Origin of the sequence: Cellulophaga geojensis KL-A (assembly GCF_000568425.1) — a bacterium.
Taxonomy (GTDB): Bacteria; Bacteroidota; Bacteroidia; order Flavobacteriales; family Flavobacteriaceae; genus Cellulophaga; species Cellulophaga lytica.
Genome location: NZ_ARZX01000003.1, coordinates 115,178 through 213,575, shown reverse-complemented (window position 1 = coordinate 213,575; position 98,398 = coordinate 115,178). Strand labels below are relative to the sequence as shown.

Below are 98,398 nucleotides of genomic sequence, written 5' to 3'. Positions count from 1 at the left end.
CGAACCATGGACCCCCTGATTATGAGTCAGGTGCTCTAACCAGCTGAGCTATAGGACCCGCATTTTGCGGATGCAATATTACTATTTATTTTGTTACAATCCAAAAGAACATTGCAGTTATATTTACTTTTTTTATTCTGCCACAGTTGGTGCTTCTTGGCAAAGCTCTATTAATGTGCCATTTGTACCCTTTGGATGTAAAAAAGCAACTAATTTATTATCTGCTCCTTTTTTTGGTATTTCGTTTAAAACCACAAAACCTTCAGCTTTTAAACGTGTAATTTCTGCTACAATATCATCTACCGCAAAGGCTATATGGTGTACACCCTCTCCTTTTTTTGCTATAAATTTTGCTATAGGGCTATCTTCTTTTGTAGCCTCTAACAACTCTATTTTATTTGGTCCTTGCATAAAAAAAGAGGTTTTAACACCCTCAGACGCCACTTCTTCTTCTTTGTAGCTTGGTATACCCAGCAATTTTTCAAACAAAATATTAGATGCTTTTAAATCTTTAACCGCTATTCCTATATGTTCTATTTTTTGCATAATTTATCTTTAAAAATATAAATGCTAAAATTACAACAATTAATCTTTTAGCTAATACCTAGGATACTAGGTTAAGGTATAGGAGTCTAATAATATAAATTGTACTTTTGCCCCATGGAAACTCAAAGACAGAAAAAAATAGGAGGCGTAATACAAAAAGATATCGCAGATATCTTACAACGCGCAGTGATTGATGGTGGTTTGCGTGGTACACTTATATCTGTTTCTAAGGTGGTTGTTACTACAGATTTATCTATAGCTAAAGTATATATTAGTATTTTTCCGCATAAAAATGCAGATGAGCTTTTAGAAGGTATAAAATCTAACCAACCATTAATAAAGCATGAGCTTGCTCAACGTACCAAAAACCAATTGCGTCGTGTACCAGAATTGTTATTTTTTATAGACGATTCTTTAGAGTACATAGACGGTATTGAAAAATCTTTAAAGGGAGAGGATAACCCTATAGAAAATCCAGATTTACTAGAACGCAGAAAAAAATCTTAAGATTGAATTTTCCGCTATACATCGCTAAGCGTTATGTACGTTCTAAAAGCAGTCAAAACGCTGTAAACATTATCAATTTTATTACATTTTTAGTAATTGTTATTGGTTCTGCAGCGCTTTTTATTGTATTATCTGGCTTTGCCGGATTAAAAACATATAGCCTTAGTTTTAGTGAAAGTTTTGACCCAGATTTAAAAGCTTCTCCGTTAACCGGAAAATTTATATCGGTTTTACCAGAACAAGAAACCAAATTACAAAATATAGATGGTGTACTTTCTTTTTCTAAAGAACTAGAAGAAAAGGTATACTTTTTACATAATGAAAAAAGTCATATTGGCTATATTAAAGGTGTAGATAGTAACTACAATAAAGTTACAAGCGTAGATAGTACCTTGTACTTTGGCGAGTGGTTACTAGATAGCCAAAGAGGTGTAGTAGGTATTGGTATTGCAAATTTACTAGGGCTAACGGTTAACAATTACAGGAGCCCTTTGCAAATATTAGTACCCAAACCAAAAAAAGGTGCGGTTAACCAAGGCGGATTTAATAAAACACCCTACAACCAGCACAATGTTGTAGTTAGTGGTATGTATAACGTAGCAGAGGACTTAGATAAAAAATACCTTTTTACGAGTTTACCTGTAGTTCAAAAATTACTAGAGAAAGACAGTTTACAGATTTCTGCTATAAATTTTAAGGTTGATGGAACTAAAAATATTAACAGTATTAAAAAAGAAATTGCTGCTGTTTTTAACCAAAATATAGTTTTAAAAGATAGGCAAGAGCAAAATAGCACGTTACACCGTATGCTAAACACAGAAAACTTGGCTACATACCTAATTTTTACATTAGTACTTATAATTGCCTTATTTAATGTTGTAGGCGCTATTATTATGATGATTTTAGATAAAAAAGAAAACTCTAAAACATTATACTACCTAGGAGCTACTATTAAGGAGTTGCGCAAAATTTATTTTGTACAAGGCACACTTGTTACCAGTATTGGTGGTTTGGTTGGTGTTTTTATTGGATCATTACTAATATGGTCTCAACTAGCTTTTGGTTGGCTAAAAATAAACGCTTTTTTAGCTTACCCTGTAGAGTACAAAATACTAAATGTTGTAATTGTACTAGCTACTATTATTGTACTAGGATTAATATCTGCTAAAATTGCAAGTAGCAGAATTAGCAAAAAATTAATTACACAATAAAAAATAAAAACACTTCTTTTTAGGTCTCTACCCAACAAAACGTTGCACCTAATTCTAACTGTTAAGAGATTAAATTAAGCAATTAAAAGTGCCAATTATTTAATGCTTTGGATTAAGAAAACTGGTGATCACCAAACTTATCTAAAACCTCATCAAAAGCAGCAAAAACATCTACAGAATCGTCACTAGTTACCATTTTCATACGGTACTGTTTAAAATCTGGTATTCCTTTAAAGTAGTTGGTATAATGCCTACGGGTTTCAAAAACACCTAGCTTTTCACCTTTCCAATCTATTGCCATTTGTAGATGTCTACGGGCAGCTTCTACGCGCTCTTGCATTGTTGGTGGTGCTTTGTGTTCTCCTGTTTTTATAAAGTGTTTAACCTCATTAAAAAACCAAGGGTAGCCAATACTTGCTCTACCAATCATTGCGCCATCTAAACCATATTCATCTCTCATTTTTACAGCAGCTTCTGGAGAGTCTACATCGCCATTACCAAAAACAGGAATATGCATACGTTGGTTATTTTTAACCTGAGCAATTGGTTTCCAATCTGCATTACCTTTATACATTTGCACACGTGTTCTGCCGTGTATAGCTATTGCTGCACAGCCAACATCTTGTAAACGTTCTGCAACCTCAACAATTTTAATAGAATCTGTATCCCAACCCAAACGAGTCTTTACTGTAACAGGTAATTTCGTGTGCTTTACCATTGCATCGGTAAGCTTAACCATTAAATCTATGTCTTTTAAAATACCAGCACCAGCACCTTTGCTTACTACCTTTTTTACAGGACAACCAAAGTTAATATCTATAATATCTGGGTTAGATTTTTCTACAATCTCTACAGAGCGTAACATAGAATCTAAGTTTGCGCCAAAAATTTGTATACCTACAGGTCGTTCTTTCTCATAAATATCTAATTTCATAACGCTTTTAGCTGCATCACGAATTAAACCTTCTGATGAAATAAACTCTGTATACACCACATCTGCGCCCTGTTCTTTGCACAAAGCTCTAAATGGTGGGTCGCTTACATCTTCCATTGGTGCTAACAGCAACGGAAATTCTGGTAACTGTATGTCTCCTATTTTTGGCATTTGGCAAATTTACAACATATCCGTTACCTAAAAAACAGAAAACATTCTATCTTAACCCTATATCTTTAGAAATTAATAACCTTACGTACTTAGGAGTATATACCATTGGTCGTTTTTAAACATAAAAAAAGCGGAAATCCAGTTAAGGAAATCCGCTTTAATAATTATAGTTGTTAGCTAGTGTTATTGCTTATTCGTTAGAAGCCATTAGTGCAAAAAACTTATCTATGTTAGGTAAGATTACAATACGTGTTCTTCTATTTTTAGCTCTATCTTCTTTAGTATCGTTAGACGCTAAAGGAACATAACTACTTCTACCAGATGCAATTAATTTTTCTGGAGCTACGTTATATTTAGTTTGTAACTTACGTACAATAGATGTTGCTCTTAATACACTTAAATCCCAGTTATCTGTTACTTTAGGAGTGCTTATAGATCTAGAATCTGTATGCCCTTCTACCATAACCTCTATACTAGGCTCAGAGTTAATAACGTCTGCTAATTTTTGTAAAATAGCGTCTGCTTTGTTGCTTACATTGTAGCTAGCAGTGTTAAATAATAACTTATCAGATATAGAAATCATAACAACTGTATCATCAATATCAATTGCAATATCTTCATCTTCATTTAAGCTATTTGTACCAATAGATTTTTTTAAGTTGTGAGACAATGCCAAGTTCATAGAATCTTTAAGTGTTTTAGCACCCATTAATTGTTCTGGACTAACATTTTTTAACGTCTCGCGCATTTTAGCTTTAACGTTATTACTAATAACTGCACCATCTGCAGAAATTAATTTTGCATCGTTATCTTCAGTTAATGCATTTATTTTAGAATTATAATCAGCAACTCTTGCTTCTATTTTAGCAAACTTAGCTTCTAACTCTTCTTTTTCTACTGCAGTCTTGGTTAATTGACTTTTAGTTTCACCGTGAGCTTGTTGTAATTCTACATATTTCTTTTTTGAAACACATGATCCTAATAAAACTACCGCAGTTAATGCTAATGATATTTTCTTCATAATTTATGTTTTGTTCTGCAATAGATACGTAGATAAGATTAAAATAGATTTTTTATTTTAAAAATTCTTATCTTAATGACTGATAATAAAGCACTTAAAATCTAAATTTTTTAACAAAAGTTGCTGTTAAATTTAAAACCATTGCGTTAAAACAGTATAAAATCAGCATAAAAAAAGAGGAACTAACAGATTTTATGTGGTTTACAATTAAAAATTGTAATTAATTTTAGATGTGCTTTAAAATTAGACCCTTATAACCTGTAAAATATAAACTATATTTGCAGCTACTTTAGTACTATATATGAAGAATATTCGAAATTTTTGCATTATTGCACACATAGATCACGGTAAAAGTACACTAGCAGATAGACTTTTAGACTATACTGGTTCTGTAACAGATCGTGAAAAACAAGATCAACTTTTAGATAGTATGGACTTGGAGCGAGAACGTGGTATTACCATAAAATCGCACGCCATACAAATGGACTTTGAATACAAAGGAGAAAAATTTATTTTAAATTTAATAGATACTCCTGGCCACGTAGATTTTAGTTACGAGGTGTCTAGATCTATTGCTGCTTGTGAAGGTGCTTTATTAATTGTAGATGCTGCACAAAGTATACAAGCACAAACCATATCTAACTTATATCTTGCTTTAGAAAACGACTTAGAAATAATTCCGGTTCTTAATAAAGTAGATTTACCTAGTGCAAACCCAGAAGAAGTTACAGATGATATTGTAGAACTTTTAGGTTGTGCTCCAGAAGATGTTATACACGCAAGTGGTAAAACTGGTTTTGGTGTAGATAATATTTTGGCTGCTGTAATAGAACGTATTCCTGCACCAGTTGGTAATGTAGACGAACCTTTACAAGCCTTAGTTTTTGACTCTGTTTACAACCCTTTTAGAGGTGTAGAAACATATTTTAGAGTTATTAACGGTGAAATAAAAAAAGGACAAAAAATAAAATTTGTAGCTACAGATAAAAGTTACTTTGCAGATGAAGTTGGTACCTTAAAACTAAACCAAGTTATTAAACAAAGTGTAAAAGCTGGTGATGTAGGTTACTTAATTACGGGTATTAAAGATGCGCGTGAGGTTAAAGTTGGTGATACTATTACAGATTCTGCCAACCCAACTATAAACCCTATTGATGGTTTTGAGGATGTAAAACCTATGGTATTTGCTGGTATTTACCCAGTAGATACAGATGAGTTTGAAGAATTGCGTTCTTCTATGGAAAAATTGCAATTAAATGATGCCTCTTTAGTATTTGCACCAGAAAGTAGTGCTGCTCTTGGTTTTGGTTTCCGTTGTGGATTTTTAGGAATGCTGCATATGGAGATTATACAAGAACGTTTGGAGCGCGAGTTTAACATGACGGTTATTACTACAGTACCTAACGTTAGTTACTACGCATTTACGCGCAAAGACCCAGATACTCCTGTTATTGTTAATAACCCTACAGATTTGCCAGACCCATCTAGCATAGACCGTGTAGAGGAACCTTACATAAAGGCAACCATAATTACAAAATCAGACTTTGTGGGTAATGTAATGTCTTTGTGTATAGAAAAACGTGGACAAATTACAAACCAAACGTATTTAACACCAGAGCGTGTAGAGCTGTCTTTTGATATGCCACTTGCTGAAATTGTTTTTGATTTTTATGACAGATTAAAGACGGTTTCTAAAGGATATGCTTCTTTTGATTATACGCCAATTGGTATGCGTACCTCTAAATTAGTACGTGTAGATATTTTATTAAATGCACAACCGGTTGATGCCTTATCTGCTCTTATACACGCAGACAATGCGGTACATATTGGTAAAAAAATGTGTGAAAAATTAAAAGAGTTAATCCCAAGACAACAGTTTGATATTCCTATACAAGCTGCCATTGGAGCAAAAATTATATCTAGAGAAACAACAAAAGCATTACGTAAAGATGTTACCGCTAAATGTTACGGTGGTGATATTTCTAGAAAACGTAAACTTTTAGAGAAACAGAAAAAAGGTAAAAAGCGTATGCGCCAAGTTGGTAACGTAGAAGTACCACAAGAGGCGTTTATGGCGGTATTAAAACTTAACGATTAATACACCTATTACTTTATATATAAAAACCTTCATTTTTTAATGAAGGTTTTTTGTTTTACTGCTCTAGCCACTTTCTAAACTCTGCTGTAGTAGATGAGCTTGTCATTACTTTGTCTTTTACACCAACCATTTTTAATAATAATCGGTTTTTAAAATATATGCTGTTAGCTACCGTTTTTTATCTCCAATAGACTGGATATTTTCGTTTTTTACTAATATTATTAAATATGAGAGCTATAATGGTAATTACAAGAGCCCCGGTTAATACTGGGTTTAGCAAAAACATTAAAGATTCAGCTCCAAGAATTACAACAATTGGATTGGCTCCTGCTGGCGGATGAGTTGTTCCTGTCAGTTGCATTATAGTTATAGCTAAGCCTACACCTAAAGCTAGAGAGTACCATTCATTTCCGAATATATAAAAGCAAACTAGACCTACTATGGCAGCTACAATATGCCCACCTATAATATTCCTAGGCTGAGCTAAAGGACTATTTGGTACGCCAAAAGCTAAAACACAAGTTGCACCAAAGGGTGCCATCAAAAAAGGATGGCCTGTATAAAATGTTAGTAATGAAACAGCTGTTATTGCTAAAAAGCCACCCAAACCCGAGTAACCTGAGAATTGAAACCCTAAAGATTTTGGACTTTTTTCTTTTGTCTTTAGTTTTGATATGTAATATTTCATAAAACTTTTATTTTTAAATATTTAATAGTTTTATTGATAATTTCTTGATTTCTATAAACTTGACTTTCTACAAGACAAGATTCAAATAACATATAAATCAAAAAAGATTTATGTTCATCTCTAACAATATCACTAAAAAAATGCTGTAGTTCAAGTTTGTGATTCTTAATAATTTCATAAGCATCAATATTTTTGTACTTCAACTCAGATAACATATTTAGGAATACACAACCCCCAAAATTTTCTTGGTGGTTCATAAATTTCAAATATTCAAATGATTTTATAATTTTCTCCTCAGATGTTTCAAATTCAATTATAAAATTTCGTAGTCCCTCAAACCATTGAATATGACGTTGAGTTAGATATTCAAATGCTAACGAATCTTTAGATTTAAAATGATCATAAAAACTAGCTTTTGCAACATTTGAATTTTTTATAATTTGGTTAACTCCTGTTGAATTAAACCCTTGTTCTCGAAAAAGATTCGAGGCTACATCTAAAACTCTTTCCTTAGGTTTCGGTTTTTTCATACTACAAACATACAATAAAAACAGAGCATTCTGTCTGTTTTTATTGTATGTTTGTTTTAATAAAGCAAAGAGAATGCTTTGTTAATTATTATCATCAATTCTGTTTTGCTCCTCTTTAGATGAATTTTCTCTGTTTTTTTGCTTGCCATATCTAGACCCAAAACTGTAAGATACTCTTAATTGTACATTTCTTCTAGACTCGTTACTTTCTACATCTGCATTAAGGTTGTTGTAATTAATTTTACCAACAAAACCTCTGTTTAGTATTTTATTTAATCCAAAATTTACCTTTAACCTATCATCTAAAAAAGTTTTACCTAAGGATAAATCTAAACCAGCAAACCAGTCTACATCCATACCACCATCTAATGCACCAGTACCGTAGTTACCGCTTATTTCTGCATTAATTTCCCAAGGAAGCTCATAACTAGCTTGTGTAAACCAAATAAGGCTCCATTTGTCTAAATTTAGGTTATCTGGTGCAGACTTTAATTTGTTGTAATTTACAATAAAACCCGTAAAACCATCTACACCCTTTATAAAGCTTAAAGACCCAAACAACCTAAAATTCCAGTTTTCTTTTTCTGTTAAATTAATTGTAGTTCTACTAATTTCTGCTGTCTCTGTGTTTTGAGATATGTATTGAAACATTGCATCTTTAGTACCGTTGTAAGCAATGGTAAAAAATGGCTGCCCATCAAAAGTTAAATTAAATTGATAATTATTTGTAAATGATGGTTTTAAGTTTTCATTACCAACGTCTGATGATAACGGATCATAATACGTTACAAATGAGTTTAATGTACTGTAACTTGGTCTACTAATACGGTAACTATAAGCCACGTTAGCACTTAAGTTTTCGTTTAGTTTTTTACTTACAGATGCACTAGGGAACAGTTTAGATATTTTACGTTCTCTACTTTCATTTGTGGTGCTAGAGGTTCCTTTTGTGTTACTATCTTCAAAACGTAAACCTCCAGAAAAAGACCAATCTCCGCTTGTAATATTTAGTTTAGAATACACTGCAAAAATATTTTCTTCTACTAAAAACCGATTACTAGCATCTTCATCAAAAACAAATTCACCATTAGTATCTTCACTAAAAGACATTAAATCACTATCTGTGTCAACATCTGCATATTTACTACCTAAACTTAGTTTAAAGTCTTCTGTAAATTGTTTAGAATAATCTATCTTATATGTTTTTATTTGATATTCTCCGTCTTGTAAATAGCGCTGATTTGTATAAGGTACTGTACTACCCTCTAAAGAAGATATGGTATTAATATTATCATTAGTATAGTCTACAAAATTAAAATCTGCTGTTAGTTTTTGTGTTTCTGTTTTATACTCGTAATATGGATTAACATTAAATACTGTTTGATCTCTGTTAAAACTATTTTGTGATAGTAAATAATCTGTAGTATTAGCAGTAGTAATTATGTTGCTACTTTTAGAGTTACGGTCAGAGTCTGTAGTAATGTTTCTAACACCAACACCAATGCTGTGTTTATCTGTAATGTAATAATCTAAACTAGCACTAGCCCTTAAACTTTGCGGGTTATAAGGTTCTATTGTAGCTTGGTTATATGTGGCGTCTTCTACGGTTCTTTTAATAAACAAATCTTCTCTCCAGGTAGGACTAGAATACCCTGCACTTGCCTGCCAATTTAGTTTGTTTATATAACTACCAATAGATGCGCTTGTACCATATTCTACACCTTCATCTTCACCTACCCAGCCAACAATAGTACCATGTGTACCAAGCTTTACATTTTTCTTTAAAATAATATTTAATATTGGTCCAGAACCAGCAGCATCAAACTCGGCACCAGGTTGCTCTATCATTTCTACTTTGGCTATGTTATCTGCAGGCATATCGCGCAGCAAAGTGTTCATATCCATATAATCTGTGGTTTTACCATTAATTAATATTCTAATATTGCTTTGGCCTGCGTAGCTTATACCATTATTGCTAACAATTATACCAGGTACACGTTTCATTACATCTTGTAAGTTAGAATTTAACATTTCTGAATTTTCTAAATCTACAATAAGCTTTTCTGCTGTTTGCCTAATAACTGGTCTTTTACTTTTAACAACAACCTCGTTTAAAGATTCTGCTTCTTCTTGTAGTTCAAAGTCAAAAAATTTGTCTGCTGTTAATGTAAATGCTTTAGATGTTTTAGTTTTAAAACCAAGCATAGAAACCTCTATATAATATGTTCCATTTTTTACTGAGTTAAAGGCGTACACACCTTGCTTGTCTGATATAGTACCAGTAACAACCTCTTTAGAAGATTGGTTGTATAAAATTACGTTTGCATATTCTAAAGGTACTGTGTTCTCTGTAATAGTACCAGAGATTGTGTTTTGTGCCTGGACACTTAGTATGCCCAGTAATAAAATAAAAATAGTTTTTGTTAATGTTTTCATGACTGTTGATTATGATTGATGCCATAAATGTATAATAACTAATATATTACAGAAACTATTTTCTGATAAGTTGGGATAAAATAAGGTTAAACCCTATTTTTTTAGTGACCAATTGTAACTTGCATAAACAACAAAGGCTTTCTGTAACAGAAAGCCTTTGTTTTAAAAAAATATGTACTTTTTATTCTTCTTCAGTAATATCTGCGTGTTTATCTACATCTAATATTTTACCTAAATAAACAAGCTCATACCCTTCTGTAATATCTGTAAAAGATTTACTAAACGATGGTATAATGTGCAACTCACCATCTGGAGATTTTAAAAATATAGGTATTATACTTTCATCTGCCTTGGTAATTTCAATTAAACCTTCATAATGGGTTTGGTCTTTTAGTTTTATTTCATGTATTGATGGATATTTACGTGCAGCCTCCATTAACTTAATAAAATCATCTGTATGAGAAAACAAACCTTCTTTAGGGTTGTTTTGTGGATCGTTCATTTCATCTGCATTTACCAGTCTAAATGAACCGTTTTCTCCAAATTGCTTTTCAAACTTTTTTACTGCAAAGTTGTTAATGTCTGAGTTTGCTGTTAATGCCATAACGTAACCCATATCACTCAACTCTATATTATCTGTTAAAGAGTCTGAATAAATATTGGCACTAATAGCATCTATACCTAATTTTTTTGCTTTGCTAATATTAGTTTGGTTATTGTCTATTAATACTACATGCCTGTTGTGTTCTTTTAAATATTGGGCTATTAACCTAGACAATTTAGAGGCTCCTATAATTAAAATACCTTCAGATCTTTTTAAGAAAACACCAACAAGTTTGGCAAACATTCTTGCTGTGGTTGCATTAAGTAAAACCGTACCTAATACAATAACAAAAACCAAAGGAGTAATGTAATCTGCCCCAGGGACACCCTTAGAAAATAATTTAGAACCAAATAACGATGCTATACCAGCTGCTACAATACCTCTTGGACCAACCCAACTTATAAATAATTTTTCTTTTAGTTGAAGATTAGATCCTCTTGTGCTTAAAAATACACCAAGCGGCCGTACAACAAATACAATAACTGCAAAAAGAATTAAAGTACCCCAGTTAAAAATAAGTTCTAAATCTGCTATGTTTATGTTAGCAGATAACAATATAAATAAAATAGATATTAGTAGTACGCTTAAAGATTCTTTAAAGTAAAGTAACTCCTTAATATTAGGTAAGTCTGTATTACCCATTACCATCCCCATTACCACTACGGCTAGTAAACCAGATTCATGTGCAAAAACATCAGACATTACAAATACAAGTAATACTACAGATAATGATACTACATTAAGCAAATAATGAGGTATAAAATTACGTTTTACTGCTGCTGTTAAACCGTGTGCAAACGTAAAACCAAAAGTAGTACCAAATAAAAGTATTTTACCAAACTCTATTAAAGCAGTAAAGGTAAAGTCTCCTCCACCACCAACACTAATAAACTCATATACCAAAACGGCAACTAAAGCACCAATAGGATCTATTAAAATACCTTCCCATTTAAGAACTGCAGAAATATCTTTTTTTAAAGGTATGTTTCTTAAAATTGGAGTTATTACCGTTGGACCAGTTACTATAATTAATCCTGAAAATAAAAATGAAATAGACCAACTTAACCCTAAAATATAATGAGCAGCAATACCTGCACCAAAAAACGTAACCACAGAACCTATAGTTATTAACTTAGAGATTACAGGACCTATATTTTTAATCTCTGATCGTTTTAAAGTTAAACCACCTTCAAACAAAATAATACTAATTGCAAGAGACACAAAGTAATACAAACTATCACCAGGAAAAAGTCCTGTTTTTCCGTTCCAAATTGGCTCTATAATTTTACTGCTGTCTTCTGTAAAAAGTGTGGATATTGGCCCCACTATTAACCCTATTAAAATTAAGGGCAAAATTGCAGGTAATTTTAATTTCCAAGCAAACCACTGCGCTAGTATTCCTAGTATTATAATTCCGGCTAATTCCAGCATAATTTATTTTTTTTGAAAAATAGCATTTTAATTTTAAAAAGCAATTTTAACCTGCAAATAAGTTTTGTTATATAATTGTGCTATCTTGGGCTAAATTTAGCTTATGATATATAAAAATCGTCCTTTTAAAACGATTCTTTTTGGATTTGCTTTTTCTCCAAAATTAGAGATAAATATTTTGGAGACTACCAGAATTGCTCATTTTTTTAAGGCTAAATTAATATTGCTTCATGTAGGTGCTAAAACACCAGAAAAAGAAGCAAAAATTACAACTATCTTAAACCAAACAGCATACAAAAATTTAGATATAGAAGTAAAATGGGAAAAAGGTGATCCTATTACTGTTATTACTACTGCCTGTAAAACTAGCAACATAGATTTGTTAATTATTGGAGCTTTACAAAAAGAAAAAATATATCAATTTTATGTAGGTTCTATTGCGCGTAAATTAACACGTAAAGTTTGCTGTTCTGTACTGCTACTTATTAAGCCTTCTAAAGAACGTATACCCTGTAAAAGCATTGTTGTAAACGGCTTAGATGCGCCAGATACGCCACTTACTATAAATGCTGCCTTTTATATTGCTAACGCACTTGGTGCACCACAGCTAACAATTGTAGAAGAAATTTTGCAAAAAAATATTCAGGTAAGTGTACAGGATGATAAAACACTGAAAAAAGCAAATATTGTTAAAGAGCGATTAAAACACCGAGAAGAACAAAGGGTTAGAGAAATTGTAAAAGATATTCCTGATGCTTGTAAAGAAGGAATAAAAGTAAAAAACCAAGGTATTTTTGGCAAAAGAGGCTACTCTATTGGCCATTATGCAGAAATTGTTAGGGCAGATTTATTGGTAATGAATGCTCCCTCTAAAACAGGAATTTTAGATCGTATTTTTCCGCATGATATAGAATATATTTTATCTGATTTACCAACAGATTTATTTATAATACGTAATCGATTTGACTCCGAAAACAAATAAAACAAAAACGTTTGTAAGCGCACTACCAAAGAATATTTTTTCTGGCTTTGTAGTTTCATTAATAGCATTACCCTTAGGGTTAGGTTTGGCACTTGCCAGTGAAGCACCTCCAATTTCTGGTGTTATTGCTGCCATTGTAGGTGGTTTTATAGTTTCTATTTTAGGTGGCTCTAATGTTACAATTACTGGACCAGGTAATGGTATGGTAATTGTTTTATTAAGTGCAATTTATACGTTAGGTGAAGGCAATTTATACCAAGGATATTTATTTACACTTGCTGCTATTATTGTTTCTGGATTTGTTATGATTTTGCTTGGCTTTTTAAAAATGGGCAGATTGGCAGATTTTTTTCCTGCATCTGCTATAGAAGGTATGCTAGCTGCCATTGGTATTGGTATTTTATCTAAACAGTTTCATATTATGTTAGGTAATAATAATGTTAGCGGTAATATTGTTCCATTAGTACTAAAGTTTCCGTTTGCAATACAAAACCTATGGTTAACAACAAATAGTAGTATTTTAGCCGCAGCTGCCATTGGCGTAATTAGTTTGTTAATAATGGTTTTTTATGCCAAAATAAGAAACAAATATTTTCAATTAATACCTGCTCCTATGTGGATAATTGTATTGGTTGTAAGTTTAAGCTATGTATTGGCTGGTATAGGTGTTAATTACCCCTTAACCGAAGATTTTTTAGTAAAAATACCTGCAGATGTTACCTCTAATTTGGCATTCCCAGATTTTTCAAAAGTATACCAACCTAACTTCATTATAGCTGTTTTTTCTATTACCTTAATAGCAAGTATAGAGTCTTTACTTAGTATAAAAGCTGTAGATAAGTTAGATACATTAAATAGGCGCTCTAATGTTAATAGAGATTTAAAGGCTTTAGGTGTAGCCTCTATTACAAGTGGGTTTTTAGGCGGTATAAATGTTGTAACAGTAATTGCACGTAGCTCTGTAAACGTTAATAACGGGGCAACAAACAGGTCTGCCAATTTCTTTCAGGCATTTTTTTTAACGGCATTTGTACTTCTTTTTCAAGAGCAATTACGTAAAATACCTTTAGCTGCACTTGCAGCTATATTAGTTTATACAGGTTATAAGCTTGCTACACCAAAAACACTTCAAAAAATTGCTAAAATTGGTAAAGAGCAAATAATTATATTTTTAGTTACCCTTTTAACAACACTATTTACAAATTTAATTACAGGTATTAGCGCTGGTATTTTAATAACGTTTATTATACATATTATACTTAACAAAAGTTTTACGCTGTTTTTTAGTAACTTACTAAAACCTAACATACTAATGTATAAAGAGCCAGACGGTGGTAACTTTTATATTAGTGTAAAATACTTTTGTAGCTTTTTAAATTTTTACAAACTAAAAAACAAACTAGATGCCATACCAGAAGATAATATTGTGGTTTTAGATTTTTCTATGTGTAATTTTGTAGATCATACTGTTATGGAAGGTTTAGAGGGCTATGTAGATACCTTTAGTAAAAAAGGGGGTAGCATTGAGCTTATTGGACTAGATAAACATGGTACCGACTCTGCACACCCATTTGCAATACGTAAAATTCTTCCGTTTGCTACAAAATTAACTCCTGTAGAGGGCAACCTTACTAAAAGGCAGTTGTTACTAAAAAATACAGCTTCAAATTTTAAATGGGACTACATACCAGAGAAAAATAAAAATGCAGATTTTTTAACAAATTTTGTTTTCTTTAAAAGTAGAGAAATACGCTATTTTTATAATCAACTTAAAGCAAAAAACAATAAAGTTGCTCTTATGGATGTAGAGTTTACTGAAGGTGCATTTATAGCAAGAGAAGTAATAAAAACAACCGTTTTACACATAAAATTAGATAGAGAAGTACCTGTTTTTACTTTAGATAAAGAAGGTCTTATAAAATACTTGTATAGCTTAGCTGGCTTTAAAGAGTTAAATATAGAAAATCATCCAGATTTTAATCGTAGGTTTTACCTTAGTGGAGAAAAACCAAAGCAAATACAACAGTTATTTACAGATGAACTTATTCTATTTTTAGAAAGTAATCCTTATTACCACATAGAGTGTAACGGATCTGCTCTACTAATTATTAAAAAAGAACGATTATTAAGTGTACAAGAAGTAAAAGCAATGCTATATTTTGGCAAGCAATTGCATCAAATTTTACAATAATGTTAACATAATTTAGCGCATTATAAACATTTTAGTTTACCTAATTTTGTAAGTATGAAGATTTACCCAATAGAAACAGGCAATTTTAAGTTAGATGGTGGTGCAATGTTTGGCGTTGTTCCAAAATCTATTTGGACCAGAACAAACCCAGCAGATGCTAATAATATGATAGATATTGCTGGCCGTTGCTTATTAATAGAAGACGGCAACAGACTTATACTTATAGATACTGGTATGGGTAACAAACAATCTGATAAATTTTTTGGCTACTACTACATGTGGGGAGACCATACTTTAGATAACTCTTTAAAACAATTAGGTTTTAGTAAAGATGATGTCACAGATGTATTTTTAACACATTTACATTTTGACCATTGTGGTGGTTGTGCTGTTTGGAACAAAGATAAAACTGGTTTTGAAGTAGCTTTTAAAAATGCAACATTTTGGACTAATGAAAACCATTGGAACTGGGCAACAAAACCTAATGCACGTGAAAAAGCATCGTTTTTAAAAGAAAACATAATGCCAATGCAACAAAGCGGGCAATTAAAATTTTTAAAACCTAACCAGCATCAATTTGAAGCTGAGTCTGAGCTTGGTTTTGGTATTTTTTATGCAGATGGCCATACAGAAAAACAAATGATACCACACATACAATACAAAGGTAAAACACTAGCTTTTATGGCAGATTTATTACCTACAGTTGGCCATATACCACTACCTTATGTTATGGGTTTTGATACTAGACCTTTATTAACATTGTCTGAAAAAGAACTATTTTTAAACACTGCTGCAGATAATAATTATTACTTGGTACTAGAGCATGATGCACACAACCAAGTTTGTACTGTAAAACACACAGAAAAAGGAGTAAGATTAAATGAGACTTTTACCTTTAATGAGCTTTTTAATTAAGCGTATAAATTACGCTCTACACCATTTATAAAGAAATTACTAAATTCATCAAAATAATAAATACACAAATTAAATTAACATAATATGAATATCAGACTATCAAAATCTGTTTTAAGCTTATCAGCTGTAGCCCTAATAATGGCTAGTTGTGGCTCTGCTCCTACCTTGGTTTCTACTCCTGTAGAAAACATAGATGCTTTGCCTTTAAAAGTATCAGAACTTACAGAGCAACAAAAACAAAACTGGGGTCATGCAGATCTTGCTACAGACACTATACCAGGAATGAGTGTAGATAAAGCCTACAAAGAACTTATTGGTAATAAAAAAGGAACCAAAGTTATTGTAGCAGTTATGGATTCTGGAATGGATTTAAACCACGAGGATCTTAAAAATGTTTTATGGACAAATAAAAAAGAAATTCCTGGTAATAACATTGATGATGATAACAATGGTTTTATTGATGATGTTCATGGATATAACTTTTTAGGAGACTCTTATAATGAGCAATTAGAAAGCGCAAGAATTGTAAGGTTAGGTCTTGGTGATGCTGCATTACAAGCAAAAGCTAAGGCAGAAGTAGAAGCAGACTATGCTGAAGCTTTAGCTGGTAAACAAAGATATGAACAAATTTTACAAGCTGTAAAAAATGCAGATGAAGCTGTTAAAAAAGAACTAGGTAAGGATAGCTATACTAAAAAAGATTTAGCTGGTATTACTGCTAAAGACGAAGCTATGCAACGTAACTTAGCAGTGTTAAACCAAATGTATTCTTTTAGTGCTTCTATTCCTGAAGCTATAAAAAGTATTACTGGTGGTATTACATACTTTACAGACCAAGTAAACTACAACTTAAATAAAGATTTTAACGGAAGAAAACCAGTTGGAGACAATCCTTACGATATTACAGATACAAAATATGGTAATGGTAACCCAATGAACACTGTAGATACAGAAAGTCACGGTACACACGTTGCTGGTATTATTGCTGCAGAGCGTAACAATGGTAAAGGTGCTAATGGTGTTGCTAATAATGTAGAGTTAATGAGCATTAGAGCTGTACCAAATGGAGATGAGTATGATAAAGATATTGCCTTAGGTATACGTTATGCTGTAGATAACGGAGCTAAAGTTATAAACGCTAGTTTTGGCAAGGCATACTCTCCTAAAGCAGAATGGGTATATGAAGCTTTAAAATATGCTGCAGAAAATGATGTACTTTTTGTACACGCAGCTGGTAATGATGGTGCTAATTTAGACGATTATGAAAATCACCCTAACTACCCTAATGACCAAATTAAAAATGGTGCAGAATTTGCAGATAACGTAATAACAGTTGGTGCATTAGCTAACAAATACGGATCTACAATGCTTGCAGATTTCTCTAACTACGGTAAAATAAATGTAGATGTTTTTGCACCAGGAGCAGAAATTTATTCTACTGTACCAGGTAGCAAGTATGAGTTTATGGGTGGTACATCTATGGCTTCACCTGGTGTTGCTGGTGTTGCTGCTGTAATTAGATCTCAGTATCCTAAATTAACTGCTGCACAGGTTAAAAAAATAATTATGCAATCTGGTATTGCAACTAAAACTAAAGTGGTTATTGGTGGAGATCCATCAAACAACAATACATTAGCTAATATATCTACATCGGGTAAAATGGTAAACTTATACAACGCACTTTTATTAGCTGAAAGCGTTTCTAAAGGAAAAGTAAAATTATAATTATGAAAAAATTATTAATAGCAGGGATAGCAGTGTTTACAACATTGCTTTCTCCTTTATCTGCACAAAATAGTCCGTATTGGCAACAACACGTTGATTATTCTATGGAGATAGATATGAATGTTGAAAACTACCAGTATGATGGAACACAAAAATTGGTATACACAAACAACTCACCAGATGAGCTAACACGTGTGTATTACCATTTGTATTTTAACGCTTTTCAGCCAGGTAGTGAAATGGATGCCCGTTTACATAGCATTTCAGATCCTGATGGAAGAATGACGGATAAAGATAAAAATAGCAGAATTGCTACTTTAAAAGAAGATGAAATTGGCTTTATTAAGGTTTCTTCATTAAAACAAGATGGTGTTCCTGTAAAATACAGTGTAGAAGGTACTGTTTTAGTAGTAGAATTGGCTAAGCCAATTGCTGCTGGTGCTAAAACAACTTTTGATATGGTTTTTAAAGGCCAGGTTCCTGTGCAAATACGTAGATCTGGTCGTAATAGCAAAGACGGTGTGTCTTTATCTATGACGCAGTGGTACCCAAAATTAGCTGAGTATGATTTTGAAGGTTGGCACGCAGACCCATACATTGCCAGAGAATTTCATGGTGTTTGGGGAGATTTTGATGTAAAACTTACAATAGATAAGGATTACGTTGTTGGTGGTACAGGTTATTTACAAAATGCTAATGAAATAGGACACGGTTATGAGGCTCCTGGAACTAAGGTTAAAAAGCAACGTGGTAAAAAATTAACATGGCATTTTAAAGCACCTATGGTACATGATTTTATGTGGGCAGCAGATCCAGATTATATTCATGATACGCTACAAGTAGAAAACGGACCATTATTACACTTTTTATACCAAGGTGATGATGCTGAAATTAAGGCAAACTGGGAAAAAGTACAACCTAAAGCTGCAGAAATGATGCAGTTTTTTAGCAAAAATATTGGTAAATACCCATACAAACAATACTCTATTATACAAGGTGGAGATGGTGGTATGGAGTACGCTATGAGTACATTAATTGCTGGTGGTAAAAAATTCGGTAGCCTTGCAGGTACAACTGCTCATGAAATGGCACACTCTTGGTTTCAGCACGTATTAGCAACTAATGAAGCTAAACACGAGTGGATGGATGAAGGATTTACAACATTTATTTCTTCATTGTGTATGAATGAGGTAATGGATCAGAAAAAAGATAACCCTTTTGAAAGATCTTATGGAAGTTATTACTACCTAGTAAAATCTGGAAAAGAGCAACCACAAACTACACACGCAGACCGTTACCATGAAAATATGCCTTATAGCATTGCTGCTTACAGTAAAGGATCTGTGTTTTTATCACAATTAGGCTATATTATTGGTCAAGAAAACTTAATGAAAACAGTACGTAAATACTATGAAGATTTTAAGTTTAAGCACCCAACACCTAATGATATTAAAAGAACAGCAGAAAAGGTATCTGGTATGGAGCTAGACTGGTATTTAACAGACTGGACACAAACAACTAATACAATAGATTACGGTATTAAAGAAATTACAGAATCTAATAACAGCTCTACAGTAGCTTTAGAAAGAATTGGTTTAATGCCAATGCCTTTAGATATTTTAGTTGTTTATGCAGATGGTACTAAAGAAACATTTTATGCTCCTTTACGTATGATGCGTGGTGAAAAAGAAAACCCATATACAGATTTAAAAAGAACTGTATTGCCAGATTGGCCTTGGGCAAACTCTAACTACAGCTTTACTATTAACAAGCCAAAAGCAAGTATTAAAGCAATTGTTATAGACCCATCTAACCTTATGGCAGATATAAATAAAGAAAATAACGTTTATCAGGCAGAGTAAAATCTTCCTTTTAACTACCAATAAAAATCCGTTTAGAGCTTTGCTTTAAACGGATTTTTATTTTCTAACCTAACTATTAATAAACCAATAAGACTTATAAATAATAACTTTATAATACCTTTGCTCTTTAGTAAAGATGTGCAGTTGCGTTAAACACTCATTTTTATCAAATTAAATAATTAATACATTTTTAATGTCTACCCAAAAACAACAAAATACTCCTAATTTTAAATTTCCTACCAAGGAAAAATTAAAAAGCAGAAAGTTAATAGGAGAATTGTTTGCAGACGGCAAAAGTGTATCTAGCTACCCAGTAAAACTAATTTACTTGCCTTGCAGCTTACAAAATACACCCTTAAAAGTAGGTGTTTCTGTACCTAAACGTAATTTTAAAAGTGCTGTAGACCGTAATAGAATTAAAAGATTATTACGAGAAGGTTACAGACTTAACAAACACGTAATTTTTAACAACATAGATAAAGATTTTGCGTTACTATTTTTATACCTTGGTAAAAAGATGCCAGATTACGCTGAAATAGAGAAATCTGTTGCAGAGGTGCTTGCCAAATTTTATAAGAAAGTAAACAATGAAGAACGTATTTAAAAAAAGAATAATAATTCCGGTTTTTGCCGTTTTTATTTTAATAGGAGCCAGCAGTTTTAAAGGCGATTTTTTTGAAATAGCAAAACAAATTGAAATTTTTACTACGCTCTTTAAAGAGTTAAATATGAATTATGTGGATGAAACCAATCCTGCAGAATTAATGGATAATGCCATTAAAAATATGCTAAATGGTTTAGATCCTTATACTCGTTTTTTAAATGAACAAGATGTAGAAGCTTACCGTATTAATAATGCTGGTAAATACTCTGGTATTGGTGCTACTGTACGTACTTACAAAGATAAAATGCTAATTATAGAAGCCTATAAAGACCTTCCTGCAGATAAGGCTGGTTTAAAGGCTGGTGACGAGATTATTAAAATTGGCGATACAGATGTTGCAACTTTTAAAGATGATGCAACAGAACTTCTTAAAGGTGCTAGTAACACCGGTGTTAGTGTTGTTTATAAAAGACAAGGTAAAACAAACACTACAACTATTAACAGAGAAGATATAGAAGTAGATGCTGTGCCATTTTACAAAATGGTAGATGAAACTACGGGTTACATTGTTTTAACAAAATTTAACCAAAAGGCATCTTCACAAACAAAAGAAGCTTTAGTAAACCTAAAAAATGAAGGTGCTAAAAAAATTATACTAGATTTAAGAGGAAATCCAGGTGGTTTATTGTCTGAAGCTATAAATGTTACCAATTTATTTGTTCCTAGAGGAGAACTTATTGTAACCACAAAATCTAAGGTTAAAAAGTTTAATAAAACATACAAAACTAGAAATGCTCCGGTAGATACAGAAATACCTTTGGTAGTACTTGTAAATGGTTCTAGCGCATCTGCTAGTGAAATTGTTTCGGGTAGTTTACAAGATTTAGACAGGGCTGTAATTGTTGGCGCTCGTAGTTTTGGTAAAGGTTTGGTACAAAGGCCTCTTAAGCTTACGTATGGTACGCAATTAAAAGTTACCATTTCTAGATACTATACTCCTAGCGGAAGATGTATACAATCATTAGATTATTGGCATAGAGATGAAAACGGTAAAGCCGTAAAAAATACTAAGTTTAATGAGTTTAAAACCAAAAACGGACGTAAAGTACAAGATGGTGGTGGTGTTTTACCAGAAATACAAATTGCTGCTGCTAAAACAAACTCTTTAACAAAAGCACTTATTGTTAACAATGTTATTTTTGATTTTGCTACAAACTACTACTACAATAATAAAGTAAATAGTATTGCAGATTTTAATTTAACTGATGCAGATTTTGCAGATTTTAAAGAGCACGTAAACGCCTCTAATTTTTCATTTGAAACCGATACAGAAAAAGCATTAACGGCTGCTATAAATAGTAATGACAACGCCATTTTTGGTGAAGAAATTCAGGATAAATATAAAAGTCTTTTAGTAGACATCAATAAAAATAAAATTAAAGCTTTAGATAAGTACAAAGCACAAATTGTAAAAAATATTGAAGACGAAATTGTAAAACGTTATTTTTACAGAGATGGTTTGTATGAGTATTACTTATCTCATGACGATGCTATTTTAACAGCAACAGAATTGCTTAATAACGCTACTAAATACAACGATTATTTAAAGTAGAATTATCTTATATGATTGATGCTTATCTAGAAAATAAACTATTAAAATTAGAAAAACAGGAAGAGTTAGTAATTAATAAAGGTAAAAGGTTATATAAAACATCTACTATATACCCACTTGATAAATTGTTAATAGCTGTGTTGGACAGGTCTTTAAATTTAATTAGTGGATTCATTCTATTAATTAAAAATGAAAATTTCACTGCTGCAAGTCATTTAATAAGGTGTCATTTAGATAATTGTCTTAGATTATCTGGTGCTTGGTTAGTAGATAACCCTCAACATTTTGCTGAACAAGTTATAAAAGGAATAAAAATATCTAAAATAAAAGATAGATATGGTAAAAAATTATATGATAATTATTTAGCACAACAAATGAATAAAAATTATCCTGGGATTTCTGATGTTTATGATGAATGTTGTGGTTTCATACATTTAAGTAATAAACATATATTAATGTCTTCAAAACTTATTGATTCAAATAAATTAGAATTTAAAATAAACAAAAGAGATTCTTATATATCAGACGAAACAAAAATTAAAGCCATAGAATTAATGGAAGATATTACCAAAATGGTGCTTGATTTTAGTGAAGATTATATCGAAACAAAAATTAAAGTTGATAAAAATTCTACTAAATAACTATGTCCATTTACCAAAAAATGGCCAGTATTGGTCAAAAACTATTTTCTAAACACATTTTGTTTAAATACGGATTTAATTATTCGCCTATGTACAAAAGAAGTACTGGTAAAATAATTGAAATTACTAAAGATTTGCTACACGTTAAAGTGAAAATTCCTATTAGTTGGAAAAACAGAAATTATGTAAATTCTATTTTTGGTGGTAGTTTGTTTTCTGCTGTAGACCCAATACCTATGATACAGTTGTTGTATTTAATTGGGGATGATTATGTGGTTTGGGATAAAGCTGCAGATATACGATTTAAAAAGCCTGCCAAACAAAATGTTTATGCAGATTTTAGATATACTGAAGAAGAACTACAAGATATTAAAAACCGCATTGCTACAGAAAACGAAATTGAGGTTAAAAAAACTACCGAAATAAAAAGCGAAGATGGTACTACTACCTTTTGCGTGGTACATAAAACCATTTATGTAGCCAACAAAGAGTTTTACAAGCAAAAAATGAAAAATAGAAAGAAACTTAAAGCCTAGTGTAACTAAAAAGCTACCTAAATTTATAGATAGCTTTTGTTATGACTATACTTTAAAAAGAAAGTATATTTAATTAACTTATTTTACTAAGGTACTAAGTTTGGTGTGTAAATTACTTCTCCAAAATATCTCCCAGTAATTTTATGCCCTTTATCATCAACCATATCAAAAGTTAATTCATAATAATCATTTTTACTACTTATTATGGTTACTGTTCCTCCTACTATTTCAGGATCAGATACATCGTCTGTTTCATCTGTAGTTGTAAAATATATACCAACAAATGTAAATGGTTCAATATCATCTTCATCACTATAATTATAAGTTCCTGGGGCTAATTTATTAGGTGTATCTGTATAAATTTCTAATTCAAAACCATAACCTTCACCTTCATAACCATATTCTTCATTAAGCTCAAAACCTGTACTAAGTAAAGTTAAATCTATATTATAAGTATCACCATTTGGATAATCACTGTAATCATCTGTAAATCCTAAAATTAAACTACTTTCTACATCATCTACTTTAATAAAGTTTTTATCTTCTGATGTAGCGTCATCATCACTATTACAGCTAGTTATAAATAAAGTAAAAGTTAATACGGTAAATAAATAAAATGTTTTTTTCATAATTAATCTAAAGTTTAGACACAAACTTACATTATTTTTTGAAAAAACTTACATAAATAATTTATAGAGTACCGTTAATATATTTACTATCATAAAACACTTTATTCTATAAAAAGTGCTGCATTTTTAAGTTCTAAAATAGCTTCTGTATTTTGGTGTAACATGCGGTTACTTTGTAAATATCTGTTTAAATTAAACTCATCAAAATTAGTAGCGTCTTTATCTATACTACTAATATGTACACGGCCAGAAGAATGTATAAATTGGTTGTTACCAATCCACATACCAACATGTACTACTCTTTGTTTGGTAGAATCTGTTGCTGGTCTTCCAAAAAACAATAAATCACCAACTGCTAGCTTACTAAAATCTTTATCTTTATCTACTACTGTACCTGAGTTTACTTGTTGTGATGCATCTCTTGGTAACACCATACCATTTAAAAAGTATATTGTTTTGGTAAAACCGCTACAATCTACTCCTTTACTAGATGTGCCTCCCCATAAATACGGCAAACCCATTAATTGTTTAGATGTTGCTACTAAAGATTCTTGTGTTGGGTTTAATGCTCCCAACCAACTATTATACGTTTGTGCTTCATCTTTTTTAACAAAAGCAATTCTACCATCTGGGTATTTAACTTGGTAAAATAGACCTTTATCAACAACCAATTCTAAAATACTACCAGCTACTAAATCTGAAACAGTTTCTTGACCTGTTGTTGATACGTAAGAAAAACCTGTAATATTAGTGTATATTATTTTTTCAGTTGCTTTCCAGGTTTTAAAATCATCATTTTTTAAAATTTCTATACCACCTTTATCTACCCAAGCCAAATAATTGTCTGGTGTTTGTATAAGATACCAATCGCCATCATTTTTATACACTTTTACTGGTGTACCTAAAGTTGCTTGTGTAGCAAGTTCTTGTGAGTGTCCTGCTTTACTTCTTAAATTGGCAACAGAAATTTTTACAATAGCCCAATTGCTATTTTTAAATTCTGCTGTTGGTAGTAATTGTATACTGTCTGTATATTCAATTTTAGCCTCATTTAGCTTTGTTTTAAGCTCGTTTACAGCTTTTGGTAGGTTGGTTTCACCTGTTAGTACATATTGTTTGTCTGCAGCTTTAGAATCAATATTAAAAAGAGCTACACGCTTATCTGGTGCATACTCTTGTTTTACTTGGTTTACATATTCTAAAACAGGATTTTCTGCTTCTGTAACTACTTCATTTTTACAACTACCTAAAACCATTAATAATATAAGGGCTATAAATGGTATTTTAGAATTGATTTTCTTCATCATTATAAACGTATTTATTTGGATGAGTGAAATTATGAAAATTTTATTTTAATGTAGACAAAATGAACATTGTAATGTTAATAACTACGTTAAAGTACTGTTAATCAATATATAAATTAGGAAATTAAAGTTTATTTTATTATGTTGATAACTATGATAGAGACAGATAAAATTGAAAATACAGCGTTTATAAAAAAATCAATTGGCTATTTAGAATCTAGAGGGTTTACTAATATTAAGGCTGATGTAACTGATTGTGAAATTCCTAAGTCATACATTAGAAAAAGTACTGGCGATAAGGTAACACCAGATATTGTTGCTATGAAAAATGGAAGAAAGTATTTTTTTGAAATAAGTTTAAAGTCTGATAAACCTAAACTTTTAAAATCTAAATGGCTGTTTTTAGACACTTTAAGTAGAATGAATTCTAACAGATTTAGAATTATTACCACTAAGGGACATTTTAAATTTACAGATACAATGTTAGAAGATATAAACCTTACCAATAAAACACCTATAAAAATTTAGTGTTTGTACATTGCCATATGTGGTATACCATCTTCCAAATATTCTCCACCGTCTTCTTTAAAGCCTAAATTATTATAGAATTTTAAAAGATATTTTTGAGCAGATATTTTTATGGTAGTTTGTTGTAAATGTTCTTTTACAGCAGCTATAGATGCTTCCATAATACTATAACCGTATTTATGTTGCCTTTCAGATTTTTTAACTACTACCCTACCAATACTAGCCTCTTTAAAATAATCTCCGGGTTTAAAAATACGTGTATAAGCTACTAATTTATCATTTTTAAATCCTAAAACGTGTAGGGCATTAAAATCTTTACCATCTATATCTTGGTAAACGCAATTTTGTTCTACAACAAAAATCTCTGATCTAAGTTGTAGAACTGCGTATAAGTCTTTTGTAGTAAGCTCATTAAAGCTTTTAACACATACAATCATTTATTGTATTATTTGCAAGCTATTTTTTCTACTCTGTTTTGATGTCTTCCACCAGCAAATTCTGTATCTAAAAACGTATTTACCATTTCTAATGCTTGTGGTAAAGAAACAAAACGTGCAGGTATACTTAATATATTAGCATTGTTATGCTCACGTGTTAAAGAAACAATTTCTTTAGTCCAGCATAAACCAGCTCTAACATTTTGGTATTTATTGGCTGTCATAGACACACCATTACCACTACCACATATAAGGATACCAAAATCTACTTTTTTTGTATCTACATCTGCTGCAACTGGGTGCACAAAATCTGGATAGTCTACACTATCATTACTATCTGTACCGTAGTTAGTTACTTCTATACCTTTAGATTTTAAAAGTTCTAATACCGCAAATTTATACTCTGTACCGGCGTGGTCATTACCTATAGCTATATGCATTATATTGTTTTTTGTAGTTTTACATTACAAAAGTACAAATACCATTGTATATCCTATTCTAAAATTGTTAATAAATACAAACCCCCATTTTTACATACATTTTTGATAGTATCACATACAACTAACAAGTTGTTCACAACACTTTAATAACTATACAAAACATAAATTTTGTTTTTCGTAAAAATTGTTGCATTATAGCTTAGAATTTCTTCAACCAAATCTATTTTTTACTTTTTAGATAAAAGATATTAAGACTATTGTTAATAATGTAAACAATTTTTTAGCCATAAATTATTAAAAATTTGTTGTTAATAGAAGTTGTTAATAACCGTTAATAATTATGGTAATAGATTGATTTCTAAATAAAAAGTTAAATATAAAGACTTAATAACTTTACAATAAATTTACATTACTGTTCAACACAAGAAATATTACATAATTTTATTGTAGATATTAACACACTATTATAATCACCATTTTTTTTTAAAATTTAATAAAAGAAAAATAGTATATTATATATATGTTTATAACAACGTTTTCTTTACTAAAAAATTAAGAAACTGTTTAATTAAGATAAGAGTAGATTATAATTTGTAATTTACCAGAAATAAATAAAATGAATGACTAAGAAAAAAAAAGGACCTAAAAACCAAGACCGTAATCTTATTACTAAAGGTATATTTACGGTATTAGAAAAAGATCCTAATGCTAGTTATAACTACAAGCAAATTGCTGCTAAATTAGGAATAACAGATGCAAATAAGAGAAATGTACTAGTAAAGAGATTAGTACAATTAAAAGAGAAAAAAAGAATTATAGAAGAAAGTAGAGGCAAATATAAAGCTGTAGCTAGGGATACTAAAACTTACCATACAGGTAAAGTAGATATTACTAGTAAAGGAAATGCCTATATAGTTATAGAAGGTTTAGAAGATGATGTATTTATCTCTAGCAATAAATTAAAAAAAGCTTTTCATAGAGATATTGTAGAAGTTTATATTTTTCCTAGAAGAAAAGGAAGAAAATTAGAAGGTGAAATCACTAAAATTATAGAAAGAGACAAAACTAACTTTGTTGGTATTGTACAATTGCAAAAGAATTACGCTTTTGTAACAGCTACAGATTTTAGAATGTATACAGATTTCTTTATTCCTAAGGATAAAATTAATAATGCTAAAGATGGTGATAAAGTCATTGTAAAAATGAATGATTGGCCAGATGATGCAGACTCACCTTACGGAGAAATTGTAGAAGTACTTGGTAAACCAGGAGAACATAATACAGAAATACATTCAATTTTAGCAGAATACGGATTGCCTTATGAGTTTCCGTTAGAAGTAGAAAATTATGCTAATAAAATTGATACATCTATAAAAGCAGATGAAATTGCAAAACGTAGAGATATGCGAGATACGCTTACCTTTACTATAGATCCTAAAGATGCAAAGGATTTTGATGATGCATTGTCTTTTTTAAAATTAGAAAATGGTAATTATGAAATAGGAGTTCATATTGCAGATGTATCTCATTACTTACAACCAGACACTATTTTAGATGATGAGGCCTATGACAGGGCTACATCTGTATATTTAGTAGACCGTGTTGTACCAATGTTACCAGAAGTTTTATCTAACAATGCTTGTTCTTTAAGACCAAATGAAGAAAAATATACATTCTCTGCAGTTTTTGAGATTAATGAAAAAGCAGAACTTATTAACCAATGGTTTGGTAGAACTGTAATAAACTCTAATGAACGTTTTGCTTATGAAGAAGCACAACATATAATAGAAACGGGAGAAAATACCATTCCAGAGGCTATTTCTATTAGAGAAAACGGAGCTTATAGTGTTAGTAATGAAATTGTTGATGCTACTATAACTTTAGATAAACTTGCTAAAATTATGCGTGGTAAACGTATGAATGCTGGAGCTATTTCTTTTGATAAAGTAGAAGTTAGGTTTAGTTTAGATGAAGACGCAAATCCAACTGGTGTTTACTTTAAAGAGTCTAAAGATGCCAATAAACTTATTGAAGAGTTTATGTTACTAGCAAACAGAAAAGTAGCTGAGTTTATAGGAAAACAAAAACCAGAAAAAACTTTTATATATAGAGTTCATAATGAGCCAAATGAAGAAAAATTAGCCAATTTAAATGGCATCATTTCTAGGTTTGGTCATAAACTAGATTTTAAAAGTAAAAAAACTATAAGTAGTTCTTTAAACCAATTGTTAGAAGATGTAAAAGGTAAAAAAGAACAAAACTTAGTAGATACGCTTGCTATACGTAGTATGAGTAAAGCTATTTATACCACAGATAATATAGGACATTACGGTTTGGCTTTTAATTACTATTCTCATTTTACCTCTCCAATACGTAGGTATCCAGATGTTATGGTTCACCGTTTATTACAACATTATTTAGATGGTGGAGCAAGTGCAAAACAAGAAATTTATGAAGAAAAATGTAAGCATTCTTCAGATATGGAAGGTTTGGCAGCAAGTGCAGAAAGAGATTCTATAAAATACATGCAAATTAAATTTATGGATGATCATAAAGATTCAGAATTTGTGGGTGTAATATCTGGTGTAACAGAATGGGGCATTTATGTAGAAATTATAGATAATAAATGCGAGGGTATGGTGCGTATAAGAGATATTAAAGACGATTACTATACTTTTGATGAAAAAAGCTATTCTATAGTAGGGCAACGTACAAACAACAGCTACCAGTTAGGAGAGCAAGTTGTAGTAATGGTTAAAAGCACAGATTTAGTAAAAAGACATTTAGATTTTTCATTACTTAGAAAGGCAGAATAAAGTATTTTTGGAACGAAATTTGTAAATTAGATTAGGAATTATACCTAAAAACATTAAAATGAATAAGTTAACCTTATTTACGCTGTTATTTTTTGCTATTAGTTTAGCAAATGCGCAAAACGAAAAAATTACACAAAAGTTAGATAATTTTACAGAAGTTAAAGCTTTTGACGGTTTATCTGTAAATCTAATAAAATCTACTAAAAATGAAGCAGTTATAACAGGGGCTAATACACAAAAAGTTGCAATTGTTAATAATGATGGTGTTCTAAAACTACGTATGGAATTGGATAAAATTTTTAGTGGTTATAGAACTTTTATAGATTTGTATTATACAGATAATTTAACTGTTATAGATGTAAATGAAGATGCAAGAATTAGCTCTAATGAAACTATAAAACAGGATTTGTTAGAGTTAAAATCTCAAGAAGGTGGCGAGTTAATTATAGATGCTCAGGTAACACAACTATTAGTAAAATCCGTTACTGGTGGTGTTATTACTTCTAACGGTTTTGCTAAAAACCAAGATATAAAAATTAATACAGGTGGTATTTATTACGGTAAAAACTTTGAAACTGAGCTTACAACAATTAGTGTAAATGCTGGTGGAAATGCAGAAATAAATGCAACAAATTATGTACAAGCCACTGTAAAAGCCGGTGGTGAAGTTTTGGTTTACGGAGACCCAGCAAAAATGGATGAGAAAACCGTTTTTGGTGGTAAAATTATTAGAAAATAGAAAAACTATTACATGTTAGATGATATACAGGCAGCAATACCATTAGGCTTTTTTTTAAGTTTTATGATTGGTCCTGTTTTTTTTGTTCTTCTAGAAACTAGTGCTGTTAAAGGTTTTAGAGCTGCATTGGTTTTTGACCTTGGTGTTATTTTAGCAGATGTTTTATTTTTAACTGTTGCTTATTTTAGTAGTTACCAATTATTAGAAAACCTAAGTAATTTACCAGGATTATATATTTTTGGTGGTGTTATATTACTTGTTTATGGCATAATTGTAATTATAAAAAAACCTGTAAAAGAAAAGCCAACTCAACTTAAATCTAGTAAAAGCGCTTACCTAAGTTTATTTATTAAAGGCTTTTTATTAAACTTTATAAATATAGGTGTTTTGGTATTTTGGTTGGGTGTAATTTTAGTAGTAGGCCCAAGTTTAGATAACAATCCTAACAGAATTTTAGTTTTCTTTTCTGCTATGCTAGGCACATATTTTATTACAGACATAATTAAAATATTATTAGCTAAACAATTAAAAAGATACTTAACTCCAAAACGTATTTTTTTAACTAAAAAAATATTAGGTATTATACTTGTTATTTGTGGTTTAGTACTTATAACCAAAGGGTTTTTACCTAAAGACCAATTAAATATACAAGAAGGATTAGAGTTATTAGAAAAATAATTTTTTAAATACTACTGTGTAAAAAAATGGAATTTGATTCTGAACTAGAAAAAATAATAGCTAATAGTAGACTAGTAGCTATAGATTTAAATTCCGAATATATTTCTTCTTTTCATTTTTTAATAGCTACTTTAAAATCTAATAATGTTGCTCAAAAAATATTTAAATCTAACGATTGGAAATTTCAAAAATTAATAGAACTCTTAAAATCAGATGATAAAAAAATACTTAGTAAGTACTATTTAACTAAAGAGTTTAATAATGTTTTAAAAAATGGTTCATTTTATGCTCGCATCTATTCAGATAAAAAAGTTAATCCAGAACATATAATACTTGCTATGCTAGCTGATAAAAATAGCTATGCTGGTAATTATTTAAATGAAATAGAAATGGATTATTTTAAATTTAAAAAAGAATGTGAGAAAATTAGAAGCATAAAATCTAATAAATTTCTAGAATTTTTTGGTAGCAATAAACGCTTAGTTTCTTTAGGATTACTTTCTATTATATAAAATTGATTTTAAGATAGTTAATTTTATAGCTATAATTACAAACAAAAAAACCTCCACGTTAGTGAAGGTTTTTGAGGCATCGAGCATCCCGAAGCTTCGGGAGAACTGCTGTACATTTTATTAAATAATAGGATATTATTATATAATTATTTGATTTTAAGACAGATAATTTTATAGTTATAACTACAAACAAAAAAACCTCCACGTTAGTGAAGGTTTTTGAGGCATCGAGCAGATTCGAACTGCTGTACAAGCTTTTGCAGAGCTCTGCCTAGCCACTCGGCCACGATGCCATTTTTTGGACTGCAAACTTACAAAAATAAATTCATAAGCAAATAAGTTTTTTTAAATCAATTTTGCATTTTTTTTCGAGGCATCGAGTGGATTCGAACCACTATGCTAATCCTTGCGGGATTATGTCTATCCATTTCGACCACAATGCCATTTATGCGGGGGAGAGTTCAAATGTACATATATTTATATGTATAAAAAATTTACTAATATGCAGTTTAACGAGTTAATTGCAATGTTATCGAAACCATTTCTACATCTCCTCCTATTGGTGGGTTTAATTTAGAAACTGTTACTTCAGATTCTGTAACAATAGGTAATTCTAAAAAAATACGATCTATAATACGTTTGGCTACATGTTCTAATAATTTAGATCTTATGGCCATTTCTTCTTTTACAATATGGTTAATATGTACATAATCTACAGTATCTACTAAATCATCTGATATTGATGCTTTACTTAAATCTGCATTTACACTAACATTAACTACATAATCACTACCAATTAATGCTTCTTCATTTAAGCATCCGTGGTAAGCATATGTTTTAATAGTACTTACTGTTATTTTTCCCATTAGGTTTAGTTTAGATTTGCAAACTTAACTAATAGAATTAATAAAAACTTAGTAAGTACATCTACAATTACTTAATCCTTGGAATAAATCTACACCAATTGTTATAACGTGTGTACCTGTACTGTAATTTAAAATATCATTTAAAATTATTTGATATGAATAACCAAAATAATAGTTATCTTTTTTTAAACCTGCAAAAGGTGCTAAGTATAATGGTTTACCTATTTGGTCATTTAAAAACCTGTAGTTTACACCTGCATAGTAGTAATCTTCAAAATCGTATTTTCTAAACTTTAAGTTTAAATCTGTTTCAGATCTTCCATCACTCTCAAACATTTTATAAAGTACAGAAGGTTCTATTTCCCAGTCGCTATTTCTACTTTTTTTGTATCTGTAACCAGTATACAAGTAATAGTTTCTTAAAGCATTTGGCTCAAAAGTTTCATTAAAGTTAGATATGTCTTTGTTTACAAGGTTAGATACGTTTAAACTAGCATAAAATTTATTAATTCTATACATAAGTCCAACATCAAAGTTATGGTTTGTAGTAGACCTATCATCTGTTACAGCATTATCAGGATTAGCAACAAGGTTAAACTCTTGTATATCTAATCTAAACTGGTTAAAGTTGTAAGATATACCAAACGATAAAAACTCGTCTTCATATCTATCTAAAGTTAAGTGGTGAGCAAAAGAAATTCTGGCACCTTGTTGTTTTGTATATCCGTTTTTATCGTTGTATAAAAATAGTCCTAAACCAGATTTATTCCCAATTCTGGCATCTGCAGCTAAAGACTGTGTTCTAGGTGCATCTTCTATTCCTACCCATTGTGCAAGGCCGTTCATTCTAATTTTTACGTGGTCACCAATACCTGCGTATGTTGGTGATAAAACAAATGGGTTATCTGCTAAATACTGTGAGAGCTGTGGGGAGTTTAGCTCCTGTGCATTTGATAGCATTGTGCCAGCAAATAATGATAAGATTGCTAATTTAAATCGCATAATTATAGGTTAAGTTCTTTTATTTTTTATCTGTACAATGTAAAGTGTCCAACAAATTCTCTGTCATCTACTTCATCTTTAAGCTTAATAGTATACCAGTAATCTCCAGATGGTAGTTCCTTATTATCATAAGTTCCGTCCCATCCTTTGTCATCAGCTCCCATTCTATATAATTCTCTACCATATCTATCATAGATAATAGTTAAGATATTAGGGAACCCTTCTGTGTTTTTAGGCTTCCATGTGTTGTTAACATCGTCACCGTTAGGTGTAAAGAAATTTGGGATTTCTATATCGATGAACTCAATAAATATATCTTGAGTAGCTTCACAACCATTTTCGTCTACAACAACAACGGTATAAGTATCAGTCTTACGTATTCTGAACGTATTGTCTTCCCCATTATTGTTTCCTTCCAGATAGAAAGTATATTTTGGGTTACCACCTGCAGCAATTGCCGTTATTTCGTTAATATTTCTATTTTCTAATACAAGAGTTAACGGTTCAAAATCTGCTACAGTAAAGTCAATAGTTTCAGAACATCCGTTTGCATGCAATATGTGTAAATAATGATTACCAGCAGACATATTTGTAAAGTCTGGTGTTAATTGCATTGCAGCAGGATCTGTAGTATCTAAACCGTATAATACGTCTGTTATTGTGTTGTCTTCTAAAACAACTTCTAAATAATTTGTTGGTGTATCTGTACTACACTCATAAATAGGTGTTGCTGTGGCTTTTAAATTTACACCTGGTGCAATATCTATTACAATATTAGCATCACAACCATTGGCATCTTTTACTAATATTACGTGTGTACCAGAAGATAAACCTGTAAAGTCTACCCTGTCTAGCTCATAATCTGCCGGATCATTAGAATCTAAACTTGTACTGTAAGGAGCTGTACCACCAGTTATTGTAACTGTAGCCATACCATCTTCATTACCTGTACATGTTTCACCAGTTGTAGTAGTACTCAATTGCATTGCAGTTGGTTCACTAATTGTAAAATTAAATGTAATAAAACAACCATTTTCATCTTGTGCAATTACATCATAAACTCCAGGAGCTAAATCTGTAAATACATTTTTAGTATCAAACTGGTCTAAATTAGGTGTTATTGAGTATTTAATTTCTCCTGTTCCACCGCTAACCTCAACAGTTATAGTACCATTTTCTTCACCAAAACAAAGTACGTCTGTAAATTCTTCGTTTTCTACAACTAATGGTGCAGGTTCTGTAATTGTAATTGCAGTAGATACTTCTTCACAACCACCATCTGATGTTGCTCTTATATAGTAAGTTCCAATTCCTAAGTTTCTAAAATCACCACTAGTTTGTGGTCCTTGTAATGGAGTTGTACTTGTTGGGGTATCTAACAACTCATAAGAATAGTTACCTAAACCACCAATTGCAGTTGCACGTATACTTGCAGTAGATTCTCCGTTACAGTTTATTACTGCAGCAGTTTCATCTAACAATATTTGTAATGGTGGTACAGCATCAATAGTTACTTGGTTACTAATAATATTACCACAGTTAAAATTATCTCTTATATAGTATTGGTATACACCTTGTGTTACTGTAAATGTATGTGTATCTCCACCGCTCATTGGAGTAAAGTTTACACCATCTACACTAAACTCGTAAGGAGCTGTACCACCAGTAGCTGTTAATCTTATTTCAGCTGGATCTACGCACGTTAATTGTGATACTTGAACTAGAGAACCAGTGATATCTGTAGGCTCTGTTATAACGGCTTGTACGGTTTCTACATCACAATTCCATCCGTCAGAAACAGTTATGGTGTACACACCAGCACCTAGATTGTTAAACATTGGGTTAGATTGCGGACTACTAGAGTATAGTATTGTTGTACCAGCATCATCATAAACGTTTAATTGATATGTATAAACACCTTCACCATTTAGTACGTTTACTGCACTTACACTACCATTACTATCACCAAAACAAGTTAACATTTGTGTTAGTGGTGTAATATCTGCAGTAATAGGTATTGCAGGGTCTAGCGTTATGGTGTCTGTAAACGGACATCCACCATTATCTGTTACTGTTACAGTATATGTAGCAGCACTTAATCTTACAAAGCTAGCAGAATTAACATCTGTAAAAGTAGTTTCTACACCAGTAGTATTGTTTCTTAAAACAATGTCATAAGGTGCGTAACCACCAGTTGGTACTACTGTTATCTCACCAGCATTATCATCACAAGTTACATCTGCAGTTTTGTTTACTGTAGCTGTTAGCGCCATATCTGGAGATGCTATTGTTATTACATTAGAATCTTCTGTACAGAAAGGAGCATTATCTTCTGTAACAGCTACATAATAATTACCACCAGATAAACCTGGTATTGTAAATGTATTTGTAGTTGCATTACCATTTATACCTGTTAAAGTACCATCAGCATTTAAAACTGTATATGTAAATGTTGCAGTAGCGTCTGTTACCGTTACTTCTATTTCTCCATTTGTATCTCCAAAACAAGTTACTGGAGACGACGCTCTAGCAGAAACCTTAATTAAATCATAAGGAGCAATATTATATACATCTGTATCTACGTAACAACCAGTATTTGTATCTGTTACTCTAAATACATAACCACCCACTGCAGTTAACTCAAAAGTTGCAGTGTTATACGTTGGTGTTGTTGTTTGCGTAGCATTTGTATTACCAATTGGTAACAACTCATACGTATAAACATTTGTAGCATCTCCGTTATCTGTTACTGTAATAGTAACTTCTTCTGGGCCATTACATGATATGTCTGTATCCTTAGTTACTATAGCAGTAAACTTATTAATAGGCTCTATTGTTACTGTTGTTGTCTGCGGACAACTATTATCATCTTTAACATAAACAGTAATTGTTTGTGTAACTCCAGTATCTGTAACAGTAAATGTATTTCCTGTTTGGAAGTTTACATTATCTATACTGTACAAATATGGACTAGTACCAGAAGGAGTTCCTGGTGTTGTAGCACCATCCTCTATAGTTACTGTAATTGTTGCTGTATTTACAGTGTTATTAGGAGCACAAGCAAAGTCTGTTGCAACTGCACTTATTAGTAATTCTGTAGGCTGAGTAACCTCAACAGTTTGTCTAATAGAACAACCTTTTGCAGATACTACTTCTATTTGATAAAAAGCAGCAGCTAAACCTGTAAAAGTTGGACTAGTTTGAGTTACTCCTATTTGAGTTACTCCTGTAGCATCATATAAATTATAGTTATATATAGGATCTACATTTGTTGCAGGATCTAAATTAGCAGTAATACTACCATCTGATAAACCAAAACAACTAACATTTTCTATAGTTGAAGCTAATAAAATAGGATCTACCTTATCAACCAATTCTTGTGTAACTGTTTTTTCACATATTGGTGCACTTGTGTCTAAATCACGAACCCTAAAGCTATACACACCAACTTCTGTTAAGCCAGTAAATACACCAGTTGTGTTTGTAATTGTAGCACCACTTATTGGTAATGTAGCAGTAAACTCTAAGTTTGTAGAACCACCAGTTACATTTACTGTTATTTGTCCGCCCGGATTTACTGTATTACAATCTATTGGTTTATCAACAATAGTAGAAACATTCATTTCTTCATACAATACTGTTGCAAGTGTTGTAAAGTCACAAGACCATTGATCGTTAATTAATACGGTGTAAGAACCAGCACCTAAACCAGAGAATATTGTAGTAGTCTGTGGAGAACCAACTGCTGTACCATCTTTAATAAGTTGGTATGTGTAGTTGCTTCCTTGTCCACCTGTAGTTCCAATAACTTCAATTTCACCTTCTAGGTTTGTACAGTTTTCTTGGTTTACCTGTAAAGTTGCAGTTATAGGGTCTGGTGTTACTAAATTAACATCTGCTAATTGAACAATACACCCATTTTTATCTGCAATCCAAACTTGGTAATCTGTACCAGCCGGAGCTGCAGCACCAGATAAACCTGTAAATCTAGGATTAGAAACATAATCTGTTGGATATACTGGAGCAGGATTAGTTGCTACATCTACAAAGTAAACATAGTCTCCCCAACCACCAGCAGCATTAATAACTTCTATAACTCCGTCATTACCTAAGCAAGTTACTGGTGCAACTTCTGTAGCAGCAGTTATTGCAGCACTAGGACCAGCAATAGTAAATGCTTGTGTATACGCACATCTAGGATCTGGAGTTTGTTGTACTTCTATGTAGTACGTACCAGCTACTAAATTATTAATTACAAAATTACCATTTGGTGCAATACCTGGAGTTTGTGTATCATCTCCAGTATTTGCAGGAGTATTGTTTATATCTTGGTAAAGAATGTATGCTACTGCACCTGTATAGGTAACATTAGCATTATCATGTAAATTAAATTCTACACTACCATCATTACCACCAAAACAAATTACATTACTTAATACAGTTGCATCTAATTCTAATACATCTGGACTAGTTATAGTTTCTGATGTTGTTATAACACAACCAGTATCTGTATGTCTTACTAAGAAATTGTGAGTACCAACATCTAAACCACCAAAAACATTTGAAGCTTGCCATGTTGTTCCGTTGTCAATACTATACTCAAATTTAGAAGTATCATTTGTATTTGAAGTAGCAGTAATAGTTATTTCACCATCTGTACCAGGATCACAAGTAATATCACCTGTAATTGCAGCAGAAGCTGTTAACAATTCATCATAAGGAGCAATATCTGCTTCTATTGTACCAACACAGCCTTTATCATCATATACGTTAATAGTATAAGAACCACCAGCAGTATTAGTTTCTATGTAAACATTATTAGAACCAGATTGTACAATAATATCATCACCAGTTGCAGGCGTATTGTTATCATTTATAAATTCATAAATAACATAAGTATTACTACCACCAGTAATATTAGCAGCAGTATTATCTATGCTAATACTAGCATTATTATTAGTGTTACCACTTGTAGGTGTACAACCAAATTCTACAACATCTGCGTTTGCAATGACAATAGGGTTTGGTTCACTAATTACAATATTAGTAATATCTGTTGTACAACCATTTGTACCTGTTGCAGTTACTGTATATGTATTAGGAGGTAAGTCTGAGAATGTGCTTGTAGCAGCATCATAAGTACCAGCTAAAGGTGTAATTGTATATGTTAATGGGTTTATTCCATTATCTGTTTGGTATAAAGTTATAGTACCATCATCTGCACTATTACATATAACATCTGTAAATGTGTGTGTAAATATTGGGGTTACGGCAGCAGGAACATCTATTGTAAATACTATGTTACAATTTGTATTATTATCATAAACAGTAACAGTATAATTCTCCACAACTGTTACAGTTGCTACATAAGGATTTGTTGGTAATGCTGTTCTAACAACAACAGTTCCTAAACCATTTGTGATTTCATAATCGTAATCTCCAGAACCATCTATAGCTTCAATTGTAATTTCAGCGGTTCCAGGAGTACAATCCATTAGTTTAGTAAGCTCAACATTAGCCTCTAATACTGGGTAAATAGTAGCACTATCTGTAGCTATACAACCGTTACTATCTTTTATAGATATGTTATATGTACCAACAGAAAGATTAGTAAATAAACCTCCATTATCTACATATGTTACACCACCATCTATAGAATATAGTATTTGAGCAGCTGTACTAGTTGCATCTATTTGTAAAGTATTTGGTATTGCACAATTATTTACATTTATATTATCTATTGTTGGATTAGGAGTTAATGTCATTATAACATCTCCTAAATCTTTAGCACAACTATATTGATCTTGAATAGTTACGTTATAAGTACCAGCAGGAGAATTAGCAGGAATTTCTATTGGATTATCTGTAGTACCTGTAATAGTTGTAAAAGGAGCAGGACCAGTTACAGTAAAAGTATAAGTACCGCCACCACCATTAATGTTTTCTATTTGAATAAGACCAGGTGTAGCACAAGAAATATCTTGAATTTTATTTAATGTTGCTGTAATATCATCTAACTCTTCTAACAATAGATTTTCTGATGCAGATATACAACTATCTACACCACCATCTCTTTCGGTAACTTGTATAAAGTATTCTCCAGCTCCTAAACCAGATACTGTAACTGTTTGTGGAGAAGAAAATGGAATATTACCTCCACTATTTGCTACAGAAACAGGAGTACCAGTTGTCATATTAAAAACTTCCCATCTGTATTCTGTACCAAATGGAGCTTGATTATCTGTAATTGTATATGTAATACTACCATTTGTCATACCAAAACATGCAGGTACAGAAGTTGATGTAATTTCTAATGGTAATGTTATTAAATCGTTTACATTTCTATCACTTTGTCTAACACAACCATTAGCATCTCTTACAAGAAATACATACGTTCTACCTGGTATTAAACCTGTAAAGGTATGAGGATCTGATAGTCCCTTTGCAGGAGTAGTCCAAGGATTAATAGGTGAAGTTGCATCAAAATTAACAGGATCGTCTGTATAGGTATATTGATAAGGAGCTGTACCCTCGTTACCTTGTACAGTTACCTGTAATTCATTACAATCAACAATAATTGCTGAAATTGTTATATCTAAATTATCTAATGGATAAGATATAATATATCTAGGTAAATCTAATCTACATAAGGTGTTACCAGAAGCATCTACAGTTCTAATAGAAGGGTCTACAGCATCACCAGAAGTTAATGTGTATGCAGGAGCATCAAACTCATCAGATGTTTGCCAAGTAGTACCACCATCATGACTAAATTCTAATGTTCCATTTAATGTTGTTGTATAATTGATAAATCTAAATCCTGTTGCAGGGTCACAATTACCAGATAATATAGACTCTATATCTGTTACTAATTCATCTGGATTATTAATTAATACAGGAGTTGTTTCTATTGTACATCCGCTTGCATCTGTAACATTAATTGTATAGTTACCAGGTGCTAAATTGAAAAATGTTTTAGTATTGTTTATTACATTAGTTGTAGTTTCATTAGAAGCTCCGCCGTTATCTAAATCAATAATTTCATATGTGTAAGGAGATATACCAGAGGTAACTGTAATTTCTATAGTTCCTGTACCATCATGGCAAGTAGGATCTGTAGGTACTGCATTATAAGTTAAAGGAGTTGCAGGGTTAACTGTAACAGTCTCCATATATTCACAATGTGGATCTGCTGCGTTATTATCCCATACATAAACATCATAGTCACCAGCATCAATAGCGGCTACACTATAATTATTTACATTACTAAAATCTGCAGCAGTTACAGGAGTTCCTGTAGTTACAAAAGCATAAGCTAAATTACCATCTCCACCAGTTGCATTAACAGTAATACTACCATCAGCACAAGAGCTAACATGTACAACATCTATTGTTGCGTTTATTACAGGGTTTAAAACAACTGTTTCTTGTACGCCAACACAACCATAACCATCTTTAACGTCTATTGTGTAAGTACCGTTTGCTAAATTAGTAAAAGTATAAGTAGTTGCAGTTGCTGGAGTTGGTGTAATCCAAGCACCACCATTAATACTAAACTGGAAGTTTTCATTACCAGGAATAGAAGTAACATCTACTTGTATTTCACCATCATTTGCACCAGAGTAACACGCTGTTGGTGTTACTGTAAAAGTTGGTACTTCTGGGGTAGTAACAGTTACTGCAGGTGTAATAGCATTAGTACATAAGTTATCATCTTGTACTCTTACAATATAATTTTCATTAGCTGCATTTGCAGGCACATCTGTAAATATTGCAGAAGATTGGTATCCTCTAAAAACAGTATAATTTGTTGTTACTGTATTGTATATTTCTAATTGATAGTTATACGTTGGTGTACCACCATTTGCAACAGCAGTAATTGTAGCACCTGTATTATTACATGTAAATTCATCTGTGATAGATGCAGTAGCAGTAACTTCTGTTGGTTCAGTTAATTCTTGTGTTAATGGAATACTACATGCATTATCATCAGCATCTCTAACTTCAATAGTATAGTTTTGTGCAGTTAAACCAGTTACGGTTTGAGAAGTTGTAAAAGGGCCAGAATAGGTTGCACCACCATCTAAAGAATATTCATATCCGCCAGCGCCAAAATTTGCTGCATTAATAACAAATTCACCATCATTACCACCAAAACAAGAAATGTTTACAGGGTTTGTAATGTTTGCTGTAAAAGCTTTACCTGCTTCAACTACAACGTCAAAAGTTACAAAAGAAGAACAAACTTCTGGTAGTTGAAATGCTTGTATATCATCTATTGCAATATCATTACCACCTGTTACGGCAGAATTTGTACGTATAACAATATCAAGGTTTGTATTAGCACCAGGGTTTAATGTTACTGTATAATTATGCCAATCATCAGCATTATTATTTTTAGGAATATTTCCCGTAATCGTGTTAGCTATAACTGTCCCACCAGCATCTACTAATTGTATTTCAATAGAAGGATCTCCTCCTGTTGTACCAGTTCTTAATAAATTATATGCCCAAGTAGATATGGTAATATCTCTATTTGGTATTACTTCTATATTTTCCTTAGCATAGATAATTCCACCAACACCTACTACTCCGCCAACGTTCATTGCTAAAAACCTTCCGTTAGCGTTACCTGTATGGTCGTTAGGACTTCTCCATGTACCAAAAGGTAAAGCTATGGCTTGTGTAACCGAGTATTCACCATCATTAATTCTGGTATGTACACCAGGATCACAAGTTCTTACTGTACCATCTTGTGGCTCATAACAGTATAAAGGATCTATTTGTGTTATTGATGTATTTGCACCAAAACCAAAATCTTCTGATAATAAATTACTTGGTGTAGGAGCTGCATTAGAAGTATAATCTACTCTAATTGTATGTGAACCTGCTGCTACATCTGTAAAGATATTACTTGTATTATCTGGCGTGTTAAATGAACCATCTATAGAGTATACATAATCAAAATCTGTACTACTAGGTGTAACTGTAATTTCACCTAAACCTTCACAATCATAAGAAATTGACGGAGCAAATGTAGGTGCCTCAGGAGCAGCATCTACAGTTACTGTCATTTCATAAGTACATAAATTTGCATCTCTAATATACAATGTATGTGTACCAGGTAATAAGTTAGATATTGAGTTTGTACTGTAGTTAACACCACCATCAAAACTATATTCATATGCAGGTGTACCACCTTGTGCATTTGTAATTCTAACCTCAGCACCAGTTGTTGGGTTACACTCGTATAAAGCTGTTACTGCTGCAGAAGCAGATAAAGTAAAAGGTTCTGTTATAGTATGTGTATCTGTTACAGTACATAAATTAGCGTCTCTAACTACAATATTATAACTATTTGCAGGTAGATTATTAAATGTGTTTGTTGGTACAAATGTTGCACCACCATCTATACTATATTGGTAAGGCGCTTCTCCACCACCAGCAGTTATTGTTATGGTAGATTGTGCTTCGCCACTACAAAGTATGTCTGTACTTGTTGTAGATACTGTTAAAGCAGGATCTTGTGCAATGTTTAAATCGTACATAGCCTCACAAAAAGTTCCTGTACCGTTATTATCACGCACATACACATCATAATCACCAGCACCAGTTGTTACCGTTCTAGGATTAACATTTGTAAAATCTGTTGCAGCCGGAGTAGTACCATCAGCAACAATTGCATATACATAATTTACGCCACTACCACCAGCAGGAGTAATAGTTACTTCTGTATCTGTATCACAAGCTGTAATATTATCTACGGTTGCCGTAACAGTTAATTCTGGGTTTACTGTAATAGAGGCTGTTCCTGTACAGTTTTTACCATCTATAACATCTATAGTATACGTACCCGGATTTAAGCCAGAGAACACGTTATTTGTGCTGTAAGCGCCTCCATTTATTCTATATTGATAAGTGCCATCTCCGCCAGCTGTTACATTTGCTGTAAGTTCTAGTCCTGCAGCTGCCGTAAAGCAATCGTTATTTGGAACAATTTCTAAAGTAGGAGCTATTGAAGCATCTAAATCAAAGCTTGATGTAACAATACAACCATTAGCATCCTCTACACTAACATTAAAAGTTCCTGTTTGGTTTAAGTTATTAAACGTACCGGTACCATTAGTAAATGTAGTTGTACCATCTGGATACGTAATTGTAAATTCGTTACTACCCCAACCACCAGTAGCAGTTAAAACTACACTACCATCTGTTGTACAAGTTGGTTGTGTTGGGTTAACATTTAGTGCTAAAGCAGCAGTTGGTGCATTTATAATAACATCTGCAGTTGCAGTACAGTTTGTTTCTGTATCTGTAACAGTTATTGTGTATGTACCATTATCTAAATTTGTTAAAGAAATTGTAGCAAGATTTACTCCTGTACCTCCTGGTATAGTTGTTGGTCCTGTTATTACATAATTGTATGTAGAATTAAAACCTGATACTTCAAAATTTGCTTCTCCATCTATATCATCAAAACAAGAAATATTACTAACTAAATTACCAACTACAGAAATAGGATTTACTGGTCTAATTGTAAAACTCTCTTCATATTCACAACCTTTAGCGTCTGTTACTCTAAAAGTATAAGTGTCTGGAGCTAAACCATTAAATGTTGCTGTGTTTCCTGTTGTGCTTGTAGCTGCTATTGCTGTTGGAGCAATAATATCAAAAACATAAGGAGCTGTACCATTGGAAACTGTTACTGTAACATTAGATGTTTGTGTAGGGCAGTTAGGAGCTGTTGCTGTAAAGTCTAAATCTGTTGGCGGATTTAATGTATCTATAACAATTTCATTTGTTACAAACGTACACATATTAGCATCTCTAATTGTAATAGTATAACTACCGTTAGTTAGGTTTGCAAATGTGTCTGCACCTGCACCTGAGTTAAAATTAACACCATCTATACTATATTCATAAGGAGCTGCACCACCAGTTACATTTTGAGCTTGTATTGTTGCTTCTTGTAAACATGTATAATCATCAACTAAAACAGCATCACCTGTAACACCATCTGTAGGACCACCAATAGTAAAAGGTTCATCAAAATCACATGATGTACCACCTATTGTTTGTGTTATCGTAAGTATGTAATCTCCTTGTGGTAATGATGAAAAATTACCAGAGTTGTTTACACTAGTTGTTGTGCCGTCTGGATACAATAAACTGTATGATAAAGTATAACCATTACTATTTGTAATATTAATATCAAAACTACCATCTTCTGCACCAAAACAGGTTTCATCTGTAATGTTAGGATTATATGTAATTGCAGGTGCTATATCTACTGTAGCTTCATTAGTAATAACATAACAATTATTACTTCCTACAACTATAAATTCGTAAGTACCAGCATCTGCATCACTAAAGTAAAAGTCTTCTGTTGTTTGGTATGCACTTGCAGGAATATCACTTAATGTAAAAGGAGCTGGGTATAAGTCTACACCATCTTTACTCCATATTGCATATGTGTACGTTGGGTTAGCAACACCACCAGTAGCTGTTACAGATATAATACCATCTGTACAGTCTATAGATTTTGTTGTTAACGCAGAAGCAGCTAAGTCAGATACATCATTAATGGTCACTTCTCTAGTTAATGTACAACCATCATCAGTTCTTACGGTAACATCATAAACACCATCGTTTAAACCTAAAAAAGTATGGTCATTATCATCTGTAGGTCCAAAAGTATCTACCTCTACTCCTCCTTGAGAAATAGAAAAATAGTATTGAGGCTCAACATCTTCAGCAGAAATTCTAATTTCTCCTAAACCATTACAATCTGTATCTTTAGTTGTAATATTAACTACATAGTCTCTTCTTAGTACTCCTATATCTTCTAATCTAAACACACAACCGTCTACTACACCTTGCTGACGCATTTCTACTGTGTAGGCTCCGTTATTTGTTATTGGAAAAACAGGACCATTATTAGCACTATAAGGAACAAGAATAGTACCTGTAGCTGCATCTAATAACTGAAAATCATAATTAGCTGGTACGTTAGTAACACTAATGCTACCATCTGTAGTACAAATAATATCTTCTACTGTTGCTCTAGGGTCTAAATCGTTTTTAAATACATTAAAGTAGAACCTTGTAAAACAACCATTTAAATAGTTAATTACTACTCTATATTGTCCTTCGTCTTCTGCATTAAATGTTTGGCCTGTTGCCACTTGGCTCCAAGTACAGGTTCCGTTTTTATTAGCACAATCTTCTACTGAAGCTGTACAACTACCTTCGTCTAATTTTTCCCATTGTATGCTTGTAGCATCAGGAATATTAATACTTATTGGTTCTACATCATTTAAACCACATAAAAATATTTTTGGTAATGGGTCACCATCAATAGGGCAAATAGTTACTTCACCATCAACTGTGTTAGAAGTATCGTTTATTAAATCTATTATTGGGTTAGTTTGTGTGGTTCCAAAACGTGTTACAGTTATAATTTCTTGAAAACCTTTACAAGGATCTGCAATTATTTTATCAACTATATATACTCCTATATCATCTACAACAATTGTACTTAAATCTCCATCTGGATTACCGTCATTAATAACAGTATCTCCGCTGTCTATAACACCGTTTCCGTTTTCATCTTTATACCAAACATAGTCATCAAAACCATCACCTGAATCTAGAACTGCATCTGCACCACAAATTTCTACACTTCTGCTATAGTCACAGTTTTCTAAATCATCTAATAAAAAATTTGTTGCACCAGGTGTTGTAAATCCACAAGTATCAAAATCTGTAACACTAGGGTCATCTGTAATTTCATTTGTGTTAATTACACCTCTGTAAGTAGAGTATGCTAAGTTTTGAATAAGATCTGAACATGCATCTATAAAATCAAAGCAATTTTCTGCTACACGTACACGCATACGTATGCTTTCTAAAGGCCCGCCTTGTACTACTAAGTCATTTGGTATTGTAAATAAAACTGTTCTAGTAGCAGGGTTATAAGTATAAGATACTCCTGCAGGCATTGTAATATTAGTTTCATCTAAGGTTACATTTACAGGTAATACATCTCTAATGGTGTAATTATCTGCATCATCATTACCAACATTTTGGAATGATAAAACGTAGTCTAAAACCTGACCTAGGTTTACACCTTGCCCGGTAATATCTGTACCACCAATGTCCTCTACCCTTTTGGCTAAGTGCATTTGTGGTTCTATAATTTCTACATCAAAAGATGTAAAGAAAATATCGTATTTGTCTTGTGTAGAAGTGGCTCTTAATATAGCACTTGTTTCATCATTAGGGATGGTAGACCAACCTGTATTAGGTATTGTAAAAAGGTCTGCATCCCATCCTAATGTGTTTACACTGTTGGGGTTACGAGTAGTTACGATATTATTTTCAAAAGTGACATTACTGTCAAAAAAGTTGTTTGTTTTATTAGGGTCTGCTCCAAACCTATTTGTACCTAAAGGAGTATAAGTTGGTCTACCGCTTGCTTTAATAGATAAACCGTCACCAGTTATACCGTTGTCACCTTCTAATGTACTTACCCCTAACCTTGCATTTACAGGGAAAGGAGCTGGTAATGTTGTAAAACCAGATACAGGAATATCTACAGATTCTCCAGATTTAATACCTGCATAACCATCAAAAGTAGTAATGTATTTACCTGGGTATGTTGGGTTTTCATAAACAACAACCATTGTCCATCCACCAGATACACCGCCCGAAGGAGTTTCACCTACACTTGCTCTTACATTAGCAATTGTGTATTCTCCATTAGGGTCTGCTAAGCCAGTAACTAATGATGTTATATCTTTATAACAAGCATATGGACTGTAATAGCCAAAATCTGTATCACCAAAACCATCAAAAAGTACTTCATCTGCAGAGATATCTACATATGAACCACCTGGTGTTTTAAACTTAATATTTCCAATGTTACTACGGTCTGTTTCATTTGCATAAACAGCAGACCAATATAAACCAACATACCTAACTCTAGAGCAACTGGCATCTGGTACAGTTAACTCTGCACTACTAGAACTAAATGTAGATGCATCACCATCTATATCTATGTATTGCATATCCCAATTATCATTAGCTGTAGAGCTATTTCCTGTTTGGTTGTATGGATCGTTTGCATCTACGGGCGTAGAGACATTATAATATTGCCAATATCCTCCCCAACGGGTATTTACCCATCTTCTTTCCCTAGTAATTTCGTTACCTTCACGGTTTACAATATTATTAGCTATAATAGTTAAGTCTCCACGGATACTGTTGTCATATCTAGGTTCAAAATTATTTTTAACTTGGCTAAACCCTAAATGAGATATAGTTAAGAAAAAAATAATTAAAAGCGATTTTAAAAACTTATTCATTAGGTTGAATGTTTTTAGTGTTTGTTGGTGAGTAATTAATTTGAGTTGAGTTGTTAGTTGTTATACTGTCATTGAATTTTACAGTATACTTATTGGTATTTTTTGTGTTAGCTAATGCAATACAAGTCAGCAATAGAGCACAAAAAAGTATTATTTTAGAAAAAATCTTATCCATTACGCTATGTTGTTTTGAGTAACTCTCATTATCCACATACGGTCTTGGTAAGAGCTGTTAATATTAGAATAGTATGACAGTAAAGCATTGTTCCATGTACCATGCTTTTTTAAATAGACATATCTATAATTATTTTCTGGGTTTATAAAATAGCTAGCGTTTAAGCCTTGCTTATTTAGTAGCTTAACAAAGTTGTTTGCATTTTTAGCACTTGCAAAAACATTTGCAATTATGTAATAACCAGAGTCTACACCATTAAATTTTACAATTTTGGGTGTTGGATAAGTACCTGCAACATTGTCTTTCTGTACAGGGTTTCTAAATTTAGGATTGTCATTACTATACTTATCTCTTGTTTTTGTTTTGTCTTTTGTAGTAGTAGCTGCATAGCCAGTATTGTTATACCTGCTATCTGTATTTGTACCATTGTCTACATTCATAATCCACATATCATAATCGTATGCGCCATTAAGTTGTGAGTTATGTGCTGCTTCTGCTTCTTTCCAAGTATCATATCTTTCTAAATACACATACTTTAAATCTGTTTTTGGATCTCTTATATAATCAGCAGATAAGCCATTATCTTCAAGGTCTTTAATAAATTTATTTAAATACCCTTGCCCTTTGTATACATTAGCAATTACATAGTAGCCATCTTGTACACCGTTTAAGTGTTTAAATTTTCTTCTTTTTATTGTAGAAGCGTTTTTAGTTACTTTTTTTGTTGTACTATTATTTGCTACTGCATTATTTGTTTTAGTTGCATCTGTTGCTACAGTTGCATTTTCAACAGTGTTGTTAGTAGCATTTTGGTAGCCAGAAGTTGAGGTCTTTGGAGTAACAACAGTTGTTACATCTTTTTCTATACCGTTTGGTTTATTAGTAGTGTTTTCAGCAACTGCATTTTCATCATTATTAATGAAATACATTTTTTTAGCTCTCTCTTCTAAATCTGGTCTTTTACCTTGAGTTTCACTACGTACCATACGTAACACTCTTTCAAACCTTTTTTCTAAATCTCTTTGTCTGTTTATTTCTAAAGAATCTTGTCTGTACATTAACTCTGCCAAAACTTGGTCATTTTCAGCCAATCGTTTTTTAAGTTCTTCAAATTTTTCAGATTCTAATTCTTCGTCTAAGTTTGTATCTTCTTCATTAAATGCAAGTTCATTATCACTATCATCTTCTAACATTACTCTGTCTTCTGTTAAGTTTGGAGTAAATGAGTATGCAACAGAGATTTCATGAGTTACACCAAAATTATCTAAATCACCAGATATACCTTTTTCCATAGTATACCCTAATGATAATCGTTTGTTTAGATTAAAACCTAAACCTGCAGCGGCACCATAATGGTCATCATAACCAACTTGGGCCCATCCAAGTTTAGGTAAATCTAGTATAAGGCTACCACCAAGCACAACATCTTCTTGCCCACCTTTACGTACTCTAGCCAAAGGCATTAATCTACCTTGTTCTAAAATACCAGATGTTTTATCAAACTGATGTGTATATTGTAAGTGACCAGAGAAAGTTTTATCTGCAAATTCTGTAATAGATTCGCTTGTTTTTAGGTTATAATCAAATAAGTTTTCTGCATATAAACCAATATCAAACTTACCATAAGACAAGTTAACACCAGGCTGAAACTGTAATAAATTGTCTCTTTGACCATTTAAAAACGGATCGTCTGGATCTGCAGCGTTTACTCTACTTTTATCTAAACCACTGGCGTAGTAAGACATATTGGCTCCAAAAGTAAAGTTACTTTTGTCGTTTAGTTTTACACCGTAAGCATAGTTAGCAAGTACACCGTAATTTGTTAGTGTACCAGCTGTTTGTTGGTATATACTTAAACCTAAACCTGTACGGTCATTAATACGTCCACTATAGCTTAAAAAGTAGTTTTGATTGTTATCTGTAAATTCTACCGATTGGTTTCTGTGTAATAAGTTTATGTACGACTTGTCTTCCCTTACCGTAGAAAACGTAGGGTTTATTAAGAACCTATTATATTTTAAAAGGTTCTGCGATGGAACATCGTATGATAGGTATGGATTAACCTCTTGGGCACTAACATTGGTTAGCACCATCACTAATAATAGAAAGTATATGTACTTAAACTTAAACATTTTAAATTATCTTATAATTGTTATAGTCCCTTGTTTTTGACCACCTTTGTCATCAATAATCTTATAGTAAAACACCATATTTTGCTTAGGGAAACTCATAGATGAAGTTGGCCAATTGTTTTTGTAACCTTTTTCATTTAAAATTTCCTCACCATTACTGTTGTAAATAATAACAGTAGCATTAGGGTTGTTAGAGTAAGAGTTTGGTAATACCCAAAGGTCGTTTTTACCATCACCATTAGGTGTTACTACGTTAGGAACATTAAAAGTATCTTTGTATGAAACTGTAAATTGTTTTATAACTTCACAGTCGTCTATTTTTGCTATAAGCGTGTATGTGCCTTCTGCTGTTAAACTTACAGATGAACTTGTGCTTAATTCTACATTAGCTGCATCTAACCACTGGTAACTTGTACCACCGCTTGCAGATATTGTTTTAGTTTGTCCTTCTATAAGAATAACTGGATCTGAGCTGTCTAACGTTATTAAATCTTCATTTAAAGGAGAAATAACAACTTCGTTAGAACGTAACGGACAGCCATTTTTTAGTACCTCTAAAACAAATGTTCCTGTTTCTGTACTAGTTAAAGTTTCATCTGTAGTATTATAACTAACACCATTCTTGTACCAAGTAAAGGTTTCACCTGCTAATGCTGTTGTTGTACTTATTACTACCGGATTGCTTGGGTTACAAAAAGTAGTACTACTTGCTGTAATAGCTACGGTCTCTGATGTTAATAATGTTACGCCTAAAGTGTTAGAATCTGTAGCGCTGTAGCCACTTATGCTTGCATTTAGTGTGTAATCTCCATTTGCAGTAATATCTGATAGTGCAATGGCATTGTTAGTTTCGCCAGAAATTGGCACACCATCTTTTTTCCATTGGTATGTAAATTCATTTTTAAGATCTGCTGTAACATCTGTTTTTGTACCATCTGCAGCAACAGCTTCAATTGTTTTTACATCTAATGTTGTTGTTGTGTTTTGGCAGTCTGTATAAGCAGCTGTATAATCTATTGCTATGTTAAAAGAAGCCGGACTTACTACTGTTGTTTTATCAGAATCTATTGTAAATGGGCAACTGCCACCATTGTCTGTTATACGCGCAAAATATTCTCCTGCACTATCCACAACTAATGTATTTGTAGTCTCTCCACTAAGTACTACTCCATCTTTGTACCAAGCATAAGTTACAGCTGTACTGCTACTAGTTACTTGTAATGTTTTAGTTTTAGTTGGTAAAATAACAAGGTTAGCTTCATTATCTCTTGTTAATGTAACATTAGATGCAGTTGTTATAGAAATAGCTGCAGAACGCTCTAAACAAGCTCCTGGGCCACTTATTTCTACTGCATAGTTACCTTCAAAACCTGCTGTAGAGCCATCTACTGTATATGTATGGTTATCTACAGTTGGTGATGTAATAGCAACATCATCCTTATACCAAACATACGTTAAGCCTTGGCCAGATATGTTTGCAGTAAGTGTTTCTGTTTCTGTAGAACATAAACTTGTTTTAGAAGGTGTATTTAAGGCAACTCCTAAACTTGTTCCCGTTGTAACTTCTATAATATTAGAATCTGTGCTAGCAGATCCAGAACATATAGAACCATAATCTATCTGTACAGAATACATACCTGCTTCTGTTGTAGTTAATGATGGTCCTTTTTCTGATAATAATGTACCGCTTTTATACCAGTTATACTTGTAACTACTAGCATTAGGTACATTATGTGGAGCCATTGTTATTGCTGTACCATCACAAACTTCTATGGTACCGCCAGATGGTATATTACCGTTACCATCTTGACTCATTAATATTGGCGAGTTAAAGTCTACATAGTACATAGAGTAAGGACCCGCAGTCGGACTCACTTTCTCTGGACTAGTACTTTTTACTCGTATTTTGTAATTTTCGCCTCTTGTGTCTGTAGGCAATGCAAACTGTATGTTAAAGTCATAATTAGAGTTTTTATCATCTAATGTAGCTAATACTACAGGGCTACCAAAGTTGCCATTAGAGTCAGATAATTCTAAAATAAATTTGTTGTCACTGTTAACTGCAGGAGCATTTATCCAGGTAAAGTTTACCCAGTAAGAGTTAAATCCAGATGATGCACATGCGGCAGTCCATCCGCTTGTACCACCACCACTTGGGTCGGCAATGGGTTCTGGAGCATTTAAAATTTGGGCTGTTGTTGTTAGCGAGTAGCTAAATAACAATAAAAGTACCAAAAGAGCTGTAGTAGGTGTTGTTCTCATGAGATGATTTTTTTTGTAACTATTTATTGTCTGGGGACATAGTTAGTTAGATTAAACGTTTAAAATTTTTGCAAACATTTTAACGCGTGTGCGAAATTTGCTTTAACAAATATGGTTGTTTATAACTTGTTCATAAATTTATTGTTGTAGTAGTATTTAAATATGTTGTGAAAATGGCTTTATTGTATGGTGACCGATTTTTTAGCACCTATAATTAATCTAATTTTGTACCTTTACAGCTTAATTTTATCCTATGAATGAAGGCGAAAAATCATTAAATTTTATAGAGCACATTATCGAGGAAGACCTGAAAAATGGTTTCTCAAAAGAGGATTTACGTTTTCGTTTTCCACCAGAACCTAATGGGTATTTACATATAGGACACGCTAGTTCTATTTGTTTAAATTTTGGGTTGGGTTTACGTTACAATGCACCTGTTAATCTGCGTTTTGACGATACAAACCCGGCAAAAGAAGAACAAGAGTACGTAGATGCAATTAAGAAAGATGTCTCTTGGTTAGGCTATAAATGGGAGCATGAGTGCTTTGCTTCAGATTATTTTCAGAAGTTGTATGATTGGGCAATTTTTCTTATAAAGCAAAATAAGGCCTATGTAGATAGTCAATCTTCTGATGCTATGGCAGAACAAAAAGGTACTCCTACAACACCTGGTGTTGCTAGTCCCTTTAGAAACAGGTCTGTAGAAGAAAATTTAGACCTTTTTCAACGTATGAAAAATGGTGAATTTAAAGAAGGCGAACACGTTTTACGTGCTAAAATAGATATGACCTCCTCTAACATGCTTATGAGAGATCCTATTATGTACCGTATATTACACAAAGCCCACCACAGAACAAATACCGATTGGTGTATTTATCCTATGTATGATTGGACTCATGGAGAAAGTGATTACTTAGAACAAGTTTCTCATTCTTTTTGTACGTTAGAGTTTGCTATGCATAGAGAATTGTATGACTGGTTTTTAGACCAAGTATATGATGAATCTAAAACAAGACCAAAACAAAGAGAGTTTGCAAGACGTAATCTTAGCCATACCGTTGTAAGTAAAAGAAAGTTGCTTAAATTGGTAGAAGAAGGAGTTGTAAAATCTTGGGATGACCCTAGAATGCCTACTATTTCTGGTATGCGTAGAAGGGGTTTCACACCAGAGTCTATTCGTAATTTTGCAGATACAATAGGTATTGCAAAAAGAGAGAACCTTATAGATGTATCATTATTAGAGTTTCATGTTCGTGAACATTTAAATAAAATTGCACCTAGAGTAATGGGTGTTTTAGACCCTGTAAAAGTTGTAATTACCAATTATCCAGAGGGACAAGAAGAGTGGTTAGACGTAGAAAATAACCCTGAAGATCCTGATTCTGGTAGTAGAAAAATACCATTTTCTAGAGAAATTTATATTGAAAAAGCTGATTTTAGAGAAGAGGCTAATAAAAAATTCTTTAGATTAAAATTAGGTAAAGAGGTTCGTTTAAAAGGTGCATATATTATTAAGGCAGAATCTTGCACAAAAGATACCGATGGGAATATTACTGAAATTCAATGTACATATGATACTTTAAGTAAAAGTGGTAGTGGTACCGAAGAAAGTTTACGAAAAGTAAAAGGAACTTTACATTGGGTATCTGTACAACATGCAATTGAATCTGAAATTAGATTGTATGATAGGTTATTTACAGATGAAAGCCCGGATACTCATAAAGATAAAGATTTTATGGAATTTATAAATCCAGATTCTTTACAAGTAATTAAAGGTTTTGTTGAGCCAAGTTTAAAAGATGCAAATATTGGAGATCGTTTTCAGTTTCAAAGAATGGGTTACTTTAATATTGATACTGATAGTACATCTGAAAATTTAGTTTTTAATAAAACTGTGGGATTACGAGATTCTTGGGCAAAAATTCAGCAAAAAAGCTAGTATAAGTTTTATTGATGCTAATGTAAAAATCATTAACATTTCTTATTAAAAAAGGCTTTTTTTAGTGAGTTTTAAACGTTTTTTTAAAAAACTTAATGCCATTGTAAGGGTGGTTTAGTATAATGCTCTGTAAGCTCATTTAAATAGTTTTTTGTCTTAAAAGTTCCTTTTTTAGCAAGTTTTGCTTTTTAATTTTTGTAAAATTTTATAAGTATAAAAAAATCCGATAGAAATTTAAATTTCTATCGGATTTTCTAATTTTTATTAGATTACTTTTTTCTATTCATCTTTTGGTTTGTCTAATTTTTTTTGATCTCCTTTTTTAGGAGTATTTGTTTTTTTCATAGACTCACCAATCATATTACTTGCTGTAAATGATGCAACCATATTATTTAACATATCACTACCAGCTTGTGGTGAATTTGGTAATAATATTAAATTAGTATTTGTTTCTTCACCTATAGATTGTAATGTATCATAATGTTGGGTAACAACAATTAGGGCAGAAGCTTCTTGAGAATTTATACCAACTTTGTTAAGTACTTCTACAGATTCTTCTAATCCACGTGCAATTTCTCTACGTTGATCTGCAATACCTTGTCCTTGTAAACGCTTACTTTCTGCTTCAGCTTTTGCTTTTTCTACTATTAAAATACGTGCCGCATCTCCTTCAAATTGCGCTGCAATCTTCTCTCTTTCAGATGCATTAATACGGTTCATAGCTTGTTTTACTTGTGCATCTGGGTCAATATCAGTTACTAATGTTTTAATAATATCAAAACCGTAATCTAACATTGCATCATTAAGTTCTGCTTTTACTGCAAGTGCAATATCATCTTTTTTAACAAAAACATCGTCCAATTTCATTTTTGGTACTTCTGCACGTACTACATCAAAAACGTAAGATGTTATTTGATCATGCGGATAATCTAATTTATAAAAAGCATCATATACTTTATCCTTTATTACTTTATATTGAACAGAAACTTTTAATCTTACAAATACATCATCTAAAGTTTTTGTTTCAATAATTACATCTAATTGCTGAATTTTTAAGCTTAATCTACCAGCAATACGTTGCATAAAAGGTATTTTAAATTGCAGACCAGATTGTCTAATGCTACTAAATTTACCAAATGTTTCAATAATAGCAGCTGTTTGTTGTTTAACTACAAATGCAGCTGAAAATATTACAAATACTACAAATACTATTAGTGGTATTAATAAATAACTTCCCATAATTTTTTAAGGTTTTTAGGTTTATGTTTTAAATGTACAAATACTGTACATATATATGTAATTAAAATAGGGGATATGTTACATTTTTATAAAAAAAAAGCTACAAATGATAATATTCATTTGTAGCTTTTGCTTAATAAGGTATATAGTTTACGCTAATTTATCTATAGCAGTTTGTATTCTTTTAATAGTTTCTTCTTTTCCTAATAATTCAACAATATCAAAAACGTGTGGTCCTTTCATATCGCCAACTAATACCAATCTAAAAGGAGGCATTACTTTACCAAAAGACAATTCCTTATCTGTAATCCATTGTTTTACAATTGTTTCTGTATTGCTTGAGCTAAAGTCTGTTATTGATTCCAAAACAGATACCAACTGGTTTAATATGTCTGGAGTACCTTCTTTCCATTGTTTTTTTACTGCTTTTGGTGCATATTCTTTTGGTGCAACGTAAAAATAGTCTGCTAAATCCCAAATATCTTTTACAAAAGTTGCTCTCTCTTTTAATAAGTCAACCAAACGCTCAACAGTTTCTTGTTTTGCCAACGGATGAGTTTCTTGTACGTGACTTAAAATAGTAGGCATTAATAATGTTGCAATTTCTGCATTATCTTTTGCTTGTAAGTACTGTGTATTATACCATTTGGTTTTATCTGGATCAAAACGAGCTCCAGACTTATTTACACGCTCTAAAGAAAATTCTTTTACAAGCTCATCTAAACTAAACAATTCTTGCTCAGTACCTGGATTCCAGCCAAGTAAAGCTAAAAAGTTTACAACTGCTTCCGGAAAATACCCTTCTTCTTTATAGCCAGTGGACTCTTTCCATGATAACGGAAACACAGGAAACCCAAGCTTTTCTCCATCTCTTTTGCTTAATTTACCTTTACCTACAGGCTTCATAATTAATGGTAAATGAGCAAATTCTGGTGCTTGCCAGCCAAATGCATCATATAATTGTTTGTGTAAGGCTAAAGATGGTAACCATTCTTCACCACGTATTACGTGAGTAATTTCCATTAAATGATCATCAACAATATTTGCTAAATGATACGTTGGCATTCCATCACTTTTAAACAATACTTTATCATCTAATACATTAGTATCTATATGCATAGTACCACGTATTATATCGTTAAATTCTAATTTTTCGTTTTCAGGAGTTTTAAAACGTATTACAAATGGCTCATTATTAGCTAATTTGGCATCTACTTCTTCCTTACTTAGTGCTAGTGAGTTGTTTAATTTTAAACGATTATGCCAGTTGTAAATAAAAGTTTTACCATTAGCTTCGTGGTTTTTTCTATGTTCATCTAAACTTTCTGCAGTATCAAAAGCATAATATGCTTTACCATTTGCAATTAGCTCATCTGCATATTCTTTGTATAAATGTTTACGTTCACTTTGTCTGTACGGACCAAATTTTCCTTCTTTTCCAGGACCTTCATCAAAAGCAATTCCACACCAGTTTAAACTGTCAATTATATATTGCTCAGCACCTTCTACATATCTATTTTGATCTGTATCTTCTATTCTCAAAATAAAATCTCCACCATTTTTTTTTTGCAAAAAGGTAGTTAAATAGGGCAGTGCGCACACCACCAATATGTAACGGTCCGGTAGGACTTGGAGCAAAACGTACTCTTACTTTAGAACTCATAATATATATTTATTGCTACAAAGATACAGTTAGTTATTTATCCTATTAAAGTGTTATACTCACTTTTTAACAATTTTTTTCTATGTTTTTCTTAAACTGTGGGTATCTTGGTATAAAATATCACAGATTTTGAATAGTTTAGACCATATTTTACAAAAATTAAGGGCCTTTACTAGAAGGTTTTATACCCAAAAGTTACTTAAAGGATTACTCCTTTTTATTAGTTTTGGATTGCTGACTTTATTAGTAATATTAGGGCTTGAGTACCTATTATGGTTTAATTCTACAGGTAGATTATTGTTGCTTTTAACACTTTTAGCAATTACTTTTTACCTTTTATATGCTTATATTTTAACACCTCTTTTTTACTTATTTCAGCTTAAAAAAGGAATTTCTAATAAGGATGCAGCAATTTTAATTGGTAAACATTTTCCTGAGGTAGGTGATAAGTTGTATAATTTGTTAGATTTAGCAGATAACCAACAAACATCTGAGCTTTTATTGGCCAGTATAGAACAACGCTCTAAAAAGTTAGATGCTGTTCCTTTCACTAAAGCAATAAATTTTTCTGAAAATTTTAAATACGCTAAATATTTGCTAGTACCACTAGCAGTATTAATATTGGTTTGGTTATCTGGAAATTTAAGTTCTTTTTTTGGATCCTATGATAGGGTTGTTAACTATAAAATGGCTTTTGAAAAACCTGCTCCTTTTTCTTTTATATTGATTAACAGTAATTTACGTGTTTTAAAAGGTGAAGATATTACACTTAAGGTTACAACTGAAGGTGACATTAAGCCAGAAAATATATCTATTATTGCTAACGGTAATGAGTTTTTTTTACAAGAAAATAATGGTTTTTATGAGCATACTTTTGTTTCTCCAGATAAGAGCATTTCTTTTTATTTTTTAGCTAATGGTATTACATCTAAACAATATAGCCTTACTGTTTTAGAGGTCCCTTTTCTAGAGAATTTTAATATGAAATTAATGTATCCTTCATATACTAACAGGCAACCAGAAACTCTTCAAAGTACTGGTAATGCTACTTTTCCTGAAGGAACCAAAGTTCAGTGGACTATAAAAGGCAATCATATAGATAGTATTTCTTTACAGGTGAAAGATTCAAAAATTGGCTTTAATAAAAAAGAAAACATTTTTACAACCACTAAAAATATATACAAAAGTACCCACTATAGTATTAGCACCTCTAACAAAAATGTTTCAAATTTTGAAAAATTAGAATATAAGTTTACTGTTGTAAAAGATGCTAGCCCTGCATTGCAAGTCAACCAAGTTAAAGATAGCTTAAACCCTAATGTGTTATATTATTCTGGTACTGCATCTGATGATTATAAACTGATTAGTATAAAACTAGTTTGTTATCCAAGTAATTCTATAGAAAATAAGCAAATAATCAATATTTCATCACCTAATAGTAATGTAGCACAATTTTATTATACATTTCCATCTGGTTTAAGTTTAGAACCTAATGTTGACTATAATTTTTACTTTATTGCCACAGATAATGATGCTATACATAATGGTAAAACCACTAAAAGTCAAGTGTTTAGTACAGTCTTATTAGATGATAATGCACTTAAAAATAATAGTCTACAGCAACAGCAACAACTTTTAAATAATTTAGATAATTCTTTAGATAAGTTTAAAGAACAAAAGGATGTTTTAAAGGAATTAAATAATAAACAAAAGGAAAAAACTTCTTTAAATTATACCGAACAGTCTGAGGTTAAAGATTACTTGCAAAAGCAACAACAGCAAGAGCAAATGATGGAGAAGTTTAGCAAGCAATTAAAAGAGAATTTACAAAAGAGTAATACAGACGATAAACAGAATAAGTTACTTCAAGAACGTTTAGAACGTCAGGAACAACAAGCAAAAAAGAACCAAAAATTACTTGAAGAACTAAATAAAGTAGCAGATAAAATAAATAAAGATCAGTTAACTAAACGTTTAGAAGAACTTGGTAAGAGCCAAAAAAATAGTGAGCGTAACCTAGAACAGCTTTTAGAGCTCACAAAAAAATATTATGTTACAGAAAAATTGGCCCAATTAGCACAAGATTTAGAGAAACTTGCAGAGAAACAAGAGGTACTATCAGAGCTTAAACAGGACCAAAATTTTGAAAAAGAGGAGCAGGAAAAATTAAATAAAGCCTTTGAAGATTTAACTAAAGAACTTGATGAGCTTGAAAAGGACAATCAAAAATTACAAAAACCATTAGATATTAAGGCTAATAAAGCAAAACAAGACGCCGTTAAACAGGATCAGAATGATGCTTTAGAAGAGCTAAATAAGGAACAGGGGAGTGATAATTCTTCTAAATCTGATAGTAAAGCCAGTAATAAAGCTGCAAAAAAACAGAAATCTGCAGCTGATAAAATGAGACAAATGAGTTCTCAAATGCAGCAATCTTCATCTGGTTCTAGTGGAGCATCTATTACTGAAGATGCTGAAATGCTTCGTCAAATTCTAGAAAATCTTGTTATTTTCTCTTTTAAACAGGAGCAATTGTATAATGATATTAGCTCAAAAGATGATGATGTTGCTAAGTTTTCTACAACAATTAAGCGCCAAAAAGAATTACGTACATTGTTTGAGCATGTAGATGATAGTCTGTTTGCACTCTCTTTGCGTCAGGCTGAAATTTCAGAAAAGGTAAATAAAGACATTACTGAAGTGTTTTATAATATTGATAAATCATTAGAACAATTAGCAGAAAATAGGACTTATTTAGCCACCGCTAATCAAAAATATGTTCTTAACTCATCTAATAGTTTGGCAGATTTTCTTGCTAATTTGCTAGATAATATGAACCAGAGTATGAAATCTGGTGCTGGCAAAGGACAAGGAAAGGGGCAAGGTTTTCAATTACCAGATATTATTAAAGCTCAAAATAGCTTAAAGGATAAGTTAGGTAAACAGGGAAATTCAAAATCTTCTGAAGGTAAAAAACCTGGAGGGAGCAAGCCGGGATCTGATGGTAAAAAAGGTAAAACTGGAGAAAAAGGTAGCGAAGGCGAGGGCGGAAAGAAAGGTGAAAATGGCAAAAATGGAGCTAGTGGCAATGGAGAAAATAAGAATTCTAAAGGCAAAAACGGAAACCAAAATGGTGAAAATGGTGCCGCAGGACAAGGATTATCTGAGGAAGAACTAAAAGAAATTTATGAAATTTACAAAGAACAACAGCAAATTAGACAGGCTTTAGAACAGCAATTAAATGATATGATTGCAAAAGAAGATAAAAATTTAGCCAAGAAACTGTTGCAACAAATGGAAGATTTTGAGAACGATTTACTTGAAAATGGTATAACAAATAGAACTCAAACCAAAGCAAATAATATTCAACATCAACTCTTGAAGTTAGAAAATGCAGCTTTAAAACAAGGTGAAAAGAGTGCAAGAGAAGCTAATAAAGCAAAAAATAAGTTTACCAATCCTATTATGACTAAGCCAGAGGCTTTACAGAATTATCGTAACGAAATAGAAATTTTAAATAGACAAGCACTACCTTTGCAGCAAATTTTTCAAAATAAAGTGCAACGTTATTTTAAAACAAATGATTGATTTTCATTATGAAACAGATTTTAGTTTAATTGATAATACCAAGTATATCGATTGGATTAATAGGATTATAGCTTCTGAAGAGCATTTAACAGGTGATATCAATTACATTTTCTGTGATGATTCATACTTGTTAAACATCAATCAGCAGTATTTAAATCACGATACGTATACAGATATTATTACGTTTGATTATACAGATGGGAAGGTTATTAGCTCTGACATCTACATTTCTGTAGAACGAGTTAAAGAAAATGCAGTAGATTTTAAGGTAGATTTTGATGTAGAAATGCTTAGAGTTATGGCTCACGGCTTACTACATCTTGCCGGATACAAGGATAAATCTATTGAAGAAGCGGCATTAATGAGGAGTAAAGAAGAAGAAAAAATTAAATTGTTCCACGTGGAACATTAAGATTATGTTTGATAAAGAATACGATGTTATTGTAGTAGGAGGTGGCCACGCAGGCGCGGAAGCAGCCGCTGCCGCCGCAAATTTAGGTTCTAAAACTTTGTTGGTTACAATGAACCTTCAAACCATAGGGCAAATGTCTTGCAATCCTGCAATGGGAGGAATTGCAAAGGGACAAATTGTACGTGAAATTGACGCTTTAGGTGGTTATAGTGGTATTATTTCTGATAAATCTGCTATACAATTTAAGATGTTAAACAAGTCAAAAGGACCGGCAATGTGGAGTCCTAGAACGCAAAACGACCGTATGCGTTTTGCTGAAGAATGGCGTTTGGCATTAGAAAGAACACCCAATTGTGACTTCTATCAGGAGATGGTTTCTGGCCTAATTATAGAAGGAGATAAGGTATGCGGAGTAACAACTTCCTTGGGTATTGAGATCAGATCTAAGTCTGTTGTACTAACAAATGGTACCTTTTTAAATGGTTTAATTCACATAGGTGAACGTCAATTAGGAGGTGGTAGAGCAGGTGAAAAAGCAGCAACAGGCATCACAGAACAACTAGTAGATTTAGGGTTTGAAAGTGGTAGAATGAAGACCGGAACACCACCTAGAGTAGACGGTAGATCATTAGATTATTCTAAAATGATAGTGCAACCAGGAGATGTTATTCCAGAGAAATTTAGCTATACAGACACTAAATCTTTAGCGCATCAACGCGATTGTTTTATGACTCATACTAGTACTTTAGTACACGATTTATTGCGCGAAGGGTTTGATAGATCGCCTATGTTTAACGGTAGAATTAAGAGTTTAGGACCACGTTATTGCCCTTCTATTGAGGATAAAATTAATAGATTTGCAGACAAAGATAAGCACCAATTATTTGTAGAACCTGAGGGTTGGGATACGGTAGAAGTGTATGTAAATGGCTTCTCAACTTCGCTACCAGAAGACGTACAATTTAAAGCTTTACGCTCTGTTGTTGGGTTTGAAAATGTGAAGTTTTTTAGACCTGGTTATGCTATAGAATATGATTATTTTCCGCCTACACAATTAAAGCATACACTAGAAACTAAGCTTGTAAATAACCTGTATTTTGCTGGTCAAATTAATGGTACAACAGGGTATGAAGAAGCCGCTAGTCAGGGTCTAATGGCTGGTATAAATGCACACCAAAAAGTGAAAGAAAATGAGCCATTAATACTAAATAGAGATGAGGCTTATATAGGTGTTTTAATAGATGATTTAATTACAAAAGGAACAGAAGAACCATACAGAATGTTTACTTCTAGAGCAGAATATAGAACATTATTAAGACAAGATAATGCCGATATTAGGCTTACTCCATTGGGTCATAAAATTGGTTTAGCATCAGATTCTAGACTAAAAAGGATGGAAGAAAAGCTTCAAAAATCTGATGCTTTTGTGAACTTTTTCAGAGAAACAAGTGTTGTTCCAGAGGACATAAATCCTATTTTAGAGTCTGTAAATTCTACTCCAGTTAAACAATCTCACAAAATGTTTAAGAGCTTTTCTAGGCCAAATGTCACTATGGATCATATGCGTAAATTAAAGTCTGTTTCAGAATTTATTGAAGCTGAAAATATAGATAGAGAGGTAATGGAGCAGACCGAAATTCAGGTTAAATATGCAGGTTATATTGCCAAGGAAAAGAACAATGCAGATAAGCTTCAGCGTTTAGAAAATATTAAAATTCCTGAAGGTTTTGACTATCGACAATTAAAGAGTTTATCTTATGAAGCTCGTGAAAAATTAGAGGCAATTAGACCAGTTACTATCTCGCAAGCCTCTAGAATTAGTGGGGTTTCGCCAAGTGATATCAGTGTACTGCTTGTATTTATGGGTCGCTAATTTAATTTATTATATAGACGATTTACCCAATTGTTCCACGTGGAACAATTGGGTTTTTTTGTTTTAACAAAGATTTTTTTGTTTGTCTTTTCTATGGTTTTTATAACGGTAGGTTAGTGTTGTTTATTGTATGTTTGTTTTGAGTTAATTTTAATTCTCATTAAGTTTTTTTAATGCTCTTAGTTTAGATTTTTTCAGCATATAATTTTACTTTTTTGCTGTGGGTTAATTAGAAAATATTTTATCCTTTTTTAGATCAATTGTAAAATTTAAGTGTTCTGAATTTTTAGTTTTTCAATTTTCAGTTTCAATTTTTTCGAACCTAAATTGTTTTAGAATCCTTACTTCAAATTTCATCTTTTTTATTTTTTCTGATATTGATTTTTATACCTTCCTTTTTAGAATTGATTTCAGATTTTTGTTTCTATTTTTTTTATCAGCAACTTTTATTTTTTGTATTCAGATTTTTTATTTTCTCTTCATATTTATTTTATTTTTTTAATTGAATTTTTGTTCAAATTTCACGTATTATTTATGTGCCATTTTCTTCATTTTTTTGCATCAATTTTTTCTCTTTTTTAGAATTCAATTTCCACTTTTATTTTTAGTTTTTTTAGATTTTAAAACTTCACCCTTTTGTTAGTTTTTTGTTTTTTCTGTTTTCTTTTTTTGTAGTTTTTAAAATGAATCTATTTTTTAATTTTCATTCTCTTTTATGGTTTTCAATTTTCAATTTCTTTAATGTTTTTTTCTTTTTTAAAATTTACTAGTTTTAATTTTTGAGATCTAATTTTAGCTTGCTTTATTTTTTTTATAATTTTTATTTAGAGATTTTATTTTTCATTTTGGTTTGTAAATTTTTTTGGATTTAAATTTTTCAGTTGACTAATTTTTTCTCCTAAAGTTATTTTTTTATCAACCCAAAAAAGTAAATAGGTTAAGCTATTTTTTAAAAGAAATTAGAATAGTGTAGTGTTCAAAATTTAGTTTTATTCCTTCTTTATTTTTTAAGTTATTTTGGATTTGTATTTTCAAAAAAATATTTTCTTCTAACTTCTAACTCTTGGTTCAATTTTTGTTTTTGATAAAAGGCATTCAATTCAAAAAATAAAAAAAATGAAAAATGTATTTCTTGTGGTTATTTTAGTTTTTGTTCAATCTTGTATTCCGTTGCGGATTGCTCCCAATATTCAAGATTATAAAATTACTAAAGGCAAAACTTTTAAGAGAGGATTAACCAAGCATCACGTTTTTATTTTTGAAGATCCAAAAGACGAAAGTGAATTTTATAATTATGTAGATGTAAAATATCAATTATATAATATTGATGTTTTTTAAAACGTTCCTTTTTTCATAAACGATGTTCCTTATTATTTTTCTTTTTATGAAGTAGAAAAAAAAGAAAGAGTATAGATATACTTTCTCCTACTTTAGGAGTTGTTGCAAATAGAGCTATTGGTTCTAGTGACAATCCTTCTGATCTTTTTAATGAAGAGCCTCGGTTACGTGTAGAAGGTAATTATTATATTGCCATAAGCGTTACAGACGATGACGGAAAAGATTGCTTGGATAAAAATTCACTTTCACGTCCTTTAGTTTTAAACTATCTTCGTGCTTTAAAGAAAGAATATTTAGCTACGCACAATTACAATGAACTTTTATTTAAAAACTAAAGACCATTCTGTAACACAAGAAAATTTTACATTAAACCATAATGAGGAATTGGATATGTTGGTTACAGAACCACAACCAGAAAATTTAGATGTTTATTATGAGAGTGAAGATTACATTTCTCATACAGACGCAAAAGAAACTGTTGTGGATAAAATGTACCAAGCTGTAAAAAATTACAGTTTGCAAAAAAAGATTCAGTTAATTACATATTACACCAAAGGAGAAAAATCTGTTTTGGATGTTGGTGCAGGTACAGGAGATTTTTTAATTACTGCGCAAAATAATAAATGGACTTGTGCTGGAGTGGAACCAAATGAAGCGGCCAGAAAAAAAGCTACAGAAAAAGGTTTAGATTTATTTAGTAGTTTAGAAACACTACCAGAAAAAAAATACAGCGTAATTACACTTTGGCACGTTTTAGAACATTTGCCAAATTTAGATGAGCAAATAAAAATGCTAAAATCTAAATTAACAGAAAATGGTACGTTAATAATTGCGGTTCCAAATTTTAAAAGTTACGATGCAAAATATTACAAAGAGTATTGGGCAGCATTTGATGTGCCAAGACATTTATGGCATTTTTCTAAAACAGCTATAAAAAAGATTTTTGCAAAGCACAATATGAAACTTATAAAAACCAAGCCAATGTTGTTTGATGCTTTTTATGTTTCATTGTTATCTGAAAAATACAAAACAGGAAAACAAAATATGTTTACCGCTTTTTACAGAGGTTTGCGTTCTAATTTATCTGCAATGAGAACCAATGAACATTCTTCTGTAATTTACATCCTTAAAAAGGACTAAAACTCATTTTAAGGCGTTTTAAGAAGGGTTTAGCACCTGTCACAAGTACTAAGTCCTTTTTTTTGTTTTTATGCATTAGAAATAACAATAAAAACCACTTTTTAATAGATTTGATTTATTTATTTGATTATACAGCATAAGTTATAGCTATAATAGTTTTTAATTATATTAATTATTTCTCTTAATAGTTTATGCTAATACTAGTGTTTTCTTTTATTTTTTAAAAAAAGTCTGAAATTTAATTTTAACCAATTTTAAAACTAAAGATTGTTTTTCTTTAAGATTCAAAAACTTTTCTATTTTTGCTCAACTTAAATAACTTTCCGTCGGTTCGGGAGTTTACATTAAAAACCTAGAAATGAAAAAAATAATTTTTGCACTTGCATTCATCGGTTTAGTAGGATGCCAACAAAGTAAAATGGGTTACGTAGATAACGTAAAACTTATGAACGACTACCAAGAGAAAGTAGACTTAGAAGCTAAGTTTAAAACTAAGATAGAAGCTTTTGGTAAAAAGAGAGATAGCGTACAGCAAGCTTTTCAAATGGAAGCACAAGCTTTTCAGGCTAAGGCACAAAAAATGGCTCAGGCTAAAGCTCAAGAAGAGTACGGTATGCTACAGCAAAAAAGCCAATTTATTGGTCAGCAATTGCAGCAAGAAGAAAAACAACTACAAGTTAGCAGTCAAACAGAAATGGATAGCTTAGTTTCTAAAGTTAAAAAAGAAATTAAAGCTTACGGTAAAACAAACGGTTTCTCATACATCTTTGGTGGTGGAGACGGTGGTAGCGTTTTATACGGTACAGACGCAGATGACCTAACAGATGAGATTACTAAAATCTTAAACGATAACTACAAGAAGTAATCTTGTTGTTTACACATATAAAGAGCCTCAGCGTTATGCTGAGGTTTTTTTTGTTTTAGAGCTCTTCTAATTAGAAGTATGTTTAAGGTTGGTAGTTTGTATGCAAATGTGGTAAAAACCTCTTAAAACGACCTTAGAATTAAAAATAGAAGCATTAGAGCACATTACGAAATAAGTATTGTTTGGTATTCCTCTTTAAACAATATTTACTTTCTGTTTTACACTTAAATTTAAGTAAGACATTACGTATTATTTTTTTATGTATTACGTATTTCCGTAATTTTTTAGTTTGATATGTTATATATTTGTGGGGCAATTCTTTCCCCCAAGATTTATTTTTTAATTGATTTAATAACATACCAACAAAGATGAATTTAGAGCCTTTGAATAATGATGATCTAGCTTGGTCTGATGTAGGTTTATCAGATGTTTATGAGAAAATAAGCACTCAAAATGAACTTCTAATAGAGAATAATAAAGAGCTATTATCTTTATTGAAATATCAACAAAAAGAGAACATAAAATTAGGAAGACGAAATACAATATTGACCTATATTTCTTTGGGTATTTCCTTGTTTTTTGTTGCTTCAACAATTTATAATACAATTAATAAGGTTGATTATGATTATTATATTTTGTCAGAGTTGAAGAAAAGTAATAAAGTTAATGAGGAATTTCAAAATAAACTATTAAAATTAGTTTCTCAAAAGCATAAGAAATCAGAGCTTACTAATTCAACAAACAATAATTTAAAGCTGACTTTATGAAAATCAGATACACTAAAAAAAAGGTACGTACCAATATTCTATTCTCATTCTTGTTTGTTGTTTATGCATTATACAAGTCGGTGTATCTTACTATCAAAAGTGAATCTATAAAGTGGATTGGCTTTATTTTACTGGTTATTGCTATTAATTGGTTTCTAAAAAGTATATTAAAATCTACCAATTATTGTATGGTTTTAGAAAACGGAATACTAAAGGAAGCAACAGTTTTTGGTAAGAAAATTGCATTAAAAGATATTACCTACATTAGAAAAACTAAAGAGGAATATATTTTAAAAACAGCTGATAAAGAGTTGGTTGTACATATAAAACAAGTAGAGGAGGAATCGCTTAAAAATTTAGATAACGTATTGGCAAACTTAGACTTACCTGCAGAAAAAAATCCTTTTGCTGTTAGTTAATCCTTTTATTTTAGATAAATTTAATGCTGTATGAAGAGAATTAGTTTTAAAAAATGGGCATTTCATTTCTCTGTCTGGGTGATTATCATAAATGTAATTACCTTTTATAATGAAATAAGTTACAGCAGTGTATTTAACACCTATAGTTTAGACCGACTTTTGTATTTAGGTATTTTATCAACTTTAATGTTACTGCTTGCTATTATTTCTCTTGTGATAAGTGCTATAAAAAAAGAGAAGCGTAATTACCAGTTCTGGACAGCACTTAGCTGTGTGTTTGTTTTTGGAGTATTGCCTATTTTAGTACTTATGTTTGGGTATTATTTTGTTAAATACTAATTGGTATTTTTTATTACAATAAGCATCTTAATTTTTATACTTGTGCATTTATAGTAAACTTAAATGTGGCTCCGTTTTCTTGGTTATTTTCTAAACTCATTTTTCCACCTAGCATTTCTGTATACGCCTTGGCAATTGCTAAACCAATACCTGCACCGTGTAAGGCATTTTTTTGGTCTGTATCTACCTGGTAAAAAGCTTTAAAAATGGCATTAAACTTGTCTTTAGGTATACCAATACCTGTATCTTTTATAGAGAACTCTATAGTATTAAAGTTTTTATAATAACATTTTAAAGTTATAGTCCCTTGCTCTGTATACTTAATGGCATTGTTTATTAGGTGTTTAAGCACTGTGGTTAGCTTTTCTTTATCTGTATGCACCAATGCCTCATTACTGCTAATTAAGTTGTTATTAATAATTTGTATGCCTTTTTCTTTTGCCATAGCCGTTACACTATTAAAAGTGTTATTTATAACAGAGTTAATGTTAAATGTAGAGTTGTTTAAGGTCATTAAACCACTCTCTACTTTAGATATGTTTACAATGTCTTCAATAATACTTAAAAGCTTATTTCCGTTTTCCTCTATTAACTGTAAATATTCTTGAGACTCTTTGTTGTTTTTGTGTAACTCTTTTAAAAAGTCTGCGCTACCTAAAATACCATACATTGGAGTACCAATTTCGTGGCTAATATTGGCTAAAAAAGCCGATTTTAATTTATCTGAGCTCTCTGCTTTTTGTCTTGCAAGCACGGCCTTATTGTGCTTTATTACAAGCTCCTTTTGTAATTTATTTTCTTTTACTAATGCATTATGCAACTGCTTAATTAAAAACGAAATAGAAAATACTAGTATAAAATTAAACAGTACATTGTTTACTGTTACAACTGCAAGTACATCAAAATCGTAATCATCATAAAAAGGAAAATAAAATAAGTTAAAATAATAACCAGCTAATAGTATTAAATACAGCACAACTGTTACTATTACCCAGTTTAAGCCTTCTTTTCTTCCTTTATATAGTGTTATTAGTGATGTTGTTGTGTATAAAAGTATGCTACCGTTTCCTTTAAAACCTAAATGAAGTAAAAGTCCAAAAGAGAGAATAAATAAGGTGTATGAGAAAATTGTTTTTTTAGTGTTAAAACCAATTTTGTTGATAAAAACAATGGCAACTAAAGCTAAAATTGCAAGGGTATCTATGTACAGAACAAAAAGTTCACCCCTGGTTATTGCAACATATCCACTAGGAAAATAAGCAATACCACCTATAAAAAAAGTAAGTAACAGTATAGATATAAATAGCTTATCTCTAAAATATTCTAAGCCTTTTTTATTGTTTACTGCTTTAAAATTACTGTATTTTACAAACCAATTTGTGTAAGATTTCCACCATTTATGTACCATTTTTTAGGCAGTTTATACTATTTATTTTATAAGTGTAACTTATTAAAAGTAAGAATTTTATTAGTATTCTGCTGTGGTCAATGGTGTTATTCGTTAAACAGTAAATTTTAGCTATAAAAGAACTTTTTTTATTTTTTGGTTATGTGCAGGCTTTAAGTTTTTCTTTTTTTCTGGACACTGCCAATGTGTGCAAATTGTGAATCCAAATGTAGAGCCAGAGTCTTGGTTGTTTTTTAAACTTAACTTGCCGCCAAGCATTTCTGTATATGCTTTGGATATGGCTAGTCCAACACCAGAACCGTGCAAAGCGTTTTTTTGATCTGTATCTACTTGGTAAAACGCCTTAAAAATAGATCTAAATTTGTCTTTAGGTATACCAATTCCGGTATCTTTTACTTCAAAAGCAACAATACCTTCTTCCGGTAAATGGCATTTTATATTTATGCTTCCTTTTTCGGTATATTTTATAGCATTTTTAACCAAGTGGTTTAATACGGCTTCTACTTTTTCTTTATCGGTATAAATTAAAGATTCGTTTGTGCTAATTAAATTGGTTAACGTAAAATCTATATCTTTTTCGACAACTTCAGTTTTTAATTTAGTGTATATTTCTTCTACACAAGTTTTAACATTAAATGCAGTAGGAGTTATTGGCATTAAGCCAGATTCTACCTTAGAGATATTTACAATATCTGCAATAATATCTAATAGTTTGTTGCCGTTTTCTTCAATTAATTGTAAAGATTTTTGATAACCGTTATCTTCAGTATTGTAATCTTTTAATAAATCTGTAGTTCCTAAAATACTGTACATAGGTGTGCCAATTTCGTGACTAATATTAGCTAAAAAAGCAGATTTTAATTGTTCAGATTGTTCTGCTTTATTTCTTGCAGCAACAGCATTGTTGTGTTTAACAATTAGTTCTTTCTGTAACTTGTTTTCATTAAGTAAGGCTTTGTGTAATTGGGTAATTAAAAATGAAATAGAAAAAACCAATATTAAATTAAATAATAGGTTGTTTAAGCTAATTATAACATATTCTGTAAAATTATAACCCGTTGTGTGTACAAAGTTGTAATACCCCAATTTGGTAAAAATTAATACACAAGCATACATTAAAACTGCATAACCAAATGCAAAAAAACCGGCTTTTTTACCGCTATACAATGTTACTGCAGATGTAGTCATTAATAATATTAATGCACCATTTCCGCTAAGTCCGTTATTAATAAATAATAGCGTAGATAGTATTAATAAATTGCCAGAAAAGATATGTTTTTTCAGATTTAAACTAAGTGACCTATTAAATACCACAAATAAAAGTACAGAAACAGCCAAGGTATTTATCAATACCAATTTCATTTCAAAATTTATATAGGCAACAATTACACTAGGTATATATGCTAATACACCAAAAAAGTTTACCAATAATAGAATAGAAATAAATAATTTATCTCTAAAATATTCTAAACCTTTATTGGTGTTTGTAATTTCAAACTCAATATAATTTATATACCATTTACGGTACCTGAACCACAATTTTTGCATACTTATGTTTGGGGAATTTAACTTGTACCTATACTAACGTCTCTGTTGTTGTTTGTATTTTCTTTTTTATTGTGTTTTCGTTAAACGGTAAAATTATGTAATTCAACGATTGTTTTTTTACTATTTGTAACTATATTTTGACAGATTATTTACATTTAAGTAGCTTTAAGTATAAGCGTTTGTAAGTTTTTGTCTATTAATAATTTTTATATTGATAGCTGTATACTCTAAATTAAAAAAGTTAGTTAAAAGTTGTCCCCAAATTTTTTTCTGTTTCGTTATAGAGTTGATAATGAATTAATTGTTAATTTTAAAACAAAAAGAATGAAAGATTTTATGCTTATTTTTATTGGTAAAGAGTACACAGACCTGGGACTTTCTCCTGAGCAAATGCAAGAACGAATGGGGAAATGGTTTGCTTGGAACCAAAAAATGCAAAAAGAAGGTGTTGTTAAACACGGAGAAGCATTACACCCAGAAGTTAGGCAAATATCTGGACCTAACAGAACTGTTACAGACCGTACAGCAGCAGAACTTAAAGAAATTGTTGGCGGTTATTATATGGTAAAAGCCAATGATTTAGATCATGCTTGTAAAATTGCACAAGACTTTCCGGATTATGATCTTGGCAATACTGTAGAAGTTAGAGAAGTTTTAGTTTTTGACGAAATGTAAAATGCAAAATCAGCAACTTATAGACCATCTTTTTAGACACCAGTATGGAAAGATGGTTTCTATTTTAATTCGAATATTTGGATTAAAACATATTGAACTTATTGAAGATGCTGTGCAAGATACTTTTGCAAAAGCAACGGTGCAGTGGCGTAAAAAAGTTCCAGACAATGCAGAAGCGTGGTTTACTACTGCTGCTAAAAATAGGGTTATTGATTTGTTACGAAAATTAGATGCAGATAAAAGCCGAATTGAAAAACTAAATTACAGTGCTTCTGCTATTGCATTTAATAATTTATTTGAAAAAGAAGAAATACAGGATAGTGAACTACGTATGATTTTTACTGCCTGCCACCCCAAATTAGACCCTAAAGACCAGATAGCTTTTGCTTTAAAAACTATTGGTGGTTTTAGCTCATCAGAAATAGCAACTGCATTACTTTTAAAACCTGAAACTGTAAAAAAAAGATTAACCAGAGCTAAACAAACTATACTTAAAAGAAAACTGAACTTTGAGTTGCCTGCTAAAAAGCAATTACAAAGTAGGTTGCATAATGTGTTAGAGGTAGTTTATCTTATTTTTAACGAAGGTTTTCACTCTAACCACAACAAATTACTTGTGCGTAAAGAACTTTGTGGAGAGGCGCTTAGATTAACTAAATTAATATTAAGAAAAGAACAGTTTAGGTGTGGTGCTAGTTATGCTTTATTTTCATTATTGTGCCTAAACTCATCTAGATTAGGAGCCAAGGTTGATGAAAATTTTAATAGTATAGATTTAAAAAATCAAGACCGCAGTAAATGGTATTTGCCACTAATTAATTTAGGTGTCAATGCTTTAGAAAAAGCTAATGAATACCCAGATTTTTCTACTTATCATATTGAAGCTGCTATTGTTACAGAACATATAAAAGCACCTACTTTTGAAGCTACCAACTGGAAACAAATTTTGGAACTTTACAAACAATTAGAACAGCACCAAGAAAATACTATTGTTTCTTTATCAATAGCAGTGGTGTTTATACAGTTAAATGAACCGCAAAATGCATATTTAATTTTACAAAAATTAGAGCCAAATGCGCTAGAGCAACGCTCTTATTTGTTTTATGGTGTTAAAGCAAAATATTACCAATGTGTGGGGAATATTGATAAAGCTATAAGTTATTTAAACACAGCTATAGAAAGTGTGCCAAATTTTGCAGAGAAAACCTATTTAATTAAAAAAAGAGATGCACTACTTACAGTGTAAAAGTATTGGGGTTTTCTTCACAAAAATTCATCCAGTTTTTTAATCTTCCCAAATACATTTTTAAGTAGTTTTCCGTTAAAAATATGTTAGACCAGTCAAACCTTTGTGATTGTACACCTAAATAAAACAACCATACTGCTGTTGCAGCAATAGGTATTAAGTCTATCTCTGTTTTACTTAATTTAGTCTTTGTTTGGTATCCCTTTAAAAACTCTTTTATCTTTAGTTTATAGGCTTCTTTATCTGTTTCTATATGAAAAAGTTGTGCGCAAAAATAGGCTACATCTAGTACCAAGTAACCATTACCACAAAAATCAAAATCAAAAATTGTAATTTTTCTATTGTCTGTTATGGCCATATTATCATACCAAATATCTAAATGAATAATACCTTCTGGTATTTTTTTATTTTTAAAGGCTACTTCAACCTTTTTACCTACTTCCCTAATGTATTCCATTTCAGGTAATTTGGCATCAAAATATTTAAGTGTATAGCTGTAGGGTTTGGTAGTTAGTGTTTCTGTGGTATAGTTAACACGCGCTATTGTTTTATTTACAGTGGTGTTGTGTATTTCTCCCATTAGCGCACCAATAGCAAACGTTGTTTGGTGGTCTAAAAACCTAACTTTTCCTCCTTCAGCAAAAGTAAAAAGTACAGCATAACGTATACCTTCTGGTGCTTGTATTTGCTGTATAAAATTTTTGTTTTTATCTGTTAATGCATAAGAAACACTATGCTGGTTATTCTTTAACAGCTCTAAAAGTTTTAACTCTTCTAAAATCTCTTGCTTTGTTCTCCAATTGTAACAATATACGCGTAGTACATAAGTGTTATGTTTATTTTTTATAAAGTAGGTGTGGTTAATACCTGTTCTGTATAGTAAACACTTAAAATCTTCGGTTAATTGGTATTTTTCTTTAACCAGCTTGCATAAAGCAGTTGCAGAAAGGGTAGAGGCAGTTACAGGAAAACTTGTCATCTTCTAAGGAATAATCTTCCGTTTACAATGTATACTGTAACCGAAATTAAAGTTAGGTAATGGTACTTTGTTATTTCATAATATAAAAAACAAAATGCTATTACCATTAAAAGTAATAGCATTAAAATTTTAAATTGCTTTTGTATATTAGTTGCTAGCTAAAATATATAATAAAAATACAGCTGGCATAAAGTAAATAACTATGGTTTTAGCACCTTCATAATCTTTGGCAACACGTTGGCCAAACAATAAAAACAATAGTGTTATACATGATAAAATTGTACCGTAAATAGCCATAGTACTTTCACCATCTAAAATAAATTGTATAACACCAACACCGCAAAGTGCTCCCGCCAATACTTCAATAACTAAAATGATGCCTAATAGCAACGGAACTACATTTTTTAAAGGTGTTTCACTAAAATGACCCGTTAGCCATGATAAATTTCCTTTCCAGTCGGCAACCTTGTCAAAACCACTTTGTAAAAAAGTAATAATTAGAAAGATTAATAATAAAATTTCAGTAATATTTTCGTGTACGTTAGTCATTTTTAGCTTGCTTTTTTGTGTAAAAATCTAGTTAGTTTTATTGATAAATCGGTTAAAATTAATTTGGCATTACCATTACGTTCTATATGGTACATTGCTTGCTCTAGCTCTGTAATAATATCTACAATATTGTTTTCATGAATAAAAGGAGCAAATTTTTCTAGTTTAAATCCTTCTACATGCATTTCCATAAAAGCGAGCTCATTGGTATTGTAATTAACCAACATAGCTTGGCGCATTATAGCCATACAGTACGTTAAAAATTTCTTTTGTGTTTCTCTGCCTGTTTTGGCAATTTCATTACTCCACAAAATTAAATCTTGTATTGCAGCTTTGTTTCCTTTTGCTCTAAAAGCAGTACGCACCCATTGTACAAACCATTTTTCAAACACCAAATCTTCAGAGTCGTTATTCATTAGATCTAGCGCTTTGTTAAAATTTCCGTTTGCTTCGTGTGCAATTTTAAAAGCGGTTTGCTGGTCTAATCCTTTTTTTATTAGTGCTTCAGTTATTGCATTTTCTGCTAGGGGCGGAAAGTGCAAAATTTGACACCTAGAACGTATGGTTTGTATAATTTGCTCTTCGTCTTCTGCAATTAAAATAAATATGGTTTTTTCAGGTGGCTCTTCAATAAGTTTTAGCAGTTTATTGGCAGCGGCTATGTTCATTTTATCAGCCATCCACATAATCATTACTTTGTAACCACCTTCATAAGATTTTAAAGTAAGTTTTTTAACAATATCCTGTGCTTCATCTACACCAATTTGGCCTTGTTTTTTTTCAATACCAATAAGTCTATACCAATCAAACAAATTACCATATGGCTGTTCGTTTACAAATTGTCTCCAATCTTGCATATAATGGTTACTAACAGCGTGACTTTTTACTTTGTCTGAATTTGTTACCGGAAAAGCAAAATGCAAATCGGGATGAGACAAGTTAGCACACTTTAAATTACAAGCCTCAATGCCACCAGAGTTTTCTCCGTTTATATTTTTACACAACAAATACTGTGCATACGCAATAGCCATTGGCAATGTACCGCAACCCTCATTACCTACAAAAAGTTGTGCGTGTGGTATACGGCCAGCATCTGCACTTAAACATAAGTGTTTTTTTATGTGAGAAAGTCCTAAAATATCTTGAAACTGCATACCGTCAAAGATATGCAAATGAAGCAAATTAAAAATAATGCTAATGCTTAAAAATATTAGCAAATAACTTTGCTTATTTTTTACTTTTTAAAATAGCATTGAAAATAAATGTAAAATACATAAAAATATATACCAAAATTAGTTTTTATGATAATGATATAGTCTTTACACTGGGCAAAGCTAAAAATACTGTTAATGGTTTTATAGGCTATACTTAAATCTTTACATTTGGAGTTTGTAAGTCTAACTAAGCTAAATTTAACAAGCACACATTATGAAAACAATAAACGATTTTAATTTTGAAAATAAGAGAGCATTAATACGTGTAGATTTTAATGTTCCTATGGATGAAAATTTTAATGTAACAGATACCAACCGTATTGAAGCTGCTAAGCCAACAATTATAAAAGTGCTAGAAGATGGTGGTAGTGTTGTTTTAATGAGTCACTTAGGAAGACCAAAAGGGCAAGTTGTACCAGATTTATCTTTGGAGCACATTTGCAGTACTGTTTCTGATGTGTTAGGTGTACAAGTAAATTTTGTATCTACTTCTGTTGGTGAAGAAGCAGAAAAAGCTGCTGCTAATTTAGAAAACGGACAAGTGTTATTAATAGAGAATTTACGTTTTAACGCAGAAGAAGAAAAAGGAGGAGATGACTTTGCAGAGCAGTTATCTAAATTGGGAGATGTTTACATTAATGACGCTTTTGGTACCGCCCACAGAGCACACGCATCTACAACTGTAGTTGCTAAGTTTTTTCCAGAGAACAGGTGTTTTGGCGCTTTATTAGCTAAAGAAATTGAAGCTATAGACAAGGTAATGCAAACAGGGGAAAAACCTGTTACAGCAATTTTAGGTGGAGCAAAAGTATCTTCTAAAATTACAATTATTGAAAACATTTTAGATAAAGTAGACCACTTAATTATTGGTGGTGGTATGACGTATACTTTTATTAAAGCAAAAGGCGGACAAGTAGGAGATTCTATCTGTGAAGATGATAAAATGGAACTTGCTCTAGATATTTTAAAACAAGCAAAAGAAAAAGGAGTTGAGGTACACATTCCTGTAGATGTTATTGCTGCAGATGAGTTTAGCAATACAGCAAACACAAAAATTACAGATGTAGATAAAATTGAAGAAGGATGGCAAGGTTTAGATGCAGGGCCAAAAACTTTAGAGATTTTTAAAGATGTAATTTTAAAATCTAAAACTATTTTATGGAACGGCCCTATTGGTGTTTTTGAAATGGAAAGTTATGCCAAAGGAACTATAGAAATAGGAAATTATATAGCAGAAGCTACCCAAAAAGGAGCTTTTTCATTAGTAGGAGGTGGAGACTCTGTTGCTGCAGTTAAGCAATTTGGTTTTCAAGACAAAGTAAGCTATGTATCTACTGGTGGTGGTGCTATGTTAGAGAGCTTAGAGGGTAAATCTTTACCAGGTATTGCTGCAATTACCGCATAATATAAGGTTAGGCACAATTGTTGATTGCTTTAAAAAGCGTTAAAAATTTTATTTTTAAATAAAAAAACACGACTTTACCAAGCAATCAACTAAACTAACCAAAAGAGAATTTTAAATGAAACGTATTTTTTTAGGAGTACTACTGTTTTCTGGTACCGCTATTTTTGCACAAGAAAAAGATAGCATTGTTACCACATCTGTAAGTACAGAAATTTTAAGTGTTGTAAAGAATGACACTATAGATACCATTGTAAAAAAGCAAGCAGATGCACCACAAAAAGTGCAACCTATTATTGCGCTTACTTCTGAAGATTCTTCAGCAACTAAGTATCAATTATCAGACTATAAAAATGCGGCTAATTATGATAAAGCTTGGCTAAAACAAATAAAAGAAAGTGCTTCTTTATTTGATACTATTTACAATAAAATTGCTACTGAACGTATAGAAAATATACCAGTCAGTTTTATTGATTTGCCAACAGATACGTTAAAAGCTAGGCTAGCTCGCTTAAATGCTAAAACACCTTTTAATGTAGAGTATAATGAGTCTTTAGAACGCGTTATAAAATCGTACCTATCTCGTAACAGAGGCTTAATGGAACGTATGCTAACTATTAGTCAGTTTTACTTTCCTATGTTTGAGCAGGAGCTAGATAATTTTAATATGCCGTTAGAGATGAAATATTTAGCTATTGTAGAGTCTGCCTTAAACCCTAGAGCAAAATCTAGAGTAGGAGCTACAGGCTTGTGGCAATTTATGTACGGTACAGGTAAGGAGCAAAACCTAGAGGTTAATAGCTATGTAGATGAACGTAGTGATCCAATAAAATCTACCAAAGCAGCTTGTGAATATTTAACACGCTTATATAGTATTTATAACGATTGGGACTTGGCACTTGCTGCCTACAACTCTGGTCCTGGTAATGTAAATAAAGCTATTAGACGTTCTGGCGGATATACGAATTACTGGAATATTAGAAATCATTTACCAAGAGAAACAGCAGGTTATGTACCAGCGTTTCTGGCTACAATGTATATTTTTGAATATGCAAAAGAGCACGGCATATATGGTGAAGTTGTAGACAGACCTTATTTTGAAACGGATACAGTTCATGTAAAAAGTATGCTAACTTTTGATCAAATTTCGAGATTTACAAGTGTAAGTGTTGAAGAGTTAGAAATTTTAAACCCATCATACAAATTAAATATAATTCCTTTTCAAGAAGATAGAAACCACGCTCTACGTTTGCCAACTAGTGTTATGGGTAAATTTGTGTCTAATGAAGATGATATTTATGTTTTAGCAGAAGAAGAATTAAAAAAGGTAGAAAAGCCATTACCAAAGTTGGTTAAGGCAGAATCACAATCTAGATACAGAGTTAGAAGCGGTGATTATTTAGGTAAAATTGCAGAAAAATTTGGAGTTAGAGTTAGTGAAATTAAAAGATGGAATGGTTTGCGAAGCAATAATTTAAGAGTAGGGCAGCGTTTAACTATTTTTTCTAGAAATTCTAAAGCCATTGCAGCAGCAAAACCAGAACCAAAACAAAAGCCTATTCCGCCTGGTGCAAAAACGCATACAGTACAATCTGGAGACTCACTTTGGACCATTGCACAAAAATATTCTGGAATTTCTGTTCAAAATTTAAAAGATTGGAACGGTATTAGTGGTAAAAACTTAAAGCTGGGCACAAAAATTATGTTGTGCGATTGCTCTACCAAGAAAATATAACCGTTAAACCAATTTTTTAATCAGATGAGAAAAATTTTAATCTTAGTTTTTGTTACTTGCTTGGCAGTAACTTCATGTAAAGATGGTGCTAGTACCAAACAAGATTTTACACCAGCATCAATAGGGCAAGTAAACTCGCTTACAGTAGTAATGAGTAATGAACTATGGGAAGGCAAGGTAGGAGATAATGTTAGAGATCAATTTGCCAAATCTGTAGTAGGAATTGCTTGGAATGAACCAATTTTTACCTTGCGTCATTTACCAGAAACTGTATTTACTGGAGCTGTACGTAAATCTAGGTCTATTTTAGTGGTACAAAAAAAGGATACAACAAGCTCATCATACATTAATAAAAACACCTATTCTAGACCTCAGAACGTAGCAGTTATTGTTGCTCCTACAGAAGATGAGCTTATAGAAACTATCAATAAAAACGCAGATCATATTATATCAGAATTTAATAAAACAGATTTGCAAGTAACACAGGGTAACTTTAAACGCTCATTGTTACAAGATACTAGTATAGAAGATATGTTTGGTGTAACAATGGATATACCATCTGTATATTCTATTGGTAAAGTAGAGGATAATTTTATATGGTTAGATAGGGATATTAAAAACGGTACAATGAACTTAATTGTGTATGCTTTACCGTGGGATTCTTTTAGTAATAATGCTACTTTTATTAGTGATATTGTTAGTAAAAGAGACTCTATAGGTAAAAAGTATATTCCAGGACCTAACGAGGGTACGTATATGGACACAGAAAAGGCATTTGCACCATCTGTTTTTCCTGCAGAAATAGGAGGTAAAAAAGCGGCTGAAATTAGAGGGCGTTGGGAGATTTATAATTATTCTATGGCTGGCCCATATGTGTCATATATTATAAATGATAAAGAAAACAACCGCAAGTTAGTTGTAGAAGGCTTTACGTTTGCCCCTGCAGCTGTTAAAAGAGACTTTATGTTTGAGCTGGAAGCTATTATTAAAACTTTAAAGTTTTTGCCTAAGAAGGCTTCTAATTAAGTATTAGCTATACATTATAAAACTAAAAAGGCTCCAATAAAATTGGAGCCTTTAATTTTCACATAGTATTGCACTATTAAATGCAATTGGTTAGTTTTTTAATTTGTGTCTTTTTGTTTAAACCTTTTTGCCTATTTAAACAAAAGCGAACCCGGTTAGCACTCTATACATTAAAGCATAAGCTGCAATAACGATTAATGTAAAACAAAACCAAGAAAACATCTTGAAATAGTTTTTTAAAATAAAGTGCCCAAGGTTTTTAAATCCATTTAAATAGATTTCTTTACAAAGTAAAATTCCTTTCATGAGCGTGCATTTAATTAATTAAGTTGTAAATATCGTATTAGGGCTCGGTATAAAGCAACAATTTTAGTTAAACCGTTATGTAAAAAGGTTCTATTCCAACAATTAAAATATTTATCCGATGAACTACATTATCAGATAGTTAGCTTGTATTTTTTTTGTAAGTAAAGTCTTTATGATAGTCTAAGACTTGTAACATATGTAAACAAAAAAAGCTTCTAGTTTTACCTAGAAGCTTTTTAAATATGTATATTTTCTGTTTTTACATTTCTACTATTATAAATTCTGATCGTCTGTTTTCTTGGTGTTTTTCTCTAGAACAACTTACACCATCTTCACAACCGTTAATTAACTGTTCTTCTCCATAACCAATAGCACTAATTATTCTGTTTTCGTCTATACCTTTAGATATAATGTATTTTCTTGTAGACTTAGCTCTCTTGTCTGATAGGTATTTGTTATACGCATTATTACCTCTTACATCTGTATGGGATTCAATTTTAATTTTCATATTAGGATATTCTGTCATAACATCAACAAGTTTGTCTAATTCTACACTTGCATCTTGTCTTATGTACGACTTATCAAAATCAAAGAATATTTTTTCTGTTTTAAGCTTTTTAATTCCGTTTTCAATAGCTATCATATCATGCAACTTTCTCATTGCAATATCTACATTTACTACTTGGTTTTCTTTAGTTTCAGTGTTTAGCTCTTCATCGAAAAAAGTTTCTTTATTAGCCTGTAATTTGTATTTAGTGTTACTGTCTAAATCTTCAAAAACAAAGCTGCCATCTTCTTCGGTAACTATTTCTTTTAGTTTTATGTTGTTTTCATCTAATAAAGTAACAAGCGCATTTGGCATTAGATCTCCAGTTACAATTTCTGTGACTACACCAGCAATTGCATTTTCATTTACTTCTTCTACTATTAAGTTTTTAAACGAATAAATATCATCATCACCTTTACCACCTTTTCTATTAGATGCAAAGTATCCTTTTTGTGTTTCCTCATTAATTATATACGAGAAATCGTCCTTATTACTGTTAATTGGTTGTCCAACATTAACAACATCTTTAAAACCTTCTTCATCATAGGCAACTTCATATACATCTAAACCACCTAAACCTATATGTCCGTTAGATGAAAAGTATAGTTTTTTGTTGTTTAAAAAAGGAAACATTTCCTTTTGTTCTGTATTAATTTCTGGACCTAGGTTTTTGGGAGTAGAAAATAAGCCATCTTCTAATACATCTACTACAAAAATGTCTGTTTCACCAATACTACCTGGCATATCAGACACAAAATATAGCTGTTTGCCGTCTGGGCTTAAAGCAGGGTGACCAGTTGAGTATTCATCACTATTAAAAGGTAGTTCTACAGCCTCTGACCATTCTCCATTTATTTTTTTAGACATGTATAACTTTAAGTTGTTAATGCCGTTTTTATCTCTTTTTAATTTTTTGCCATAGTTATTTCTGGTAAAATACATTGTTTTGTTATCTGGAGAAAAAGTAACAGATGCCTCATGATACTTGGTATTTACTTTTTTAGAGAATTTTATAGCGTCTTTTAAATCGTCTGATTGCTGATTTATTTTAGCAACATATAAATCTAAATACGGTTGGTTATTCCATTTATATCTTCTGGTATTAAAAAAAGAAGAATCTTTTGCAGAAGCAAAAACTATTTTATCATTACTATAAAACATTGGAGAGAAATCTGAATTCTCTGTATTTAAAGCTAAGTTTTTAACTTCATAATTAGGTTTTTTATTTAGAATTTGATCTAACACTTGCTCATTACGGGCATTATCTTCGGTATTTAATTCAACTCCTGTTGGCTCATCTTTTTTCATACGATTGTACATACGCATAAAACGTTTTGCTTTCCCATATTTACCATTTCCTTTAAGAGCGTGGGAATATTTAAAAATTTGATCTGGAGTTAAATCATCCTTGTATGTATCATATAATATTTGGTACCAATGATAAGCTCTCTCCATATTTGTATTATAATAATGAGAGTCTCCAGCCTTTTGCAATATATCTTTTGTGTAGTTTTCTTTATTTTCTTCTAAAGCCTGCTCAAATAATTTTGCTGCTTCAGCATACCAAAGCATATCAAAATACTCATAAGCCTTTTTTATTAGCTTGCTTTCCTTAACTGTAACTTTATTTTTACTAGTATTTGAGTTGTTGTTTGTTGTTTCATCACTAAAATAAGAGTTGCTATTTGCAAGCTTTAAATTTGCTATAGTATATCCTTTTTTAGTCTGAGAATTGTTAATAGTGGTCTTTTCTTGTTCTTTTTGAGAAAAGACACTTAAAGAGAGCAAGAATAAACAAGTAGGTATTAGTTTTTTCATTACAAGTTGTTAAAAAAATCTAGGGTTTAGTTTAAGTTTTTGAGAAACAGTTGAGCTTTAAAAGTATTTTTTTTAAAGTTGTCTCAGTTTATAACTAACGACTTTATTTAAAGTTTCGTGTATAAGTGTGTTAATAATTAATAGCACTTAAGGTTAAAAGGGATTGTTTTTTGAAATTATTAAAGCTGTACAAAGCAACTTTTAATTAAAAACAAAGATAGCGTTACTTTGTATTTTTTTAACTTTAATTGTTGTAAATGAGGTATATATGTATTTAAAAATGCTAAAGAATGTGGTAAGAGAATTTTATTTTTTGGTAAAATCTATATTTTAAAAACAAAAAACCCCGCACTTTCGTGCAGGGTTTGTAAAATAAGATATATTGTAATTTACTTTTTCTCTTCTAGCTTGTCATTAGAGTCATCGTCTTTAGAGGCATCTTTAAACTCTTTAATACCGCTTCCTAAACCACGCATTAATTCAGGTATTTTTTTACCTCCAAAAAGTAATAAAACTGCAACAACTATAAGTGCTATAGATGCACCACCTGGTATGGCTAACATAATATTTGATGAAATCATAATAATTAATTTTGAAAAACAAAGATAATAAAAAGTAACTACAACAATGTTAATATTAGAAATAGAATTACTTTTTGTACTTGTAGTGAATGTTTTATACCTATTTAACTTAATTTTGGTACTTTGAACCCCATTTTTGTTAGTGTAATAAAATTCTAAAGTTTATATTTGTTTGTTATGGCAAAAGACAGGAAAAAAAGAAAGGAGATTAAACGCAAGCTTTTAAATAAGTATCGTTTGGTTATTCTTAATGAAGATACTTTTGAAGAAAAAATTTCCTTTAAGCTTAGTAGACTTAATGTTTTTGTTTTGGGGTGGATTTCTACTTTTGTGTTAATTGCTCTAACCACGGTTTTAATTGCATTTACGCCTTTAAGAGAATACATACCTGGATATTCTTCTACCAAATTAAAAAAACAGGCTACAGAATTAACATATAAGACAGACTCTTTAGTAAATGTTTTAAATTATACCAATAAGTATTTATCTAATATACGTATGGTTTTAAGCGGAGACGTTGCCAACAATAAAATGAATAGGGATTCGCTTTTTGAACAGGTTAAAATAGATCCTAATACTGTAGATCTTAGCCCAATTAAGGAAGATCTAAATTTAAGAGCTCAAGTTGCATTAGAAGACAAATACAATTTATTTGGAAACACAAAAACAGAATCTTCTTTAGTTTTATTTTCTCCTGTTAGTGGTACAATTTCACAGGACTATGATAAAGATAAAAAACACTTTGCAGTAGATGTTGTTGCTCCAAAAGACAGCCCTATAAAATCTGTTGCGCAGGGCACCGTAATATTTGCAGATTGGACCACAGAAACAGGATACGTAATAATTGTAGAGCATAAAGACAATCTTTTGTCTGTTTACAAACACAATAGCGCTTTACATAAAGCACAAGGAGAAATTGTAAAAGCAGGTGAGGTTATTGCAACTATTGGTAATACAGGAGAAATAACAACAGGTCCACATTTGCATTTTGAGCTGTGGAGTAACGGTACCTCTGTAAACCCTACAAATTATATAGATTTTAAATAAGTAAATTATGTCTTTAAAATCTTTTGCAGCAAAAATTTTTGCTAAAAATATAGCTGCTAAAAATGCCAAATGGATCTCTAAACCCATAGAGACTCAAGAAAAAGTATTTAAACAATTAATACAAAAAGCAGCTAATACTAAGTTTGGTAAAGACCATGGTTTTAATGCTATAAAAACACATAGTGACTTTGTTAAAAATGTACCTGTAAGAGATTATGAGGCATTAAAAAATTATGTAGATGAGGTTGTAGAAGGTAAATCTAATGTACTTTGGCCAGGCAAACCAGCTTATTTTGCAAAAACATCTGGTACTACATCAGGAGCAAAATATATACCCATAACCAAAGAGTCTATTAAATACCAAATTCAAGCTTCTAGAGATGCCATTTTAAATTACATTAATGAAACTGGCGAAGCAGATTTTGTTAATGGTAGAATGATTTTTTTGCAAGGTAGTCCTATCTTACAAGAGAAGAATGGCGTAAAGCTTGGTCGTTTATCAGGTATTTCTGCGCACTATGTGCCAAAGTATTTGCAGCGTAACAGATTGCCTAGCTGGGAGACCAATTGTATAGAAGATTGGGAAACTAAGGTAAATAAGATTGTTGAAGAGACTAAAGATGAAAATATGAGCGTAATTGCTGGTATACCATCTTGGGTGCAAATGTATTTTGAGAAACTACAGGCCGATACAGGTAAAAAGGTTGGTGATTTGTTTAAAGGATTTCAGCTTTTTATTTATGGTGGCGTAAATTATGAACCCTACCGTGCAAAATTTGAAAATTTAATTGGTCGTAAGGTAGATAGTATAGAACTTTTTCCGGCTAGTGAAGGCTTTTTTGCATATCAGAATTCACAGCAAGAAAACGGAATGCTATTGCTTTTAAATTCGGGTATATTTTATGAATTTATAAATGCTGATAATTTTTATGAAGATGATGCAGAACGCATCACTCTAAAAGATATAGAAATAGGAGTAAATTATGTAATGATAATTTCTACAAACGCTGGTTTGTGGGGTTATAACTTAGGAGATACCATTCAGTTTATTTCTAAAAATCCTTATAAGGTAATTGTTTCAGGAAGAATAAAACATTTTATATCAGCTTTTGGAGAGCACGTTATTGCTAAAGAAGTAGAAGAGGCAATGCAAATGGCTATTAAAGCAACCGATGCTAGAATAAATGAGTTTACTGTAGCGCCACAAACGGTAACAAATAATGAGTTGCCTTATCACGAGTGGTTTATAGAGTTTGAAAATGAGCCAAAGGATATGGAATTGTTTGTTAAAACAATAGATGAGTCTTTACAAAAACAAAATAGTTATTACTTTGATTTAATTGATGGTAAAGTACTCCAAACTTTAAAAGTTACTAAAGTTGAAAAAAACGGTTTTAAAAATTATATGGTAAATATTGGCAAATTTGGAGGTCAAAATAAAGTACAACGTTTGTCTAATGATAGAAAACTGGCTGAAGGATTGAAAGAATTTACTGTAAACTAACGTGTCTACCTTAACAATATAGTGTTAATTTATGTAGATTTGCAACGAAGAAGAAATATGAATAAGATAATAAATACAACCAGAGCACAGGAGTCTACAAATGCCATAGAGCGTTTGTATATAACTATGAGGCACCTGTTTAATAGAGGTTTTTACAAGCCAATGGGTGTTTCGGGAGAAACACTACGCAATGCATTGTTGCAATTAAGACCAGAAATTTACGGGTCGGTAGGAGAAGAAAAATCAGAATTAAACGGTTTAACATACGTTCTAGAGCGTCTTCCAGAGGGAATTGAACAATGTAGATACATTAACTTAACTTCAGATGAAGGTTATGGAGAATCTCACTTTAAAGCCATAATACCTGCAAAAAGAAGAAGAGATTGTTACCGTATAGATGAAGACCAAATGAATATTGTAATTACCAGAGGTAGATCTGATATTTACGATATTCTTACACACTTAACTTTTTTGTTTATTGAGTCTGAAAAAATATGCAAACGTGTATTAATTGAAGATACAAAAAAAACAATAAGAGATTGGACTAAGTTAGAAACTGCGTTAGAATCTGATGAGTTATCACAGGCAGAATTAGAGGTTGCGCTAAGTTACACTGCTAATATTTTGGGTAGATCTTTTGTAGAGGTTAAAGCAATGCACCAGGTATTTGCAACCAAAGAAAACCCAGAAAAGTTTTTACGTACCATTTACTGGATGGGAAAACTTGCTATAGAAGAAGAAACATTAGGCGATAAAAGGATAATTACATTTAGTCCTGTTTTACGTGAGCGTTTAGGTCACCATATTCACGGAGATCTTTGGGCGTTAACCATAAAAGAGACTTTAGAAAAAAACGGTATACTGCATAGACCAATACACATAATTAGTGCAAATATGCACAGTGTAATGAATTCTTTGTTTGCTAAAAAAGCATTGGCTAAAGAGTATCCAAATTCAAAAGATAGCTTAGAAATTTACGAGGATTTAAGTAAGTCTAAAAATGATAAGCTAAGGGCAAAAGTAACAGCCTATGCCAAGAAAAACGGAATGATTTCTCTGAATGATACCTCTGGAACAAATATTGATGTTCAGATTTTTGATTCGGCTAAGTTTGGAGATAAAGCGTGTTGTTTTGATCTTCCAGAAGGATTAAAAGACGATGAAAAACCTGTTATTTTCGTAATGGATTATGCCTTTGGAGAGCAAGCTTATGAAACTATAGATGAGCTTTTAAAACCGTATCAAAAAGGAACTACAAAAGAGTTTTTAAACATTGAATCTGTTTCTATTATGGGTAAAGCCGGAATATTAGAAGGTGGTAAAGGTGATATTATGATTGCTACCGCTCATATTTTTGAAGGAACAGCAGATAACTATCCTTTTAAAAACGAACTTTCTGCAGCCGATTTTGAAGGTCACGGTCTTAAGGTTTTAGAAGGGACAATGGTAACCGTATTGGGAACGTCTTTACAGAATAAAAATATTCTGCAGTTTTTTAAAGATTCTACTTGGGGAGTTATAGGTTTAGAAATGGAAGGAGTTCATTACCAAAAAGCAATTCAGGCTGCATCTAAAATACGAAAAAGTATTAAAGAGGATGTTAAAGTAAGATATGCGTATTATGCTTCAGACAATCCTTTAGAAACAGGAAGTACATTGGCATCTGGTGGTTTAGGAACAACAGGTGTAAAACCAACATACTTAATAACCAACAAAATTTTAGAACAATTATTTAATTTGTAAAAATGAGTAGCAACCAACAGCCACAACAATCTTCAGAGGAAATAGATTTAGGTCAGTTATTTCAGTTAATAGGAAATGCTTTTAAAAAACTATTTGCTTTTATAGCAAGTATATTTAAAGGTGTTTTCCACGTTATAATGTTGTTTTTATTATTTATTCAAAAGCACTTTATAAAGTTTGTAATAGCAGGAGTAGTTGGAGTAGGCTTAGGTGTATATTTAGACCTGAGAAAGCAAGATATTTTTGTTTCTAGTATGGTAGTAGAGCCAAACTTTAATAGTGTACAACAGCTGTATAATAATGTTAGTTTTTACAATGAACTTGCTAAAGCACAAGATTCAATTTCACTTGCTAATGCGTTAAAAATTACGTCAAGTGAAGCGGCTAGCATTAAAAAGTTAGAGATAGAATCCTATTCAGATGAAAATCAAAAAGTTTTATTGTTTGATAAGTTTATAAGAGAATTAGATTCTACAACCGTTAAGAATTTGGATTTTGAAGCTTACCTAGAAAATTTTAATACGTTTGATGCTCGTTTCCATAAAATAAACTTGATAAGTACAAACAGTACAGTTGCTAAAAAAGCACAACCTGCTATTGTAAAGTCTATTTCTACCAATACGTACTTTAAAGAACAGAAGGCTACAAATGATAAGAACATCAATTTTCAAGAGGAAATATACAATCAGCAATTAAATGAAATTATTTCGCTTCAAGAACTGTATAAAGATGTAATGGTTAAAGAAGCCTCTAAGGAAATAGGGGGTACTAATATTAGTTTGGCTGATAATGGCAATGGAACAAATAAAGAGATTGAGCTTTTAAAGGAGCGAGACGAATTGAAGCAAAAAATTGTAGCTTTAAATCTAGAAAAGGCCAATAAAGCAACTATTCTTAATGTAATTTCAGATTTCCCTACCAGAGGGGCAAAATTAGGAGGGATTACGAATCAGTATAAGTTTATGCTACCTATACTTTTAGTATCTGTATTGCTTGTATTATTATTATTGTTAGAGCTTAATAAAATATTAAAAGGTTACTCAAAAAAATAATGCATATACTAATTACAGGAGGGGCGGGTTTTATTGGATCTCATGTAGTTAGGAGGTTTGTTAAGTCATATCCAAAATATCATATTTATAACGTAGATGCCTTAACGTATGCTGGTAATTTAGAGAATTTATCAGATATAGAAGATTCTTCTAATTATACCTTTTTAAAGGGTGATATTACCGATGAGAATTTTATTCAAGATATATTCAAAAAATATAATTTTGATGGAGTTATTCATTTAGCAGCGGAATCACATGTAGACAGGTCTATTACAGATCCTATGGCTTTTGTGAAAACAAATGTGATTGGAACAGTAAATTTACTTAATGCAGCCAGTGATTTTTGGAAAAATGACTTGGAAAGTAAACGATTTTATCATATTAGTACTGATGAAGTGTACGGAGCTTTAGGAGAATCTGGTTTATTTACAGAAACTAGGGCGTACGATCCTAATTCGCCCTACTCGGCTTCTAAAGCAAGTTCAGACCACTTTGTAAGAGCATACGGAGAAACGTATAAGTTACCTTATGTAATTACCAATTGCTCTAACAATTATGGGCCAAATCATTTTCCTGAAAAGTTAATTCCGTTATTTATCAATAACATAATTCATAAAAAGGCATTACCTGTTTATGGAGATGGTAATTACACTAGAGATTGGCTATATGTAATAGATCATGCCAGAGCTATAGATTTGGTTTTTCATAAGGGTAAAAACGCAGAGACGTATAACATAGGCGGATTTAACGAGTGGAAAAATATAGATTTGGTAAAGTTGTTGTGTAGTTTAATGGATGCTAAACTAAACAGGCCTTTAGGTGATAGTGAAAAACTAATTACTTATGTTAAAGATAGACCTGGACACGATTTACGGTATGCTATAGACGCGTCAAAAATTAATAAAGAATTAGGTTGGGAGCCATCTGTAACATTTGAAGAGGGTTTAGAAAAAACAATTGATTGGTATTTGCAAAACGAAGAATGGCTAGAAAGTGTTACATCTGGTAACTATCAAGAGTATTATAAAAAACAATATAATTAAATAAAGAGTTATGAAGGGTATTATACTTGCTGGAGGCTCTGGATCAAGGCTGCATCCACTTACATTAAGTGTAAGCAAGCAGTTAATGCCTATTTATGACAAACCAATGATTTATTATCCGCTTTCAACATTAATGTATGCGGGTATACAAGAGATTTTAATTATATCTACACCTAAAGATTTACCTTTATTTAAAGATTTGTTGGGTGATGGTGCTAAGTATGGCTGCAGTTTTCAATATGCTGTTCAGGAAAATCCTAATGGATTAGCGGAGGCTTTTATTATTGGTGAAGAATTTATAGGAGATGATAAGGTGGCCCTTGTTTTAGGTGATAATATTTTTTACGGATCTGGTTTAGCAAAATTATTGCAATCTAATAATGATCCTGATGGCGGAATAATATATGCATACAGAGTATATGATCCAGAACGCTATGGAGTGGTTGAGTTTAATGAAGAGGGTAAGGCCATTAGTATAGAAGAAAAACCGTTGGAGCCTAAATCTAATTATGCGGTTCCTGGTATTTATTTTTATGACAATACTGTTGTGGAAATTGCTAAGAACATAAAGCCAAGTAAGCGTGGTGAGTTAGAAATTACAGATGTAAACAAAGCGTATTTAGAAAAAGGTAAATTAAGTGTAAGTATATTAGATCGTGGTACAGCTTGGTTAGATACAGGTACTTTTCAGTCCTTAATGCAGGCATCACAGTTTGTAGAGGTTTTAGAAGAGCGTCAAGGTTTAACCATTGGAGCTATTGAGGCAGCTGCGTATGAAATGAAATTCATTACTAAAGATCAATTTATTGCTTTGGCAGAACCATTAATGAAAAGTGGTTATGGAAAAAATCTTTTAGGAATATTGGAAAAATAAGAATGAAGGTTACAAAAACAAAATTGGAAGGTTGTGTAGTTGTAGAGCCTACACTATATAATGACGACAGAGGGTATTTTTTTGAAAGTTATAATACCAATCGGTTTAATGATATTGTTGACCAAGAAGTTAATTTTGTTCAAGATAACCAATCATTTTCAACAAGAGGAGTTATAAGAGCGTTACATTATCAAAAAGGAAATAATGCACAGGCAAAGTTAATACGTGTTTTAAATGGCGTTATTTTAGATGTGGCGGTAGATTTAAGACCTCATTCTAAAACTTACGGAGAATATTTTTCAGTTGAATTGTCTTCAAAAAATAAAAAACAACTATTTGTGCCAAGAGGTTTTGCTCATGGGTTTTCTGTTCTTAGTGATACTGCTGAAGTTCTATATAAGTGTGATAACTATTATAATAAAGAATCTGAAGGTGGTATAATATACAACGATGCAACTTTAAACATTGATTGGAAGGTTAAAGCTGAAGAAATTAAGGTTTCAGAAAAAGACTTGATTTTACCAACATTGAAAGAGGTTTTGGTATGATTAAAATTTTAGTAACTGGAGCAAACGGTCAATTAGGTCAGTGTATACAAGTGTTAAATAATGCTTATTCTAATTTGGAATTTACATTTTGTAGTTCAGATGAGCTAGACATAACTAATGAAGAAAGGTTAAGGTTTTTTTTTCAGGAATATAAATTTGACTATTGTATTAACTGTGCGGCATATACAAATGTAGATCAGGCAGAAAAAACTCCCAATAAAGCTTATTTGGTCAATGGTCAGGGAGCAAAAAATATAGCAGAAGAATGTAGAAAACATAGTGTTACTCTAGTGCATATATCTACTGATTATGTTTTTGATGGAGAAAAAGGCTCTCCTTATACAATATCAGATAGTACAAACCCTATTAATGAGTACGGAAAATCTAAACTAATGGGGGAAAAGTATATTAAAGAAATACTAGAAGAATATTTTATTATAAGAACGTCCTGGTTGTATTCAGAATTTGGGCATAATTTTTATAAAACTATTTTAAACAAGGCTAAAAAGGGAGAAAATCTGTCCGTTATAGATACAGAAATTGGTTGCCCAACAGATGCAAACAACTTAGCTAAGTATATTATAGATATAATTATTTCTGATAATAAGGATTTTGGAATTAAACACTTTACAGACGGAATACCTATGACGTGGTTTGATTTTACTAAAGAAATATTAAAAAAAAATCAGCTAGATAAGACTACAAAGCTTGTAAGGGCTAATAATTATCGTAGTTTTGCTAAAAGGCCTAAGAATAGTACACTTTTGTGTGATTAACTTTGATTGATACAATAAAATATATAAAGTGATAAAGAAAATTTGTTGCATTGGGGCAGGATACGTTGGTGGACCAACAATGTCTATTATAGCTCAAAAATGTCCTGAAATAGAAATTACGGTTGTCGATTTAAATCAGAAACGAATAGATCAATGGAATGATGCTGATGTGTCTAATATTCCTATTTATGAGCCTGGTTTGTCCAATGTAGTTGCTGAGGCAAGAGGAAGAAACTTGTTTTTTGACACAGACATTGATAAAGCTATTGACGAGGCAGATATGATTTTTATTTCTGTAAACACGCCAACAAAAACCTATGGTAAGGGTAAAGGTATGGCTGCAGATTTAAAATATATTGAGCTGTGCGCAAGGCAAATAGCACGCGTAGCTACGTCCGATAAAATTGTGGTTGAAAAGTCGACTTTACCTGTTAGAACGGCACAAGCAATTAAAAATATATTAGACCATACAGGTAACGATGTTAATTTTGAAATACTATCTAATCCAGAGTTTTTAGCAGAAGGTACGGCTGTTTCAGATTTAACCAATCCAGATAGAGTGTTAATAGGCGGACAGCAAGAAACTGAAAAGGGAAAACAAGCAGTACAGGCTTTGGTAGATGTTTATGCTCACTGGGTGCCTAAAGATAAAATTTTAACAACCAACTTATGGTCATCAGAATTATCTAAACTAACTGCGAATGCCTTTTTAGCACAAAGAGTTTCCTCTATAAATGCAATGAGTGAGCTTTGTGAAATTACAGGCGCAGATGTAGATGAAGTCGCTAAGGCTATAGGTATGGATAGTCGTATTGGTCCAAAATTTCTAAAATCGTCAGTTGGCTTTGGTGGCTCATGTTTTCAAAAAGATATATTAAACTTAGTTTATATAGCCAAATCCTATGGTTTAAACGAAGTAGCAGATTATTGGGAGCAGGTAATTATTCTTAATGATCATCAAAAAAGAAGATTTGCACATAATATTGTTAAAACACTATATAATACAGTTTCAGACAAAAAAATTGCATTTTTGGGTTGGGCATTTAAAAAAGATACAAACGACACTAGAGAATCTCCTGCAATATATGTAGCAGAAGAATTACTGTCAGAACAGGCAAAAATATCAGTTTGGGACCCTAAAGTAAAAGAATCTCAAATTTATACAGATATTAATGCATTAGGTTCTATTGAAACCGATGAGGTAAATAATAGATTAGAAGTTAGTGGTAATGCATATGAGGCTTGTAAAGACTCGCATGCTATTGCTATTTTAACAGAATGGGAGGAGTTTAATACGTATGATTGGCAACGTATTTATGATAATATGCACAAACCAGCCTTTGTTTTTGACGGTAGAGGGGTGTTAAATAAAAATAAACTTCAAGAAATAGGTTTTGTGTATTACAGAATTGGTGAGGGAGGTGTTTAGTTAAATACTTACTAGAATACCTAAAAAGAATAAATAAAAAATAAATGAAAAGAAATCTAATCATATTTGGAACTAGACCAGAAGCTATTAAAATGGCTCCATTGGTAAAAGAATTTTTGAAACATTCTGATACTTTTGAAACCAAAGTTTGTATAACGGCACAACATAGGGAGATGTTAGACCAGGTTTTATCCTTTTTTGAGATTACTCCGGATTATGATCTAGACTTAATGAAGCCTAATCAGAATTTATACTCTTTAACGGCAGATATTATTACTGGTTTAAAGCCTATTTTAGAGGAATTTAGGCCAGATTTTGTATATGTACACGGTGATACTACTACTACAATGGCTTCGAGCATAGCTGGTTTCTATTCAGGTGCAAAAGTTTGCCACGTAGAAGCAGGTTTAAGAACATTTAATAAAAGGTCTCCATTTCCTGAAGAAGTAAATAGGAGTATCGCTGGTTCAGTTGCTGATTATCATTTTTCTCCAACAACAACTTCACAACAAAATTTATTGAATGAAAATGTAAAGCAAGAGAATATATTAGTAACAGGGAATACCGTCATAGATGCCCTTCAGTTTAGCTCTAATAAAGTCACTTCAGATACGTATTCAGATGAAGAAATAGAGCAATTGAAAACAATTGTAGATACCTCTAAAAAATTAGTTTTAGTTACAGGGCATAGAAGAGAAAATCACGGACAAGGTTTTATTAACATTTGTAGTGCTTTAAAGGAAATTGCTTTAGAAAACCAAGATGTACAAATTATTTACCCAGTACATTTAAACCCTAATGTACAGAAGCCTGTTTATGATCTTTTAGATAATGTAAATAATATAAAATTAATAGCACCCTCATCTTATCCTGCTTTTGTATGGTTAATGAGTCAATCTTATTTAATTATAACTGATAGTGGAGGTGTACAAGAAGAAGCTCCAAGTTTAGGGAAGCCAGTTCTTGTTATGAGAGATACTACAGAAAGACCTGAAGCTGTAGAGGCAGGGACTGTTTTTTTAGTAGGAACTGATAAAGACAAAATAGTTACAGAAGCGAATAAACTGCTTCATGACAAAGAAGCATATTCTGTGATGAGTAAATTGCATAATCCATATGGAGATGGAACTTCTTGTCAAAAAATAATCGAATTTATTTCAAAGTTATAGTTATGAGTAAAACCCCAAGTGTTGTAATGATTGGTTTAGGCTATATAGGCTTGCCAACAGCAGCTTTAATAGCGCAAAATAAAACTCATGTACATGGAGTAGATATCAATCCAGATGTAGTAGAAACTATTAACCAAGGAAAAATACATATTGTAGAACCAGAATTGGATATAGCAGTTGCTAATGCCGTGAAAGAAGGCTATTTAAAAGCCGCTACAACACCTGTAGAGGCTAATACTTATTTAATCGTTGTTCCTACGCCATTTAAAGCTAAAAATGAGCCAGACATCTCTTTTGTAGAGTCTGCCACAAGAGCTATACTGCCGTTGCTAAAAGTAGATGATTTATACATTATAGAGTCTACTTCTCCTATTGGTACTACAGAGAAGATGATGAAAATCATTTATACAGAAAGACCAGAATTAAAAGGGAAGTTGAATATAGCTTATTGTCCAGAGCGTGTATTGCCAGGAAACGTAATGTACGAATTGGTGCATAATGATCGTGTTATTGGTGGTGTAGATGAAAAATCAACTGAAAAAGCTATTGCGTTTTATAAGCAATTTATAAAAGGTGACTTGCATAAAACCAATGCACGTACAGCTGAAATGTGTAAACTAGTAGAAAATTCTTCTAGGGACGTACAAATAGCATTTGCTAATGAATTATCACTTATATGCGACAAGGCAGATATTAATGTGTGGGAACTTATAGAGCTTGCCAACAAACACCCTAGAGTTAATATATTACAACCTGGTTGTGGGGTTGGAGGCCATTGCATAGCTGTAGATCCTTATTTTATTGTTTCAGATTATCCAATGGAATCTAAAATAATAGGCACGGCTAGAGAAATAAATAATTATAAATCGTTTTGGTGTGCAGAAAAAGTGCAGACAGCTAAATTAGAATTTCAAATAAAGCATGGTCGTAAGCCAAGTATTGCGTTAATGGGGTTAGCATTTAAGCCGAATATAGACGACCTAAGAGAGTCGCCAGCTAAATATATTGCACAAAAGGTATTACAAGGTGCCAATGATGAGGAATATTACATTGTAGAGCCTAATATTACAGAGCATAAAGTTTTTAAACTAACAGATTATAACGAGGCTGCAAACAAAGCAGATATTATTGTATTTTTAGTTTCTCATGATGAGTTTAGAGAGTTAAATATAGCAACAAATAAAGTCGTTTTAGACTTTTGTGGGGTAAATAAGTAATAAAATAAAGTTTATGAATAAAAATATTTATGTACTCAGTTTCATTTTTTTAATAAGCTGCACTAGTTCTACAAATAATAAGATTATTTCAGAATACCCTTTTAATGGTAATTTGAATGATTACATATTAGCTGATATAGCTTTGCCTGTAGGGAATATAACTTTTGAAAAGACTAAATATACTAAAGGCATAAAATTTACAGATGGCAAGGATGAAAATTATATTGAATTACCAAATTTAAAACTTAATAAAGGTGATTATACAATTTCTTTTTTTGTTTTATTTGAAGATTTTAACAAGACTAATTCAGTAATCTTTTTGGGATCGAGGCAAGAGAGTTGGGGTATGGCTGGGTTATGGATATATAATGAGAAAAATAAAATTGCAGTGAGTCAAGAAGGACAGGTTTTAATAAATAAAAATTACAGTTTTAAGAAAGAATATAGTGATCAATACAAATTAAGTAAAGGATTGAAAATTAAAGAATTAAATTATGTAACTATAACTTATTCAAAATCTATATTAAAAATTTATATAAATGGATTATTAGATTCAGAATATAATGGTGTTAAACCGATAAAAGATAAAGATAATAGATATTTCCAATTAGGAATAGCTAATGACCCAAAAGTCGGGAAAAAATTTCAGTTTAATGGTGTTATTGATGAATTAAAGTTCTTTAATAAGGAGCTATCTAAAGAGCAAGTTTTAGAGTTATTTACAGAATATAATTAATTTTAAATTAATCTATGCTAGATTCTAAACTTAAAAAGAACACTGTGCTTGGTGTAAAATGGTCTATGTTATCTAGTATATTAGTAGCCGTTATTCAGTTTATTCAAATATTAATTCTTTCTAGGATTTTTTCAGCTTTTGAATTAGGTATAGTTGCTGTAATACAAATGATAGTTGGCTTTACTAATATTTTTTTAGATGTAGGTATTAGTAATGCAATTGTTTACAAAAAGAATATATCTTTTGAGCAACTCTCTAGTGTATATTGGGTTAACGTTTTTTCAGGTGTTTTTTTTACAGCACTTCTTTTTGTAATATCACCTTTAATTTCTTCATTTTATGATGTATTAGAAATAAATCTTTATATAAAAATTGTTTGCTTTTCTTTTATAATATTATCAACTTCCAGGTTGTATAAATTTCTTTTTTTAAAAGAAGTTTTACTTAAAACAGTAGCTGTTTCAGAAATTTTTTCTTACTTGTTTGGTTTAATTTTGATGTCTATTCTGATAAAACTTGATTATGGAATAATATCATTTATTTACTCTATAGTGGGCAGGGCAGTAGTTCAGAGTTTATATTTGATAATTTATGGAAGAAAAATATTTATCCCTAGTTTTAAATATAACCACAAGTCGTTGAAGTCTCTATTTAGATACGGGGCATTTAACTTAGGGCAGAACCTGACAGTTTATTTTACTTCTCAATTAGATACTTTAATAATTGGTAAAGTTTTAGGTTTGGAAATTTTAGGCGTTTATAATATAGCTAAGAATTTAGCAATTAAGCCGCTACAGTTGATATCACCTGTTGTTTCTAAAATAACTTTTCCTTTGATGTCTAAGTTTCAGGATAGTAAGTTAGATTTAAAAAATATTTACTTATTATCTATTAAACACCTTTTTTCGGTAATTGTTGTTGTATACATAATAATGGCATTTTTAGCTAAAGATTTAATTTTAACAATTTATGGGGATCAATGGGTAGATTCTGTTATTATTTTTAGGCTACTATGTTTAATGTATATTGTTGTGTCTGTTGGTAATCCTATTGGAAGTTTAATACTTGCTTCGGGTAAAGTTAATTGGGGTTTTTACTGGAATTTATCTATGCTTTTAGTTGTTTCTTGTTTAATCTTTTTATCTAGTCAATTGGGGCTAATTTTTATAGTAGTCAGTTTAATTTTTTACCATATTTTAAGTTTTATTATTTCTTTTAACTTAATAACCAAGAAGATTATTCCAATAAGAATAATAGAAATATTCTTAACTATAATGATTCACTTACTAATGATGATTTTGCCAATATTGTTATTATTTTATTTGTCAACATTTATTTCTAATACATATCTAAGAATATTTGGACTTCCTATAATTGGAATAAGTAGTTATATTCTTTGTATGTATTTTTTAGACAGAGAATACTTTTATAAAACAAAAAAAAACATAATTTAACTTATGAGAATAGGAATAGTAACAACATGGTTTGAAAGGGGGGCTGCTTATGTGTCTAAACAATACAAAGAGGTATTAGAAAAAGAAAATGATGTGTTTATATATGCTAGAGGAGGTGAAGAGTTTGCAATCAAAGACCCATTATGGAATAAGGGTAATATAACTTGGGGGAAACAATTTAAGAATTCAACAAGAACAAAGATTGATCTAAAAGATTTTAGAAATTGGGTTTTATCTAATGAGTTGGAGATAGTAATATTCAATGAACAACATGAGTGGAGCCCAGTAATAGAGTGTGATAAAATGGGAGTTATTATTGGTGCTTATATTGATTATTATAAGAAAGAAACAGTGCCTTTTTTTCATTTATATGATTTTTTGTTTTGTAATACCCAAAGACATTATTCAGTGTTTAAAAATCATTTTCAGGCTAAATATTTTCCGTGGGGTACGAATACTGATTTATTTATTCCAAATGAATTTATTGAAATAGCAGATAAAGATTGTATACAATTCTTTCATTCTGCTGGGATGAATCCATTTCGAAAAGGTACAGACTTTGTATTGAGGGCAGCTCACTCTATCATTACAGAGAATTTTAAATTGATTATACATTCTCAAGTTAGTTTATATCAATTTTTTCCAGAAAATAATTTAATTATAAATGAATTAATTAAAGCAGAAAAACTACAGGTTATAGATGAAACTATTAGTGCTCCTGGGCTTTATAAGTTTTATGATGTATATCTGTATCCGTCCAGATTAGAGGGAATTGGACTTACTGTTCCAGAAGCAATTTCATGTGGATTACCTACGGTAACAACGGATCAACCTCCAATGAATGAATTTGTTAAAAAGGATATTTCAGGCAGATTAGTGAAAGTTGACAGCGTCGAGAAAAGAAGTGATAATTATTTTTGGTCTCAATCTATAATCTCAGTAGACTCTTTAAAAAAAGAAATGTTATATTATATTGTTAACAGAGAAAAAATAGGCTTATTCAAGAAAAAGGCAAGAAACTATGCCTTAGAAAACTTAGATTGGGTTAAAAATACATCT

At 31.5% G+C, this 98,398-nt stretch carries 71 protein-coding genes, 1 tRNA gene and 1 pseudogene (1 of these 73 only partly in view); 46 read left to right on the top strand and 27 right to left on the bottom strand.

The window, feature by feature from the left end; all coding sequences use genetic code 11:
* Positions 1-132: 132 nt before the first annotated feature.
* On the bottom strand, positions 133-546 hold the full coding sequence (gene mce, locus KLA_RS04575; RefSeq protein WP_013620865.1) for a methylmalonyl-CoA epimerase: 414 nt from the start codon (positions 544-546) through the stop codon (positions 133-135).
* A gap of 114 nt (positions 547-660) precedes the next feature.
* On the opposite strand from mce, the gene rbfA reads away from it, so the two are divergent.
* Positions 661-1,053, top strand: coding sequence for a 30S ribosome-binding factor RbfA (gene rbfA, locus KLA_RS04570; RefSeq protein WP_013620866.1), 393 nt, complete (start codon positions 661-663; stop codon positions 1,051-1,053).
* 2 nt (positions 1,054-1,055) lie between these two features.
* Positions 1,056-2,264 carry an ABC transporter permease gene (locus KLA_RS04565; RefSeq protein WP_034644317.1) on the top strand — a complete coding sequence of 403 codons (1,209 nt, stop codon included), beginning with the start codon at positions 1,056-1,058 and terminating at the stop codon, positions 2,262-2,264.
* A gap of 112 nt (positions 2,265-2,376) precedes the next feature.
* On the opposite strand, the gene dusB is transcribed toward KLA_RS04565, so the two are convergent.
* Together dusB and KLA_RS04555 are read right to left on the bottom strand one after the other, a co-directional pair.
* Positions 2,377-3,369 carry a tRNA dihydrouridine synthase DusB gene (gene dusB / locus KLA_RS04560; protein WP_013620868.1) on the bottom strand — a complete coding sequence of 331 codons (993 nt, stop codon included), beginning with the start codon at positions 3,367-3,369 and terminating at the stop codon, positions 2,377-2,379.
* 190 nt (positions 3,370-3,559) lie between these two features.
* Complete coding sequence (locus tag KLA_RS04555) at positions 3,560-4,390, bottom strand: flagellar motor protein MotB (protein WP_013620869.1); 831 nt, start codon at positions 4,388-4,390, stop codon at positions 3,560-3,562.
* Between the two features lie 301 nt (positions 4,391-4,691).
* On the opposite strand from KLA_RS04555, the gene lepA reads away from it, so the two are divergent.
* The gene (gene lepA / locus KLA_RS04550; RefSeq protein ID WP_013620870.1) at positions 4,692-6,488 is read left to right on the top strand and encodes a translation elongation factor 4; all 1,797 of its coding nucleotides are present in this window, start codon (positions 4,692-4,694) and stop codon (positions 6,486-6,488) included.
* A 178-nt stretch (positions 6,489-6,666) separates the two neighbouring features.
* Here lepA and KLA_RS04545 read toward each other — a convergent pair whose 3' ends face one another.
* The 4 genes from KLA_RS04545 to KLA_RS04530 form a co-directional block, all read right to left on the bottom strand.
* Positions 6,667-7,176 (bottom strand): HPP family protein, encoded by a 510-nt coding sequence (locus KLA_RS04545; RefSeq protein ID WP_034644314.1) that lies wholly within the window; start codon positions 7,174-7,176, stop codon positions 6,667-6,669.
* On the bottom strand, positions 7,173-7,706 hold the full coding sequence (locus tag KLA_RS04540) for a TetR/AcrR family transcriptional regulator (protein WP_034644312.1): 534 nt from the start codon (positions 7,704-7,706) through the stop codon (positions 7,173-7,175). The genes KLA_RS04545 and KLA_RS04540 overlap by 4 nt, the downstream gene beginning before the upstream one ends.
* Positions 7,707-7,787: 81 nt before the next feature.
* Positions 7,788-10,142: an outer membrane beta-barrel protein gene (locus KLA_RS04535; protein ID WP_034644310.1), complete on the bottom strand. Its 2,355-nt coding sequence runs from the start codon at positions 10,140-10,142 to the stop codon at positions 7,788-7,790.
* 181 nt (positions 10,143-10,323) lie between these two features.
* Positions 10,324-12,177 carry a cation:proton antiporter gene (locus KLA_RS04530; protein ID WP_034644308.1) on the bottom strand — a complete coding sequence of 618 codons (1,854 nt, stop codon included), beginning with the start codon at positions 12,175-12,177 and terminating at the stop codon, positions 10,324-10,326.
* Positions 12,178-12,280: 103 nt separating this feature from the next.
* Between KLA_RS04530 and KLA_RS04525 the strand changes: the two genes are divergently transcribed.
* The 9 genes from KLA_RS04525 (at position 12,281) to KLA_RS04485 (ending at position 23,245) form a co-directional block, all read left to right on the top strand.
* Positions 12,281-13,159, top strand: coding sequence for a universal stress protein (locus tag KLA_RS04525; RefSeq protein WP_013620874.1), 879 nt, complete (start codon positions 12,281-12,283; stop codon positions 13,157-13,159).
* Positions 13,140-15,350: a SulP family inorganic anion transporter gene (locus KLA_RS04520; RefSeq protein ID WP_034644306.1), complete on the top strand. Its 2,211-nt coding sequence runs from the start codon at positions 13,140-13,142 to the stop codon at positions 15,348-15,350. The genes KLA_RS04525 and KLA_RS04520 overlap by 20 nt, the downstream gene beginning before the upstream one ends.
* Positions 15,351-15,404: 54 nt before the next feature.
* Positions 15,405-16,265, top strand: coding sequence for an MBL fold metallo-hydrolase (locus tag KLA_RS04515; protein ID WP_034644305.1), 861 nt, complete (start codon positions 15,405-15,407; stop codon positions 16,263-16,265).
* A gap of 84 nt (positions 16,266-16,349) precedes the next feature.
* Positions 16,350-17,990 (top strand): S8 family peptidase, encoded by a 1,641-nt coding sequence (locus KLA_RS04510; RefSeq protein ID WP_013620877.1) that lies wholly within the window; start codon positions 16,350-16,352, stop codon positions 17,988-17,990.
* A gap of 2 nt (positions 17,991-17,992) precedes the next feature.
* The gene (locus KLA_RS04505) at positions 17,993-19,852 is read left to right on the top strand and encodes a M1 family metallopeptidase (protein ID WP_013620878.1); all 1,860 of its coding nucleotides are present in this window, start codon (positions 17,993-17,995) and stop codon (positions 19,850-19,852) included.
* 193 nt (positions 19,853-20,045) lie between these two features.
* Positions 20,046-20,456: a ribonuclease P protein component gene (gene rnpA / locus KLA_RS04500; protein WP_013620879.1), complete on the top strand. Its 411-nt coding sequence runs from the start codon at positions 20,046-20,048 to the stop codon at positions 20,454-20,456.
* Positions 20,440-22,068, top strand: a complete 1,629-nt coding sequence (locus KLA_RS04495) for a S41 family peptidase (RefSeq protein WP_034644303.1) — start codon at positions 20,440-20,442, stop codon at positions 22,066-22,068. Before rnpA ends, KLA_RS04495 begins: the two co-directional genes overlap by 17 nt.
* Positions 22,069-22,079: 11 nt before the next feature.
* The gene (locus tag KLA_RS04490; RefSeq protein WP_051456037.1) at positions 22,080-22,709 is read left to right on the top strand and encodes a hypothetical protein; all 630 of its coding nucleotides are present in this window, start codon (positions 22,080-22,082) and stop codon (positions 22,707-22,709) included.
* A gap of 2 nt (positions 22,710-22,711) precedes the next feature.
* Positions 22,712-23,245, top strand: coding sequence for a DUF4442 domain-containing protein (locus tag KLA_RS04485; RefSeq protein WP_034644300.1), 534 nt, complete (start codon positions 22,712-22,714; stop codon positions 23,243-23,245).
* A gap of 86 nt (positions 23,246-23,331) precedes the next feature.
* Here the strand turns inward: KLA_RS04485 and KLA_RS04480 are convergent, their stop codons facing one another.
* Positions 23,332-23,874: a hypothetical protein gene (locus tag KLA_RS04480; protein WP_034644298.1), complete on the bottom strand. Its 543-nt coding sequence runs from the start codon at positions 23,872-23,874 to the stop codon at positions 23,332-23,334.
* A 101-nt stretch (positions 23,875-23,975) separates the two neighbouring features.
* A complete protein-coding gene (locus KLA_RS04475) occupies positions 23,976-25,181 on the bottom strand; it encodes a C40 family peptidase (RefSeq protein WP_034644297.1) in 1,206 nt (401 codons plus the stop codon).
* Positions 25,182-25,331: 150 nt separating this feature from the next.
* Here KLA_RS04475 and KLA_RS04470 point away from each other — a divergent pair, with 150 nt between their 5' ends.
* A complete protein-coding gene (locus KLA_RS04470) occupies positions 25,332-25,706 on the top strand; it encodes a hypothetical protein (protein WP_034644296.1) in 375 nt (124 codons plus the stop codon).
* Here KLA_RS04470 and KLA_RS04465 read toward each other — a convergent pair.
* Together KLA_RS04465 and rpiB are read right to left on the bottom strand one after the other, a co-directional pair.
* The gene (locus KLA_RS04465; protein ID WP_034644294.1) at positions 25,703-26,143 is read right to left on the bottom strand and encodes a GNAT family N-acetyltransferase; all 441 of its coding nucleotides are present in this window, start codon (positions 26,141-26,143) and stop codon (positions 25,703-25,705) included. The two genes, KLA_RS04470 and KLA_RS04465, sit on opposite strands and share 4 nt — an antisense overlap.
* Positions 26,144-26,151: 8 nt before the next feature.
* Positions 26,152-26,583, bottom strand: coding sequence for a ribose 5-phosphate isomerase B (gene rpiB / locus KLA_RS04460; protein WP_013620886.1), 432 nt, complete (start codon positions 26,581-26,583; stop codon positions 26,152-26,154).
* Positions 26,584-27,203: 620 nt separating this feature from the next.
* On the opposite strand from rpiB, the gene rnr reads away from it, so the two are divergent.
* From rnr to KLA_RS04440, 4 genes are read left to right on the top strand one after another with little or no spacing between them, the layout of a single operon-like run.
* A complete protein-coding gene (gene rnr, locus KLA_RS04455; protein WP_034644292.1) occupies positions 27,204-29,399 on the top strand; it encodes a ribonuclease R in 2,196 nt (731 codons plus the stop codon).
* A gap of 58 nt (positions 29,400-29,457) precedes the next feature.
* Complete coding sequence (locus KLA_RS04450) at positions 29,458-30,138, top strand: head GIN domain-containing protein (RefSeq protein WP_013620887.1); 681 nt, start codon at positions 29,458-29,460, stop codon at positions 30,136-30,138.
* Positions 30,139-30,150: 12 nt separating this feature from the next.
* Entirely contained in the window at positions 30,151-30,816 is a 666-nt protein-coding gene (locus KLA_RS04445; protein WP_013620888.1) for a LysE family translocator, read from the top strand.
* A 26-nt stretch (positions 30,817-30,842) separates the two neighbouring features.
* Positions 30,843-31,328 carry a Clp protease N-terminal domain-containing protein gene (locus KLA_RS04440; protein ID WP_013620889.1) on the top strand — a complete coding sequence of 162 codons (486 nt, stop codon included), beginning with the start codon at positions 30,843-30,845 and terminating at the stop codon, positions 31,326-31,328.
* Between the two features lie 222 nt (positions 31,329-31,550).
* Here KLA_RS04440 and KLA_RS04435 read toward each other — a convergent pair.
* The 6 genes from KLA_RS04435 to KLA_RS04405 form a co-directional block, all read right to left on the bottom strand.
* A tRNA-Cys gene (locus tag KLA_RS04435) sits at positions 31,551-31,621 on the bottom strand.
* A gap of 216 nt (positions 31,622-31,837) precedes the next feature.
* A complete protein-coding gene (gene folB / locus KLA_RS04430; protein ID WP_013620890.1) occupies positions 31,838-32,194 on the bottom strand; it encodes a dihydroneopterin aldolase in 357 nt (118 codons plus the stop codon).
* A gap of 48 nt (positions 32,195-32,242) precedes the next feature.
* Positions 32,243-33,196, bottom strand: a complete 954-nt coding sequence (locus KLA_RS04425) for a type IX secretion system membrane protein PorP/SprF (RefSeq protein ID WP_034644288.1) — start codon at positions 33,194-33,196, stop codon at positions 32,243-32,245.
* 26 nt (positions 33,197-33,222) lie between these two features.
* Entirely contained in the window at positions 33,223-47,562 is a 14,340-nt protein-coding gene (locus KLA_RS04420) for a T9SS type B sorting domain-containing protein (protein ID WP_051456036.1), read from the bottom strand.
* Between the two features lie 174 nt (positions 47,563-47,736).
* Complete coding sequence (locus tag KLA_RS04410; protein ID WP_084470676.1) at positions 47,737-49,869, bottom strand: type IX secretion system membrane protein PorP/SprF; 2,133 nt, start codon at positions 49,867-49,869, stop codon at positions 47,737-47,739.
* 6 nt (positions 49,870-49,875) lie between these two features.
* Positions 49,876-52,131, bottom strand: a complete 2,256-nt coding sequence (locus KLA_RS04405; protein ID WP_034644284.1) for a gliding motility-associated C-terminal domain-containing protein — start codon at positions 52,129-52,131, stop codon at positions 49,876-49,878.
* Positions 52,132-52,384: 253 nt separating this feature from the next.
* Here KLA_RS04405 and KLA_RS04400 point away from each other — a divergent pair, with 253 nt between their 5' ends.
* Positions 52,385-54,070, top strand: a complete 1,686-nt coding sequence (locus tag KLA_RS04400; protein ID WP_034644282.1) for a glutamine--tRNA ligase/YqeY domain fusion protein — start codon at positions 52,385-52,387, stop codon at positions 54,068-54,070.
* A 279-nt stretch (positions 54,071-54,349) separates the two neighbouring features.
* Here the strand turns inward: KLA_RS04400 and KLA_RS04395 are convergent, their stop codons facing one another.
* Both KLA_RS04395 and gltX read right to left on the bottom strand, forming a co-directional pair.
* Entirely contained in the window at positions 54,350-55,309 is a 960-nt protein-coding gene (locus KLA_RS04395; RefSeq protein WP_013620897.1) for an SPFH domain-containing protein, read from the bottom strand.
* A gap of 150 nt (positions 55,310-55,459) precedes the next feature.
* Positions 55,460-56,972, bottom strand: a pseudogene (gene gltX, locus KLA_RS04390) (glutamate--tRNA ligase).
* Between the two features lie 129 nt (positions 56,973-57,101).
* Between gltX and KLA_RS04385 the strand changes: the two are divergent.
* The 9 genes from KLA_RS04385 to KLA_RS04345 all read left to right on the top strand — a co-directional run bounded on the left by KLA_RS04385 (position 57,102) and on the right by KLA_RS04345 (position 67,713).
* Positions 57,102-60,560 carry a DUF4175 family protein gene (locus KLA_RS04385; RefSeq protein WP_034644279.1) on the top strand — a complete coding sequence of 1,153 codons (3,459 nt, stop codon included), beginning with the start codon at positions 57,102-57,104 and terminating at the stop codon, positions 60,558-60,560.
* Positions 60,553-60,972: an rRNA maturation RNase YbeY gene (ybeY, locus tag KLA_RS04380; RefSeq protein ID WP_034644278.1), complete on the top strand. Its 420-nt coding sequence runs from the start codon at positions 60,553-60,555 to the stop codon at positions 60,970-60,972. The genes KLA_RS04385 and ybeY overlap by 8 nt, the downstream gene beginning before the upstream one ends.
* A gap of 4 nt (positions 60,973-60,976) precedes the next feature.
* Entirely contained in the window at positions 60,977-62,845 is a 1,869-nt protein-coding gene (mnmG, locus tag KLA_RS04375) for a tRNA uridine-5-carboxymethylaminomethyl(34) synthesis enzyme MnmG (RefSeq protein WP_034644277.1), read from the top strand.
* A 1,116-nt stretch (positions 62,846-63,961) separates the two neighbouring features.
* Positions 63,962-64,183 carry a hypothetical protein gene (locus KLA_RS04370; protein ID WP_034644274.1) on the top strand — a complete coding sequence of 74 codons (222 nt, stop codon included), beginning with the start codon at positions 63,962-63,964 and terminating at the stop codon, positions 64,181-64,183.
* A 312-nt stretch (positions 64,184-64,495) separates the two neighbouring features.
* Positions 64,496-65,323 carry a class I SAM-dependent methyltransferase gene (locus KLA_RS04365; protein WP_034644272.1) on the top strand — a complete coding sequence of 276 codons (828 nt, stop codon included), beginning with the start codon at positions 64,496-64,498 and terminating at the stop codon, positions 65,321-65,323.
* Positions 65,324-65,681: 358 nt separating this feature from the next.
* Entirely contained in the window at positions 65,682-66,188 is a 507-nt protein-coding gene (locus tag KLA_RS04360; protein ID WP_034644270.1) for an OmpH family outer membrane protein, read from the top strand.
* A 368-nt stretch (positions 66,189-66,556) separates the two neighbouring features.
* Positions 66,557-66,955 (top strand): hypothetical protein, encoded by a 399-nt coding sequence (locus tag KLA_RS04355; protein ID WP_034644267.1) that lies wholly within the window; start codon positions 66,557-66,559, stop codon positions 66,953-66,955.
* Complete coding sequence (locus tag KLA_RS04350) at positions 66,952-67,374, top strand: hypothetical protein (protein ID WP_152536826.1); 423 nt, start codon at positions 66,952-66,954, stop codon at positions 67,372-67,374. Before KLA_RS04355 ends, KLA_RS04350 begins: the two co-directional genes overlap by 4 nt.
* A gap of 30 nt (positions 67,375-67,404) precedes the next feature.
* Positions 67,405-67,713, top strand: coding sequence for a hypothetical protein (locus KLA_RS04345; RefSeq protein ID WP_152536825.1), 309 nt, complete (start codon positions 67,405-67,407; stop codon positions 67,711-67,713).
* A 34-nt stretch (positions 67,714-67,747) separates the two neighbouring features.
* On the opposite strand, the gene KLA_RS17495 is transcribed toward KLA_RS04345, so the two are convergent.
* Together KLA_RS17495 and KLA_RS17490 are read right to left on the bottom strand one after the other, a co-directional pair.
* On the bottom strand, positions 67,748-69,121 hold the full coding sequence (locus KLA_RS17495; RefSeq protein WP_051456035.1) for a sensor histidine kinase: 1,374 nt from the start codon (positions 69,119-69,121) through the stop codon (positions 67,748-67,750).
* Positions 69,122-69,232: 111 nt separating this feature from the next.
* Positions 69,233-70,669, bottom strand: a complete 1,437-nt coding sequence (locus tag KLA_RS17490; RefSeq protein ID WP_013620907.1) for a sensor histidine kinase — start codon at positions 70,667-70,669, stop codon at positions 69,233-69,235.
* A gap of 324 nt (positions 70,670-70,993) precedes the next feature.
* Between KLA_RS17490 and KLA_RS04330 the strand changes: the two genes are divergently transcribed.
* Entirely contained in the window at positions 70,994-71,344 is a 351-nt protein-coding gene (locus tag KLA_RS04330) for a YciI family protein (RefSeq protein ID WP_034644262.1), read from the top strand.
* A 1-nt stretch (position 71,345) separates the two neighbouring features.
* A complete protein-coding gene (locus KLA_RS04325) occupies positions 71,346-72,590 on the top strand; it encodes an RNA polymerase sigma factor (RefSeq protein ID WP_034644260.1) in 1,245 nt (414 codons plus the stop codon).
* Here KLA_RS04325 and KLA_RS04320 read toward each other — a convergent pair.
* The 3 genes from KLA_RS04320 to KLA_RS04310 all read right to left on the bottom strand — a co-directional run bounded on the left by KLA_RS04320 (position 72,580) and on the right by KLA_RS04310 (position 75,272).
* Positions 72,580-73,569 carry a phosphotransferase gene (locus KLA_RS04320; protein ID WP_034644258.1) on the bottom strand — a complete coding sequence of 330 codons (990 nt, stop codon included), beginning with the start codon at positions 73,567-73,569 and terminating at the stop codon, positions 72,580-72,582. The two genes, KLA_RS04325 and KLA_RS04320, sit on opposite strands and share 11 nt — an antisense overlap.
* 147 nt (positions 73,570-73,716) lie before the next feature.
* Positions 73,717-74,118: a hypothetical protein gene (locus KLA_RS04315; protein ID WP_013620911.1), complete on the bottom strand. Its 402-nt coding sequence runs from the start codon at positions 74,116-74,118 to the stop codon at positions 73,717-73,719.
* Between the two features lie 2 nt (positions 74,119-74,120).
* The gene (locus KLA_RS04310) at positions 74,121-75,272 is read right to left on the bottom strand and encodes an ATP-binding protein (protein WP_013620912.1); all 1,152 of its coding nucleotides are present in this window, start codon (positions 75,270-75,272) and stop codon (positions 74,121-74,123) included.
* Between the two features lie 274 nt (positions 75,273-75,546).
* Here KLA_RS04310 and KLA_RS04305 point away from each other — a divergent pair, with 274 nt between their 5' ends.
* The 3 genes from KLA_RS04305 (at position 75,547) to KLA_RS04295 (ending at position 79,495) form a co-directional block, all read left to right on the top strand.
* Complete coding sequence (locus tag KLA_RS04305) at positions 75,547-76,737, top strand: phosphoglycerate kinase (RefSeq protein WP_034644256.1); 1,191 nt, start codon at positions 75,547-75,549, stop codon at positions 76,735-76,737.
* Between the two features lie 115 nt (positions 76,738-76,852).
* Positions 76,853-78,469, top strand: coding sequence for a lytic transglycosylase domain-containing protein (locus tag KLA_RS04300; RefSeq protein WP_013620914.1), 1,617 nt, complete (start codon positions 76,853-76,855; stop codon positions 78,467-78,469).
* Positions 78,470-78,493: 24 nt separating this feature from the next.
* Positions 78,494-79,495, top strand: a complete 1,002-nt coding sequence (locus KLA_RS04295) for a DUF4837 family protein (RefSeq protein ID WP_034644253.1) — start codon at positions 78,494-78,496, stop codon at positions 79,493-79,495.
* A gap of 135 nt (positions 79,496-79,630) precedes the next feature.
* Here the strand turns inward: KLA_RS04295 and KLA_RS18570 are convergent, their stop codons facing one another.
* The 3 genes from KLA_RS18570 to KLA_RS04285 all read right to left on the bottom strand — a co-directional run bounded on the left by KLA_RS18570 (position 79,631) and on the right by KLA_RS04285 (position 82,747).
* Positions 79,631-79,801 carry a DUF6747 family protein gene (locus KLA_RS18570; RefSeq protein WP_013620916.1) on the bottom strand — a complete coding sequence of 57 codons (171 nt, stop codon included), beginning with the start codon at positions 79,799-79,801 and terminating at the stop codon, positions 79,631-79,633.
* Positions 79,802-80,060: 259 nt separating this feature from the next.
* Positions 80,061-82,166 carry an OmpA family protein gene (locus KLA_RS04290; RefSeq protein WP_034644252.1) on the bottom strand — a complete coding sequence of 702 codons (2,106 nt, stop codon included), beginning with the start codon at positions 82,164-82,166 and terminating at the stop codon, positions 80,061-80,063.
* A gap of 389 nt (positions 82,167-82,555) precedes the next feature.
* Positions 82,556-82,747, bottom strand: a complete 192-nt coding sequence (locus KLA_RS04285) for a twin-arginine translocase TatA/TatE family subunit (protein ID WP_013620918.1) — start codon at positions 82,745-82,747, stop codon at positions 82,556-82,558.
* A 177-nt stretch (positions 82,748-82,924) separates the two neighbouring features.
* Between KLA_RS04285 and KLA_RS04280 the strand changes: the two genes are divergently transcribed.
* From KLA_RS04280 to KLA_RS04215, 14 genes are all read left to right on the top strand, one after another.
* Positions 82,925-83,794, top strand: coding sequence for a M23 family metallopeptidase (locus KLA_RS04280; protein ID WP_013620919.1), 870 nt, complete (start codon positions 82,925-82,927; stop codon positions 83,792-83,794).
* A 7-nt stretch (positions 83,795-83,801) separates the two neighbouring features.
* Entirely contained in the window at positions 83,802-85,298 is a 1,497-nt protein-coding gene (locus tag KLA_RS04275) for a GH3 auxin-responsive promoter family protein (protein WP_034644248.1), read from the top strand.
* Between the two features lie 57 nt (positions 85,299-85,355).
* Positions 85,356-87,041: a DUF6909 family protein gene (locus tag KLA_RS04270; RefSeq protein WP_034644244.1), complete on the top strand. Its 1,686-nt coding sequence runs from the start codon at positions 85,356-85,358 to the stop codon at positions 87,039-87,041.
* A gap of 2 nt (positions 87,042-87,043) precedes the next feature.
* Positions 87,044-88,093 carry a hypothetical protein gene (locus KLA_RS04265; RefSeq protein ID WP_034644241.1) on the top strand — a complete coding sequence of 350 codons (1,050 nt, stop codon included), beginning with the start codon at positions 87,044-87,046 and terminating at the stop codon, positions 88,091-88,093.
* On the top strand, positions 88,093-89,136 hold the full coding sequence (rfbB, locus tag KLA_RS04260) for a dTDP-glucose 4,6-dehydratase (RefSeq protein ID WP_034644239.1): 1,044 nt from the start codon (positions 88,093-88,095) through the stop codon (positions 89,134-89,136). The genes KLA_RS04265 and rfbB overlap by 1 nt, the downstream gene beginning before the upstream one ends.
* 10 nt (positions 89,137-89,146) lie before the next feature.
* Positions 89,147-90,010, top strand: a complete 864-nt coding sequence (gene rfbA / locus KLA_RS04255; protein ID WP_034644236.1) for a glucose-1-phosphate thymidylyltransferase RfbA — start codon at positions 89,147-89,149, stop codon at positions 90,008-90,010.
* Between the two features lie 2 nt (positions 90,011-90,012).
* Complete coding sequence (gene rfbC / locus KLA_RS04250) at positions 90,013-90,558, top strand: dTDP-4-dehydrorhamnose 3,5-epimerase (protein ID WP_034644233.1); 546 nt, start codon at positions 90,013-90,015, stop codon at positions 90,556-90,558.
* Positions 90,555-91,334: a dTDP-4-dehydrorhamnose reductase gene (gene rfbD / locus KLA_RS04245; protein ID WP_034644231.1), complete on the top strand. Its 780-nt coding sequence runs from the start codon at positions 90,555-90,557 to the stop codon at positions 91,332-91,334. Before rfbC ends, rfbD begins: the two co-directional genes overlap by 4 nt.
* A gap of 79 nt (positions 91,335-91,413) precedes the next feature.
* Positions 91,414-92,763, top strand: a complete 1,350-nt coding sequence (locus tag KLA_RS04240) for a nucleotide sugar dehydrogenase (RefSeq protein ID WP_051456039.1) — start codon at positions 91,414-91,416, stop codon at positions 92,761-92,763.
* Positions 92,764-92,807: 44 nt separating this feature from the next.
* The gene (gene wecB, locus KLA_RS04235) at positions 92,808-93,932 is read left to right on the top strand and encodes a non-hydrolyzing UDP-N-acetylglucosamine 2-epimerase (protein WP_034644227.1); all 1,125 of its coding nucleotides are present in this window, start codon (positions 92,808-92,810) and stop codon (positions 93,930-93,932) included.
* Positions 93,933-93,934: 2 nt separating this feature from the next.
* Complete coding sequence (gene wecC / locus KLA_RS04230) at positions 93,935-95,149, top strand: UDP-N-acetyl-D-mannosamine dehydrogenase (RefSeq protein ID WP_034644225.1); 1,215 nt, start codon at positions 93,935-93,937, stop codon at positions 95,147-95,149.
* Positions 95,150-95,162: 13 nt separating this feature from the next.
* Entirely contained in the window at positions 95,163-95,885 is a 723-nt protein-coding gene (locus KLA_RS04225) for a LamG domain-containing protein (RefSeq protein WP_034644223.1), read from the top strand.
* Positions 95,886-95,899: 14 nt separating this feature from the next.
* Positions 95,900-97,339, top strand: coding sequence for an MOP flippase family protein (locus KLA_RS04220; protein WP_034644221.1), 1,440 nt, complete (start codon positions 95,900-95,902; stop codon positions 97,337-97,339).
* A 3-nt stretch (positions 97,340-97,342) separates the two neighbouring features.
* Positions 97,343-98,398, top strand: partial view of a glycosyltransferase family 4 protein gene (locus KLA_RS04215; protein ID WP_034644219.1) — the 5' portion only. 180 nt of this gene lie beyond the right edge of the window; only the first 1,056 of its 1,236 coding nucleotides appear in the window; it begins with the start codon at positions 97,343-97,345; its stop codon lies beyond the right edge, outside the window.

What these genes read in the sequence shown, in the direction of transcription:
- mce (WP_013620865.1), bottom strand. Translation starts at nt 546, where the DNA reads ATGCAAAAAATAGAACATATAGGAATAGCGGTTAAAGATTTAAAAGCA.
- rbfA (WP_013620866.1), top strand. Translation starts at nt 661, where the DNA reads ATGGAAACTCAAAGACAGAAAAAAATAGGAGGCGTAATACAAAAAGAT.
- dusB (WP_013620868.1), bottom strand. Translation starts at nt 3,369, where the DNA reads ATGCCAAAAATAGGAGACATACAGTTACCAGAATTTCCGTTGCTGTTA.
- KLA_RS04555 (WP_013620869.1), bottom strand. Translation starts at nt 4,390, where the DNA reads ATGAAGAAAATATCATTAGCATTAACTGCGGTAGTTTTATTAGGATCA.
- lepA (WP_013620870.1), top strand. Translation starts at nt 4,692, where the DNA reads ATGAAGAATATTCGAAATTTTTGCATTATTGCACACATAGATCACGGT.
- KLA_RS04545 (WP_034644314.1), bottom strand. Translation starts at nt 7,176, where the DNA reads ATGAAATATTACATATCAAAACTAAAGACAAAAGAAAAAAGTCCAAAA.
- KLA_RS04540 (WP_034644312.1), bottom strand. Translation starts at nt 7,706, where the DNA reads ATGAAAAAACCGAAACCTAAGGAAAGAGTTTTAGATGTAGCCTCGAAT.
- KLA_RS04535 (WP_034644310.1), bottom strand. Translation starts at nt 10,142, where the DNA reads ATGAAAACATTAACAAAAACTATTTTTATTTTATTACTGGGCATACTA.
- KLA_RS04530 (WP_034644308.1), bottom strand. Translation starts at nt 12,177, where the DNA reads ATGCTGGAATTAGCCGGAATTATAATACTAGGAATACTAGCGCAGTGG.
- KLA_RS04525 (WP_013620874.1), top strand. Translation starts at nt 12,281, where the DNA reads ATGATATATAAAAATCGTCCTTTTAAAACGATTCTTTTTGGATTTGCT.
- KLA_RS04515 (WP_034644305.1), top strand. Translation starts at nt 15,405, where the DNA reads ATGAAGATTTACCCAATAGAAACAGGCAATTTTAAGTTAGATGGTGGT.
- KLA_RS04510 (WP_013620877.1), top strand. Translation starts at nt 16,350, where the DNA reads ATGAATATCAGACTATCAAAATCTGTTTTAAGCTTATCAGCTGTAGCC.
- KLA_RS04505 (WP_013620878.1), top strand. Translation starts at nt 17,993, where the DNA reads ATGAAAAAATTATTAATAGCAGGGATAGCAGTGTTTACAACATTGCTT.
- rnpA (WP_013620879.1), top strand. Translation starts at nt 20,046, where the DNA reads ATGTCTACCCAAAAACAACAAAATACTCCTAATTTTAAATTTCCTACC.
- KLA_RS04495 (WP_034644303.1), top strand. Translation starts at nt 20,440, where the DNA reads ATGAAGAACGTATTTAAAAAAAGAATAATAATTCCGGTTTTTGCCGTT.
- KLA_RS04490 (WP_051456037.1), top strand. Translation starts at nt 22,080, where the DNA reads ATGATTGATGCTTATCTAGAAAATAAACTATTAAAATTAGAAAAACAG.
- KLA_RS04485 (WP_034644300.1), top strand. Translation starts at nt 22,712, where the DNA reads ATGTCCATTTACCAAAAAATGGCCAGTATTGGTCAAAAACTATTTTCT.
- KLA_RS04480 (WP_034644298.1), bottom strand. Translation starts at nt 23,874, where the DNA reads ATGAAAAAAACATTTTATTTATTTACCGTATTAACTTTTACTTTATTT.
- KLA_RS04475 (WP_034644297.1), bottom strand. Translation starts at nt 25,181, where the DNA reads ATGATGAAGAAAATCAATTCTAAAATACCATTTATAGCCCTTATATTA.
- KLA_RS04470 (WP_034644296.1), top strand. Translation starts at nt 25,332, where the DNA reads ATGATAGAGACAGATAAAATTGAAAATACAGCGTTTATAAAAAAATCA.
- KLA_RS04465 (WP_034644294.1), bottom strand. Translation starts at nt 26,143, where the DNA reads ATGATTGTATGTGTTAAAAGCTTTAATGAGCTTACTACAAAAGACTTA.
- rpiB (WP_013620886.1), bottom strand. Translation starts at nt 26,583, where the DNA reads ATGCATATAGCTATAGGTAATGACCACGCCGGTACAGAGTATAAATTT.
- rnr (WP_034644292.1), top strand. Translation starts at nt 27,204, where the DNA reads ATGACTAAGAAAAAAAAAGGACCTAAAAACCAAGACCGTAATCTTATT.
- KLA_RS04450 (WP_013620887.1), top strand. Translation starts at nt 29,458, where the DNA reads ATGAATAAGTTAACCTTATTTACGCTGTTATTTTTTGCTATTAGTTTA.
- KLA_RS04445 (WP_013620888.1), top strand. Translation starts at nt 30,151, where the DNA reads ATGTTAGATGATATACAGGCAGCAATACCATTAGGCTTTTTTTTAAGT.
- KLA_RS04440 (WP_013620889.1), top strand. Translation starts at nt 30,843, where the DNA reads ATGGAATTTGATTCTGAACTAGAAAAAATAATAGCTAATAGTAGACTA.
- folB (WP_013620890.1), bottom strand. Translation starts at nt 32,194, where the DNA reads ATGGGAAAAATAACAGTAAGTACTATTAAAACATATGCTTACCACGGA.
- KLA_RS04425 (WP_034644288.1), bottom strand. Translation starts at nt 33,196, where the DNA reads ATGCGATTTAAATTAGCAATCTTATCATTATTTGCTGGCACAATGCTA.
- KLA_RS04420 (WP_051456036.1), bottom strand. Translation starts at nt 47,562, where the DNA reads ATGAATAAGTTTTTAAAATCGCTTTTAATTATTTTTTTCTTAACTATA.
- KLA_RS04410 (WP_084470676.1), bottom strand. Translation starts at nt 49,869, where the DNA reads ATGTTTAAGTTTAAGTACATATACTTTCTATTATTAGTGATGGTGCTA.
- KLA_RS04405 (WP_034644284.1), bottom strand. Translation starts at nt 52,131, where the DNA reads ATGAGAACAACACCTACTACAGCTCTTTTGGTACTTTTATTGTTATTT.
- KLA_RS04400 (WP_034644282.1), top strand. Translation starts at nt 52,385, where the DNA reads ATGAATGAAGGCGAAAAATCATTAAATTTTATAGAGCACATTATCGAG.
- KLA_RS04395 (WP_013620897.1), bottom strand. Translation starts at nt 55,309, where the DNA reads ATGGGAAGTTATTTATTAATACCACTAATAGTATTTGTAGTATTTGTA.
- ybeY (WP_034644278.1), top strand. Translation starts at nt 60,553, where the DNA reads ATGATTGATTTTCATTATGAAACAGATTTTAGTTTAATTGATAATACC.
- mnmG (WP_034644277.1), top strand. Translation starts at nt 60,977, where the DNA reads ATGTTTGATAAAGAATACGATGTTATTGTAGTAGGAGGTGGCCACGCA.
- KLA_RS04370 (WP_034644274.1), top strand. Translation starts at nt 63,962, where the DNA reads ATGAAAAATGTATTTCTTGTGGTTATTTTAGTTTTTGTTCAATCTTGT.
- KLA_RS04365 (WP_034644272.1), top strand. Translation starts at nt 64,496, where the DNA reads ATGAACTTTTATTTAAAAACTAAAGACCATTCTGTAACACAAGAAAAT.
- KLA_RS04360 (WP_034644270.1), top strand. Translation starts at nt 65,682, where the DNA reads ATGAAAAAAATAATTTTTGCACTTGCATTCATCGGTTTAGTAGGATGC.
- KLA_RS04355 (WP_034644267.1), top strand. Translation starts at nt 66,557, where the DNA reads ATGAATTTAGAGCCTTTGAATAATGATGATCTAGCTTGGTCTGATGTA.
- KLA_RS04350 (WP_152536826.1), top strand. Translation starts at nt 66,952, where the DNA reads ATGAAAATCAGATACACTAAAAAAAAGGTACGTACCAATATTCTATTC.
- KLA_RS04345 (WP_152536825.1), top strand. Translation starts at nt 67,405, where the DNA reads ATGAAGAGAATTAGTTTTAAAAAATGGGCATTTCATTTCTCTGTCTGG.
- KLA_RS17495 (WP_051456035.1), bottom strand. Translation starts at nt 69,121, where the DNA reads ATGGTACATAAATGGTGGAAATCTTACACAAATTGGTTTGTAAAATAC.
- KLA_RS17490 (WP_013620907.1), bottom strand. Translation starts at nt 70,669, where the DNA reads ATGCAAAAATTGTGGTTCAGGTACCGTAAATGGTATATAAATTATATT.
- KLA_RS04330 (WP_034644262.1), top strand. Translation starts at nt 70,994, where the DNA reads ATGAAAGATTTTATGCTTATTTTTATTGGTAAAGAGTACACAGACCTG.
- KLA_RS04325 (WP_034644260.1), top strand. Translation starts at nt 71,346, where the DNA reads ATGCAAAATCAGCAACTTATAGACCATCTTTTTAGACACCAGTATGGA.
- KLA_RS04320 (WP_034644258.1), bottom strand. Translation starts at nt 73,569, where the DNA reads ATGACAAGTTTTCCTGTAACTGCCTCTACCCTTTCTGCAACTGCTTTA.
- KLA_RS04315 (WP_013620911.1), bottom strand. Translation starts at nt 74,118, where the DNA reads ATGACTAACGTACACGAAAATATTACTGAAATTTTATTATTAATCTTT.
- KLA_RS04310 (WP_013620912.1), bottom strand. Translation starts at nt 75,272, where the DNA reads ATGCAGTTTCAAGATATTTTAGGACTTTCTCACATAAAAAAACACTTA.
- KLA_RS04305 (WP_034644256.1), top strand. Translation starts at nt 75,547, where the DNA reads ATGAAAACAATAAACGATTTTAATTTTGAAAATAAGAGAGCATTAATA.
- KLA_RS04300 (WP_013620914.1), top strand. Translation starts at nt 76,853, where the DNA reads ATGAAACGTATTTTTTTAGGAGTACTACTGTTTTCTGGTACCGCTATT.
- KLA_RS04295 (WP_034644253.1), top strand. Translation starts at nt 78,494, where the DNA reads ATGAGAAAAATTTTAATCTTAGTTTTTGTTACTTGCTTGGCAGTAACT.
- KLA_RS18570 (WP_013620916.1), bottom strand. Translation starts at nt 79,801, where the DNA reads ATGAAAGGAATTTTACTTTGTAAAGAAATCTATTTAAATGGATTTAAA.
- KLA_RS04290 (WP_034644252.1), bottom strand. Translation starts at nt 82,166, where the DNA reads ATGAAAAAACTAATACCTACTTGTTTATTCTTGCTCTCTTTAAGTGTC.
- KLA_RS04285 (WP_013620918.1), bottom strand. Translation starts at nt 82,747, where the DNA reads ATGATTTCATCAAATATTATGTTAGCCATACCAGGTGGTGCATCTATA.
- KLA_RS04280 (WP_013620919.1), top strand. Translation starts at nt 82,925, where the DNA reads ATGGCAAAAGACAGGAAAAAAAGAAAGGAGATTAAACGCAAGCTTTTA.
- KLA_RS04275 (WP_034644248.1), top strand. Translation starts at nt 83,802, where the DNA reads ATGTCTTTAAAATCTTTTGCAGCAAAAATTTTTGCTAAAAATATAGCT.
- KLA_RS04270 (WP_034644244.1), top strand. Translation starts at nt 85,356, where the DNA reads ATGAATAAGATAATAAATACAACCAGAGCACAGGAGTCTACAAATGCC.
- KLA_RS04265 (WP_034644241.1), top strand. Translation starts at nt 87,044, where the DNA reads ATGAGTAGCAACCAACAGCCACAACAATCTTCAGAGGAAATAGATTTA.
- rfbB (WP_034644239.1), top strand. Translation starts at nt 88,093, where the DNA reads ATGCATATACTAATTACAGGAGGGGCGGGTTTTATTGGATCTCATGTA.
- rfbA (WP_034644236.1), top strand. Translation starts at nt 89,147, where the DNA reads ATGAAGGGTATTATACTTGCTGGAGGCTCTGGATCAAGGCTGCATCCA.
- rfbC (WP_034644233.1), top strand. Translation starts at nt 90,013, where the DNA reads ATGAAGGTTACAAAAACAAAATTGGAAGGTTGTGTAGTTGTAGAGCCT.
- rfbD (WP_034644231.1), top strand. Translation starts at nt 90,555, where the DNA reads ATGATTAAAATTTTAGTAACTGGAGCAAACGGTCAATTAGGTCAGTGT.
- KLA_RS04240 (WP_051456039.1), top strand. Translation starts at nt 91,414, where the DNA reads ATGTCTATTATAGCTCAAAAATGTCCTGAAATAGAAATTACGGTTGTC.
- wecB (WP_034644227.1), top strand. Translation starts at nt 92,808, where the DNA reads ATGAAAAGAAATCTAATCATATTTGGAACTAGACCAGAAGCTATTAAA.
- wecC (WP_034644225.1), top strand. Translation starts at nt 93,935, where the DNA reads ATGAGTAAAACCCCAAGTGTTGTAATGATTGGTTTAGGCTATATAGGC.
- KLA_RS04225 (WP_034644223.1), top strand. Translation starts at nt 95,163, where the DNA reads ATGAATAAAAATATTTATGTACTCAGTTTCATTTTTTTAATAAGCTGC.
- KLA_RS04220 (WP_034644221.1), top strand. Translation starts at nt 95,900, where the DNA reads ATGCTAGATTCTAAACTTAAAAAGAACACTGTGCTTGGTGTAAAATGG.